Genomic DNA, 115343 nt, shown 5'->3' with positions numbered 1-115343 from the left:
AAAGGTTACGGCATGGGCGACTCTGCCGAAGGTAAAAACATCGCTCACCAGGTGAAGAAAATGAACATGGACGGCGTTCGCTACGTCCGCGATCGTTTCAATGTGCCGGTGACCGATGAGCAGGTTGAAAAACTATCCTACATCACCTTCCCGGAAGGCTCTGAAGAGCACACTTACCTGCACGCTCAGCGTCAGAAGCTGAATGGCTACCTGCCGACGCGTCAGCCGAAGTTTACCGAGAAGCTGGAACTGCCTGAGCTGGCGGACTTTAAACCGCTGCTGGAAGAGCAGAACAAAGAAATCTCCACCACCATCGCGTTCGTTCGTGCCCTGAACGTGATGCTGAAGAACAAATCTATTAAAGACCGCCTGGTGCCGATCATCGCTGATGAAGCGCGTACCTTCGGTATGGAAGGTCTGTTCCGTCAGATTGGTATCTACAGCCCGAACGGCCAGCAGTACACTCCGCAGGACCGTGAGCAGGTTGCTTACTACAAAGAAGACGAGAAAGGTCAGATTCTTCAGGAAGGTATCAACGAACTGGGTGCCGGCGCATCCTGGCTGGCTGCTGCGACCTCTTACAGCACCAACAACCTGCCGATGATCCCGTTCTACATCTACTACTCAATGTTTGGTTTCCAGCGTATCGGCGATCTGTGCTGGCAGGCAGGCGATCAGCAGGCGCGCGGCTTCCTGGTCGGCGGAACGTCTGGTCGTACTACTCTGAACGGTGAAGGTCTACAGCACGAAGATGGTCACAGCCACATTCAGTCGCTGACTATCCCGAACTGCATCTCTTACGACCCGGCGTATGCCTACGAAGTGGCAGTCATCATGCATGACGGCCTGGTACGTATGTACGGTGAAGCGCAGGAAAACATTTACTACTACATCACGACGCTGAACGAAAACTACCACATGCCAGCGATGCCGGAAGGTGCCGAGGAAGGTATCCGTAAAGGTATCTACAAACTCGAAACCCTTGAAGGTAGCAAAGGTAAAGTTCAGCTCCTGGGCTCCGGTTCTATCCTGCGTCACGTCCGTGAAGCGGCTGAGATCCTGGCGAAAGACTACGGCGTGGGTTCTGACGTTTATAGCGTCACCTCCTTCACTGAGCTGGCGCGTGATGGCCAGGATTGTGAGCGCTGGAACATGCTGCACCCGCTGGAAACCCCGCGCGTACCGTACATCGCTCAGGTGATGAACGATGCACCGGCAGTGGCTTCCACTGACTATATGAAACTGTTCGCCGAGCAGGTTCGTACTTATGTACCGGCTGATGATTACCGCGTACTGGGTACCGATGGCTTCGGTCGCTCCGACAGCCGTGAAAACCTGCGTCACCACTTCGAAGTTGATGCTTCCTATGTGGTTGTAGCAGCGCTGGGCGAACTGGCTAAACGTGGCGAAATCGATAAGAAAGTGGTTGCGGAAGCCATCACTAAATTCAACATCGATGCAGAAAAAGTTAACCCGCGTCTGGCGTAAGAGGTAAGAGAATAATGGCTATCGAAATCAACGTACCGGACATCGGGGCTGATGAAGTTGAAATCACCGAGATCCTGGTCAAAGTGGGCGACAAAGTTGAAGCTGAACAGTCGCTGATCACCGTAGAAGGCGACAAAGCCTCTATGGAAGTCCCGTCTCCGCAGGCTGGCGTCGTGAAAGAGATCAAAGTCTCTGTCGGCGACAAAACCGAGACTGGCAAACTGATCATGATTTTCGATTCCGCCGACGGTGCAGCTGACGCTGCGCCTGCTAAGGCAGAAGAGAAAAAAGAAGAACCGAAAGCCGCCGCTCCGGCAGCGGCTGCGGCAGCTAAAGAAGTCAACGTACCGGATATCGGCGGCGACGAAGTTGAAGTCACTGAGATCATGGTGAAAGTCGGCGACAAAGTCGAAGCCGAACAGTCGCTGATCACCGTAGAGGGCGACAAAGCCTCTATGGAAGTCCCGGCACCGTTCGCGGGCACCGTGAAAGAGATCAAAATCAACACCGGCGATAAAGTCTCTACCGGCTCGCTGATTATGGTCTTCGAGGTGGAAGGCGCAGCGCCTGCGGCAGGCGAAGCCAAACCGCAGGTGAAAGAAGAAGCGGCCTCCGCTCCGGCAGCGGCTGCGGGCGCGAAAGACGTCAACGTCCCGGATATCGGCGGCGATGAAGTTGAAGTCACCGAAGTGATGGTAAAAGTCGGCGATAAAGTGACGGCTGAACAGTCGCTGATCACCGTAGAGGGCGACAAAGCCTCTATGGAAGTTCCGGCACCGTTCGCGGGCACCGTGAAAGAGATCAAAATCAATACCGGCGATAAAGTCTCTACCGGCTCGCTGATCATGATCTTCGAAGTGGAAGGCGCAGCGCCTGCGGCCCCTGCTGCCAAACAGGAAGCGGCAGCCCCGGCTCCGGCGGCGAAAGCGGACAAACCGGCAGCGGCTCCGGCTCAGAAAGCTGAAGGCAAAACCGAGTTCGCTGAAAACGACGCTTACGTCCACGCAACTCCGCTGATCCGCCGTCTGGCGCGCGAGTTCGGCGTTAACCTGGCGAAAGTGAAGGGCACCGGCCGTAAAGGTCGTATCCTGCGCGAAGACGTTCAGGCTTATGTGAAAGACGCGGTGAAACGCGCTGAAGCTGCACCTGCTGCTGCCGCTGGTGGCGGTATCCCTGGCATGCTGCCATGGCCGAAAGTGGACTTCAGCAAGTTTGGTGAAATCGAAGAAGTTGAACTGGGCCGCATCCAGAAAATCTCTGGTGCTAACCTGAGCCGTAACTGGGTGATGATCCCGCACGTTACGCACTTCGACAAAACCGATATCACCGATCTGGAAGCGTTCCGTAAACAGCAGAACGCCGAAGCCGAGAAGCGTAAACTGGACGTGAAATTCACGCCGGTGGTCTTCATCATGAAAGCCGTTGCCGCGGCGCTTGAGCAGATGCCACGCTTCAACAGCTCGCTGTCGGAAGATGCACAGCGTCTGACGCTGAAAAAATACATCAACATCGGTGTCGCAGTTGATACGCCAAATGGTCTGGTGGTTCCGGTCTTTAAAGACGTGAACAAGAAGAGCATTACCGAGCTGTCTCGCGAACTGACTGTGATCTCCAAAAAAGCGCGTGATGGCAAGCTGACCGCTGGCGAAATGCAGGGCGGTTGCTTCACCATCTCCAGCATCGGCGGCCTGGGTACCACTCACTTCGCGCCGATTGTGAACGCGCCGGAAGTGGCTATCCTCGGTGTGTCTAAATCCGCGATGGAGCCGGTATGGAACGGGAAAGAGTTTACGCCACGTCTGATGATGCCGATTTCTCTCTCCTTCGACCACCGCGTCATTGACGGAGCTGATGGTGCGCGCTTTATCACCATCATCAATAACATGCTGAGCGACATTCGCCGCCTGGTGATGTAATTGAAAAGCCGGCCTGACGGCCGGCTTTTTTCTGGTAATCTCATAAAGATGGTGAGGTTACTGGTGAAAGCGAGTTTTCGTGAACCGTTTGTTGTTTCAAAATTGTTAACAATTTTGTAAAATACGGGCGGATAGAACGTCCCGGTGGATGAAGGGCGACAGTACCTGGACTGCCGGAAATCAATAAGAGGTCATGATGAGTACTGAAATTAAAACTCAGGTCGTGGTACTTGGGGCGGGCCCCGCAGGTTACTCTGCTGCCTTCCGTTGCGCTGATTTAGGTCTGGAAACCGTAATCGTTGAACGTTACAACACCCTCGGCGGTGTTTGTCTGAACGTTGGCTGTATCCCTTCTAAAGCGCTGCTGCACGTTGCAAAAGTGATCGAAGAAGCCAAAGCGCTGGCTGAACACGGCATCGTCTTCGGCGAGCCGAAAACTGATATCGACAAGATCCGTACCTGGAAAGAAAAAGTTATCACTCAGCTGACCGGCGGCCTGGCAGGCATGGCGAAAGGTCGTAAAGTGAAAGTGGTTAACGGTCTGGGTAAATTCACCGGGGCGAACACCCTGGAAGTGGAAGGCGAGAACGGCAAAACCGTGATCAACTTCGACAACGCGATCATTGCCGCAGGTTCCCGTCCGATTCAGCTGCCGTTCATTCCGCATGACGATCCGCGCGTGTGGGATTCCACCGATGCGCTGGAACTGAAATCTGTCCCGGAACGTCTGCTGGTGATGGGCGGCGGTATCATCGGTCTGGAAATGGGCACCGTTTACGATGCGCTGGGTTCTCAGATCGACGTGGTTGAAATGTTCGACCAGGTGATCCCGGCGGCGGATAAAGACATCGTTAAAGTCTTTACCAAACGTATCAGCAAGAAATTCAATCTGATGCTGGAAACCAAAGTGACTGCCGTTGAAGCCAAAGAAGACGGTATTTACGTTTCCATGGAAGGTAAAAAAGCCCCGGCTGAACCGCAGCGTTACGACGCGGTGCTGGTAGCGATCGGCCGTGTGCCGAACGGCAAAAACCTCGACGCGGGCAAAGCAGGCGTTGAAGTGGACGACCGTGGCTTCATCCGCGTTGACAAACAGCTGCGCACCAACGTGCCGCACATCTTTGCTATCGGCGACATCGTCGGTCAGCCGATGCTGGCGCACAAAGGTGTTCACGAAGGTCACGTTGCCGCTGAAGTTATCGCCGGTAAAAAACACTACTTCGATCCGAAAGTGATCCCGTCCATCGCCTACACTGAACCAGAAGTGGCATGGGTCGGCCTGACCGAGAAAGAAGCGAAAGAGAAAGGCATCAGCTACGAAACCGCCACCTTCCCGTGGGCAGCTTCTGGCCGTGCTATCGCTTCCGACTGCGCTGACGGTATGACCAAACTGATTTTCGACAAAGAAACGCACCGTGTGATCGGTGGCGCGATTGTCGGCACCAACGGCGGCGAGCTGCTGGGTGAAATCGGTCTGGCGATCGAGATGGGCTGTGATGCGGAAGATATCGCGCTGACCATCCATGCTCACCCGACGTTGCACGAGTCGGTTGGCCTGGCGGCGGAAGTGTTCGAAGGTAGCATCACCGACCTGCCGAACCCGAAAGCGAAGAAGAAGTAATTCTTCGGATATGAAAAAAAGCGGCTAAATCAGCCGCTTTTTTTATGCGTGTTAAGGACGTTTTGCCGGGATCTGGCCTGGACACCGGTCAGGTATTCGTATCACAGGCAATGCGTTGCTCAGGGCTGCACCTGCTGCCATGAGTCATCCAGCGTAAACTGCGTGATGGCTTGCGCTTTGTTTTCGGTCTCTTCCCCCAGGTTCGCCTGATAAACCCGGTCCTGCATATCCACCATAAAACTCATCACGCCGGTCTGACCCCACGCAACGGGCCAGGCGATGAGCGCCACGCCGCTGCCGCTTTCATCCGACAAAATACGAAAATGATAGCCATGGTAGCCTTCACCCGGCTGAGTATTGCTGAACGCCGGGCCAAGCGGGCTGGGGACCTCGCCGGGCTGAGCCGGCCAGTAGAGCCCGTCCTGCTGGCCTTCGCTGCTGATCAGCTTATGCGCCCACATTTTCTTCTGCTGAAAATAGTCCTGCTCCGCATCCACCCAGGCATGCATTGCCTCAATCGCATCCAGTTCGTTGCGCCCGATGGCGCGGGTGAGAATTTCGTCCGCTGCCGTCGCCATATCAAAATGCCAGCCAGCATCGGTTTTAAGCAGCGGGATCGGCAGTTGCCAGTTTTCATCGCCGACGTTGATATGCGCGGTATTATTCTGCTGCTCAATGTGGTGATTCACTTTCCAGTCGCGCAAGAAACGGGCCACGGCCTGTGGATCGACGCCTTCCGGGGGGAAATAACCCTGCCAGTCTTCACCCAGCAGCTGTTCGAGCGTGGCCTGATCGTGAGAAGAGATCGCTGTCACCAGCGTGTCGGCGGCCTTTTCAGGCGTGCTGAAGGATTGTTGCGCCTGCGCCAGGACGGGCATCAGCAGCATCAGCGCGCCGAGTAGCGTTACTTTTTTCATATTTCCTCCTCTTAATGGCGACGATGTTCTGCGACGCGTTCCCGAATGGCTGAACGCTGCTCATTGCTGAAATGGTTTTCCAGCCTGCGGCTTTCGCTGCCGCGCTGCCGCTGCGATTGCCAGGAAGGGGAGCGGCTATCGTTACCGCTCAGCGCGTTGGCGCGGCGCTGCTGAACGTTGTCACGCAATTGCTGACGCTGTTCCGGGGTTGCGGAGTCCAGCCGTTGCTGAACGTTTTCCCGCCGCTGCTGGCGCTGTTGCGGCGTCGTGGAGTTCAGACGCTGCTGAACGTTTTCCCGCACCTGCTGGCGCTGCTCCGGCGTGGCGGAGTTCAGACGTTGCTGAACGTTTTCCCGCCGCTGCTGGCGTTGTTCCGACGTCGTGGAGTTCAGACGCTGCTGGACGTTTTCCCGCGCCTGCTGGCGCTGTTCCGGCGTTGCGGAGTTCAATCGTTGCTGGAGACTCTCTTTCGCCTGCTGGCGCTGTTCCGGCGTTGACGAGTTTAGCCGCTGCCGGGCATTCTCCCGCAGCTGTTGACGCTGGTCTGGTGTTGCGCTGGCAAGGTGTTGCTGAAGCTGCGTTCTGGCAGCGTCGCGACTGCTGTTACTGGTGTCATACCCCCGGTAGTTATTTCGTTGAGCAATTTGCTCAAGCTGTTTTGAGGCAGCCTGACGCTGCGCATCCCGGCTGATTTTAGCCGAAGGCTGAGCGGTTTTGTTTTGTAACTGTGAAAGCGCCGCTTGTCGCTGGCCCCCGGGGCCAGCCGTTGCGCTTAAACCACCGCTGACATTTACCGGGTGCGCATTATTTATGTAAGGTACGCCATTACGGTAAGCCGGATTATGCTGCCAGATGCGGGTATTGTCGGTCAGATGCTCACCCGTGATCCGGTTGTAGTTATTGACGTTAATATTGATGTTATCGCCATTATGGATATAGCCGTCGTTATGGTAACCGTGATCGTCATGATGGTGGTGGTCATCGTCGTGATGATGATGATCGTCATGATCCCAGTCGATACTGCTGAACAGGGCGTAGGTCGTTGCCACCCCCAGGCTGTAGCCGAAGCCTTTAACAAAGCTGTCGGCAAACTGCTGTCCCGGCGGTGGTGGCAGATAGACGGGCGGATAAGCAGTATTCGGCCAGGTGCCGTAGACCGTGGTCGGGTTGTAGGTGGGAACATATACCACCTGCGGATCGGCGGGTTCGATTTTGATTATTGTCGACGGTGCAGAATGGACTACCGTCGTGGTTCCACTTTTTGCGGGGCTGGTGTTCACTGCGCTGGTAACGGTGGGCTCACTGGTGACTTTCTGCTGCGGCGTCGATTTCAGCGTGCCCGTTTGCTGTGCCAGCGCGCGCAGTTTTTGTACTGAATCCATTACGTCCTGCGGCTGTGCCAGAAAGGCATTGCCCAGATTCTCAACCCACTGTGGATCCTGTCCCATCAGTGCCATCAGCTGTGGGAAGGCAACCAGCGACTTCACGCTGGCATCCCAGGGCTGATTTGCAGCGGCCTGAATGGCGGCATCACCCTGTAACGTTGGGTGATCTTTCGACCACTGAACCGCCTGGACCACGCTTGCCGGGTAGGTAGACGCCATCAACACCTGAGACAGCAGAGCATCAGGATAGAGTGCGATCGGCGCAACCCATTGATCGATTTGCGCAGGGGTAAAGGTTGTCGCAGCAGCCGCGGGAGTAGGGTCCGCAGCAGGCGTTGTTACGATCTCGCTGGTGGTGATCGGCTGGCGGCTTTTCACGTATAACGCCCCGGAGGCCGCAAATAATCCCAGGCTACATGCTAAAGCGATGACGTGTGGCTTAAACGGCAATGTCATTTTTGTCTCCCGGTATCGATTGATACCCGTCAGTAAAGAGAGCCGCGCCGAATGGCGTAAGCAATGGCGGCAGTATATTCTCCGTTCCGATTGTTTTTTGACGTAAACAGGGATCGGGCCTTAACCTGGCGGGATCCGGACAAATTGAGTGTATACAAACATTGCAAGGCCCCTATTTTTGCCCGACAAAAAGCGGATTTTGCCAGCCTTATATCTCTTTTCACGATTCAGCAAATATTTAATGTTGCTTTTTTGTAAACAGATTAACACCCCGCTAAAATCCTGCTATTCTGCCCGTTGCGGTACCGGGCATTTACCCTACAAACTGCTGTCTCACAGGAGCGTGAAGAGAATCGCCCATACACAAAATCATTCAAGATGCGTCAAGGCGGCAAGGGAGTGAAGTCCCAGGAGCGTACATAAGTACATGACTGGGATGAGCGAGCGCAGCCAACGCAGAGGCAGATTGAAGGATGACGTGTATGCCGCACTATGACAATGAGAGCGAGGAGAACCGTCGTGCTAGAAGAATACCGTAAGCACGTAGCTGAGCGTGCCGCTGAAGGGATTGTCGCGAAGCCCTTAGATGCAACCCAGATGGCCGGGTTAGTTGAGCTGCTGAAGAATCCGCCTGCTGGCGAAGAAGAATTCCTGTTAGATCTGTTAGAAAACCGTGTCCCGCCAGGCGTTGATGAAGCCGCTTACGTTAAAGCCGGTTTTCTGGCCGCTGTCGCCAAAGGCGAAGCCCAGTCTCCTCTGGTTGCCCCGGAAAAAGCGATTGAACTGCTGGGCACCATGCAGGGCGGTTACAACATCCATCCGCTGATCGAGGCACTGGACAACGACGCGCTGGCCCCGCTGGCCGTTAAAGCACTGTCCCATACCCTGCTGATGTTCGATAACTTCTATGACGTCGAAGAAAAAGCCAAAGCGGGCAATTTACACGCGCAGCAGGTGATGCTCTCCTGGGCAAATGCCGACTGGTTCCTGAGCCGTCCGGCACTGGCCGAAAAAATTACCGTCACCGTCTTTAAAGTGACTGGCGAAACCAACACCGACGATCTCTCTCCGGCACCGGATGCCTGGTCGCGTCCGGATATCCCGCTGCACGCGCTGGCAATGCTGAAAAACGCCCGCGATGGCATCTACCCGGATAAACCCGGCAGCATTGGCCCGATCCAGCAGATCGAAGCGCTCCAGCAAAAAGGCTTCCCGCTGGCCTACGTCGGCGACGTAGTGGGCACCGGTTCTTCGCGTAAATCCGCCACCAACTCGGTGCTGTGGTTTATGGGCGACGACATCCCGAACGTGCCGAACAAACGCGGCGGCGGCGTGGTACTGGGCGGCAAAATCGCGCCAATCTTCTTTAACACCATGGAAGATGCGGGCGCGCTGCCGATTGAAGTGGATGTTAATAAACTGAACATGGGCGACGTCATCGACGTGTACCCGTTCAAAGGCGAAGTCCGTAATCATCAGACCGATGAGCTGCTGGCGACTTTTGAACTGAAAACCGACGTGCTGATCGACGAAGTGCGCGCGGGTGGCCGTATTCCGCTGATTATCGGCCGCGGCCTGACCACCAAAGCGCGTGAAGCGCTGGGCCTGCCGCACAGTGAAGTATTCCGCTCTGCGAAACCGGTTGAGGCCAGCAACAAAGGCTTCTCCCTGGCGCAGAAAATGGTGGGCCGCGCCTGCGGTACTGCCGGCGTTCGTCCTGGCGAATACTGCGAACCGAAGATGACCTCGGTCGGCTCCCAGGACACCACCGGGCCGATGACCCGTGACGAGCTGAAAGATCTGGCCTGTCTGGGCTTCTCTGCGGACCTGGTAATGCAGTCTTTCTGCCACACGGCGGCCTATCCGAAGCCGGTTGACGTGACCACGCACCATACGCTGCCGGACTTTATTATGAACCGTGGCGGCGTCTCGCTGCGTCCGGGCGACGGCATTATTCACTCGTGGCTGAACCGTATGCTGCTGCCGGACACCGTCGGCACCGGTGGCGACTCCCACACCCGCTTCCCGGTCGGCATCTCCTTCCCGGCAGGCTCTGGTCTGGTGGCGTTTGCCGCCGCGACTGGCGTCATGCCGCTGGATATGCCGGAGTCGGTACTGGTGCGCTTCAAAGGCACCATGCAGCCGGGCATTACCCTGCGCGACCTGGTTCACGCCATTCCGCTGTACGCCATCCGTCAGGGTCTGCTGACCGTTGAGAAGAAGGGCAAGAAAAACATCTTCTCTGGCCGCATCCTGGAGATCGAAGGTCTGCCGGAGCTGAAAGTCGAGCAGGCGTTTGAGCTGGCGGATGCTTCTGCCGAGCGTTCTGCGGCAGGATGTACCATCAAGCTGGATAAAGCGCCGATCACCGAGTACCTGACCTCCAACATCGTGCTGCTGAAGTGGATGATTGCTGAAGGCTACGGCGATCGTCGTACCATCGAGCGTCGTATTCAGGGCATGGAAAAATGGCTGGCCGATCCGCAACTGCTGGAAGCCGATGCCGACGCCGAATACGCGGCGGTGATCGAAATCGATCTGGCAGATATTCATGAGCCGATCCTCTGCGCACCAAACGATCCGGACGATGCGCGTCTGCTCTCCGACGTGGCGGGCGAGAAGATCGACGAAGTGTTTATTGGTTCCTGTATGACCAACATCGGTCACTTCCGCGCGGCAGGCAAGCTGCTGGATGCGCATCAGGGCCAGCTGCCGACCCGTCTGTGGGTGGCACCGCCAACCCGTATGGATGCTGCCCAGCTGACGGAAGAGGGCTACTACAGCGTCTTCGGTAAGAGCGGCGCGCGTATCGAAATCCCGGGCTGCTCGCTGTGCATGGGTAACCAGGCGCGTGTAGCGGACGGCGCGACGGTGGTTTCCACCTCAACCCGTAACTTCCCGAACCGTCTGGGTACTGGCGCGAACGTCTACCTGGCCTCTGCTGAACTGGCGGCGGTTGCGGCACTGATTGGCCGCCTGCCGACGCGCGAAGAGTACCTGAACTCCGTGGCGCAGGTGGATAAGACGGCGGTGGATACCTACCGCTATCTGAACTTTGATCAGCTTGAGCAGTATACCGAGAAAGCGGACGGGGTGATTTTCCAGACCGCGGTGTAAAAGAGACTGGCCCGGACTTCCGGGCCCGTTTTTACAGGAATTCATCTGAATAGAACATTATGCTCAAATCTTCTGTTGGTTTAAAATTCTGCTGTTTAAATTCGTAAGTGAGGGGATCGATCTGCTTTAACGGATAGCTAAAGCCGGGAACCACGACCTCATTTTCTTTGCGTTTGTGAATGCGTAACGTGAAATCGCCGATGGTGCCATCTTTCCAGTTTGCCCCCGTTGTTAAAACATAGGTTAAATTTCCCCAATAAATTCCCGCCTCGTTTCCGCTTTGGTTTTTTATATCTGCATCAAGTTTTTTTATTGCCTTCAGAACGGTGGGAGGGAATGGCGTGTCTTGCGTTTCGATAATCGTTTTAAGATCCCATGGTACGCCTGTGGAAAAACTGGGACTATAAGAATGATGAATAATGACCTCTTTTCCCGCCGGGAAGTGCTGCTGCCAGATAAAGTATTGCTGAATAACGATATTCAGATGACCTTCGTCAAACCATTCCGGTCGTAATGGTGGTTTTCCTTCTTCCTTATATTCTTCAATGGATTTATCGCTCTCGAAGACGCTACGTAGCTGTGGGAGCGTCCAGCCGTTTTGCAGCACTTTCGCCGTAACATCCTCTTCCCCTTTACCGCCTAAATCATGGATGACCCGCCAGCGGGATTCGCTTTTGACCGGGTTTCCATCCACGCTGATCTTAAAGTTAGCAATTCCGACGGAGTGGTCTTCCATGCCGCTTTTGTAAATAGCTGGCATCGGAAACGCGACCGGAACGGTCACATCTTGCGCCGCATGGTTAATAAAAACATAATCCACATTAATGCGATCCGGCGCAATAAGCAGACGCTCTTTCGCCATACTCACATCGTTTTGTTTTAGAAATTCAATAGAACCATTGAGCTCGCCTACCGAAGAATCATTCGCCCAGACCGCGCGGCAAATGAACAGAAGCAACAGCATGAGCGGATAGTTTAGTTTTTTCATTAAAATGGATTTCATGCCTGGAAAAGAGCCACTATCATAATCCATTGATTGCCGTTTTTCGAGGGAATGAAAATGCGTTATTTTTTATTTTTAATATTAATGATTTTTCATAATGCATTCGCTGTAGATATTAAAGATCTGCCACACGGGGATAATCTACGCAAGCAAATTGCGCAGGCTTTGCGTGAGGAAGAAGGCTTGCAGGATAGTGTGCTTAATCTGCGTCGTATAGGAATGAATGTAAATTATTCAGGGGAAGATATTGCCTATATTTGTGGGCTAATTAAAGATAAAAGCGACCAGTTCCAGCCCGATGCGCAAAATAAATATCATCTTTACGATAGGGTAATGGCCAGAGGGAGCTATTACTGGAACTGGATAAGCGTGGTTCGTTTTGACCGTCAGATTGATTCACCACAGGCGGTTCATTGCCATTATGGTAAAGATGTTTCTTTGTCGTCCACAGAGCTGTGGGAACAGGTAAAAGCCCAGGGGCGTAAAAATATTTGCCAGCCGGTGCAGGCTAAAGATCCTCTCAGACGCGATATTCTTGACGGGTTGCGTGCCAGCTATGTCGGCGACAGCAATAGCTTAACGCTCAACGGTCCGCTGCCAGCGGTCAAATTTGTTGTTGCCGATCTTTGTAGTACCGAGGATTACGCCTGGTTTACGGGAAAACCCATGGGGGATGCACAAAGTTATTATCGGCATAGTGATGGCGACACTTATAGTGAACTTAACGTGGTACTAAAGAAATCAAGTGATGGCGCATGGCAGCCGCAGCCGCAGCACCTGCTGCTAGTACAACAGTCTAAATCTGACACACCGGCTTATCGAGGCACGCTGCGAGAAACTGATTTAGCGCAGATGGCGCAGGCGTGTATGGTAGAGGGCGATACGGTGAGTCTCACCGGTACGCTACGCCAGCAGGGTGACGGCGAGTCCGCTTACTGGACTCTGACCCCGGATAGCCCTCTTACCTGCGTGCGCGATGCCAATAAGCGGCAACCCGGCTGGAACCAGACGATGCAACTGGTGCTTACCCCACAAGAGCGGGAATCGCTCAACGACCTGGTGGGCAAAAAAGTCAGCATCGGCGGCGATATTTTTTTGGCGCTGAGCGCCTCACACCATACGCCGCTGCTGCTGGATAATCTTTTTCGCTTAACGGAGATGAAGTGAATGATAACGCGATGAGCAATGGGGTGCGGAAACGCTTATTCCGCGACGGTTAAATAATGGTATGAGGTTGATGACCAATCTGTTTTACTATTTTGAGCGCCGTTTTGCCGGGTGGCGGCTTCGCCTTACCCGGCCTACGAAAACGAGTAATATAAAATGGTTATTAGAAAACTGTAGGCCTGTGCAAGCGCAGCGCCGCCAGGCATAATTCCACGGTCAGCCATTAAGCCCCAGCAGTTCCGGCACCAGCTCTTCCAGTTGCGTAACCAGAACCGGGTCCATATAGCGGTAGTCATCAGGAATATCGAGTATGTGCAGGGGCTTATTTTCGAGAAGGCGACGATATTCAGCCATTAACCGGTCTTTGTGTTTTTGCTCCATAACGCAGATGACATCTGCCCAGTGAAGCAGCTCGTGCGATACGCTCTTTTTGGCATTCCGGCTGGTGCCTGCGGAACGGACGTTGAGGCCAGGATAACGGCGGAACACCTGTTCCGCCGTGGGGCTGCGCCATTGATTACGACTGCATATGAAAAGCACATTCATCAAATAAATACTCTTCCAGACCGCGCTTCGCCAGTTGCGGGTTGGTGAGCCGCGGATATTCCATACCCAATTGCGCGGCACGCAACACTTTGTCGGAACGCGTGTACAGCTTCTTCCAGTTTTTTTCGCCACGAAAACGCAAAAGCGCAGTGTGAGCATCGCGGGATTTGTTGCGCCGCTTTTGGGCAATGCGCCAGTCCCGGTTACGGGTTATGTCCATTATTTTTTCTCTCTCAGAACGATCGGGTTCAGCAGCCGCGATAATACGGAGAGAGCGAACGGGTTGATTTTACGCTTTTTTATGGAGGTGAGCGACATAGCTACTTAACTTTTACGATAACGACGGTAAGCATCTGGCGAGGCGCTGTGTAGAAAGGCCAGGCACGCCGGCGTTTTTATTTCATTCCTTCTGCCCGTCCCGCTGTTTTTCTTCCTCCGTGCTGCGATAATTACCTTATTGGCAATGCAGCAGTGGCGCATTGTGATTGCAGAGGAATACATGATGGAATACGAATTTTTGCGCGATGTTACCGGGGTGGTAAAAGTGCGTATGTCGATGGGCCACGAAGTCGTGGGGCACTGGTTTAACGAAGAAGTGAAAGAAAATTTTGCCCTGCTGGATGAAGTAGAGCAGGCAGCGAAAGCGGTTAAAGGCAGCGAGCGCAGCTGGCAGCGTACCGGCCATGAATACACGCTGTGGATGGACGAAGAAGAGGTGATGATCCGCGCCAATCAGCTGGAGTTTTCCGGCGATGAGATTGAAGAAGGAATGAGCTACTACGATGAAGAAAGCCTGTCGCTGTGTGGCGTCGAGGACTTTTTGCAGGTAGTTGCGGCATACCGGGTATTTGTACAGCAAAAATAATTCTGGCGGAGCATCCCTGCTCCGCACCTCCCTCAGACCGCAGGAATATTGCGGCCGTAGTAAATCTCGCGCATCTCTTTCCACAGCAGATCGGTAATGACTTTGCGCTCCTCTGCCGTCAAATCTTCCGGGCGGGTATGGAACATATAGTGCTTAAGATCGAACTCCTTAAGCAGCATTTTGGTATGGAAGATATTTTCCTGATAAACGTTCACGTCCATCATGTCATACAGCGACTTCATATCGTCGGACATAAAGTTCTGGATGGAGTTGATCTCATGATCGATAAAATGTTTCATGCCGTTAATATCGCGGGTAAATCCGCGCACGCGGTAATCCACGGTGACAATATCGGATTCAAGCTGGTGAATTAAATAATTCAACGCTTTAAGCGGGGAAATCACGCCACAGGTAGATACTTCGATATCTGCACGAAAGGTGCATAAACCGGCTTCCGGATGGCTTTCCGGGTAGGTATGCACGCAGATATGGCTTTTATCCAGATGCGCGACGACCGCTTCAGGCAGCGGGCCGGGATGCTCGGTTTTATCAATTAATTGCGGATCGACCGGCTCTTCGCTGACCAGAATCGTGACGCTGGCACCCTGCGGTTCATAATCCTGGCGGGCGATGTTGAGAACATTCGCGCCGATAATAGAGCAGGTCTCAGAGAGAATTTCGGTCAGGCGGTTGGCATTATAGAGTTCGTCGATATAGGCGATATAACCATCACGCTCTTCTGCCGTTTTGACGTAGCAGATATCGTAAATACAAAAACTCAGGCTTTTGGTCAGGTTGTTAAAGCCATGAAGCTTTATTTTTTTCAATTTTTATCACCCCCTTAGAATCACTGTGCGGACAGTGCGTCTTGCAAATATTGTGGTAAGGCAAAGGCTGCCGTATGAATTGCCGGATTGTAATAGCGGCAGGTGAGAGTCGCCTGGTGAAAGCGGGCCTGAATAATCTCGGTGGAGAGCGTACGCAGCGCCTCGTTGTCCGTCGCCCAGGCGAAGGTCATGATGCCGCCGTAATAGGTCGGGATCGCCGCCTGATAAAAGCTCACGTCGCTAAAATACTGGCTCAGCTTGCGGTGACTGCCGATGGCTTCATCCTGCTGGAGAAAACAGACGCCGTTCTGCGCAACGAAAATCCCGCCGGGGTTCAGACAGCGCTTGCAGCCTTCGTAGAACGCTGAAGTAAACAGACTTTCGCCCGGCCCGACCGGATCGGTGCAGTCGGAGATGATCACATCAAACGTTTGCGTGGTCTGGTTAACAAAATTCACGCCGTCGTCGATCACCAGGCTGAAGCGCGGATCGTCATAAGCGCCCGCATTGTGGTTCGGCAAATACTGGCGGCAGAAGGAGACGACGCCCTCATCGATTTCCACCATCGTGATGGCTTCAATGTTTTTATGGCGCGACACTTCTCGCAGCATGGCACCGTCGCCGCCGCCGATGATTAGCACACGCTTCGCATGGCCGTGCGCCAGCAGTGGAACGTGGGTCATCATTTCGTGATAGATAAATTCGTCGCGTTCGGTGGTCTGCACCACGCCATCCAGCGCCATCACGCGGCCAAAGGCGGCGTTTTCAAAGATAATCAGATCCTGATGATCGGTTTTCTCATGGTACAGCACGTTATCCACGGCAAAATACTGACCAAACTGGTCGTGCAGCGTTTCATGCCACCTGTTGTTATCGGTCATGACGTTCTCCCTCGTTAACACCCATGAAAAATGGGCGCAACATAATAGCTAACATTGACCGAGTATGCACGGTCAATGTTTCACCACAAAGAGAATGAGTATAGCGAAGGAAGATTATTTGACGTAGGCGAGCAGGCTGAGGGAATCTTTCGCCAGCGCTTTACATTTTTTGGCGGTGGGAATGCTGATGCCGCTCAGATCGCGGTAGCTGTCTTCACCCAGCGCCTTCATGTTGTACGTTTCGTAATTACTCAGATCCCACTGGTTCTGCTGGGCAAAGAAAAGCAGCGCACGGCGGATTTGCGTATTAGGTAAGTTCTGGTAGCCGCAGTCATTTTTCAGAAACACAAACACTGCCGTCAGATCGGCCATATCTTCGGCTTCGGACTCGCTAAGCGCATAGCTGTTTGTGGATAATGCCAACAGGGTTCCGAGAACGATTGTTCTGAAAAAAGTCTTCATTATATCTACCACTACTTACGGAAATGCAACGTTAGCACACCTCGGGTCAGGGTGGTGAATTTTATTATCGCTGTTGTGCTTGACGTTCCGGTTAGGGGAGGGTTTAAGCTCAATAACCCGCCCGCTGAAGATGAGGAAGATACCATGCAACGCCGCGATTTTTTAAAATATTCCGCTGCAATTGGAGCGTTTAGCGCACTGCCTCTCTGGAGCCGGAGCGTGCTTGCCGCTGAACGCCCGGCCTTGCCGATCCCGGAGCTGTTAACCGCCGATGCGCGCAACCGCATCCGGCTTATCGTCCAGGCCGGGAAATCAACCTTTGGCGAGGTTACTGCGCAGACGTGGGGCTATAACGGATCGCTGCTCGGTCCCGCTATTCGCCTGCGTCAGGGGAAAGCCGTCAGCGTGGATATTCATAATACGCTGGCCGAGGAGACCACCGTCCACTGGCACGGGCTGGAAGTGCCCGGCGCAGTCGACGGTGGTCCTCAGGGCGTGATAAAAGCGGGAGAATCGCGTTCGGTGACCTTCACGCCCACGCAACGGGCGGCGACCTGCTGGTTTCATCCCCATCAGCACGGTAAAACGGGGCATCAGGTGGCGATGGGGCTGGCGGGACTGGTACTCATTGAGGATGACGACAGCCGCCAGCTGCGCCTGCCGCAGCAGTGGGGCATTGACGATGTGCCGGTGATTATGCAGGACAAGCGGTTTACCGGCAGCGGCGAAATTGATTATCAGCTGGATATTATGACCGCCGCCGTCGGCTGGTTTGGCGATACGTTGCTGACCAACGGTGCGCGCTATCCTCAGCACTCCGCGCCTCGCGGCTGGCTGCGCCTGCGTCTGCTGAACGGCTGTAACGCACGATCGCTGAACATCGCCGCCAGCGATAAACGCCCGTTGTACGTTATTGCCAGCGACGGCGGATTGCTGGCGGAGCCGGTGAAAGTCACGGAGCTGCCGATGCTGATGGGCGAACGTTTTGAAGTGCTGGTCGATACCCGCGACGGCCAACCGTTCGATTTGCTGACGTTGCCGGTTGACCAGATGGGAATGACGGTCGCGCCTTTCGACCAGCCGCAGCCGGTGCTGCGCGTGCAGCCGCTGCGTATTGCCGCCTCGGGGACGCTTCCGGATGCGCTGGTCAACGTGCCCGCGCTACCCGCGCTTGATAACCTCACCCAGCGTAAATTCCAGCTTTCCATGGACCCGATGCTCGACATGATGGGAATGCAGGCGTTGCAGGAGAAATATGGCGCGCAGGCGATGAGCGGCAGGGCGCACGGCGATATGAATCACGGCAGCATGCATCAGGGTGAGATGAATCACGGGAATATGCATCATGGTGGCATGAGCCAGATGCAGCATGGCGGACACGGTTTTGACTTCCACAATGCCAACCGGATTAACGGTAAAGCCTTTGATATGACCACGCCGCTGTTCGCCGCGCAAAAAGGCCAGTTCGAGCGCTGGGTGATTTCCGGCGAGGGTGACATGATGCTGCATCCGTTCCATATTCATGGCACCCAGTTCCGTATTCTCTCAGAAAATGGCCGCCCGCCCGCCGCGCACCGTTCCGGCTGGAAGGATACGGTTAACGTTGACGGCGGCGTGAGTGAGGTGCTGGTGCGGTTCGATCATGACGCGCCGAAGGAATTTGCCTATATGGCGCACTGTCATCTGCTGGAGCACGAGGATACCGGCATGATGATGGGGTTTACGGTGTAGCACTTTACCCTGATGCCCGGTGGCGCGACGCTTACCGGGCCTGTGTTAATGGTGTGACTGATTGATAATGAACAACTTCCAGGCCGAATAAGGCGCAGCCGCCATCCGGCATAATCCGGCACCGTAGCCCACACGATGCCGTCCGCAGATCAATTCTACGCCTGCGTACGCTTATACATCCGCCGTGGATGGCCAATTTTACCGTACAGCATCTCAACGTTTAAATATCCCGCCTCCACACAATGTTCAAGGTAACGCCGGGCGGTGGTTTTACTTAATCCGGTCTCGCTCACAACCTCGTCCACCGAAAAACAGTGCGTGGCCCGGTCGTTAAACAGTTTCTGCACCCGCGCCAGGGTATTCTCTTCGATGCCTTTATTGCTGTTATCCAGCCGGTAGTTTTTAGCCTGAAGCTGGTACAGCGAATCCACGTTCTGCTGATCGACAATCTTCCAGACCCGCTGCTGCTCGGCGAACTGCACAAAGCGCTCCAGCGACTGACTGAGGCGTTTCCACGATACGGGTTTAAGAATATAGTCGAATGCGCCGTTGCGTATGGCCTGGCTACAGGTGTCCATATCGCTGGCGGCGGTGATAAAAATCACCGTGCAATTAGCGCTCAGCAGCAAAGGATGACTGATAAGCGTGATGCCTTTGCCATCCGGCAAATAATTATCCAGCAGGACCAGCTGTGGCTGAAGCGCGGTCAGCTTTTCCTGCGCATCGGCCAGTGATGAGGCGATCCCGACCAGCCGCAGGCGAGGATGCTTATTGATGAGATCGGCATGAAGCTGGGCCAGGGTCGGTTCGTCCTCAATGACAAGTACATCGATAAGTTCATGTTGCATAGTGGGTCTCTTCCAGTTCCTGAGTGGGGTGCCGGGCGGGAATAAATAACGAAAAAATAGCGCCACGCGGCATGTTATCGGCAACTTCGATGAACCCGCCCGCCTGGGTGACGTAGCTTTCAATCAGGTAAAGCCCAATCCCATGGTCGCCACGGGTTTTGGTGGTCATACCGCGCTCAAAAATTCGCTCGCGGATCTCAGGCGTAATACCGACACCCCGATCCGCCACTTCGATAATCAATTCGCTGTCGCTGAGTTTAATAAGCACCTCGACCGGCTCATGCGGGAGCGGGGCGCGCTGGGTCGCTTCTATGGCATTATCCAGAAGGTTGCCGATGATAGAGATCAGTTCCGCTTCAGCCAGGCCGGTGAACGGTCTGTCCATTCGACAGGCCGGGTCAAAATTCAGCTCAACGCCTTTTTCCCGCGCGCGTGCCGCTTTGCCCAACAGCAGGCCGCACAGTGTCGGCGAGCTAAAGCGTGAGGAGATGAAATCCAGTAGCTCCTGGGCGTGCTCCGACTGCGCCTGAATATAGCGGATAGCCTCGTCATACCTGCCCATATGCAGCAGCCCGGAAAGCGTGGTCATTCGGTTTAGCTGTTCGTGACGCATAATGCGCAGGTTATCCACGTAGCGCTTCACCTGACTTAGCTGCGCGCTAAGCGAGTCGATTTCGTTGCGATCGCGAAAGGTAATTACCCATCCCTGCAATGCGCCCTCCAGCATGATGCGGATCCGGCTGGCGATCACCGTCAGTTCGTTAAAGCGGCAAATCTCATCGTGAGTATCCTTCGCCAGCAGCGTCCGCGCAGCGAAGAAAGGAACGGGGGCAATCACCTCGCTGATAAACTGGCCGCGCAGCTCGCGCGCAGGCTGGCTTAAGCCGAGCAGTTTCCTGGCGGCCTGATTAATGACTTCGATCCGCATCTGGCTATCGATAGCGATAACGCCTTCATAAATAGATTCCATCATCGCCTTTTGCTGGCGTACCAGAAGGCCGATTTCCCGTGGCTCCAGGGAGAAAATCTGTTTTTTAATGCTGCGGGTAAAAAACCATGAAAAAACAAACAGCGCAACGAGTAACAGCGCGGCGACAACCAGGATATTGATCATTTTACTGACGGTGATGGTGTCCAGATAACTGGTGAGATAGCCCACTGACACAATCCCCACCACCTGACCTGCGGCGTTGAAAATCGGCGCTTTGCTGCGCAGCGAAATGCCCAGCCCGCCTTTACGGATAGTCGTCGTGCTTTTACCTTTGAGTACCTCTTCGTTATCGCCGCCCACCAGCGTTGTCCCTACACGATCCGCATAGACCGAGTGAAAGAGATGCACGCCTTTATTATCACCAATGACAATAAAGCTGGCATCGCTATGAGTCGCTATTTTTTGCATAAAAGCATGAATGGCCGGGATATCTTTTTGCGCCGTCACTTCAGGCAGACCGGGAATAAGGGCGATCTCTTCTGCCTGTATTTTGGCGCGTAAGCTCATTTCCTGATAGAGTTGCCGACCAACGTCGATATAATAATAGCTACCCAGCAGAACGAAGAGCACTGAGAAAAATGCGACCAGCGAAATAAATAGCTTTATCTGAAAGGATAATTTCATTGTTCTCACGAGTGGCAGCAATAAAGGAATGTAATGTATCACCTTTTTGGCGGAGGTCATGCTTTTTACCAGAAACTTGTGATCCCTTACACAGCCTGTCTGCGGTGGCTTAATCCCGAAATGGCGTTTTAAAGCTGACAACAAAATAAATGTTATTTGTTTGTTCAATTTGGAAAAGAAACCATAAAAACCACGCCAATAAATAAGAGTTAAATCACATCAGATAAATAAAACCATTAAAACCATAGAGGCCATTAAAACTTCGATTTTAATATGCTGAATCTCACATTATGTCAGGGGCTGCAACATTAAGCTTGCCGTACAAAATAACTAAGGGGCTTGATTATGAGCACAACTGACGATTCATTTATTGTTTCCCACGATCCGATCGATATCCCTCGTCCGTCGCTGAAAGAGCGCTGGTGGCACATCATGGACAGCTGGAAAATCGGTATCATTCCGCTGCCGCTGTTTTTGTTAGCCGGGGCGTTAATCGCCGTTGACTGTCTGGGCGGTAAGCTGCCTAGCGACATTGTGGTGATGGTCGCCACGCTGGCTTTTTTCGGCTTTGCCTGCGGTGAATTCGGCAAGCGTCTGCCGATTGTCGGCAAGCTGGGCGCGGCGGCGATTTGCGCGACATTTATTCCCTCCGCGCTGGTCCATTATGGTCTGCTGCCGGACGTGGTGGTGGAATCGACCACCAAATTCTATAAATCCACCAACATTCTTTATCTCTATATCTGCTGCATTATTGTCGGCAGCATTATGAGCATGAACCGTACGGTGCTCATCCAGGGCTTCCTGCGCATCTTTTTTCCGATGCTGTGCGGCGAGATCGCCGGCATGATCGTCGGCATGGGCGTGGGGATGGCGCTGGGACTTGAGCCGTTCCAGATCTTCTTCTTTATCATTCTGCCCATCATGGCGGGCGGCGTCGGGGAGGGGGCCATTCCGCTTTCCATCGGTTACGCCACGTTGCTGCATATGGATCAGGGCGTTGCGCTCGGACGTGTACTGCCGATGGTCATGCTGGGCGGTCTGACGGCCATCATTATTTCTGGCTGCCTCAATCAGCTTGGCAAGCGCTACCCGCATCTGACGGGGGAAGGTCAACTGATGCCAAATCGCGCCAATGCCGATAGCCAGTCTTCACAACCGGCGTTCTCCGGCAAAACAGACGTTACCACCATTGCGGCAGGGGCGCTGCTGGCCGTGCTGCTGTATATGCTGGGTATGCTGGGCCATAAACTGATTGGCCTGCCTGCGCCGGTCGGCATGCTGTTCGTCGCCGTGCTGGTCAAGTTGTGCAACGGCGCATCTCCACGTCTGCTTGAAGGTTCGCAGGTCGTCTACAAATTCTTCCAGACCTCAGTGACGTATCCCATCCTGTTTGCCGTTGGCGTGGCCATCACCCCGTGGCAGGAACTGGTCAATGCCTTCACATTGAGCAACCTGCTGGTGATTGTCAGCACCGTCTGCACGCTGGTGGGAACGGGCTTTCTGGTGGGCAAAAAAATCGGCATGCATCCCATTGATGTCGCCATTGTCTCCTGCTGTCAGAGCGGACAGGGCGGTACCGGTGACGTCGCCATCCTCACCGCCGGTAACCGTATGAGCCTGATGCCGTTCGCGCAGATTGCGACGCGCATTGGCGGGGCGATTAACGTCTCGGTCTCGCTGCTGGTGCTGGGCAACTTCCTCGTTTAATTGATGTACTCAGGAAATAAACATGAAACTCGCAAGTTTTCTTTATCAGGGCGTTCGCAGCTACGGCATTGTGAAAGCCGAAGGCATGATTGATTTAGGCCGACGCCTGGGCGATCGCTACAGCGACCTCAAAGCGCTACTTCAGGGTAACGGACTGGCGCAGGCGACCCGCTATCTTAACGACGCGGTAGACGTGGCAATGGATGCCGTTACTTTCCTGCCGGTCATTGAGCAGCCGGAAAAAATCCTCTGTGTTGGCATGAACTACGCCGACAAGCGTAAGGAGTTTGACCAGCATAACCCGGCACCCACGTTGTTCGTGCGCTTTCCCGACTCGCAGACGGCGCATAACGCGCCGGTGCTGAAACCGCGCCATTCCTGCGAATTCGACTATGAAGGCGAGCTGGCGGTCATTATCGGCAAAGGCGGTGAGAACATCCGCCGCGAGGAGGCGCTACGCCACGTTGCAGGCTACAGCTGTTACATGGACGGGTCTGCCCGCGACTGGCAGCACAGCTGGTTTACCGCCGGTAAAAACTGGCGTCAGACCGGTGCGTTTGGCCCATGGATGGCGACCGCCGATGAAATTCCCGACCCGCACCAGCTGGCGATTCGTACCTGGCTGAATGGCCGTATGGTGCAGGAGGACAATACCAGCAGCATGATCCACAGCATCGCCGAACTGATTGAGTACATCAGCACCTTCACCCGCTTAAGTCCCGGCGATGTGATCATCACCGGTTCACCGGGCGGGGTAGGGAAAAAGCGCAACCCGCCGCTGTTTATGAAAGAGGGCGATCGTATTGAAGTGGAGATCGAACATATCGGTCATCTGAGCAATATCATCATGGAAGCGCCAGCGCAAATGCTGACGGCAGCGCACTAAGTAAGGCGGCACGATGTACTCGCAAACCGATATCGACTTCCGCCTGACGTTCGTTTCGCAACACCCCGAACGGTTGCGTCAGATCCGTCTTTTGCTGGCGGACAGCGGTTTGGGATTAGATAGCGATATTTCGCTGTTTGTTGAGGCCTGGTCCGGTTCTCGCCTGGTCGGCTGCGCCGGGCTCGCCGCCAACGTCATTAAATGCGTGGCGGTGGATGAGACGCAGCGCGGGGAAAACCTGAGCGCGCGCCTGCTGGCGGAAGTGGAGAATGCCGCGCTGACCCGCGGCCATTTCCATCTCTTCCTGTGCACCCGCCCGTGCAATAAAGAACGCTTTGCCCGCAGCGGCTTCTGGCCAGTAGCGCAAAGCGGCAACAATGCGGTGCTGATGGAGAACACGCCGCAGGGAATCGCCCGCTATTGTCGTTTGCTACAAAAGCAGCGTCAGCCCGGCGAACGGATTGGGGCAATCGTGATGAACGCCAACCCGTTTACGCTCGGGCATCGTTATCTGGTGGAGCAGGCCGCGCAGCGCTGCAACTGGCTGCATCTGTTTGTGGTGCAGGAAGATGCGTCGTTTTTCCCGTTTGCCGATCGGCTGAGAATGGTGCGCGCGGGCGTCGCCCATCTGCCGAACGTGACGGTGCATGAAGGCTCGCAATACATCATCTCCCGCGCCACGTTTCCGGCCTATTTTCTCAAGGAGAGCGGAAAGGTGCAGCAGGCGTGGAGCGAGATCGACGCGCTGATTTTTCGCGATCGCATCGCTCCGGCGCTGGGCATTACCCACCGCTTCGTCGGATCGGAGCCGTTCTGCGACGTTACCCGCCAGTACAACCAGACGCTACATACGCTGTTAAGCGACCGTATTGAGGTGGTGGAACTGCCGCGCATTAAGGCTGCCGGAAATCCTATTTCGGCTTCAGAAGTACGCCGCTTACTTAAAACAGAACGGTTTTCTCGTATTCAGGAAATCGTTCCGGAATCGACTTTCGCGCACCTTGAAGCGCATTACCGCAGCGCGGAAGCCGTTTAACATTCAGGAAGGCATTATGAAAATTGTAAGGGAGGCGCTGGCCGGTACGCAGGAATCCAGCGACCTGATGGTGAAAATCGCCCCCGCCGACGGCGAGCTGGAGATTATCATCCACAGTGAAGTGATGAAGCAGTTTGGCGATCAAATCCGCCGGGTCGTTGAGGAGACCTTGCAGGCAATGGAGGTGCGCCAGGGGCTGATTATTATTGAAGATAAAGGCGCGCTGGACTGTGTGATCCGCGCCCGTCTCCAGGGGGCATTACTGCGTGCTGGCGAAGAACAGGTTATCAACTGGAGGGCGCTGTCATGAGCAAACTCCGTCGCAGCATGCTGTTCCTGCCGGGCGCTAACGCTGCCATGCTCTCCACCGCCTTTATCTATCGTCCGGACTCCATCATGTTTGACCTGGAAGACGCCGTGGCGCTGCGGGAGAAAGATACCGCTCGTCTGCTGGTCTACCATGCGCTCCAGCATCCGATGTATCAGGATATCGAAACCGTGGTGCGTATTAATCCGCTGAGCACGCCGTTCGGCCTGCTGGATCTGGAAGCGGCGGTGCGGGGCGGCGTGGATGTTATCCGCCTGCCAAAAACCGATACCCCGGACGATATCTTTGAACTCGAAGGCCACCTGGAGCGCATTGAGCGTGACTGTGGTCGCGAAGTGGGCTCAACCCGCGTGATGGCCGCCATTGAATCGGCAATCGGCGTGATTAACGCGGTAGCCATTGCCCGTAGTACGCCGCGCCTGATTGGTATTGCGCTGGCGGCCTTCGACTACGTAATGGATATGCAAACCGAGCGCGGCGACGGCACCGAACTGTTTTACGCCCGCTGCGCCGTGCTGCACGCCGCGCGCGCCGCCGGTATTGATGCTTTCGATGTCGTATGGTCGGACGTCAACGACGAAGCCGGGTTCCTGCGCGAGGTCGAATTGATCCGCAAAATGGGCTTTAACGGCAAATCGCTGATTAATCCGCGGCAGATCGATCTGCTGCATAACGCTTACGCGCCCACGCAGCAGGAGGTCGATCACGCGAAATTAGTGATTGAAGCGGCAGAAGAGGGCGAGCGTAACGGACTGGGCGTGGTATCGCTCAACGGCAAAATGGTGGATGCGCCGATTATCGATCACGCACAGCGGGTGCTGGAACGCGCCGCCGCGTCCGGCGTACGTCGTTAAGGATAAAGCAATGAATCAGACAGAACTTCTTCACGTTAATTTTCCCCATTTGCGGGATCTGAAACCCTTTGATACGGCCCACAGCGCCACGCCCTGGCTTGCCGATAATGACGCTAAACATCACCGTAAGCTGTGCGCATCGCTGGAGCAGGCGGTGATCCGCAGCGGGCTTAAGGACGGAATGACCATTTCCTTCCATCACGCGTTTCGCGAGGGGGACCGGGTCATTAATAATGTGGTCGCGCTGCTGGCGCAGATGGGCTTTAAAAATCTGACCCTGGCGTCCAGTTCCCTGATGACCTGCAACGATGCGCTGATTGAGCACATCAAAAGCGGCGTCATTACCCGTATTTACACCTCCGGAATGCGCGGCAAACTGGCGGATGCCATCTCGCATGGCCTGATGGACGAGCCGGTTCAAATCCACTCCCACGGTGGGCGCGTCAAACTGCTTCAGGATGGCGAACTGAACATTGATGTCGCTTTTCTCGGCGTACCGTGCAGCGATGAGTTTGGCAACGCCAACGGCACGCAGGGTAAATCCTGCTGCGGGTCGCTCGGCTACGCGATGGTGGATGCGCAGTTTGCCCGTCGGGTTGTGCTGCTTACGGAAGAGATTGTGCCGTTCCCCAATATGCCCGCCAGCCTGGGGCAGGACCAGGTGGATTATATCGTTCAGGTCGAAAGCGTTGGCGATGCGGCGAAAATCAGCGTCGGCGCGGCGCGCGTCACCAGCAACCCGCGTGAGTTAATGATCGCCCGCTATGCGGCGGACGTCATTGAGCACTCCGGCTATTTCAAAAACGGTTTCTCGATGCAGACCGGTTCCGGCGCGGCGGCGACCGCCTGTACCCGTTTTATGGAAGAGAAGATGGAGCGCAACGGCGTAAAAGCCCGTTTCGCGCTGGGCGGGATCACCGGCAGCCTGGTGGATCTGCATGAAAAAGGGCTGATCGAAAAACTGCTCGACACCCAGTGCTTTGATGGTCAGGCGGCGGCCTCGCTGGCGCGTAACCCGCACCACGTGGAGATCTCCACCAACGTCTACGCCAATCCCGGTAGCAAAGCCACCAGCTGTGACCAGCTGGACGTGGTGATCCTCAGCGCGCTGGAGATTGACGTCGATTTCAACGTTAACGTGATCACCGGTTCAGACGGCGTGATGCGCGGCGCATCCGGCGGACACTGCGACGTGGCGGCGGCAGCTAACCTGACGATTGTGGTTGCGCCGCTGCTGCGCAGCCGCATCCCGACGGTAGTGAAGCGGGTGACGACGCGCCTGACACCCGGCGAAAGCATTGATGTACTGGTTACCGACCACGGAATTGCGGTTAACCCGGCCCGGCCGGAGATCCGTCAGCGCCTGGTCGCGGCAGGGCTGAACGTTATTGATATCAACGCGCTGTATGAACGCGCCATTTCGTTAACCGGCGCACCAAAACCCATAGAATTTACCGATAAGATCGTCGGCGTGATCCGCTACCGTGATGGCAGCGTGATCGATACCGTTCGACAGGTAAAGGAGTGTGAATAATGGAAACTGCGACACCCGTGCGTGCGGGTGTCAGTCTTGATGCGCTGCTGGCGGCGAAAGAGCGTCGCGCGGCACGGCAGGCTGACTGGCTCACGCACTATCAACAACCGGTGATCTCCCTGACGCTGGTCACCCCCGGCGAAATTAAAGACAGCCTGCGCTATCGCAATACGATGGGCGTGGCATTACAGATGTGCGACCAGATGCTGTGGCAGCATCACTGGCAGGTGCTCGACAGGCAGGTTTTATGGTTGCCGACAGGGCCGGAAGCGATGTGGTGCGTGGCGCACCAGGCCCCGGAAATTAAGGCTCACTGCGCGGCGCTGGAGCAAACACATCCGCTGGGCCGATTGTGGGATCTGGATGTGATCTGCCCGAAAGCGGGGCATGTCGGACGGCTGTCGCTGGGATCGCACATGCGTCGCTGTCTGATCTGCGACGAACCCGCTCACGCCTGCGCCCGCTCGCGGCGTCATCCGGTGGAACAGGTAGTGGTGCGGGTGGAGAAAATGGTCGATGACTGGTTTGCTCGCGACTAACCCGCGCGTTATCAACGTGCCGCAGCTGGCAGAAGACGCGCTGTGGCACGAACTGGATCTGACGCCCAAGCCGGGGCTGGTAGATCGGCTTAACAACGGTTCCCATCACGATATGGATCATGCGCTATTTGTGCGCAGTATTGAAGCGATTGCGCCGTGGTTTGCACGCTTTGCCGAGCTGGGAGTGGAGCACGCGAATAAACCTGCCGATATGCAGTTACGCCTTTTACGCCCGATGGGCATTGCCTGCGAACAGGCAATGTATAACGCCACTGGCGGGATTAACACGCATAAAGGCGGCGTATTTGCCCTCGGGCTACTCTGTTTTGCCGCCGGGCGGGTTGCCGTTGTCAATGTGAATAGCCTGTGCCATGAAGTGAGTGAAATTTGCCGTGGCCTGGTCTCGCGGGAATTGGGTACGCGCAGCGTCGCGGCAACGGCGGGCGAGCGGCAATTTCAACAATTCGGCCTGACGGGCGCGCGCGGTGAGGCGGAGAGCGGTTTTGCCACCGTGCGGTCGATTCTGCCGCACTGGCGACGTGACCGACAACATGAAATGCTGCTGCGCCTGATGGCGGTGAATCCGGACAGTAATCTGGTGTCACGCGGGGGGATAAGCGGGCTGCGCTACGTGCAGGATTATGCAAGACGATTGTTAACCAACGGCTGGGATGGCGAGGCGCTGGAAAAAATGGACCAGGCGCTCATAGGGCGACATTTAAGTCCCGGCGGCAGCGCGGATTTGTTATCGGTGGCGTGGGTGTTAGGACAGTGCTGAAAGCCCGTTGGCGTTTTGCCCGGTGGCGCTGCGCTTACGCGGGCCTACGGGGGGTACGACGTTGAGTGAGGTGTGCGTTTTACCCGGTGGCGCTACGCTTACGCGGGCCTGCGGGGGGGACAACAGCTTGATATAATGGGGTGGGTAGGCCGGGTAAGGCGAAGCCGCCACCCGGCAGGTTTACACGCGCGGCTGTAAATTATTCCCCCCTTCCGGCGGAAGAGGGGAGGGATAACTTACTTCTCGTCGTCCGGCAACGCATAGGCCACGATATAGTCGCCCATCTTCGTACCAAACGAACCATGACCGCCCGCAGAGATGACAACATACTGCTTGCCATTCGCTTCGTAGGTCATCGGCGTTGCTTGTCCGCCCGCAGGCAGACGGCCTTCCCACAGCTTATCACCGTTGCTCATGTTATAAGCACGCAGGTAGTTATCTGCGGTTGCGCCAATAAACAGCACGTTACCGGCCGTGGAAATAGGACCGCCCAGCATCGGCATACCAAGGTTAAACGGCACTTTAAACGGCATTGAGAACGGCAGGCTGTCGCGCGGCGTACCAATACGTTTTTTCCATACCACTTCGTTGGTTTTCAGATCCAGCGCGGAGATATAACCCCAGGCAGGCTGTTTACACGGCAAACCAAACGGCGACAGGAACGGATTCAGGGTTACGCCGTACGGCACGCCGTACTGCGGCTGAATACCGGCTTCCGTACCGCTACCCTGCGCGTCTTTCGGCTGCTCCATCGGATTGCCCGGACCACGCGGCATCAGTTTCGAGACAAACGGCAGCGCCATCGGGTTTGCAATGGCTACCTGACGGTTCGGATCGACGGAGATACCGCCCCACTCGAACATCCCCAGGTTGCCCGGGAACACCAGCGTGCCCTGTTCGGACGGCGGCGTGAAGATGCCTTCATAGCGCATCTGCTGGAAAATGACCCGGCAGACCAGCTGGTCAAACATGGTCGCGCCCCACATGTCCGCGCCGCTCAGATTTTTCTTCGGACGGAAGCTGAGGTCGGAGAACGGCTGGGTTTTGCTGACATAATCGCCTTTTGCCGCGCCCTGCGGAACCGGTTTTTCCGGTGCCGGTACCACCAGTTCGCCGTTACGACGATCCAGCACGAAGATGTTACCGGTTTTCGCAGGAGCATAAACCACCGGTACCGTCTGGCCATTGACCGTAATATCCGCCAGCGTCGGCTGGGATGGCATATCCATATCCCACAGATCGTGGTGAACGGTCTGGTAGCTCCAGGCCAGCTTACCGGTGGTGGCATTCAGCGCGACGATAGAGCTGGCGTAACGCTCCTGCTCTGGCGTGCGGTTGCCGCCCCAGATATCCGGCGTGGTCACGCCCATCGGCAGATAAACCAGATCCAGTTTGGCGTCATAGGCCGCGGGTGCCCACGAGTTCGGGGAGTTGAAGGTGAAGGTATGCTCATCCGACGGAATCGCATTTGGATCTTTCGCGCCTGGATCAAACGCCCAAAGCAGGTCACCGGTATTAACGTCAAAGCCACGGATCACGCCCGACGTTTCACGCACCGAGAAGTTATCGGTGACCGAACCGGCAATCACAATTGCTCTGTCAGTAATGATCGGCGGTGACGTTGGCTCATACAGCCCCGGTGTCTGATCCGGCATATTGGTTTGCAGGTTCAGAATACCTTTGTTGGCGAAAGATTCGCACAGCTTGCCGGTATCGGCGTTTAGTGCAAACAGGCGACCATCGTTGACCGGCAGAATAATACGACGCGGGCAGTCCGCCATCACGTTTGCCGGTGCGGTGTCCGCTTTCGCTTCATGATACGACACACCGCGGCATGTGACATGCTGGAAGGATGGTGTTGAATTCAGCTGCGGATCGAAATGCCATTTTTCTTTACCGGTGGCGGCATCCAGCGCGAACAGACGCTGGTGCGCAGTACACAGATAAAGCGTGTCGCCAACTTTAATCGGCGTCACTTCGTTGGTTACTTCACCCGAATCATTCTCTTTTTTCAGATCGCCGGTGCGGAACACCCATGCTTCTTTCAGCTTGTGCACGTTATCAGCATTGATCTGTTTAAGCGGAGAGTAGCGCTGGCCTTCCTGATTGCGGCCGTAAGCAGGCCAGTCCTGATCGGCTACTGCCGAGATCGGCGCGGCAGGCGTGGCGTCGGCACTCAGGGTACCTTTCACTTCCTGCGGATCGTTAAAGCCCGCCCAGGTCAGAATGCCGCCGCTGATTAGCAGTGCCACCACCAGCGCCGCTACCGCGCCGCCGGAAGGGAAAATCAGCCGACGCCAGACAAACGGCAGGATCAGCCAGATGCCGAAGAAGACCAGGATGTCGCTGCGCGGCGTCAGCGCCCAGAAGTCAAAACCGACCTCCCAGACGCCCCATATCATTGAACCCAGCAGCAGCGCGGCATAGAGCCACAGCGCCGAGCGTTTGCTGCGCCACAGCAGCCAGGTCACTCCCAGCATGATAATGCCTGCGATGGGGTAGTACCAGGAGCCGCCAATCGCGACCAGCCAGACCCCGCCAATTAACAGATAAAGTCCGCAAAAAGCGGCGAACAGCGCTGTTAAAGTCACTAAAATGCGTGACTTATGTGGTTTTATTTCTGCCATAAAAGGACACTCGTTAAATTAATTAATATTCTGATAGCAATTAATTATAGGATTTAACATGTGTGATCGTCATCACAAAATGAGCTTTCTTACGCTTTCCCCCGCTAAAATTGTTTTACTGGTATACTGCGGGGCTTACTAATCAATGCGGTTGCCTGATGGCGTTGTGTTGAGTGATTTACCTGAAAATCATATGGTTAGTTAAATGAAACATACTGTTGAAGTGATGATCCCGGAAACGGAAATCAAAACCCGTATCGCCGAGCTGGGTCGTCAGATTACCGAGCATTACAAAGATAGCGGCAGCGAAATGGTGCTGGTGGGGCTGCTGCGCGGCTCGTTTATGTTTATGGCCGACCTGTGCCGTGAAGTGCAGGTGCCTCACGAAGTCGATTTTATGACCGCTTCCAGTTACGGCAGCGGCATGTCCACCACCCGCGACGTCAAAATCCTTAAGGATCTGGATGAGGATATTCGGGGTAAGGACGTGCTGATCGTGGAGGACATCATCGACTCTGGCAATACGCTGTCGAAAGTGCGTGAAATTTTAAGCCTGCGCGAGCCGAAGTCGCTGGCGATTTGTACGCTGCTGGACAAACCGTCACGCCGTGAGGTGGAGGTTAACGTCGAGTACGTCGGTTTTTCGATTCCGGATGAGTTTGTGGTGGGATACGGGATTGATTACGCTCAGCGTTATCGCCATTTGCCGTACGTAGGCAAAGTGGTGTTGCTGGACGAATAAGCCAGACGCGTGAATGCCTTATGGCGCTGCGCTTATCAGGCCTACGGGTTGAGGATGGCTGGTGTGATGCCTGATGGCGCTGCGCTTATCAGGCCTACGATCTGGAGGCGTCTGGTACAGCTTGTAGGCCGGGCAAGCTTGCGCCGCCCGGCAGAAAGGGCACGGTGCCTGAAGGACTATTCTTGATTAACGTATTTCAGACGCAAGTTGGAAACGCCCCTGCGGTAGTGCTGCTCCAGCGACTCGCGGTTAGTCGCGGTAACGTCAAGATCGCGCAGCAGGCCATCATTGATACTGTACGCCCAGCCGTGAATGGTCACATTCTGTCCGCGTTTCCACGCTGACTGCATAATGGTGGAGTGCCCCAGGTTATAGACCTGCTCCATTACGTTTAATTGGTAGAGCGCGTCCAGGTGTTGCTCTTCGGGCATTTCTCCCAACAGCGAGCTATGTTTAAGCCAGATGTCGCGGATATGCAGTAGCCAGTTATTAATCAAACCCAGCTCAGGGTTTTCTACCGCAGCCTGGATACCGCCGCAACCGGAGTGGCCGCAAATGATAATATGTTCAACTTCCAGTACGTCAACGGCGTACTGAACCACGGAGAGGCAGTTAAGATCGGTGTGGATCACCAGGTTGGCCACGTTACGGTGGACAAACAGTTCACCCGGCTCAAGCCCGGTCAGACGTTCTGCGGGAACGCGGCTATCGGAGCATCCAATCCACAGAAAACGCGGCTTTTGTGCCTGCGCCAGCGTTTCGAAAAATCCGGGATCCTCTTCCACCAGCATTTTTGACCATAGTGCGTTGTTACTGATGAGTGTATCTATATCTTTCATGGAGGTTAACGACCTGTAACCAAATAATTGCGTTGAGCTAATATAGGTCAACCGCGGGATTATTTAAACCACATATAAAGTGTCAGAACGTAAGGTAAGTAAAAATTCATGACCATTGCACTGGAAATTGAGCAGCTTAAAAAGACGTATCCCGGCGGCGTACAGGCGCTGCGCGGGATTGATTTACAGGTAGAAGCGGGAGATTTTTACGCGCTTCTGGGGCCTAACGGGGCGGGGAAGTCGACCACTATCGGCATTATCAGTTCTTTGGTAAACAAGACCTCCGGGCGGGTAAGCGTGTTTGGCTACGATCTGGAAAAAGATGTGGTCAACGCCAAACGCCAGCTTGGTCTGGTGCCGCAGGAGTTTAACTTCAACCCCTTTGAAACCGTGCAGCAGATTGTCGTTCATCAGGCGGGTTACTACGGCGTTGAACATAAACAAGCGGTTGAACGCAGCGAAAAATACCTAAAACAGCTCGATCTGTGGGAAAAACGTGACGAACGTGCACGGATGCTCTCGGGAGGCATGAAACGGCGTCTGATGATCGCCCGCGCGTTGATGCATGAGCCAAAACTGTTAATTCTTGATGAACCCACCGCAGGTGTCGATATCGAACTTCGCCGCTCGATGTGGGGATTTTTAAAGGATTTAAACGACAAAGGCACCACGATCATCCTCACCACGCACTATCTGGAAGAGGCGGAAATGCTGTGTCGTAACATCGGTATTATCCAGAACGGCGAGCTGGTGGAAAACACCTCAATGAAAAATCTGCTCGCCAAGCTGAAGTCGGAAACCTTCATTCTCGATCTGGCGCAGAAAAGCCCGCTGCCGAAACTCGAAGGTTATCAGTACCGGCTGGTCGATACCTCCACCCTGGAGGTCGAAGTGCTGCGTGAGCAGGGCATTAATAGCGTGTTCAGCCAGCTCAGCGCGCAGGGCATTCAGGTACTGAGCATGCGTAATAAGGCGAACCGCCTGGAAGAGCTGTTTGTTTCACTGGTTCATGATAAGCAAGGAGATCGCGCATGATGCAGCTGTATTGGGTCGCACTAAAAAGCATCTGGGCGAAAGAGATCCACCGTTTTATGCGTATCTGGATCCAGACGCTGGTGCCGCCCGTCATCACCATGACGCTCTATTTCATTATTTTTGGTAATTTAATCGGTTCGCGTATTGGTGAGATGCACGGTTTTAGCTATATGCAGTTTATCGTGCCGGGGCTGATTATGATGTCGGTGATCACCAACGCTTACGCTAACGTCGCCTCGTCTTTTTTCAGTGCCAAGTTCCAGCGTAATATTGAAGAATTGCTGATTGCGCCGGTACCAACGCACGTCATTATCATCGGCTACATCGGCGGCGGTGTGGCGCGTGGGCTGTGCGTGGGCATCCTGGTAACTGCCATCTCGCTGCTGTTTGTCCCTTTCCAGGTTCATTCATGGGTATTCGTGGCGTTAACCCTGGTGCTGACGGCGATACTGTTTTCGCTGGCGGGCCTGCTGAACGCCGTCTTCGCCAAAAGCTTCGACGATATCAGCCTGATCCCGACCTTCGTGCTGACGCCGCTGACCTACCTTGGCGGGGTGTTTTATTCCCTGACCCTGCTGCCGCCGTTCTGGCAGGCGTTGTCGCAACTGAACCCGATTGTGTACATGATCAGCGGCTTCCGTTATGGCTTCCTCGGCATTCACGATGTGCCGTTGGTGACAACATTCGGCGTGCTGGTGGTGTTTATTGCGGCGTTCTACCTGCTGTGCTGGTATTTAATCCAGCGCGGACGTGGGTTACGCAGTTAATCTATTTCCTCTCCTCTTCATGAGGAGAGGGATCTTTTGACACCTGTCACCCTCCCTGCCTCGTCAGCCTGATAAACTTGCTTGCAGCTAAGGAGGTAGGCGATGTTAGGTTGGGTCATTACCTGTCACGATGATAAGGCCGAGGAGTTGCTGGAACGCCTGGAAAAGCAGTATGGCCCGCTGGCGCAATGCCGGACGGTCAATTTCTGGCGTGGGTTGAGTATTAATATGCTGGGCCGGATGATGTGTGATGCCCTGCATGCTACCGACTCGGGTGATGGGGTCATTTTTCTGACCGACATTGCCGGCGCGCCGCCGTACCGCGCCGCGTCCCTGATGAGCCACAAACATCCCGCGTGCGAAGTTATTGCAGGCATCAGTTATTCATTGATGGAGCAAATGATTTCATCCCGTGAATCAATGAGCAGTGCAGCGTTTCGCGATCGGATGGTGTCTCTCGGTGCGCCTCACGTGACCAGTCTATGGCATCAGCAGCAAAAAAATCCGCCGTTTGTGCTGCTGCATAATTTGTATGAGTAATAACCGTTGGTATTGATGCCGCTTTTGCTACAATAGCGCCGGTGGTTCTCTCCCTGGTTACACTTTTATGATCAAGCGCGCGTTTGCTGTTCTATTGCTGCTGATGTCTGGCAGTCTTTTTGCTGCGTTACCCGTTCGCTATATGCAAACGACGGAAGATGCTGTCATCTGGGCGAAAATTGGTGACCGTGTGGTGACAGTAGGTAATGTTCGTGCCGGGCAGATACTGGGCGTAGAGCCGACGGCCGCTGAATATTATGAGTTTAATTTTGCTTTCGGAAATGGCTTTATTGATAAAGGCCATCTTGAGCCTGTCCAGGGAAAGCAGCGTGTCCAGGACGGGCTGGGTGATTTAAATAAGCCTTTAAGCAACCAGAATCTGGTTACCTGGAAAGATACGCCGGTTTATAACGCGCCGGATGCGGGCAGCGCACCGTTTGGTACGCTGACGGATAATCTGCGATACCCCATTATCAGTAAACTTAAAGATCGATTAAACCAGACCTGGTTTCAGATCCGTATCGGTAATCGACTGGCGTGGATCAGCGCCCTGGATGCGCAAATCGACAACGGTATTCCGATCCTCACTTACCACCATATTTTGCGTGACGAAGAGAATACCCGCTTTCGACACACCTCCACCACCACGTCAGTGCGCGCCTTTAGCAACCAGATGACCTGGCTGCGTGATATGGGTTATACCACGTTAACGATGTATCAACTGGAAGGATACGTGCGTAACAAAATCAACCTGCCCGGCCGCGCGGTGGTGATTACGTTTGATGATGGTCTGAAGTCGGTCAGCCGCTACGCTTACCCGATACTCAAACAGTACGGTTTCAACGCGACAGCGTTTATTATTTCGTCGCGCATTAAGCGCCATCCGCAGAAATGGGACCCGAAATCGCTCCAGTTTATGAGCGTCTCTGAACTGAATGCGATTCGCGATGTTTTTGACTTCCAGTCGCATACGCATTTCTTACACCGGGTGGATCGGCTGCACCATCCCATCCTGCTTAGCCGTAGCTATCACAATATTCTGTTTGATTTTGAACGCTCGCGCCGGGCGCTGGGGCAGTTTAATCCGCATGTCCTTTACCTCTCTTATCCGTTTGGCGGCTATGATGCGAAAGCAGTGAAAGCCGCAGGCGCTGCGGGTTTTCATATGGCGGTAACGACGGTGAAAGGGAAGGTGAAGCCGGGCGATAATCCGTTCTTGTTGAAACGGCTTTATATTTTAAGAACGGATTCGCTGGAGACGATGGCGCGGCTGATTAGCAATCAGCCGCAGGGGTGAGTTATTCGTAGGTGATCTGGAAAGTAATAGAGGTGCCGAAAGCCCCTACGCTTATTGGTTCGGCACCGGTCTTAACCAGCCTGGCCCAGAGTGTTCTGTCTATAACACTAACCGGGTCCCCGTAATGTTCACCCATAGCAATGACTCGTTTAGAGCTGTCTGCTGGCACAGGATAAGTATCCGTCTCATGATCCAGAATAATGACCCCGACACCTTTTGCCACCTTTATCCCCCCTGAATCCTGGATGGCATTTGTAAAATATCGCTTATCCGGGGTGGTGTGTGAGGATGACAACGTATACTCAATACGCGAGGTATTTGCGCAGGTTCCCGTAATATGGAATGTGACTTTGTCGGTATTATCGTTTTCTAAGTCGCCAGGATACCAGTCTCCCAGATTAACCGTTGTCGGGGCGCGTAGCGCGCACGTTGGGCGGTTTAAGGGAATACTGAACGACATCTGGGACATATTCACCTGCGGCCGTGGATGGTCGTCTACGGGGGAATCCGGATCACCCAGGACAATTTGACCGATAGGACCGCTACTGGCGGTAAGGAAATTCTCGCTTTCGGGTATGCCAGCAAATCCGCCTATCTGCCAGAAGTCCATACGAACGTGCCAGTGTTTATCTGCGACAAGCGATTCATCCCCGACGCTGGCTGTTCTGTAAAATGCATTCGGGTTTGGGGGAAACCATGCCGTTACGCCATTGCCATCCGGGTAAAACGCCAGCGTGTAAACAATCCCTTGAATATTGGTACGAAAAGTGGCTTTGCCATCTATTTCCCCATCCAGCATGGCATTATTGGTAAGCTGAAACACGTCTTCGTCATGTTGGCCGCCTGTGCAATGCGATCGTAATGACGGCGTTGTCTCCATAAGGATCGGGTTGCTGATCAGTGTTGGGGTCGTTACCGTGCCAACGGGTAGGGGGGTAATCACAGGCTGTGTGCCCGGAGACATAATTAATACCTGGTTCCCGTCATCGAAAAATTTACACTCTTGTAAATTTGCGTAGGTTGCGCCAGAAACCCCGAGCATCGTGAACGCTAATATAGTGAGAACTCTCTTCATCATAAATCCCTTTATTCGTAGCTCACATTAACCAGAACATTGCTCATGACAAGCCCGCTGGTGATAGTCCCAACGTTCTGATAACGCGCGTAAAAGCTATAATCCTTTATATAGTTCTTATTACTTCCACTCACTTCGTAAATAACCCCGGATGTACCATCACTGTTTAAAACGTTAGTTTTGTACTTCTCTGAAAAAATAACGATACCCACATTTTCCGCCGCACCGGCGGTGGCATCGTTTTTAAACACCTGATTGTGATTACTCCAGAAACCATTCTGCGGAGTAAAACTAAATTTCAGCTGATTAATACTGCCGCTATCTACACTGCTTGTGTAGCAGTTATCGACATGAATAGTGAAGGGCGTTCCTGCGTCATCATCGGTTGGCGTTAGACGATCGCGCTTATCGCTGTTATAAAACCAGTCTCGGGCAACGGTAGGCAAATAGATCTCTCCGCCGTTTTCGATGCTGAGCTGGCAGGTGTTGTTAACAATGTTTGCTGTCAGGTTTATATCCACACCTGAATCTGCCTGGCTGATGCCAGGCAGAGCGCTACCAGCCAGACCGATAAGCAACATCAGACCGGGCTGGTGTAAAGTAAACGGTGATTGTTGCATGGTTATTCCTGGTTATGGGTAGGCGATAGTAAACGTGACCGGTGCGGTAACGGCACCCGTGCCGACATCAGCAATGGCCTGGCCTTGTCCTATGACGATACGGGAGTTCATCGGGAATTCGCCCTTGCCATTAGTTATAGGGACTTCCTGCGCTGCCGGTGGAGTGTTGCAGCTCAGGAGTAAGCCGGTATCGACAACGCCTGACCAGATTTCAAAGCCCGTGGCCAGGCCGCCAGAGAAAGAGTCGCCGTTCTTGGCTGTACCACTACATTCCCCGCCAGCGCCTTTAGCGGCCGCTACCGTTGCTTTCGTTACCCCGGAACAGTTGGTAAAGGAAATTTTGAGTGGTTCAACGCGGGTTTTATTCACCAGGTCCGATTTATAAACATCGCCAAACGCAATTTCAGTGGATGCAGTGCCCGCATCGTTAAGCACCTTTGCGGTACAGGTGCCCGATACTATTTTTGTTTTAACTGTCATTTCGACACTAGTGGTTCCTGTAATTGCTGCACTTGCCATTCCAGGGAACAGAAGGGCAGAAACGGACAGGGCGATAAAAGTTGAGTTAAGTTTCATAATGTTGCTCCGTTTTCCTGCGCCAATCACTCGTAGCTAAATTCAAAAGTCGCCACGGCCTGAAACTCACCAATGGTCATTTTGCCTGCCTGGGTCTCACGTAACGTCGCCACCAACGAAACCTCTTTGTTCTGGATTTCTGTTGGCGTCCAGACCAGACTTTTCGCAGGGTCGTTAGAGCCAATGATAAATGGGGCCTCCGGGGTATCTGCTCTGGCGATTTCGACGGAGGCATAGTCTGCGGCCCCTGTAGGTGCCTGGTTAACTATTCCAGAGGGCAAATAGGTCGATGCTCGTCCATTTACTTTGGTTTTCAACGCGTTCAGCGAGGAAGGACATTCAACGATTACGATTTTAAAATTGGCATTTGCCGTTCCGGCTTTGATATCATCAAGACGCACCTGGCCATTATTACCAATGGTCAACGTTTGTTGCGTATCGGAACCTGCACCGCCAACCAGCTTCATCTGGCAGGTGGTTTCGCGAATGTTCGCGGTAAAGTTCACATCCAGATTGGTGTCTTCAGCAAGCGCCGAACCCGATAAAGCCAGGGTCGTTATGGCAGCGATCGACAGGCCAAGAAGGTTTTTTTTCATACTTACTCTCATCTATTTTCCTGAATAATTACATTTGGCACTGTTGATTATTAAGTACCGTTGTAAGTCCCACTTTCTGAGCATTTGGTAAAACCTGATATCGAACGTCACATTTACTGTCTTTATCACTTCCCCAGACAACGTGCAGTACACCCTCATCTTCGACGCCGCGGACGTAGGCTTGCCCTGCCTGCCCCACGGTGCCGACAGATTCATTTTTCTCGTTTAGTACATCTGCACCCAGAGGAATAAATCCTTTATCGGTGCGTTGAAGCTCTAAAATCAGCGAACGACCTTCATTCGTTTCAAAATTCACCAGTACAACGGAACCGCTACGAGGAACCGTAATTTCGCTGGTGTTCGTAATTTCAACGTCGCTTTCGAGCGTGCTGATATCCAGATAGACGCGGTTTTCACGATAAGCCGACATATAAGGCAAAATACCGTAGCCAGAATCACCAATTTGACTACTGCCGAAGCCAATGCCCGCGCCTTTCGCTCCACTGGCTTTTACCAGTGCGATTGAATCATTGTCTCCAATACTTCCTGGTGCAAATGCGATCCCCCCTGAGTGCAATACCATTCCCCCGTTATAAGAGGCGGAATATTGCTTGCTGTTGTCATCACCGAATGAAGCGGATAATCCAAGAGGACCATATGCGCTATTCAATGAACCATAACCGCTTATCTGATTCAGGTTGCCGTAATTACCACTGTTGGAAGCGGCACTGACGGAATAACTGATTTTATTATCTTGCGTATTTCCACCCGCCGAGGTATTAAGGCTCGTGCCACCCTTAAGATCGGAACGCAATCCCATATTGATATTTGAAAAACCGCCTGAACCCGAACCATCATGTGAAAATACGTTCAATGGAATACTCAGACTTAAATAAACGCTGTCGTCTTTTTTTCCATACTGGTCATAGGTGCGTTGTAATGACAGGCTGTAACTGCCATAAGAGAAACTATTGTTATATCCAATGTTATAGTTGGACGTCGATCCTGAGGCATTCCAGTAATCCTCCCACGTACCGCTAACGTACAGAGATCCAAAATTATTGTCTCCAGAATTCAGCGGCTGATTAAGGCTAATTTGTATCTGGTTTTTGGTTCGCTGATAATCTGCATAGAGCGCTTCGTTTGAATCGTAGCTACGGTTAGAGTATTTCTGACGCTTGATACTGTCCTGGAGCTGTGCGGCATCGTTAAGGCTGAGGTAATCCTCAGTCGAGAATCGATAGGCAGCAACGTTAAAGGATGTATCCGTAGTCTCAATCATTTTACTGTAGGTCAGTCGATAACTTTGCCCGCTAAGCGTATCAAGACCTTCAATATCCGCATGGGATTGCGTGGCATCAAATGCAAAAGCGCCGATAGACGTATTCATCGCCAGGCCGACAATACCGGCGTAAAAATCTATATCGCTATATTGCGCGCCAATATAGCCGGTAAAAGTATTATTCAGGCCATAGTAAAACGTGCCGTAACCGACTTTAGGCGCGTTAAGCAGGGAATCGTCATTTAACTCACCTAATCCTACATCCCAGCGTGTTGCGCCAGGACGCAGCATTTGGGTTACTGATGAAAAGGGAACGGTAAAGGAGCGTTTGCTGCCATCCGCTTCTTCAATTGTTACCAGTAAATCATTACCATAACCTGTTGTGCTAAGGTCGTTGATCTCAAACGATCCTGGCGGTACAGAGGTTTCATAAATTTTATTACCGCTCTGAGTGACGCTAACTTTCGCGTTACTGTTTGCTACCCCACGGATCACCGGCGCGTAGCCTGTTGAACCCATCGGCAACATGCGGTCATCGCTGTACATACGCGCGCCGCGCAAACTCATTGAGTCAAAGGCTTCACCACGCGTATAGGAGTCGCCCATCACGAATTGCGCACTAAGCGGGGTAATATCCCGCTGCAAATAAATATCCTGGCTGGAATACTTCGTGCCGCTATCTTTGTCCCAGTTGAAATTACCGCGAGAACGCAGACGCCATGCACCCATATTGATCCCGTAGCGTAAACCCATATATGCGCTTTCTGATGTGCTGCCGTTGCTCTCACTATGCCAGGCGTTCATGTCATAAGAGAGCAGGGCAGCAGGAATACCATTTTCCCAAAGGGAGGGATCCACATAACCTGCCGGACGTTTCAGGATATAGATCTGTGGAAAATTAAAATCCATAGCCTGTTTACCGCTGTCATAGTTAACGGTAGCGCCGGGGAAGGACTTTTTAATATCCACGCATGAAACGTCTTCTTCTGGCTCTTCAGCAAGTGCGCTGGTGTCTACACCTGCTTGTGCCAGCAACAGTTTTGTTATGCATGGCGTCGCGCGAGGTGTTCCATTATCTTTAAACGTCACCTCGACGGTAGATTTTAGTTTACCGTTCAGATTGATTTTGGTGCGATATGTACCAGGTAAGACCGGGTTGCCATGTGCAAAACGGTTAATATCAATATTTGAGCTGCCATTCAAAAGAAACTGATCGTTAAATTCAATTGCTTCTTCATTATCAGGCAGGTCTTCCGCTGATGTGGTATTTTCTGCACAAGCATAAAAAGGTAATGCTGCGCTTATAGCAAGGCATAAAAGAGAACGTTTAAATAACATGGCAGATCCACTTACTCAGTGCAGAGAGTGTGTCTCCGCAACATTAATGCTATCAATTATTATATATTAAGGGGTGTTCTATTTATTTAAGCCCAACTTCGTGATGATCTGTGCCACCATAGTCATTGATGGTGTCATACTGTACGCTGCCATTTACTGCGGACGCTAAACCTTTCACCGTCATTGTGGCGTCACTAAACGGTTGTACTGCCTGATGAACGACGTCATAGGTTTTTTGACTGGTTTTAATGGCTACCAGAGAAACGGCGACGTTATAAGGCGAATTATTGTGCGCAACGAGCTTGACCTCGTTTCCTTCTTTCTTCTGCGTCCAGGTTAAATGCTCGGCTGCATCATTTGGCGTGCCTTTTAACCCGTCAGGACGGAAAAAGAATTTAATCCGTGTCCTGAAGGCCAGTTGAAGTTGGTTAAGGTTCTCTTTATCCGCATTTTTTGATTTTGGCGGGATTTCCAGAACATTGAACCAGAAAAGCGATTCACGATCCTGTGGTAATGGCGTACCCGTATAGGTAATTCGTACAGATTGGCCTTTTTTCGGGTCAATACGTGATACCGGAGGGGTAATGATAAAAGGGAGCTTCAACTCTTGTGGGTTTACGCCATCACGACCGTCATCAAGCCATGTCTGAACCAAAAGGGGTTTATTGCCATGGTTATCGAGATTAATCACGACATCCTTTGATGACTGCGGATAAACGATACGCGTGCCGGAAATAACAATATCTGCGCTTGCATTTGAGGCAGTTAAAAAAGCAGTGGCGAGCAACGCAGCCTTAAAACCTTTCATAAATACTGAATGAGACATTTTTCCACTTCCTTTTGGAATTGTACAAGCAATCCCGCATCAATAATGAGGGATTGCTTAAATTCAAAATTTACGTATTACTTATTCGTAAATCATGGTGAAGGCAACCTGTGCCTGCACAGTACCCGGAGATACCGGGTTAGATGATGCATCCCAACCCTGACCCTGGGTGTACGCTACGCGGTAGTAGAGATTACCTGCGCCGGTACTTGGATCGATATCCGCTTTCTGAGTGTTGTTAGTCTGGTCAACTTTGATCTGATCGGTGGCTGAGTTACCGTCGTTTGACAGTACCAGATTAACGTTCTTAGCCGCGCCCTGAGCATTGCTTGGTGGAACCAGCAGACCGCCTTCGGTGGAAGAACTACCCGCCCAGGAAGAGAACTGTGCAGACGCTTTCTTCGCGGTTTCAGTATCACAACCGGTCAGTGAAAGGGAGAATTTCTTTTCACCCAGGGTGCTGGTGTCACCCAGTGCAGTTGCGAAATCACGGACAAATACTGTGTCCAGAGTGACGTCAAAATCGTTACCGTTTTGATCGATTTTCTGGTCAAGAGATACCTGGCAAGTATTGTTGGAAACCATACCGTGGAAAGTAATGGTACCGGTGTCAGAATCTGCTGCTACTGCGGAACCTGCGCTCAGAACCATTGCAACAGCCGCAGCCATTCCATACTTTTTAAAAGACATTTTAATATCCATATATAGAGTTTGAATATGAAAAGCCATATATACAATGTAAATATGCTTTTCCATTTGAAATAAAGATTATTTCTGTTGCAGAGTATAGGGGGTAATTAACGGAAATAAATAGTTAGCTCGTTAGAAATTCTTTATTGCTAATGCAAAATTTCTAATTGCATAGAAATAAATTATATAAAAATGAAAGCGAGGGGGTTTTATTGAGAAGGGGTTATACGATATTTTAATTTAATTGATTTCAGATATTCATCCAAGAAATAAAACTTGGATGAATATATTGGTATCACTATTACGCCACCTGAACCGGGATCGCTTTTGCGGTACGCTTCATCATATTATCGCCTTCAAAGTAAGCCACATTGGGCCTCCAGCGGCGAGCTTCTTCGTCAGACATTGTGACAAAGCTGGCAATAATCACAATATCGCCCACGGCTGCGCAGTGCGCTGCCGCACCATTGACAGAAATAATTCTGGAGCCTCGTTCCGCCGCAATCGCATAGGTGGAGAAACGTTTACCATTGGACACATTCCAGATCTCAATCGCTTCGTTTTCCAGAATACCGGCAGCATCAAGAAAATCCTGATCGATGGCACAGGAACCTTCGTAGTGCAGGTCCGCCTGCGTCACTTTTACGCGGTGCAGTTTGCCCTGCAACATAGTGCGAATCATAACGTCTACCTTATAAATCATCACGATAATAAAGCAGGCCGTCAGAGCCTGCTTTAAGTAATTTCTCAGGCAGTATTGCCTGATTTATTATCTCTGTCTACCGGGTTAATGTAACAGTCTGATTATCAATTAACCGTGCCTGGCCGAGCCACGCGGCCATCAGGATCACCGCACGTTGACTGACGTCAGTCAGTTCAAGCAGGGTGTCCGCATCGCGGATCTGAATATCGTCGTTACGAAAGCCTTTTTCGTTCAGGTCCTGACCAGCCAGCGCAATCATCTCTTTCAAATCACGTTCTCCGGCCTGCAATTTCTCCGCTAGTGCGTTCATGACTTTCGCTAAGCCCGGCGCGATTTTACGTTGCTCGGCAGTCAGATAGCCGTTACGCGAGCTGAGCGCTAAACCGTCTTTGGCACGGATAATGGGAACGCCGACGATATCGATGTCATAACCCATATCGGCAACCATTTTGCGGATAAGTGCGAGCTGCTGAAAATCCTTTTCGCCAAAGCAGGCGATATCCGGCTGTACCATATTGAACAGCTTGCTGACGATAGTCGATACGCCGCGGAAATGGCCAGGACGGCTGGCACCCTCAAGCATGGTTGAAAGGCCGGGGACGTCAACAAACGTCTGGGTGTCTGTGCCCTGTGGGTAAATGTCGTGAGAGGCTGGCGCAAAGACGATATCCACTTTGCGTTTGTTGAGCTTTTCGCAGTCATCCTGCAGAGTGCGCGGATAGCGTGCCAGGTCTTCCGCACGGTCAAACTGCATGGGGTTAACGAAGATACTGACCACCACAACGTCGGCACGCGCTTTCGCTTCATCAACCAGTTTCATATGACCGTCATGAAGGTTGCCCATGGTCGGTACAAGGGCGATCCGCTGGCCGTCCTGACGCAGACGGCGAATATGCTGACGCAGCAGCGGCAGGGTTTCAATGATTAGCACGCCTTGACTCCTTAATGGAAACTGTGTTCTTCACCCGGATATATTCCGGATTCGACTTCAGCAATATACTGCCGCACCGCGGCGCGCATGTCGCCTGCTTCGCTGAGGAAATTTTTGGCAAACTTCGGGATATGGCCGCCGGTAATGCCGAAAGCGTCGTGCATCACCAGAATCTGCCCGTCGGTGACATTACCCGCCCCAATACCGATCACCGGAATCGACAGCGCGTCAGTAATGCGCTTCGCCAGCGCGGTGGGAACGCATTCCAGCACCAGTAGCTGCGCGCCTGCGGCTTCCAGCGCCAGCGCATCGTCGAGCAAGATTTGTCCGGCATCGCCACGGCCCTGGACTTTGTAACCACCGAAAATATTCACCGACTGCGGGGTCAGACCTAAGTGGCCGCATACCGGGACCGCACGGTCAGTAAGCATCTTCACCGTTTCCGTCAGCCAGGCTCCGCCTTCGATTTTGACCATATTTGCGCCCGCACGCATGACGACGGCTGCGTTTTCAAACGCCTGCTCTGGCGTGGCGTAGGCCATAAAAGGGAGATCGGAAAGCAGCAGGCAGTTTGGTGCCCCCCGGCGCACGGCACGGGTATGGTAGGCAATGTCTTCCACGGTAACCGGCAGGGTGGAATCATGTCCCTGCACCGTCATGCCGAGCGAGTCCCCCACCAGCATCACGTTGATGCCTTCATCGGCAAACAGTTTTGCGAAGCTGTAGTCGTAGGCGGTGATCGTTGCAAAACGCTTCTGCTCTTTTTTGCATTTCTGCAACAGGGAGATAGTGGTCGGTTTCATCACATTTCCTGATAGTGAACGTCATATTGAGCGGCATTCTAACAGTCACATTCAGGGGGGCAATTATTTTAAGCAATCCATTTGCGCGAAGGCAGTAATCGCTAAAAGACAGGGGAGGGTTTACCAGCAGGCGGGCTTTTCTGCCGCCAGAAGGATGAGTTGTTGATGCAGGCTGATCCCGTCAGGGAACTGTAATGACGGCGCGATTTCAAACAGCGGCCAGAGCATAAAGCCACGGTTTTTCATATCGTAGTGCGGCACCGTGAGACGCGGGGTAGTAATCACCTCGTCGCCAAACAGCATAATATCAAGATCCAGCGTGCGCGGCCCCCAGCGTTCGGCTTTGCGGGTGCGGCCCTGCTGTAGCTCAATGCGCTGGGTATGATCGAGCAGCGTTTCAGGACGAAGAGATGTTTCCAGCGCCACGGCGGCGTTGAGATAGTCCGGCTGATCCTGCGGACCCAGCGGCGGTGTACGATAAAACGACGATACCGCAAGGATGCGGCTATCAGGAATGTCGCCAATCGCTTTCACGGCAGCATTGACCTGCTCCAGCGGAGAGGCCAGATTGCTGCCGAGAGCAATATATGCGACGGTCACGCGGTTCCTTCGCGACGCGGCGTGCGCTTACGCGGACGGCGATGGCGACGACGCGCGGCAGGCTCGTCATCCAGATTGTTCAGCATATCTTTCTGCATCGGCGGCGCGGAGACCTGAAACTCACCCCACCATGTCACCAGGCGCTGCAATTCGGCGTTATTTTCGATCCCGGCACGCAGGGCCAGCAGATCGTAAGAGGCGCGGAATTTAGGATGCTCCAGCAGTTTCCAGGCGCGTTTACCCTGACGGCGGGACATGCGCATTTGTAGCTGCCAGATGTCGCGCGTTAAGGTGGTAATGCGTTTGGGGATCGCCAGCGAACGGCAGGCTTCGTCCAGCACGTCATTCATGGCGAGGGCGAACGCATCCTGCCATGTCAGACCGCCTTCCTGCGCCAGCTTCTGCGCCATCTCCAGCAGCGGATACCAGAACATCGCCGCAAACAGGAACGCCGGGTTAACACGCATATCATTCTGAATGCGGTTATCGGTATTCTTCAGCACCTGCGCCAGAATACGCTCCATCGGGCTGTCACTGTTTTCAGTGAAGTAGCGGGTAATAGTCGGGAACAGTGGCTGGAACAGGCTGTATTTGCACAGCAGGACATACGTATCGTAGCCGTGACCGGCCTGTAGCAGTTTGAGCGACTCTTCAAACAGGCGCGCAGGCGGTACGTCATTCATTAACGACGCCAGGCGGGGAATAGGCTCAGCCGTTTCCGGGCTGATGGTCATGCCCAGCTTGGCGGCAAAGCGCACGGCGCGCAGCATCCGCACCGGATCTTCACGGTAGCGCGTTTCCGGATCGCCAATCAGGCGGATAACGCCCTGTTCGAGATCCTGCATGCCGCCGACATAATCGCGTACGGAGAAATCCGCCACGCTGTAGTAGAGGCTGTTAATGGTGAAGTCGCGGCGCTGGGCATCTTCTTCGATCGATCCGAAGATATTGTCACGCAGCAGCATACCGTTCTGCCCGCGCTGGGAGGTGGTACGATCGGCCTGATTTTCTTCGTGATGCCCACGAAAAGTGGCCACCTCAATGATCTCAGGGCCAAACATGACGTGAGCGAGACGGAAACGACGCCCCACCAGACGGCAGTTGCGAAACAGTTTACGTACCTGATCCGGCGTAGCGCTGGTCGTGACGTCAAAATCTTTGGGTTTTTTGCCCAGCAGCAGATCGCGCACCCCGCCGCCGACCAGATACGCTTCGTAACCCGCTTTATTCAGGCGGTAAAGTACCTTGAGGGCATTTTCACTGATATCTTTGCGGGAAATAGCGTGCTGTTCACGCGGGATAACCGTCATAGGCGGGCGGGCGACGACCTGTTGGGCCTCGCTCTCCTCGCGGCTGAGCACCTTGCGGCAAAAATTAGCGACTCGGGTAAAAATAGTGCACCTCGGTTGTGTAACAAAAAATAGCGGCTAATCATAGCTCAGCGTAGCGCGTTTGAGAATGGCGGATTTTCTGCCACCCGTTTTAGCGACCAGTTGAGGATGGCCTGACGGAGCAGTTGCTCCACGTTAAGATCCTGCCAGCCATCGATAACCGGCTGATGTAAAAAGCGTAATGCATTGATAATGACAGGGCGCGGATCGCCTTCCGGCAGCGCAGGCGCATGGTTTTGCTTGGAAAGTTTATCGCCGTGTTCATTGCATGCCAGCGGCAAATGAACATATTCAGGCGGCTGCCAGCCAAACTGCTGATACAGCGAAATCTGCCGCACCGTCGGTTCAATCAGATCCGCGCCGCGCACGATTTCCGTGACGCCCTGAAAATGATCGTCCACCACCACGGCGAGATTATAGGCAAACAGCCCGTCGCGACGGTGAATAATGAAATCTTCCCGCGCCAGACGCGCATCCGCGTGGATTTCGCCGCGCAGATTATCATAAAAAGAGATAACCGGATGCTGCTGGCGTAGCCGCACGGCAGCGTGTTCCGTGTGCTGATGCAGGTCGCGACAGTGACCGTCATAGATACCGCCGACGCTTTGGATGCGCGCGCGGCTACAGGTGCAGTAATAGCTTTGGTTATGCTGTTGCAGCCAGGCCAGCGCCTCGCGGTAGGCATCGTGACGCTGTGATTGCCAGAGTACCTCACCATCCCAGTGCAGGCCGTAATGTTCAAGCTGGCGGAGGATGGTTTCTGCGGCACCGGGCACTTCACGCGGCGGATCGATATCTTCAATACGCACGCGCCAGATGCCCTGCCGGGCACGCGCCTGTAGATAGCTGCCAAGGGCGGCTATCAGCGAGCCAAAATGCAGTTCACCGGAAGGGGATGGGGCGAAACGCCCGATATAGCGTGAATCAGACATGGTACGGTATGACGATCTTATTAAGGCGGGAGAGACTCCCGCCATGAATATCAGCGCCGTTAGCCAGCCATCTGTTTTTCGCGGATCTCTGCCAGCGTTTTGCAGTCAATGCAAAGATCGGCAGTTGGACGCGCTTCAAGGCGACGGATCCCGATTTCAACCCCGCAGGATTCACAGAAACCAAAATCTTCGTCTTCCACTTTCTTAAGCGTTTTTTCGATCTTTTTGATCAGTTTGCGTTCGCGGTCACGGTTACGCAGTTCGAGGCTGAATTCTTCTTCCTGAGCGGCACGGTCTACCGGATCGGGGAAGTTTGCGGCTTCGTCCTGCATATGCGTTACGGTGCGATCGACTTCATCCCTGAGTTGATTACGCCATGCTTCAAGAATACGTCTGAAGTGCGCCAGCTGGGCTTCATTCATATACTCTTCGCCCGGCTTCTCCTGGTACGGCTCCACCCCAGCGATGGCGAGAATACTCAGGGACGATGTTTTACGGTTTTGCCCTTCTTGCATGTTGTTTCTCCTTAACACGCACTATCGATCCCCTTAGTCGGGGGAAAATCAGGCCGCTATAAATAGCAGAAGCTTTTCCGGATAGCAATTATCTAAACGTTACACTTGACAACCCTGTGAGGAAAAGCGTATTTACACGCGCGTCCAGAACACTATTTAACCACCCCGGCGTCAATCATAACGCAACGGGGAGAGGCCATCTTAACGTCATATTATTCGCAGAAATATCGGCTTTATAGGCCAGAATTTCTACGCCCTTTTTGTGTGCCTCAGACAACAATTGCGCGTAAGTAGCATCAATATGCCGCGCGGGTGAAAAACAGGTGATGGCTGAATGGAGTACCGCAAAGAGCATCACAGCCCGCTCACCGCCTGCGGCCACGCTCATCAGCTCGCGCAGATGGCGCTGGCCCCGCTCAGTTACCGCATCGGGAAAGTACCCCTTGTCCTGCTCCGCCAGCGTAACTGATTTGACTTCAATATAGCAGTCCCGGCGATCTTCTGCCTGTAACATAAAATCTATCCGGCTACGTTCTGTACCATATTTTACTTCGCTTTTCAGAATGCTATAGCCGGTAAGCGGCAGAAGACGTTCAGCGAGAATAGCTTCTTTCGTTAAAACATTGGCTCGTAACGTATTGACACAAATAAATGCCCCTTTTTGGGTTTGAGTAATTTCCCAAGTATGCGGATATTTGCGTTTAGGATTTTCTGATGTCGAATACCAGACGGTATCGCCGGGCGTGGCGCATCCGGTCATTGCGCCGGTATTCGGGCAATGCAGCGTCAACGCTACGCCGTCGGCAGTGACGACATCCGCCAGGAAGCGCTTGTAGCGCCGAACCAGCGTGGCGGGCTGTAACGGGGGAGAAAATTCCATCGGATTCCTTTTAGGGCTGCAACGGGAAGCGCTGTAGCGGCGTATAACGGGTGCGTCCGCGCACGAACTGCGATTCATACAGCATAAATTCCGTCACCGGAAAGGACCAGCAGAAGCCCGGCGGCGGGATCGCCACCGCGTGACTGGCGTCGCGCAGCAGGGTGATATGAGGGTGAAAAGGCTGCGGACTCTGCCAGCAGCCGCTGCGGGCGGCCTGAGCGCGCAGCATGCTCGCCAGTTGCAGCAGGCCGCGCGGCGGCTGACGCGTTCCCAGCCAGACCACGCGCGAACGCAGCCACTGGCCCGCATCGTCAAGGTTGAGGGTAAATCCCGGCTGGCGAAGGCGTCCGGCAAGGGTTTCAAGCGCGGCCTGCTTCTGCGCGCTAAGCTCGCCGAGAAACGCCAGGGTCACATGCAGATTCGCCGCTACCACCGGACGTCCGGCGTCAGGAGGAAAGCTGGCGGCGCGCCAGTGGATAATCTGCTGCTGGATCTCGTCCGGCAGCGCCAGCGCGAAAAACAGCCTTTTCGACTCAGACATCGGGGATACTCGGTTATGGTTTGTGGCGATGCTACAATGACCGCCGTTGAATGTTAACCCTCTGGAGCCATTTGTGTCCTCTTTACCGGTCGCCGCTGTCCTGCCTGAACTTCTTCGCGCGCTGAAAACCGCGCCGCAGATCCTGTTGAATGCGCCCACCGGCGCGGGTAAGTCGACGTGGCTGCCGCTACAGCTGTTGCAGCAGGGGGAGATTCGCGGGCGCATTCTTCTGCTTGAGCCGCGTCGCCTGGCGGCACGTAACGTTGCACAGCGTCTGGCCGAACTGCTTAATGAAACGCCGGGGCAGACCGTAGGCTACCGGATGCGCGCCGAAAGCTGCGTCGGGCCGCAGACCCGGCTGGAAGTGGTGACGGAGGGAATACTCACCCGTATGATCCAGCGCGATCCCGAGCTTGCTGGCGTGGGGCTGGTGATCCTCGACGAATTTCACGAGCGCAGTTTACAGGCCGATCTGGCGCTGGCGCTGCTGCTTGAGGTCCAGCAGGGGCTGCGCGACGATCTGAAGCTGCTGATTATGTCTGCTACGCTGGATAACGCGCGATTACAGGCGCTGCTGCCCGACGCGCCGGTGATTTCATCTGAGGGGCGCGCGTTTCCGGTCGAGCGACGCTATCAGCCGCTGGCGGCGAATCTGCGCTTTGCCGAGGCGACGGCAGTGGCGGCGGCCGGGCTGTTGCGGGCGGAAACCGGCTCAATGTTACTGTTTCTGCCGGGCGTGGGGGAGATCCTGCGCGTTCAGGAACAGCTGGCGGAACGTGTCTCCAGCGATGTGCTGCTTTGCCCGCTGTACGGCGCGCTGCCGCTCTCAGAACAGCGAAAGGCGATCCTTCCCGCGCCGACGGGTAAACGGAAGGTGGTCCTGGCGACCAATATCGCCGAAACCAGTCTGACTATCGAAGGCATCCGACTGGTGGTGGACTGCGCCCAGGAGCGCGTTGCCCGTTTTGACCCACGTACCGGCCTGACGCGACTCATCACTCAGCGCGTCAGCCAGGCGTCGATGACCCAGCGCGCCGGGCGTGCGGGGCGTCTGGAGCCGGGGATATGCCTGCATCTCATCAGTAAAGAGCAGGCGGATCGCGCGGCGGCGCAGGGGGAGGCGGAGATCCTGCACAGCGATCTGTCCGGCCTGCTGATGGAGCTATTGCAGTGGGGCTGTACGGACGTTGACCAGCTCACATGGCTGGATCGGCCTCCCGCTGTTAACCTCAATGCGGCCCGTGATTTACTCTCGCAACTGGGCGTGCTGGAGGGCGAGCGCCTGACTTTGAGCGGGCAGCGCATGGCGGCGCTCGGTAGCGACCCCCGGCTGGCGGCGATGCTGGTGGCGGCGGAAAATGACGATGGCATTGCCAGCGCGGCCACGCTGGCGGCCATTCTGGAAGAGCCGCCGCGCGGCGGTATCGCCGATATCAACGTCGCCTTCTCACGCCCTCAACCGCACTGGCGGCAGCGCAGCCAACAGTTGTGTAAACGGCTGGGCAGCAAAGGCGGTCAGCCGGATGCCGATCGCCTTGCGCCGCTGCTGGCGAAAGGATTTGCCGACCGGATCGCCCGTCGTCGCGGGCAGGATGGCCGCTATCAACTGGCGAACGGCATGGGTGCGATGCTGGACGCTGATGACGCGATGAACCGCCACGAATGGCTGATAGCGCCGCTGCTGTTGCAGGGCAGCGCCTCGCCAGATGCACGCATTCTGCTGGCGCTGCCGCTGGATATCGATAAATTTATCGCCGACTGTCCGACGCTGTTGCAGCAGTCTGATACGGTGGAGTGGGATGATGCTCAGGGGACGTTGAAGGCGCTGCGACGCACGCAAATCGGTGGGCTGACGCTTAATGTCCGATCGCTGGCGAAACCGTCTGAGGCGGAACTGCATCAGGCGATGCTTAACGGTATCCGCGATAAAGGACTGAATGTATTAAACTGGACGCCGCAGGCAGAACAATTGCGTTTGCGGTTACACTGTGCTGCGATGTGGCTGCCGGAGTACGACTGGCCCGCGGTGGACGACGTCACGCTACTGGCGACGCTGGAGACGTGGCTGCTGCCGGAAATGACCGGCGTGCATTCTCTGCGCGCGTTGAAGGCGCTGAATGTGGCCCAGGCGCTGCGCAACCTGCTGGACTGGTCGACCCGACAACGGCTGGATAGTGAGCTGCCGGAGCATTACACTGTGCCGACGGGAAGCCGGATCGCCATTCGCTATCATGAAGATAATCCCCCGGCGCTGGCGGTGCGGATGCAGGAGATGTTTGGCGAGGCCAGCACGCCGACGATTGCCGGGGGGCGCATTCCTCTGGTTCTTGAACTATTATCTCCCGCTCAGCGTCCGTTGCAGATCACGCGAGATTTAAGCGCGTTCTGGCAGGGCGCGTACCGTGAGGTACAAAAAGAGATGAAGGGGCGCTACCCGAAACACGTCTGGCCTGACGATCCGGCGAATACGGCTCCGACGCGGCGCGTCAAAAAGTACTCGTAGGTGGGGTTAATGCCCGGTGGCGCTGCGCTTACCGGGCCTACAAAATGGGTGGCGTTGAGTTCACCCACCCGGCAAAAACGACATTTGAGAGATTTCTTCTTTTTCCTGCGGGATGAAGAACTGAGAATCAGGCATTGCGCCTGAAATTTGCGGAGAGAAAGCATGGCGGGGAATGACCGCGAACCAATTGGACGCAAAGGAAGACCTGCGCGTCCGGTAAAACAAAAAGTGACTCGCCGTCGGCAGTATGACGACGATTATGAAGACGACGAGGATGACGTGCCGCCACCGCGTAAAACCCGGAGTAAAGGCAACGGCGGCGGCGGACGTAAGCGGCGCGGTAAACGCGGCTGGCTGTGGCTGCTGCTGAAAATATTTATCGTCTTTGTGGTGCTGTTTGCCATTTACGGCGTCTATCTCGATCAGAAGATCCGCAGTCGTATCGACGGTAAAGTCTGGCAACTGCCCGCGGCGGTCTATGGCCGGATGGTTAACCTTGAGCCGGACATGGCCATCAGCAAGAATGAGATGGTCAAGCTGCTGACGGCGACACAGTACCGCCAGGTCACCGCAATGACACGGCCCGGCGAATTTACCGTGCAGGCGAATAGCATTGAGATGATCCGCCGTCCGTTCGACTTCCCGGATAGTAAAGAAGGACAGGTGCGCGCGCGTCTGACCTTTGATGGCGATCACCTTGAAAGCATTGAGAACATGGAGAACCATCGGCAGTTCGGCTTCTTCCGTCTCGATCCGCGCCTGATCACCATGCTTTCGTCGCCAAACGGCGAGCAGCGCCTGTTCGTGGCGCGTAACGGCTTCCCGGATCTGCTGGTGGATACCCTGCTGGCAACCGAAGACCGTCACTTCTACGAGCACGACGGCGTGAGCCTGTATTCCATCGGCCGAGCGGTGCTGGCGAACCTCACCGCCGGGCGCACCGTTCAGGGCGCGAGTACGCTGACGCAACAGCTGGTGAAGAATCTGTTCCTATCCAGTGAGCGCTCCTACGTGCGTAAGGCGAATGAAGCGTACATGGCGCTACTGATGGATGCGCGCTACAGCAAAGATCGCATTCTTGAGCTGTACATGAACGAAGTTTACCTCGGTCAGAGCGGCGACAATGAGATCCGCGGATTCCCGCTGGCGAGCCTGTACTACTTTGGCCGTCCGGTGGAGGAACTGAGTCTCGATCAGCAGGCGTTATTGGTCGGTATGGTGAAGGGCGCGTCGATCTACAATCCGTGGCGTAACCCGAAACTGGCGCTGGAGCGGCGTAACCTGGTGCTGCGTCTGCTTCAACAGCAGAAAATCATCGACCAGGAGCTGTATGACATGCTGAGCGCCCGTCCACTGGGCGTGCAGCCGCGCGGCGGGGTGATTTCGCCGCAGCCAGCCTTTATGCAACTGGTGCGTCAGGAATTGCAGGCGAAGCTGGGCGATAAGGTGAAAGATCTCTCCGGCGTGAAGATCTTTACCACCTTTGACTCGGTTGCCCAGGACGCAGCGGAAAAAGCAGCGACCGAAGGCATTCCGGCGCTGAAGAAGCAGCGTAAGCTTGCCGATCTCGAAACGGCGATGGTCGTCGTGGACCGCTTTAGCGGCGAAGTCCGCGCGATGGTCGGCGGGGCCGAACCTCAGTTCGCGGGTTATAACCGTGCGATGCAGGCGCGCCGTTCGATTGGTTCTCTGGCAAAACCGGCGACCTATCTGACCGCGCTGAGCCAGCCGAACCGCTTCCGTTTGAATACCTGGATTGCGGATGCGCCGCTGGCGCTGCGTCAGCCGAATGGTCAGGTGTGGTCGCCGCAGAACGACGATCATCGCTACAGCGACAGCGGCCAGGTGATGCTGGTGGATGCCCTGACCCGTTCGATGAACGTGCCGACGGTAAACCTGGGGATGACGCTCGGCTTGCCTGCCGTGACAGAGACCTGGAAAAAACTCGGCGTGCCGGAAAATCAGCTGCATCCGGTTCCTGCGATGCTGCTGGGAGCGCTGAACCTGACGCCGGTTGAAGTGGCGCAGGCGTTCCAGACTATCGCCAGCGGCGGCAACCGCGCACCGCTTTCGGCGCTGCGTTCGGTCATTTCTGAAGATGGTAAAGTGCTGTACCAGAGCTTCCCGCAGGCGGAGCGCGCGGTACCGGCGCAGGCAGCGTATATGACGCTGTGGACCATGCAGCAGGTGGTTCAGCGCGGAACCGGTCGTCAACTGGGCGCGAAGTATCCGGGTCTGCATCTGGCGGGTAAAACCGGGACCACCAATAACAACGTCGATACCTGGTTTGCGGGCATCGACGGTCGTGAAGTGGTCATTACCTGGGTAGGACGTGACAATAACCAGCCGACCAAACTCTACGGAGCCAGCGGCGCGATGTCTATTTACCAGCGCTATCTGACGAATCAGTCGCCGATCCCGCTGGTGCTGACGCCGCCAGAAGATGTGGTGGATATGGGCGTGGATGACGGCGGCAACCTGCTCTGTAGCGGCGGTGCGCGCGCGTTGCCGGTCTGGACGTCCGATCCGAACGCGCTTTGCCAGCAGAGCGAAATGCTGCAACAGCAGCAACAGGGCAATCCGTTCGACCAGTCGTCGCAGCCGCAACAGCAGCAGCCACAGCAGCAACAACAGCAGCCGCCTCAGCAGGAGAAAAAAGAGAGCGACGGCGTTGCAGGCTGGATCAAGGATATGTTCGGCAGTAACTGAGCCGTAATGCGTAAAAGCCCCCGATTGAAAACCTCAATCGGGGGCTTTTTTATGTCTTACAGGCGCATCCGTTAGCCACACCACTCATCTGGTTATTTATTATCCCCTTAGTTTTAGCAGGGGCGCATATCGCTTGCTATGCGTTCAACGTTTCGAATATTATGCTGCCGTCATAATAATAATTCTCGTTTACGTTATCATTCACTTTCCATCAGAGATATACCAATGGCGCGTCATAAAACTGCTCAGCCAAACTCCTCGCTGCGTAAAATCGCAGTTATGGTAGCCACAGCGGTTAGCGGCATGTCTGTTTATGCACAGGCGGCGGTTGAACCGAAAAAAGAAGAAACCATTACCGTAACCGCAGCGCCTGCCGCGCAGGAAAGCGCGTGGGGTCCGGCGGCGACCATCGCCGCGAAGCACTCGGCGACCGCTACTAAAACTGATACGCCGATCGAAAAAACGCCGCAGTCTGTTTCTGTCGTAACCAGCGAAGAGATGGAAATGCACCAGTTTCAGTCAGTGAAAGAAGCGCTGGGCTATACGCCTGGTGTGACGGTCAGCAGCCGTGGCGCATCCAATACCTATGACTTCGTGATCATCCGTGGTTTTTCCTCGGTTGGCCTGAACCAGAATAACTACCTTGACGGCCTGAAGTTGCAGGGCAACTTCTATAACGATGCGGTGATCGACCCGTACATGCTCGAACGCGTTGAGTTGATGCGCGGACCGACCTCCGTGCTTTACGGTAAAAGCAACCCTGGCGGCATTATCTCGATGGTCAGCAAACGCCCGACCACTGAGCCGCTGAAAGAGGTGCAGTTCCAGGTGGGAACAGACAGTTTGTTTCAGACCGGCTTTGATTTCAGCGACGCGCTGGATGATGATGGCGTGTACTCTTACCGCCTGACCGGGGTGGCCCATTCGGCCAATGGGCAGCAGCAAAGCTCGGAATCACAGCGCTATGCCATCGCGCCGTCGTTCTCATGGCGACCGGATGAAAAAACGAACTTCACTTTCCTGTCCTATTTCCAGAACGAGCCGGAAACCGGTTATTACGGCTGGCTGCCAAAGGAAGGGACGGTCGAACCCCTCCCTAACGGAAAGCGTTTACCGACTGATTTTAACGAAGGCGCGTCGAACAACACCTATTCCCGCAATGAGAAAATGGTGGGTTACAGCTTCGAACATGGCTTTGACGACACCTTCACCGTGCGCCAGAACCTGCGTTTTGCTGAAATGAAAACCTCGCAGAAAAGCGCCTACGGCACGGGGATCGCGGCGGATGGTCATACCCTGAACCGCGGGACGGTGGTGGATGATGAACGTCTGCAAAACTTCAGCGTCGATACCCAGCTGGAAAGCAAATTCGCCACCGGCGCGGTCGATCACACGTTGTTGACTGGTGTGGATTTTATGCGCATGCGCAATGATATTGACGCCACCTTCGGCAGCGCGCCGTCCATCGATCTTTATAACGATTACAGCCCGCAATATTTTGCTTTCGGCGGTACCGAACCGTATCAGATGAACGAAAGCAAGCAGACCGGGATTTACGTGCAGGATCAGGCGGAGTGGGATAAGTGGGTGCTGACGCTTGGCGGTCGCTACGACTGGTCTCAGCAGGCGACCACGGTACGCCAGAACTCCACCACGCCGACTGAAGGCTACATTGAACGTAACGACCATCAGTTCACCTGGCGCGGCGGTATTAACTACCTGTTTGATAACGGGATCACGCCGTACTTCAGCTACAGCCAGTCATTCGAGCCGAGCGCCTTCGATCTGTGGAGCGTGCCGCGTGTTTCCTACGAGCCGTCAAAAGGCGAGCAGTATGAAGCGGGCGTGAAATACGTACCGAAAGACATGCCGGTCGTCGTTACCGGTGCGCTGTATCAGCTGACCAAAACCAACAACCTGACTGCCGATCCGAATAATCCGCTGGGACAAGTTCCGGCCGGTGAAATTCGCGCGCGCGGCGTGGAGCTGGAAGCCAAAGCGGCGCTGAATGCCAATATTAATATGACCGCGTCATATACCTATACCGATGCGGAATATACCAAAGATACCTCGCTGAAAGGCCATACCCCGGAGCAGGTGCCTAAGCATATGGCGTCGCTGTGGGGCGATTATACCTTCAACGAAGGGGCGCTCTCCGGCCTGACGTTGGGTACTGGCGGTCGCTTTATCGGCTCCAGCTATGGCGATCCGGCAAATACCTTCAAAGTCGGCAGCGCCGCCGTGATGGATGCGGTGGTGAAATACGATCTGGGTCGCTTCGGCATGGCGGGTTCCAGCGTGGCGGTTAACGTCAACAACGTGCTGGATCGTGAATATGTCGCCAGCTGCTTCCAGACTTACGGCTGTTTCTGGGGCGCAGAGCGTCAGGTGGTTGCCACCGCGACTTTCCGCTTCTAATTCTCTCTCAGGGCACGTTTCGGCGTGCCCTTTTTCATTTTCAAGTTGGCCAACATGCAGGAAAAAAACACCCAACCCGATACCACGTTCGCGCTTTCCGACGTCACCTTCCGCGTGCCGGGGCGCACGCTGCTGCATCCGCTGTCGATGACGTTCCCGGTGGGAAAAGTGACCGGGCTTATCGGCCACAACGGCTCCGGTAAATCCACGCTGCTTAAAATGCTCGGACGCCATCAGCCGCCGTCGGAAGGGGATATTCTGCTTGATGGTCAGCCGCTGATGAGCTGGAACAGCAAAGCGTTTGCCCGCAAGGTGGCGTATCTGCCGCAGCAACTGCCGCAGGCGGAGGGGATGACGGTCCGCGAGCTGGTGGCGATTGGTCGCTATCCGTGGCACGGTGCGCTGGGACGATTTGGTGTGGCCGACAGAGAGAAAGTCGACGAGGCGATTACGCTGGTAGGGTTAAAACCGCTGGCGCACCGGCTGGTGGATAGCCTTTCCGGCGGCGAGCGCCAGCGGGCGTGGATCGCCATGCTGGTGGCGCAGGACAGCCGCTGCCTGCTGCTTGACGAGCCAACCTCCGCGCTGGATATCGCCCACCAGGTCGACGTGCTGGCGCTGGTCCATCGTCTGAGCCAGCAGCGCGGGTTAACGGTGATTGCCGTGCTGCATGATATCAATATGGCCGCCCGCTACTGCGATTATCTGGTTGCCCTGCGCGGCGGCGAGATGATTGCTCAGGGTACGCCGGAAACCTTGATGCGCAGCGAAACGCTGGAGCAGATTTACGGCATCCCGATGGGAATTCTGCCGCATCCGGCTGGCGCGGCCCCGGTAAGTTTTGTTTACTGATGGCGATGATAACTTCAATGACGCGTCGGCGTTTGCTGACGGCGATGGCGCTCTCGCCGCTGATGTGGCAGATGGGCAAGGCCCGCGCGGCCTCATACGATCCGCATCGCATTGTGGCGCTGGAGTGGCTACCCGTGGAGTTTCTGCTGGCGCTGGGCGTGATGCCCTACGGCGTGGCGGACGTGCAAAACTACAATTTGTGGGTGAACGATCCTTCCTTACCGTCTTCCGTCATCGACGTGGGATTGCGTACTGAGCCAAACCTTGAACTGCTGGCGCAGATGAAACCCTCCTTCCTCGTCTGGTCAGCGGGCTATGGTCCGTCGGACGCGCAACTGGCGAAAATCGCGCCGGGCAGGGGATTCACCTTCAGCGATGGCAAAAAGCCGCTGACCAAAGCGCGCGGCTCTTTGATTGAGATGGCGCAGCTTATTGGCCGGGAAGCCGAAGCGGAAAAACATCTTGCTGATTTCGATGGTTTTATTGATTCGCTGGCCCCGCGCTTTGCGCAGCGCGGCGATCGCCCGTTACTGATGATCACCGTAATGGACGTGCGTCACGTGCTGGTGTTTGGGCAAAACTGCCTGTTTCAGGAAGTGCTCGATCGTTACGGCATTAAAAACGCCTGGCACGGCGAATCAACGTTCTGGGGCAGTACGCCGATCGGCGTGGATCGTCTCGCCGCGTTTCGCGATGTCGATGTGTTGTGCTTCGACCACGGCAATGATGCCGAGATGCAGCAGCTTGCTGCGACGCCGCTGTGGCAGTCGATGCCGTTTGTGCGCAACGGACGCTTTCAGCGCGTGCCGGCGGTCTGGTTCTACGGCGCGACCCTCTCTGCGATGCATTTCGCCCGCGTGCTGGATCGCGCGCTGGGAGGCAAGGCATGAGACAACGGATTGCCCCATTACCCGCCGCGCTGCTGCTTCTGCTGTTTATTAGCGCGCTGGCGCTGACGGTATTTAACTTCACCCAGGCGCTGCCGCGCGCGCAGTGGCATGAGGCGTTGTGGCAACCGAATATTGATGTGGTGGAGCAGATGCTGTTCCACTATAGCCTGCTGCCGCGTCTGGCGATTTCGCTACTGGTCGGTGCCGGGCTGGGGCTGGTCGGCGTGCTGTTCCAGCAGGTGCTGCGTAACCCGCTGGCCGAACCGACGACGCTCGGCGTGGCGACCGGGGCGCAGTTAGGAATGACCATTACCTCGCTGTGGGCGATCCCCGGCGTGCTGGTGTCACAATTTGCCGCGCTGGCAGGGGCCTGTATTGTCGGCGCGCTGGTGTTTGGCGTGGCGTGGGGAAAACGGCTGTCTCCGGTCACGCTGATCCTGGCGGGGCTGGTGGTCAGCCTGTACTGCGGGGCGATTAATCAGCTGCTGGTTATTTTCCATCACGATCAGCTTCAGAGCATGTTTCTGTGGAGCACCGGCACGCTCACCCAGACCGACTGGAGCATTGTCCAGCGGTTGTGGCCGCAGTTGATCGGCGGGGTAATGCTCACCCTGCTGCTGCTGCGTCCGCTGACGTTAATGGGGCTGGATGACGGCGTGGCGCGTAATCTTGGTCTGGCGCTGTCGCTGGCGCGACTGGCGGCGCTCACGCTGGCTATTGTCCTGAGCGCCTTGCTGGTCAACGCGGTAGGCATTATTGGTTTTATCGGCCTGTTTGCGCCGCTACTGGCAAAAATGCTTGGCGCGCGTCGCCTGCTTTCCCGCCTGCTGCTGGCTCCGCTGATTGGCGCGTTGATCCTCTGGCTATCCGACCAGCTCATCATCTGGCTGACGCGGGTATGGATGGAAGTCTCTACCGGCTCGGTGACGGCGTTGATCGGCGCGCCACTGCTGCTATGGCTGCTGCCACGGCTGCGCAGCATGAGCGCGCCAGCGATGAACGCCGGGGATACGATTTCCGCCGAACGTCAGCATGTGCTGCGCTATGCCATCATCGGGCTGATGGTGTTACTGCTGGCCGTTTTCGCGGCGCTCTCCTTTGGTCGTGATGCGCAGGGCTGGCAGTGGGCCAGCGGCGACATGCTCAGCGAGCTGATGCAGTGGCGCTGGCCGCGCATTCTGGCGGCGCTGTTCGCCGGGATCCTGCTGGCGGTGGCGGGCTGTATTATCCAGCGTCTGACCGGTAACCCGATGGCCAGCCCGGAAGTGCTGGGGATCAGTTCCGGCGCGGCGTTTGGCATTGTGCTGATGCTGTTTCTGGTACCGGGCAATGCCTTTGGCTGGCTGCTCCCCGCCGGAAGCCTGGGCGCGGCGGGCACGCTGCTGATCATTATGATTGCCGCCGGGCGCGGTGGCTTCTCGCCGCACCGGATGCTGCTGGCCGGGATGGCACTGAGCACGGCCTTTACCATGCTGCTGATGATGTTACAGGCGAGCGGCGATCCGCGCATGGCGCAGATCCTGACGTGGATTTCCGGCTCGACCTATAACGCCACGGAGCGGCAGGCGGTGCAGACCTTTGTGATGATGGTCATTCTGCTGGCGCTGGTGCCGTTGTGCAGCCGCTGGCTCACTATTCTGCCGCTGGGCGGCGACACCGCCCGCGCCGTGGGCGTGGCGCTGACGCCGTCGCGCATTGCGCTGTTGCTGCTGGCATCCGCCTTAACCGCTACCGCTACGCTGACCATTGGGCCGCTGAGCTTTATTGGCCTGATGGCTCCGCATATCGCCAGAATGATGGGGTTCCGCCGCACAATACCGCATATCGTCATTTCGGCACTGGTAGGGGGACTGATTCTGGTGTTTGCCGACTGGTGTGGGCGTATGGTGATGTTCCCGTTCCAGATCCCGGCGGGGCTGCTGTCGACCTTTATTGGCGCACCGTATTTTGTCTATTTGCTGAGGAAGCAGAGCCGGTAGTCATTGCGTCTGGCACGCGTTGCTCCCCCTCACCCCAACCCTCTCCCTCAAGGAAGAGGGGCAGCCTGAGCGCGTGGCGAGTGCAGAGGATAGTGGGGGGGTTAGAGGGCTGGGGTGAGGGGACAGTCCAGGTATGCAGTTGTAGGCCCGGTAAGCGCAGCGCCACCGGGCATGAAGGGCTAGAGCTTCGCAAACACCCGACGCGCGGCGTCAATGGTGTTATTGATATCTTCCTCACTGTGCGCCACGGACATAAAGCCTGCCTCAAACGCCGATGGAGCCAGATATACTCCTTCCTCCAGCATCAGATGGAAGAATCGTTTAAAGCGCTCCACATCGCACGCCACTACATCCTGATAGCAGGTCACCGTTTCTGCATCGGTGAAGAAAATACCGAACATTCCGCCGACATGGTTCACCACCAGTGGAATACCCGCTTCCTGCGCCGCGTCCAGCAGGCCGCTGGCCAACTGTGTGGTTAGCGCATCCAGCGTTTCATGAATGCCCGGCTTAGCCACTTCGGTCAGACAGGCATAGCCTGCGGCCATCGCAATCGGGTTGCCGGAGAGGGTGCCCGCCTGGTAGACCGGTCCGGTAGGAGCCAGCGCGTCCATCACTTCACGACGTCCCCCAAACGCGCCCACCGGCATTCCGCCGCCGATGATCTTGCCCAGACAGGTCAGATCAGGTACGACATTGTAGTACGCCTGCGCGCCCGCCAGCGCGACGCGGAAACCGGTCATCACTTCATCGATAATCAGCAGCGCGCCAAATTCGTCACACAATGAACGCAGGCCCGGCAGGAATTCCGGCAGCGGTGGCACACAGTTCATATTGCCCGCCACCGGCTCGACGATAATACAGGCAACCTCCTGCGGATACTGCTCGAACGCCTCGCGCACGGAAGCCAGATCGTTATAGGTACAGGTCAGGGTATGTTTAGCAAAATCTGCCGGAACGCCTGGCGAGTTCGGCTGACCGAGGGTCAGCGCGCCGGAGCCTGCTTTCACCAGCAGGCAGTCCGCGTGACCGTGATAGCAGCCCTCGAACTTGATGATTTTATCGCGACCGGTGAAGCCACGCGCCAGACGAATGGCGCTCATCGTTGCTTCGGTGCCGGAGTTTACCATCCGCACCATGTCCATCGTCGGCACCAGTTCAGTCACCAGTTCGGCCATTTTGACTTCCATCGCGGTCGGTGCGCCGAAACTTAAGCCGCGCTGCGTGGCTTCAATCACCGCGTTACGGATCGCCGGATGGTTATGCCCCAGCACCATCGGCCCCCAGGAGCCGACATAGTCGACATAGGCCTTGCCATCGACATCGTACAGCCAGGCACCGTCTGCACGTTCAACGAACAGCGGCGTGCCGCCGACGCCGGTAAAGGCGCGAACGGGGGAGTTAACGCCACCAGGGATCACCTGGCGCGCGGCGCTGTAAAGGTTTTCAGAATTGCTCATGGCGTGGTTCCTGGTTTATCGAAAAAGTAGTCCACTCCATTCTAAAGTATTCCAGGAACGTTATGAAAGTTTTGCCCAATTGAAACAACATTTTTTATGAGGGATTTTTAAAGAACAGGCGGGTACAATGCCGTTCCGGAATGCATTTTTACCCATAAATGATTAACGATGAATGTTGAAACTCCTTCTCTTACAAACCGGCAGGCGGGCCGCTTAAGGCGTGGCAGGCAGATCCGTCGGCTATTACGGCGTGACAAAACGCCGTTAGCCGTTTTACTGCTGGCGGCCCTGGTCGGTACGCTGGCCGGGCTGGTCGGTGTGGGCTTTGAAAAAGCCGTTGATGGCGTGCAGGCGCTACGTGTGGGGATGCTTGCCGACACCGCCCGCCACGGTTTTTGGATTTGGCCGCTGGCGTTTGTCTCGTCAGCCCTGCTGGCGATGGTGGGCTATTTTCTGGTGCGTCGTTTTGCGCCGGAAGCGGGTGGCTCAGGCATCCCGGAGATCGAAGGTGCGCTGGAGGAGCTTCGTCCGGTACGCTGGTGGCGGGTGCTGCCGGTTAAATTTATCGGCGGGATGGGGACACTGGGCGCGGGGATGGTGCTGGGACGCGAAGGACCGACCGTGCAGCTCGGCGGTAACGTTGGTCGAATGGTCTTAGATATTTTTCGTCTGCGCAGCGGCGAAGCGCGTCACACGTTGCTGGCGACCGGGGCGGCGGCGGGGCTTTCCGCCGCATTCAACGCGCCGCTGGCAGGAATACTTTTTATTCTTGAAGAGATGCGCCCGCAGTTCCGCTATAGCCTGATCTCGATTAAAGCGGTGTTTACCGGGGTGATTATGTCGAGCATCGTCTTTCGCCTGTTTAACGGCGAGGGGGCGGTCATTGAAGTCGGTAAACTGAGCAACGCGCCGGTCAATACCCTGTGGCTGTATTTAATTCTGGGGATGATTTTTGGTCTCGTTGGCCCACTATTCAATACCCTGGTGCTACGCATGCAGGATCTGTTTCAGCGCGTCCACGGCGGCAATATCAAAAAATGGGTATTGCTGGGCGGGCTGATTGGCGGCATGTGCGGCTTGATTGGCCTGATCGATCCTGAAGCGACGGGCGGCGGCTTCTCCCTGATCCCGCTGGCGCTGGCGGGGCATTACACGGTTGGTTTGCTGCTGGTGATTTTTATCACCCGCGTCGTCACCACGCTATTGTGTTTCTGTTCCGGCGCGCCCGGCGGTATTTTTGCACCGATGCTGGCGCTGGGCACTCTACTGGGCACCGCGTTCGGCATGACGGCGGCCGGTATTTTCCCGGCGTATCATCTGGACGCGGGCACTTTTGCGATTGCCGGAATGGGCGCGCTATTGGCCGCTTCCGTGCGCGCACCGTTAACCGGAACCGTACTGGTGCTGGAGATGACCGATAATTACCAGCTCATTTTGCCAATGATTATCACCTGTCTTGGCGCAACACTACTGGCCCAGTTTGTCGGCGGCAAACCGTTGTACTCCACCATCCTTGCCCGGACGCTGGCAAAGCAGGAAGCTGAGCAGTCTATGCGGCCTTTGGGCGAGAATACTTGAATGAATTACCAGGGTATTAGATAATGCCCATCATGGTTGGGTTAATATTTGCCCAATTAGCAATGTCGTTGGGAGCAAAAAATGAGTGATGACGTAGCGCTGCCCCTGCAATTTACCGATGCAGCAGCCAGCAAAGTAAAAAACCTGATTGCCGATGAAGATAACCCGAATCTGAAATTGCGCGTCTATATCACCGGCGGTGGTTGCAGCGGCTTTCAGTACGGTTTTACCTTTGACGATCAAATCAATGATGGCGATATGACCATTGAGAAGCAGGGCGTGGGCCTGGTGGTTGATCCAATGAGCCTACAGTACCTCGTCGGCGGTTCGGTTGATTATACCGAAGGGCTGGAAGGGTCCCGCTTCATTGTCACCAACCCGAATGCCAAAAGCACCTGCGGCTGCGGATCGTCGTTCAGCGTTTGATTTTTTCTACCTCGTCTGACAAAGACGATGGGACTACAGTGCCCGGTAAACCATTCCGGGCACTACGCCTCAACAAAACCTTCCCCGGCCAGGTTAATCCAGCGCAAACGTCGGCAGTTTCAGATGCCAGCGGATCGCCGCCAGGCGAATGACCAGCGTGACCACCATCCCCATCATACTTGCACTTTCCAGCGGTACACTGAAGGTATAAAACGCCGTCGCGTGAACGATGCCGCCAGCAATGCAGGCCGTGGCATAGATTTCGGTGCGTAAGATCATCGGGATTTCCCGTGCCAGCACGTCGCGAATGATCCCGCCGCCGATGCCGGTGAGCACGCCCATACAGACCGCTATCAGCGGACCAGTTTCGGCAAGAAAGGCTTTGTTGACGCCAATGCCGACAAACACCGCCAGACCAACGGCATCCAGCACCGGTAATATCCATTTGGGCAGACGCCTGGGCTGACGAACCAGCAGGATGGTCAGCATGCTGGTGACCATCGCCACCACCAGATCGGTAGGATCTTTTACCCAAAATACCGGGCCGTGAGCCAGCGCCATATCGCGGATCGTCCCGCCGCCGACGGCGGTGACCACGCCCAGCACCAGCACGCCGAACGGATCCATGCGTAATTTTCCTGCCAGCAGTACGCCGGAGATAGCGAAGACGGCAGTGCCAATGATATCAAGCCAGTAGACCAGCATGCTTATTTTACCTGTGAGAGCGCGTCGCAGAGTTGTTTTGCGGCGAGGATAATACGCGGGCTTGCGCGCTCAAACCAGTCGCCGTTCAGGGAAATGACCGGGATAGTAAGCTGGTTTTGCCAGAACTGGCTGATTTTCGGAATAACGCCCGCATCACCGGTGGTAATAATGACCTGTGGCTGGCGGGCCAGCACCTGCTCACGGCTAACCTGCGGCCACGGCACGCGGCTGTCAGCAAAAATATTTTCCCCGCCGCAGGTTTCCAGCACCTCATTCTGAATCGAATTCTTATTGCTGGTAAACAACGGCGTCATGCCAAACTGGAGAAATACCCGTTTTTTGGGCCGCTGTGCATAGTGGGATTTGAGCGTCTGGTAGTCATCAAGCAGCGTCTTCGCCGCCTGACGGGCTTTGTCCGGCGCAGGACTCCAGGCCGCTAACTGGCGCAGCGCGTCAGCGATCTGTTCGATGCTATTACTGTCTACCCACACCACGTTGATCCCGAGGGCCGTAAGCTGATTCACCTGACGTTCAGCGTTGCCGCCGCGCCAGGCCAGCACCACGTCAGGTTTGAGGGCGACGATACGCTCCAGATTCATCCCCTGCCAGGTGGCAACCTGCTCAATGCGGGCGGCCTCCGGGGGATAGTCGGAATAGCTGCTGACGCCGACCGGCACGATCCCGGCGGCAAATGCCAGTTCGGTATTGGCAGGCGAGAGCGAGATCACTCGCGGCGCGGCAAAAAGCCACGCCGGAACCAGCAACAGCAGGACTGCTGCTCTGAGCAGGACGTTAGCCACGCGCCAGTTTCTGCACCAGGGTTTCAACCATCAGGGTAGACTGCTTCGCCGCCACCACCAGGAATTCATCAAAGCTCAGGTGGGACTGCTGATCCGCCACGTCGGAGATGGCGCGCACCACCACAAACGGCGTGCCGAAGTTATGGCAAACGTGGGCAATCGCGGTAGCTTCCATCTCAACCGCAACGACCTGCGGGAAGTGATGACGAATTTTTGCCAGCGGGACGGAGCCGTTGATAAAGGCATCGCCGCTGACGACCAGGCCGCGAACCGCGTTGAGGTTGAGTTCAACGATGCAGGCTTCGGCGGCATCAATTAACTTCTGATCGGCCTGAAAACCTGCCGGACAACCCGGAAGCTGGCCGTACTCGTAGCCAAACGCGGTGACGTCGGCATCGTGATAGCGTACTTCGTTAGAGACCACGATATCGCCCACTTTCAGCGTCGCGGCCAGACCGCCTGCCGAGCCGGTATTAATAATCACGTCAGGTTTGCAGTGCTCCAGCAGCAGGGTGGTGCCCAGCGCCGCAGCGACTTTACCGATACCTGATTTCAGCAGTGCAACATCGGTGCCGTGGAGCTGACCGGTATAAATTTCGCAGCCGCCTGACGTCAGGGTCTGGCGATTAACGATTTTGTCACGCAGCAGCGTAACTTCTTCTTCCATTGCACCAATAATGCCAATTTTCATTGATTTACTCGCGATATGTCAGGTTTAAAGGCATAGTCTATCATGCGGGTAAGGGGAAGCGCATTTCTCGCGCGGGAGAGAATATGGCACACATCGATTTCCGTAAAAAAATTAACTGGCATCGTCGCTACCGTTCGCCCACCGGGGAGAAGAACGAGCATGAGATCCTGCGTATTTTTGAAAGCGATCGCGGACGCATTATTAATTCGGCGGCAATCCGCCGTTTGCAACAGAAAACGCAGGTATTCCCGCTGGAGCGCAACGCGGCGGTACGCACCCGGCTGACGCACTCGATGGAGGTTCAGCAGGTCGGGCGCTACATCGCCAAAGAGGTATTAAGCCGCCTGAAAGAGCAGCGCCTGCTTGAGACGTATGGCCTCGATGAACTGACCGGCCCCTTTGAGAGCATCGTCGAGATGGCCTGCCTGATGCATGACATCGGCAATCCGCCGTTCGGCCATTTTGGCGAGGCGGCGATCAATGACTGGTTTAGTCAACGTCTGGCACCTGCGGACGCCGCCAGTCAGCCGCTGAGTAACGATCGCTGTCAGGTGGTCGCGCTCCGTTTACGCGAAGGCGAGGATGCGCTGAACGACCAGCGCCGCAAAGTGCGTCAGGATCTCTGCCATTTTGAAGGCAACGCGCAGGGGATCCGCCTGGTACAGGCGCTGATGCGTATGAATCTGACCTGGGCGCAGGTGGGCTGTATTCTTAAATATACCCGCCCGGCGTGGTGGGCAGACGATATTCCCCCCTCACACGATTACCTGATGAAAAAGCCGGGCTACTATCTTTCCGAAGAGGCCTATATTGAGCGACTGCGTCAGGAGCTTGAGCTGGCTCCGTTTAGTCGTTTCCCGCTGACATGGATTATGGAAGCGGCAGACGATATCTCTTATTGCGTTGCTGACCTGGAAGACGCCGTTGAAAAACGTATTTTCACCGTCGAACAGCTTTATCAACATTTGCACGACGCCTGGGGCGAGCATGAAAAAGGATCGCTGTTTGCGCTGGTGGTCGAAAATGCATGGGAGAAATCGCGCTCTAATTCGCTGAGCCGCAGCGCGGAAGATCAGTTCTTTATGTATTTGCGGGTCAATACGCTCAACAAACTGGTGCCTTACGCCGCCTCGCGGTTTATTGAAAATCTGCCGCAGATTTTTGACGGCGAGTTTAATCACGCTCTGCTGGAGGACGATAGCGCCTTTAGCCAGCTGCTTGAGCTATATAAAAACGTCGCGGTCCAGCACGTATTTAGCCACCCTGACGTCGAACAGCTGGAATTGCAGGGCTATCGCGTTATTCGCGGCCTGCTGGAGATTTACCAGCCGCTGTTACAATTACCGTTAACCGATTTTAGCGAACTGGTAGAAAAAGAGCGCCTGCGCAGGTTGCCGATTGAATCGCGGCTGTTTAATAAACTCTCGACCCGTCATCGGCTGGCCTATGTGGAGGCCGTTAATAAAATCGCACGTGATTCCAGCGAGTTTCCGGTGATGGAATATTATTACCGCTGTCGTCTGATTCAGGACTATATCAGCGGGATGACCGATTTGTATGCATGGGATGAATACCGCCGGCTGATGGCCGTGGAATAAGCGCTAAGATTTGTAAAGATGGACAATAAATTTTTACTTTTTCCAGTAACTTAATTCCGGAACTTAGCGTTATAAAGTGAATCTTAGCATCACACATAGCGACTTGCGTTATCTGATATTGAGACGGAAAAAAAGATGAAAAAGACCACATTAGCAATGAGCGCACTGGCATTAAGTTTAAGTCTGGCATTATCTCCTTTAGCCGCAAACGCAGCGGAAACCGCCTCGTCCACGGAGACTGCACAGCAGATGCCAAGCCTGGCTCCTATGCTTGAAAAAGTCATGCCTTCGGTGGTGAGTATTAACGTTGAGGGTAGCACCAGCGTCAATACGCCGCGTATGCCGAAAAACTTCCAGCAGTTCTTTGGCGATAACTCGCCTTTCTGTCAGGAGGGTTCCCCGTTCCAGAGCTCACCGTTCTGTCAGGGCGGCGGCGAGGGCGGTAATGGCGGTAGTCAGCAGCAGAAATTTATGGCGCTGGGCTCCGGGGTGATTATTGATGCGGCCAAAGGCTATGTCGTCACCAACAACCACGTTGTCGAGAATGCGACCACCATCAAAGTCCAGCTGAGCGACGGGCGCAAGCTTGACGCCAAAATGGTCGGCAAAGATCCGCGCTCTGATATCGCGCTGATCCAGATTCAGGATCCGAAAAACCTGACGGCGATTAAGATTGCCGACTCCGACGCCCTGCGCGTAGGGGATTATACCGTCGCCATCGGTAACCCTTTTGGCCTGGGCGAAACGGTAACTTCCGGGATTGTCTCCGCGCTGGGTCGTAGCGGACTGAATGCCGAGAACTACGAAAACTTTATCCAGACCGATGCGGCGATTAACCGCGGTAACTCCGGCGGCGCGCTGGTGAACCTGAACGGTGAGCTGATCGGCATTAACACGGCGATCCTCGCCCCGGACGGTGGCAACATTGGCATCGGCTTTGCTATCCCGAGTAATATGGTGAAAAGCCTGACGGCACAGATGGTCGAGTACGGCCAGGTGCGCCGCGGTGAACTGGGCATTATGGGCACCGAGCTGAGCTCTGAGCTGGCAAAAGCGATGAAAGTCGATGCCCAGCGTGGCGCGTTCGTCAGCCAGGTGATGCCGAATTCAGCGGCGGCGAAAGCGGGCATAAAAGCCGGTGACGTGATCACTTCGCTTAACGGCAAGCCGATCAGCAGCTTCGCCGCGATGCGCGCCCAGGTTGGCACCATGCCGATTGGCAGCAAAGTCACCCTCGGCCTGCTGCGCGATGGCAAACCAGTTAATGTCAACGTGGAGTTGCAGCAGAGCAGCCAGAACCAAGTTGATTCCAGCACCATTTTCAGCGGTATTGAAGGTGCTGAGATGAGCAATAAAGGCCAGGATAAAGGCGTGGTGGTGAGCAGCGTGAAAGCGAATTCTCCGGCGGCGCAAATCGGTCTGAAGAAAGGCGACGTGATCGTTGGCGCAAACCAGCAATCGGTGAAAAATATTGCCGAGCTGCGTAAGATCCTCGATGCGAAACCGGGCGTGCTGGCACTGAATATCCAGCGCGGCGATACCTCTATCTACCTGCTGATGCAGTAATTTCCCCGCCCCTCCTCCTGGTGGAGGAGGGCGTTTTTACCCGCAATTTGTGACCCTTCCCACAACTCCATACTTCTCCACTCTGCTTTGTGCATATGCACAATGCGGCACCCTGCTATCTTCCTTATGCTGGAGCACTGCTTACGGGAGGAAACATGGCTGGCTGGCATCTTGATACCAAAATGGCACAGGATATCGTGGCGCGCACGATGCGCATCATTGATACCAATATCAACGTAATGGATGCCCGTGGACGCATTATCGGCAGCGGCGATCGCGAGCGAGTTGGTGAATTGCACGAAGGTGCGCTGCTGGTGCTGTCTCAGGGTCGGGTCGTGGATATTGACGATGCCGTGGCGCGGCACCTGCACGGCGTGCGCCAGGGGATCAATCTGCCGTTGCGACTGGAAGGGGAAATCGTCGGTGTCATCGGTCTGACGGGCGAGCCGGAGACGCTGCGTAAATATGGCGAGCTGGTGTGCATGACCGCGGAGATGATGCTTGAGCAATCGCGCCTGATGCACCTGCTCGCCCAGGATAGCCGTCTGCGTGAAGAGCTGGTGATGAACCTTATCCAGGCGGAAGAGCATACGCCGGCGCTCACCGAGTGGGCGCAGCGTCTGGGTATCGATCTTAATCAGCCGCGCGTGGTCGCCGTACTGGAGGTGGATAGCGGTCAGCTTGGCGTCGATAGCGCGATGGCGGAACTCCAGCAGTTGCAGAGCGCGTTAACCACGCCCGAGCGCAATAACCTGATCGCAATTGTCTCACTGACCGAGATGGTGGTATTAAAACCGGCGCTGAATCCGTTTGGCCGCTGGGATGCGGAAGATCATCGCAAGCGCGTGGAACAGCTTATTTCCCGGATGAAAGAGAACGGCCAGTTGCGTTTTCGCGTGGCCTTAGGCAACTATTTTACTGGTCCGGGCAGCATCGCCCGTTCTTATCGTACCGCGCGTACCACGATGATGGTCGGCAAGCAGCGGATGCCGGAAAGCCGCAGCTATTTTTATCAGGATTTGATGCTGCCGGTGCTGCTCGATAGCCTGCGCGGCGGCTGGCAGGCCAACGAGCTGGCGCGCCCGCTCACCCGGCTTAAAGCGATGGATAATAACGGTCTGCTGCGGCGTACGTTGCAGGCGTGGTTCCGCCATAACGTACAGCCGCTGGCGACGTCAAAAGCCTTGTTTATTCATCGTAATACGCTGGAGTACCGGCTGAACCGTATTTCAGAGCTGACCGGGCTGGACCTGGGGAATTTCGATGACAGGCTGCTGCTGTATGTAGCGCTACAACTGGATGAGCAGCATTAAAACGTTATACCGTGGAATTATGCCTGGCGGCGCTTCGCTTGCACAGGCCTACGGGTTGCGAATAACAGATTGATATTGATGATTTTTGTAGGCCGGGTAAGGCGAAGCCGCCACCCGGCAAAGCGACGCATGCAATAGAAAACAGGTTTGTCATCAACCTCAAGCACCCGCCGGGAGGCGGGTGCTTGCTTTACAGACGCTCTAAACCCTGCGCCGTCACGCGCCAGCTCACGCTGTTTGCTTGCGGCCAGGTTTCACCGTTTCGCGGGTTAGCGATAAGCGAGCGGCGTCCCGCTTCGGCGTGAAAGACTTCAACAATATAATTCTCTTCCAGCGCCGCGGTATCCATATAGTCACCGAGTTCAGAGGTGCCTTTAATCGCCTGGCGGGCGACAACGGAACCTCGCGTATTGTAGACGTTGACCGTCGCATACACGGTGCTGAACGCGCTGTGCGGAACGCCAGCGTGCGCGCTGAAGGTGAACTGTTTACCGCCGATGTCCAGCGCCATGCTGGCAAAACAGACGTCGTTATCGCCGAGCAGATCCCAGACAAAGCGATCGCCATACAGTGCGGTCTCATCTTTCGCATCTTCCTGCGCCGGTAACGCCGTCTGCTGCTCTTCCAGTCCGAACGGCGTGATGGACCAGAGGTTAGTTCTCTTCACCGGGACCAGCGTGTTTTGCGTGAAGTTAAACACGCTGACTCTGAACGGTTCGTCATGGAAGATATCGATCGCGAAGCCTTCCTCCAGCGCAATATGTTCAGTTTGCGCCTGATAGTTTTCCACGCCCTGATACTGGCGGTGATAGAGTGCTTCCCCTGCCGCGTTTCTGACGTCGATGCTGGCATAGGTTGCGCCAGGCAGATAATACGCATGGGGCTGGCCCGCACGGGTCTGCACCACCATCTCCCGTTTCGCATTATCGATGGCGATTTGACAGAATTCGTTATTTTTCAATCCCTGTAGTTTTAGCGTAACGCTTTTACCCGTTAACGCGCCGGGTACGCTGTTATCAGCAGGAAGCACATCGCTATACTCCTTTAGCAGCGATTGACGTTCTGCGTCAGGAAAGTTTTGCAGCATCAGCCAAAGGTCATTTTTGCGCGCGGAATAGCGCATATTCTGCAAAGAGGGGAGGTCCCGCAGCGCCTGCGCATGGCGTACAAAAACAGTCCTGAGATCGTCTACAGGGCGATTGTTAAGGACAAAGTTATAAAGACCTTCCCTGTCGATACGCAGTAGTTGATTTGTCTGCTGCGCAACCAGCGTTAAGCAGCCTGGCGCGGCCTTCAGGCGGCCCGGTTCAGCGTGGTAAACGGAAAGATGGTAATTCTCTTTTAAAGGGATCTGGATCTTTCCTGTCGCGCAGTTAGTGCCGCTCATATCGCGCTTCAGCAATTGTTCGCCGCTGTCAGAAAATACGGTCACGCTGGCGTAGCGCTGGCTGGCAAAATAGAGATGCGGCGTGGCGCTAAAAATATCCAGCGTCAGCGTCTGGTTTTCATAATCTACGCACAGGCTGGCGAAAGGCGTGTTGTCATAGCCCTGAAAATGCAGGGTTTGGTTACGCAGAGCGGTATCCGCCAGCGGGGTATAGTTCACCGTCACGGCGTTCGCGCCTTCGCGGACCGTCACGAAGGTGGCATCGATGCGGTATTTCTGCGAGCGGCCCTGGGGGAGATCAAGCTGATAAACGCCCACAGGAAGATCGCTGAAGGAGATCTGTTTATCGACGATGGTCGCGGTGAAAGATTGTCCGCCGTTATCGCGCAGGGTCAGCGTCTGCCCATAAACCTGCTCAGGGCGATCGATATTTAACGTGAGCGCCAGTTTGCCTTTTTTCCCCAGTATCGCCAGTTGCTGGTTATCCACCAGCCAGACGAAGGAGTCCAGGTTCAGACGCTGACGCGCGCTTTCCCACTCGCTTTCCGCCAGCAGGTCAAAGAGCGGCCAGACGGGTTTTGCCGCTGCCACCTTTTCAAAGGTAAACGCGTCGGGCTTAAGGCCGCAAAAAATCATAAACGGCGTCATATCGTACCCGGTCTCAGAGGCGATAGCGCTGGCCAGTAAATCAGTCAGATGATGCTCAGTGGCCAGGAAGCCTTCACTGTTGGCCAGCTCCCGATACTGTTGGTTAAAGGCGCTGAATGCCGGCGTGTTGGCCTTGAAAAGCATCATCATCAGCAATAGCAGACGGGTGCGTCCCCCCCATTGCGCCACCGGAAGGTGATTTCTGACATTGGTGATAAATTTCATCTCCTCCGCAGGTTGTTGGCCGTAGTTATAAAGCCAGCCGTCAGTATAAAGCCGGTTATTGACGCTTAAGGTAGCCTGCTGAAAATACGCCGCGTAAATGTTATTCCACACTTCGCCGACGGGAATTTCGGTGTCCTTCATAAATTTACCCTGATAGCCGTGGGCAATTTCATGGAGGATGGTCCATTGGGTAGTGATATTATCAATCCATCCCTGGCTGACCGTTGATGAGGTTTGTGCGCACCACCAGGGTAAATAATAGGCCGAGCCGACGCCATGTTTGTCAGCTTTAATAAAATAACTGTTGTGGACATTTTTATTCAGCGGTGAAGCGGGGTTGTCGCTTAATCCGGCCCATTCATTATAGGCGCTAAAAATATCCGTATAGAATGCCTGTAAAGTCGCCAGACCGGTTTTCTGTAGGTTATCCCGGTCAGCCTGCGGAAGCAGGAAGCAGACCACGTCGGCGTCTACCAGCGCAAACGGCGAGGCGTTCTGCTGCCAGTGGCTAAAGAAGTCGCTCTCGGACTGCCCCTTGCTCCAGTACGGCAGAGGTTTAATGGTCTGCGGCAGCTCATAGAGCACGGTAAATTCACCGGGCTGGTCCGTATAAAGGGTATCAACAAACGGTACGGTGTCTACCGTGGCGCTGATAGTCTGCCAGCTGGCGCTTAAGGTAATCGTTTTTTCAACCTGCGAGTCGTCGCACAGCAAACGGAATGTCGCTTTGCCTTTTGTAATATCCGCCTGACGCACGCGCAGTGAAGTATTCGCGGGTAATATAAATCCCAGCGGCTGACGATCCTGCGCTCTTCCTTTTTCAAATCCTGCATTATCCAGCCAGGGCGCAGCCTGAAGGGTATAGCAGCGTTGTGTTATTTCCTGAGTCATTTCGTGTTCCTCCTGTATAGGGCTCGATGAAAATACAGGAGCGGTAACGCTTTGATAATACAAGGCGCTATCGGATGAGATGAAATGAGAAAACAGGAGCGAGAATGAAATGATGAAAATAAATCATCCTGAAAAAATGATAATATTGATGAGACGTGATTATTTTAGCGAGTTTTGGCGTGGGAATAATAACGGGCCAGTTGTGGCCCGTTATTGTTATTTATTGCGCGTTAATTTTTCCAGGTCGGATTCAATCTCGGTGATTTTGTTGGCGACCACGCTTTCCAGGTGGCGCAGATCGTCGAGGATCTTGCGCTTCAGATCGACATCGCTGCGATCCCGCTGGCAGATCTGGTCGAGTTCATCGATTACATAACGCAGGTTAGGGCTGATCTCCTGCACCTCTTTGTAACCCTGTCCCACGCCGTCCGCGATCACGGTTTTGCGCTGGCGGGGGTACTTAAATTTCACGCTTTTGGCGAAAAATTCGCCTTTGTCCTTTTGAAAATAGATTTTCAGGATATCGTTGTTGGCTTCCTGCCGGAGGCTGTAACGATCAATTTCATCAGGATTCGTAATGCCCAGACTTTTCAGATTGTCGTACATAGCGGTACCTCAAAGAGAAACAGTGGATTTTGCTCATTTTGTCATTAAGCATATCTGCTTTTACACTATCCGGCTCGCCGGAAAGGGATTTTTCTCCTGAATGTTAAGCTGATCTATATTGGCTAAGGTTGACAACCAGCCATCCGTGAATATCGGGGCGACCACCGGGTTGGGCCTCCCTCCGGGAACCCAATCCCGGCGTTTCCCCTGATAACCCATGTTTGTCCAGCCTGAGCCGATCTACATCAGCTCCAGTATCGTCACTTCCGGGCGGCAATTGACGCGCAAACCGTATAAATTACCGACGCCGCGCGAAGTGTAGATGTGCCGTTTGCCGAACGCATTGAGTCCGGCGACGTAACGGGCGATCGTGATTGCCATAGCAGGCAAAGGTGGGCGCGCAGGCGGCAAGCGGTGCCAGCACCTTGCTGTACGCAGGAAAATCGAGTGGCATATCAAAGGTGACGTAGTCGCCGCCCAGCAGAATCAGATCGGGCTTTTCGGCCAGGCCCAGCGCAATAGCTTGCGATATCATCGCTAAAGAGACGTAGTGGGAGTAATGAAGATCGGTAAGAAACAACACCTTAAGCGGCGTATCGGTGGATGGTTCCGGGAAAAAGCGGATGCGGGGATGGGTGACTTCAAAGCGCGTCGGTTCGTAGTAGTGCGCATAACTGATGCCGGTTCCGCCGGCCAGCCCAGCGGCCGCGCCCAGTAAAAGGTTTCTTCGTGAAATCATTTTCAACCCATTACGTGCCGGAATAGCCGGGAACATCATGTCCCCGGCTTATCGCGCTTAGTCGATGGTACGCAGCAGTTCGTTGATGCCTACCTTGCCACGCGTTTTAGCGTCAACTTTCTTCACGATCACCGCACAGTACAGGCTGTATTTGCCATCTTTCGACGGCAGGTTGCCGGAGACGACAACGGAGCCTGCCGGGACGCGGCCATAATGTACTTCGCCGGTTTCGCGATCGTAAATACGGGTGCTCTGACCAATATAAACGCCCATGGAAATCACGGAGCCTTCTTCCACGATCACGCCTTCCACGACTTCAGAACGCGCGCCGATAAAGCAGTTATCTTCAATAATCGTTGGGTTGGCCTGTAATGGCTCCAGGACGCCACCGATACCAACGCCACCGGACAGATGGACGTTTTTACCAATCTGGGCGCAGGAGCCGACGGTGGCCCAGGTATCAACCATCGTACCTTCATCGACGTAAGCACCGATGTTGACATAGGAGGGCATCAGCACGGTATTGCGGGCAATGAATGCACCCTGACGCACGGCGGCTGGCGGCACGACGCGGAAGCCCTCTTTCTGAAAGCGCGCCTGGTCGTAATCGGCAAATTTCATCGGCACTTTATCGAAGTAGCGGCTTTCCGCACCGTCGATAACCTGGTTATCGTTAATACGGAAAGAGAGCAGGACCGCTTTCTTCAACCACTGATGAGTGATCCACTGGCCGTCGATTTTTTCTGCAACACGCAGCGCGCCGGAATCCAGCAGGGATATCACCTGATTAACCGCTTCGCGGGTAACGGTATCCACATTCGTTGGCGTAATGTCGGCGCGACGTTCAAAAGCGGTCTCAATAACGTTCTGTAACTGCTGCATTGTTAAACTCTTTCCATATAAATAAACACACTACCCTTTATCGTTTGGATTGAGGGCCTCTGTCAACCGTTGTTGCACCTCAAGTTGCAGGGCATTATTAAGACCGCGCCGGTCCGCCGTGGCGATTATGAATAAATCTTCTACTCGCTCGCCAATGGTTGTAATTCGGGCTCCGTGAAGCGAAATTCCCAGATCGGCAAAAATTTGCCCGACCCGTGCCAGCAGGCCAGGCTGGTCGAGGGCGATAAGTTCCATAAACGATTTTCTGTCGGTATGCGTAGGCAGAAAATTCACCTCGGTCTCTACGGTAAAGTGGCGCAGTTTCGCGGGCTGACGACGCGGCTGCGGCGGTTGCCAGCTGCGCTGGGTGATAGCCTGCTCCAGCCCAAAGCGGATCGCTTCATGACGATCCGGCGATAGCGGGCTGCCGTCCGGCTCCAGAACGATAAAGGTATCCATCGCCATCCCGTCGCGGGTCGTAAAGATCTGCGCGTCGTGGACGCTCAGGTTGCGTCGGTCCAGCTCCGCACAGACGGCGGCAAACAGGTAAGGGCGGTCCGGGCTCCAGATAAAAATTTCGGTGCCGCCGCGCGTCGCCTGCGGACTGAGCAGGATCAGCGGGTGACTGAGATCGTGCTGCATCAGATGACGCGCATGCCAGGCGAGCTGGTTTGGGCTGTGACGCACGAAGTAGTTCGCGCGACAGCGGGACCAAATCTGATGCAGCGATTCCTCATCAATATTATCCATGCGCAACAGGGCCAGCGCCTGAAGCTGATGGTGGCGCACCCGTTCACGCATGTCCGGCGTATTCTGCATGCCGCGGCGCAGCTGTTTTTCGGTGGCGAAGTACAACTCGCGCAGCAGGCTCTGCTTCCAGCTATTCCACAGCGTTTCGTTGGTGGCGCAGATATCGGCGACGGTCAGGCAGACGAGGAAGCGCAGGCGGTTTTCCGTCTGCACCTCTTCAGCAAACTGCTTGATGACTTCCGGATCCTGAATATCACGGCGCTGGGCCGTGACCGACATCAGCAGATGATGGCGCACCAGCCAGGCGACCAGCTGCGTCTCCCGGGAATTCAGCCCGTGCAGTTCGGCAAAAGTCAGTACGTCCTGCGCCCCGAGCACCGAGTGATCGCCGCCACGGCCTTTGGCGATATCGTGGAAAAGGGCGGCAATCAGGATCAACTCCGGATGGCTCAGGCGTGGCCAGAGATCGACGCACAGTGGATGGCGCTGGCGCGTCTCTTCCTGGGCAAAGCTTTCCAGTTTTAGCATCACGCGGATGGTGTGCTCATCAACAGTGTAGGCGTGGAACAGATCGAACTGCATCTGCCCGACAATATGCGACCACTGCGGCATATAGGCCCACAGTACGCTGTGGCGGTGCATCGGCAGCAGGCCGCGGCTCACCGCGCCGGGATGGCGCAGCATACTCAAAAACAGCGCGCGCGCTTCGGGGATGTAGCACAGCGGCTGTTTCAGATGGCGGCGGGCATGGCGCAAATGGCGCAGCGTCGTGGAATAGATTCCGGTGATCGTACTGTTGCGCACCATGGTGTAAAACATGCGCAGGATCGCTTCCGGCTCGCGGATAAACAGCGTTTCATCGCGCAAATCAATTAGCGTGCCGCGTAGCTGGAATTCATCGTCAATCGGCCGCGGTTTTTCGTCGGCGGGCAGGGCGAGGATCGCCTCATCAAACAGTTGCAGCAGCATGTGGTTCAGTTCACCGACCCGACGAGTGACGCGGAAAAAATCCTTCATCATCCGTTCAACCGGCTCGTTGCCTTCGCCATCGTAATTCAGGCGTTGGGCGACGCTAAGCTGCCGATCAAACAGCAGGCGGTTGTCATAACGCGTCACCACTAAATGCAGGGCAAAGCGGATGCGCCACAGGATATGCAGGCATTCGTTAAGTTCCGCACGCTCAGCGGAGGTTAAAAAACCGAAGCCGACCATCTCGTCGAGCGAGGTCGCGCCAAAATGGCGGCGGGCGACCCATTGTAAGGTGTGAATATCGCGCAGGCCGCCGGGACTGCTTTTGATATCCGGCTCCAGATTATAGCTGGTGCCGTGGTAGCGCTGGTGGCGAACGTTCTGTTCCTCCACCTTGGCGGCGAAAAACTTCTCCGAGGGCCAGAAGCCTTCGCTGAAGATGTGTTTTTGCAGTTCGAGAAACAGGGCTACGTCGCCGATCAGCAGGCGCGTTTCAATCAGGTTGGTGGCGACGGTGAGATCGGAAAGTCCTTCCAGCAAACACTCTTCCAGCGTGCGCACGCTGTGCCCCACCTCCAGCTTGACGTCCCATAACAGGGTCAGCAGTTCACCGACTTTCTGCGCATGATCGTCCGACAGTTTTTTGCGGCTTAAAATTAGCAGGTCGATATCGGAAAGGGGATGCAGTTCACCCCGACCGTAGCCGCCGACTGCCACCAGCGCGACGTCGCCAATTTGCCCGAAGCCGTAGTGCAGCCATAGCCGCTGCAAAAGCTGATCGATAAATTCGGTGCGCGCGTCGATCAGTTGCTCAGCGGAAATGCCGCTGTCAAAGGCCGTGCCGAGCCAGTGCTGGAAGCGATCGATACGGGATTTGATTTCTGCGCACACCAGCATCTCTTCCGGCCAGGCACCCGGATGTTCAGGCTGATCGGGCAGGGTGGGAAGGGCCGTATTCGCGTACTGTTCAGGTAAGGTGTAACTCATCGTCGCGCCACCTATAAGAAAAAATGATGACCATTAAAAAAGCCGGCGTTTGCCGGCTTTGTCTTATTCGTCGTGCGAGAGTATCGCCGGGATGGTGTCATCCTTACGCAGCGTCAGAATTTCGCAGCCGTTCTCGGTCACCACAATAGTATGCTCGTACTGCGCAGACAAGCTCCGGTCTTTGGTTTTTACCGTCCAGCCGTCTTTCATGCTGCGGATCTCTTTTTTACCAGCGTTGACCATCGGTTCGATGGTGAAGGTCATGCCCGGCTGGAGCACGACGTCAGTCTCTCTGGAGTCATAATGCAGTACCTGCGGTTCCTCATGGAAGCCGCGGCCGATGCCGTGCCCGCAGTATTCGCGTACCACGGAGAAGCCTTCCGCTTCGACAAATTTCTGGATTGCCGCGCCAATCTCACGCAGGTTAATGCCCGGCTTCACCATCTTCAGCGCCAGATACAGACTTTGCTGGGTAACGCGGCACAGACGCTCGCCAAGGATAGTCGGCTTACCAACGATAAACATCTTCGAGGTATCACCGTGAAACTCATCTTTAATCACCGTGACATCAATGTTAACGACGTCGCCATCTTTTAACAGTTTGCCGTCGTCCGGGATGCCGTGACAGACCACTTCATTAATTGAGATGCAGACGGATTTCGGGAAGCCGTGGTAGTTGAGACAGGCCGATACCGCTTTCTGCTCATTGACGATGTAATCGTTGCAAATACGATCCAGCTCGCCGGTGCTGACGCCCGGTTTAACGTAGGGTTCAATCATTTCCAGCACCTCGGCGGCCAGGCGGCCTGCGACGCGCATTTTTTCGATGTCTTCAGATGTCTTGATAGAGATAGCCATGGATGGTGTCCAGTAGCGTCGAAAATTTCGACAATAATTGTGTATTAGTGATGTCAATGTTAACAGCGTGAGGCATAGCCTGCCAAATTGAGAATGATTAAGCGCACTCGTCGCCAACAACTGTTGGAGTCCGCAGCGGATTTATGGTATAAAGCGCGCCGGACTTCCGTTCCATTTGCAATACACAGAATGGACGGAAGCGACAAATCTCACTTTGTGTAACAACACACACGTATCGGCACATATTCCGGGGTGCCCTTTGGGGTCGGTAATATGGGATGCGTGGAGGCTTAACCCCAAACTTTATATAGAGGTTTTAAATCATGGCAACTGTTTCCATGCGCGACATGCTCAAAGCTGGTGTTCACTTCGGTCACCAGACCCGTTACTGGAACCCGAAAATGAAGCCTTTCATCTTCGGCGCACGTAACAAAGTTCACATCATCAACCTTGAGCAGACTGTACCGATGTTCAACGACGCTCTGGCTGAACTGAACAAGATCGCCTCTCGTAAAGGTAAAATCCTTTTCGTTGGTACTAAACGCGCTGCAAGCGAAGCGGTGAAAGATGCTGCTAACAGCTGCGACCAGTTCTTCGTGAACCATCGCTGGTTGGGCGGTATGCTGACTAACTGGAAAACCGTTCGTCAGTCCATCAAACGTCTGAAAGATCTGGAAACTCAGTCTCAGGACGGCACTTTCGAGAAGCTGACCAAGAAAGAAGCGCTGATGCGCACCCGTGAGCTGGACAAACTGGAAAACAGCCTGGGCGGTATCAAAGACATGGGCGGTCTGCCGGACGCTCTGTTCGTTATCGATGCTGACCACGAGCACATTGCTATCAAAGAAGCAAACAACCTGGGTATCCCGGTATTTGCTATCGTTGATACCAACTCCGATCCGGACGGCGTTGACTTCGTTATCCCGGGTAACGACGATGCAATCCGCGCTGTTACCCTGTACCTGAGCGCTGTTGCGACCACCGTTCGCGAAGGCCGTTCTCAGGATCTGGCTTCCCAGGCGGAAGAAAGCTTCGTAGAAGCTGAGTAATAAGGAAAGCTCTTTCGAGCCCTTATAAACCAGGTAGTATCACGTTTGGTTAGGGGGCCTGTTAATGGCCCCCTTTTTCACTTTTAAATCTGTTCGGTCTGTGGCCGGGCAGATATCATCTCCCGAGGATTTTAGAATGGCTGAAATTACCGCATCCCTGGTAAAAGAGCTGCGCGAGCGTACCGGCGCAGGCATGATGGATTGCAAAAAAGCGCTGACCGAAGCGAACGGCGACATCGAGCTGGCAATCGAAAACATGCGTAAATCTGGCGCGATCAAAGCGGCGAAAAAAGCGGGCAACGTTGCTGCTGACGGCGTGATCATCACTAAGATCGACGGCAACTACGGCATCATTCTGGAAGTTAACTGCCAGACTGACTTCGTAGCAAAAGATTCTGGTTTCCAGGCATTTGCTAACAAAGTTCTGGACGCTGCTGTTGCTGGCAAAATCACTGACGTTGAAGTGCTGAAGGCACAGTTCGAAGAAGAACGTGTGGCTCTGGTCGCTAAAATCGGTGAAAACATCAACATTCGCCGCGTAGCATCTCTGGAAGGCAACGTTCTGGGTTCATACCAGCACGGTGCGCGCATCGGCGTTCTGGTTGCGGCAACTGGCGCTGACGAAGAGCTGGTTAAGCATCTGGCAATGCACATTGCTGCGAGCAAGCCGGAATTCGTTAAGCCGGAAGACGTATCTGCTGACGTGGTAGAAAAAGAGTTCCAGGTACAGCTGGACATCGCCATGCAGTCTGGCAAGCCGAAAGAGATCGCAGAGAAAATGGTTGAAGGCCGTATGAAGAAATTCACCGGCGAAGTGTCTCTGACCGGTCAGCCTTTCGTTATGGAACCGAGCAAAACGGTTGGTCAGCTGCTGAAAGAGCACAACGCTGACGTAACGGGTTTCATCCGCTTTGAAGTGGGTGAAGGCATCGAAAAAGTTGAGTCTGACTTCGCAGCAGAAGTTGCTGCCATGTCCAAGCAGTCTTAATTTTTACAAGCAGCCGCCTGAGGGCGGCTTCTTTTTGCACCCGTCTTGTAAAATCAGCCAAACCCTATAGGGATAGCGCTGAAATGCGACGTACAATGTCGCCAGAATTCATTCATTTCACTCGTTGACAGTCTCAGGAAAGAAACATGGCTACCAATGCAAAACCCGTCTATAAACGTATTCTGCTCAAGCTAAGTGGCGAAGCGCTACAGGGTTCGGAAGGCTTCGGTATTGACGCAAGCATACTTGATCGTATGGCTCAGGAAATCAAAGAACTGGTTGAACTGGGTATTCAGGTTGGGGTGGTGATTGGTGGCGGTAACCTGTTCCGTGGGGCGGGTCTGGCGAAAGCGGGGATGAACCGCGTTGTGGGCGACCACATGGGCATGCTGGCGACGGTGATGAACGGCCTCGCGATGCGTGACGCGCTCCATCGCGCCTATGTGAACGCCCGCCTGATGTCAGCGATTCCGTTGAATGGCGTGTGTGACAATTACAGCTGGGCGGAGGCGATTAGCCTGCTGCGCAACAACCGCGTGGTGATCCTGGCCGCCGGTACTGGTAACCCGTTCTTCACCACCGATTCCGCTGCCTGCCTGCGCGGTATTGAAATTGAAGCTGACGTGGTGCTGAAAGCAACGAAAGTGGACGGCGTATTTACCGCCGATCCGGCAACCGATCCGACGGCGACAATGTACGATCAGTTGTCCTATAACGAAGTGCTGGATAAAGAGCTGAAAGTGATGGATCTGGCTGCGTTCACGCTGGCCCGCGACCATAAACTGCCGATTCGTGTCTTCAACATGAACAAACCTGGCGCACTGCGCCGCGTGGTCATGGGCGAAAAAGAAGGCACATTGATCACGGAATAATTTCCGTTGAGGCCAAATCCGGGTAAGATTCCGCTTTAATTACGCAGGCCGCTTACCCGGTGGCATATTATAAACAGGACTATACTTAGCATACCGCGCCTGGCGGAGTGCTACCGTCTGGTCTGTCTGAGACAAGTTTTCAAGGATTCGTAACGTGATTAGCGATATCAGAAAAGATGCTGAAGTGCGCATGGATAAATGCGTTGAAGCGTTCAAAAACCAAATCAGCAAAATTCGTACTGGCCGCGCTTCCCCAAGCCTGCTGGACGGCATCATTGTTGAATATTATGGTGCGCCAACCCCGCTGCGTCAGCTGGCCAGCGTCACCGTGGAAGACTCCCGCACGCTGAAAATCAACGTCTTCGACCGTAGCCTGAGCGCCGCCGTTGAAAAAGCGATCATGGCCTCCGATCTTGGTCTGAACCCAAGCTCTGCTGGCAGCGACATCCGTGTTCCACTGCCAGCGCTGACCGAAGAACGTCGTCGCGATCTGACCAAAATCGTCCGTGGTGAAGCTGAGCAGGCGCGTGTGGCCGTGCGTAACGTACGCCGTGACGCTAACGATAAAGTGAAAGCGCTGCTAAAAGACAAAGAAATCAGTGAAGATGATGACCGTCGTTCTCAGGACGACGTGCAGAAAATGACCGATGCCGCGATCAAGAAAGTGGATGCGGCGCTGGCAGAAAAAGAAGCGGAACTGATGCAGTTCTAATCTGCCGTAATAATCTGAACGCCGTACAGAAGGCCTGAGAAGGCTTTGCTGGCGGCGTTTTGCTTTTTGTCTTACCTCTCTCTGGACGCCTCATGAAGCAAATAACCGTTCTGGGTTCGACCGGTTCTATCGGATGCAGCACGCTTGACGTGGTTCGCCACAATCCTGATCTCTTCTCTGTTACCGCCCTGGTCGCGGGTAAAAACGTTGAGCGTATGGCCCAGCAGTGCCTGGAGTTCTCTCCTCGTTACGCCGTGATGGACGATGCGCAAAGCGCGCGGACGTTAAAAGCGACGTTAAGCGAGCATGGCAGCCGTACCGAGGTGTTGAGCGGTCAGCAGGCAGCCAGTGATATGGCCGCGCTGGACGAGGTCGATCAGGTGATGGCCGCGATAGTCGGTGCTGCCGGGCTGGTGCCTACGCTTGCGGCAATTCGTGCGGGAAAAACGGTGCTGTTGGCGAATAAAGAGTCGCTGGTGACCTGTGGCCGCCTGTTTATGGACGCCGTACAGCAGAGTAAGGCACGATTATTGCCGGTAGATAGCGAACATAACGCCATTTTTCAGAGTTTACCGGAAACAATTCAACACAACCTGGGATACGCTGATCTTGAGGAGAATGGAGTTGCCTCTATTCTGCTTACTGGATCGGGTGGTCCATTTCGTGAGACGGCAATCGCAGAACTGGCGGCAATGACGCCGGATCAAGCCTGCCGTCATCCGAACTGGTCGATGGGGCGTAAAATCTCTGTCGATTCGGCCACCATGATGAATAAAGGTCTGGAATACATTGAAGCCCGCTGGTTGTTTAACGCCTCAGCGCAGCAGATGGAAGTCTTGATCCATCCGCAGTCGGTGATTCATTCGATGGTACGCTATCGTGATGGCAGCGTGCTGGCTCAGCTTGGCGAACCGGATATGCGCACGCCAATCGCGCATACGATGGGGTGGCCGGGACGCGTTGCCTCCGGTGTGAAGCCGCTGGATTTCTGCAAGCTGAGCCAGTTAACCTTCGCCGCGCCTGATTACGATCGCTATCCGTGCCTGAAACTGGCCATGGACGCGTTTGAGCAGGGGCAGGCGTTAACAACGGCGCTGAATGCCGCGAATGAAATCGTGGTGGCGGCGTTTTTAGCCTCGCAGATCCGCTTTACGGACATTGCAGCCCTGAATCTGGCGGTACTGGAACAGGTCGACGCGCAAGAGCCGCAAAGCATTGAGGATGTGCTGGCCGTTGACGCCAGGGCGCGTGAGATTGCACACCGACAGGTTGCGCGTCTCGCCAGTTGACGATAATCCACGCAGGCATCGCTGTGGTATTTGTTAGCGCTGTGCTTCAGTGATATAGTCTGCGCCACCTGATTGCATAAAATTAATCATTTGTAATCACGTGAGCCGTGGTGAAACACGGCTTTTTTACGAGAAAGCGTCACTATTCCGGAGCATCGCTAATCCCTTTTCATGGACTAAAAACGCGTTATGTTGTCTGCTAATCAACCAATCGGCGAAAGTTTGCCTGCGCATGGCTGCCGCCACGTTGCGATAATCATGGATGGGAATGGTCGCTGGGCGAAGAGACAGGGCAAGATCCGTGCCTTCGGACACAAGGCCGGGGCAAAATCAGTCCGGCGTGCGGTCTCTTTTGCGGCGAATAACGGCATAGATGCGTTGACACTCTACGCTTTCAGTAGTGAAAACTGGAATCGTCCGGCGCAGGAAGTGAGTGCATTGATGGAGTTGTTTGTGTGGGCGCTGGATAGCGAAGTCAAAAGCCTGCACCGCCATAATGTCCGTTTACGTATCATCGGCGATATCAATGGTTTTAACTCACGTTTGCAGGATCGGATCCATAAAGCTGAAGCGTTGACCGAGAAAAATACCGGACTGACGCTCAATATTGCGGCTAATTATGGTGGACGCTGGGATATTATTCAGGGAGTGCAGCAACTTGCCGCGCAGGTTCAGGAAGGGCTTCTCCGACCCGATCAAATTAATGAAGAGATGCTAAATCAGCAAATCTGCATGCATGAACTGGCTCCTGTAGATTTAGTAATTAGGACGGGGGGAGAGCATCGCATCAGTAACTTTTTGCTTTGGCAAATTGCGTATGCCGAGCTTTACTTTACGGATGTTCTCTGGCCTGATTTCGATGAACAAGACTTTGAAGGTGCGCTGCATGCCTTTGCCAATCGAGAGCGTCGCTTCGGCGGCACGGAGCCCGGTGTTGACAACGCCTGATGGGGGTCGCTTTTGCTGAAGTATCGCCTGATTTCTGCTTTTGTATTAATTCCCATCGTCATTGCGGCGCTGTTTTTATTGCCCCCAATGGGCTTTGGCATTGTGACGCTGGTCGTTTGTATGTTGGCCGCGTGGGAGTGGGGCCAGCTAAGCGGCTTTACTTCCAGAACCCAGCGCGTCTGGCTGGCCGTGCTCTGTGGCCTGCTGCTGGCGTTAATGCTGTTTATGCTGCCGGAGTACCACAATAATCTCCATCAGCCAGTGATTGAGATCTCACTGTGGGCCTCGCTTGCCTGGTGGATTGTGGCACTGGTGCTGGTGCTGTTCTACCCGGCCTCGGCCGCGATGTGGCGAAACTCAAAAACATTACGCCTGATTTTTGGTTTGCTCACTATTATTCCTTTTTTCTGGGGTATGGTGGTGCTGCGCGCCTGGCATTACACTATCAGTCCCTATAGCGGCGCGCTGTGGCTGCTGTATGTTATGATCCTCGTCTGGGGCGCGGATTCCGGTGCTTACATGTTTGGTAAACTGTTCGGCAAACATAAGCTGGCACCGAAGGTTTCTCCGGGAAAAACCTGGCAGGGCTTTATTGGCGGGCTATTTACGGCAGCCATTATCTCCTGGGCCTACGGGCAATGGGCTAATCTGGACGTTGCGCCTGCCACGCTGCTTATTTGCTCAATTGTTGCCGCGCTGGCGTCTGTGCTGGGTGATCTAACGGAAAGTATGTTTAAGCGTGAAGCCGGGATCAAAGACAGTGGTCATTTGATTCCAGGACACGGTGGAATTCTGGATCGTATCGATAGCCTGACTGCGGCGGTACCGGTATTTGCCTGCCTGCTGTTGTTGGTCTTCAGGATGGTTTAACGGAAGGTTTTATGCTGAGCATTCTCTGGAATCTGGCCGCGTTCATCGTCGCGCTGGGTGTGCTGATCACCGTGCATGAATTTGGCCATTTCTGGGTTGCTCGCCGCTGTGGCGTTCGAGTTGAACGCTTTTCTATCGGTTTCGGCAAAGCGCTGTGGCGACGTACCGATCGCCATGGAACCGAATTCGTCATCGCCCTGATCCCGCTGGGCGGTTACGTCAAAATGCTGGATGAGCGCGTCGAGCCGGTTGCCCCGGAGATGCGCCACTACGCCTTCAATAACAAAACGGTTGGCCAGCGTGCGGCGGTTATTGCCGCTGGCCCCGTCGCAAACTTCATCTTTGCAATCTTTGCTTACTGGCTGGTATTTATTATCGGCGTGCCCGGTATTCGTCCGGTAATTGGTGAAATAACACCCAATTCGGTGGCGGCCGAAGCACAAATTGCACCAGGTACGGAACTTAAAGCCGTTGACGGTATCGAAACGCCTGACTGGGATGCTGTGCGTCTGGAGCTGGTAGCGAAAATCGGTGAAGAACAAACCACCGTCAGTGTTGCCCCGCCAGGCAGCGATAAACGACAGGATAAAGTTCTCGATTTACGTCACTGGCGTTTTGAACCGGACAAAGAGGATCCAATTGCTTCTTTGGGTATACGTCCGCGCGGCGCACAGATAGAATCAGTGCTGGCAGAAGTGCAGGCTAACTCTGCTGCTCAAAAAGCAGGTTTGCAAGCAGGCGACAGGATCGTTAAAGTCGGGGGGCAGCCGCTCACGCAGTGGTCGACTTTTGTCACACTGGTGCGCAACAATCCGGGTAAAGGGTTGGCACTTGAGATAGAAAGACAGGGGAGCCCCTTGTCATTGACCTTAATACCGGATACAAAACCCGGTAATAAGGCTGAAGGGTTTGCGGGAGTTGTACCCAGAGTTATCCCGCTCCCGGATGAGTACAAGACAGTACGCCAGTATGGACCATTCAGCGCCATCGCGCAGGCCACGGATAAAACGTGGCAACTGATGTCGCTGACGGTCAGGATGCTGGGAAAATTGATAACCGGTGACGTAAAACTGAACAACCTTAGTGGGCCGATTTCTATCGCTCAGGGGGCTGGGATGTCAGCGGAGTTTGGGTTGATTTACTATCTGATGTTCCTTGCGCTCATCAGTGTGAATCTGGGCATCATCAACCTGTTCCCGCTGCCCGTTCTTGACGGGGGTCATCTGCTCTTTTTGGCGATTGAAAAGCTAAAAGGCGCTCCGGTATCCGAGCGAGTTCAAGACTTTAGTTATCGCATTGGCTCGATTTTGCTGGTGTTGTTAATGGGGCTTGCACTTTTCAATGATTTCTCTCGGTTGTAAGAGAGAGTGTTAGGAAGAATGCATAATAACGATGGCGATGAAAAAGTTGCTCATAGCGTCGCTGCTGCTTAGCAGCGCGACCGTATACGGTGCTGACGGGTTCGTAGTGAAGGATATTCATTTCGAAGGCCTACAGCGAGTCGCCGTTGGTGCGGCCCTTCTCAGTATGCCAGTGCGCACAGGCGACACGGTTAATGATGAAGATATCAGTAATACCATTCGTGCTCTGTTTGCTACCGGCAACTTTGAGGATGTTCGCGTCCTGCGCGATGGCGATACGCTGCTGGTCCAGGTCAAAGAACGTCCGACTATTGCCAGTATCACTTTCTCCGGTAACAAATCGGTGAAAGATGACATGCTCAAGCAGAACCTTGAAGCATCTAACGTGCGTGTTGGCGAATCACTGGATCGTACCACCCTCTCCGACATCGAGAAGGGGCTGGAAGACTTCTACTACAGCGTGGGTAAATACAGCGCCAGCGTGAAGGCGGTCGTCACACCGCTGCCGCGTAACCGCGTTGACCTGAAGCTGGTTTTCCAGGAAGGCGTCTCGGCACAAATCCAACAGATTAACATTGTCGGCAACCATGCCTTCAGCACGGAAGAACTTATCTCGCACTTCCAGCTGCGTGATGAAGTGCCGTGGTGGAACGTGGTCGGCGATCGTAAATATCAGAAGCAGAAGCTGGCGGGCGACCTCGAAACCCTGCGCAGCTACTATCTCGACCGCGGTTATGCGCGCTTTAATATTGATTCTACTCAGGTCAGCCTGACGCCAGATAAAAAAGGCATCTACGTCACGGTGAACATCACCGAAGGCGATCAGTACAAGCTGCAAAGCGTAGAGGTGAGCGGTAATCTGGCAGGCCATTCTACCGACATTGAAAGGCTGACCAAAATTGAGCCGGGTGAACTCTACAACGGCACCAAAGTGACCAAAATGGAAGATGATATTAAAAAGCTTCTGGGTCGCTATGGTTACGCTTATCCGCGCGTTCAGTCGCAGCCGGAAATCAACGATGCAGATAAGACCGTTAAACTGCATGTCAACGTTGACGCCGGTAACCGTTACTACGTGCGTAAGATCCGCTTTGAAGGCAACGATACCTCGAAAGATGCCGTTCTGCGCCGTGAAATGCGCCAGATGGAAGGCGCGTGGCTGGGCAGCGATCTCGTCGATCAGGGTAAAGAGCGTCTGAACCGTCTGGGCTATTTTGAAACGGTTGATACCGATACCCAGCGCGTCCCTGGACGTCCGGATCAGGTTGACGTGGTCTATAAAGTCAAAGAGCGTAACACCGGTAGCTTTAACTTCGGTGTCGGTTACGGTACGGAAAGCGGCGTCAGCTTCCAGGCGGGCGTTCAGCAGGATAACTGGTTAGGTACCGGTTACTCTGTCGGCATCAACGGTACCAAAAACGACTACCAGACCTACACTGAACTTTCGGTTACCGATCCGTACTTCACCGTTGACGGTGTGAGCCTCGGCGGCCGCGTGTTCTATAACGACTTCGAAGCAGATGATGCGGATCTGTCCGGCTATACCAATAAAAGCTATGGTACGGATTTAACGCTCGGCTTCCCGGTTAACGAATACAACACGCTGCGTGCGGGCGTCGGCTATGTCCACAACTCCCTGTCCAATATGGAACCGCAGGTAGCAATGTGGCGTTATCTGAATTCAATGGGTGAAGATCCAAGTACGACGGATGAAGATAACAGCTTCAAGTCAGACGATTTCACCTTTAACTACGGCTGGACCTATAACAAACTGGACCGTGGCTTCTTCCCGACGGAAGGTACGCGTGTCAACCTGAACGGTAAAGTGACCATTCCAGGTTCTGATAACGAATACTACAAAGCGACGCTGGATACCGCGACCTATGTGCCGGTGGACGACGACCATAAGTGGGTGGTCCTGGGCCGTACGAAAGTGGGCTATGGTGATGGCTTTAGCGGTAAAGAAATGCCGTTCTATGAAAACTTCTATGCCGGTGGTTCCAGCACCGTACGTGGTTTCCAGTCCAACACTATCGGTCCGAAAGCGGTCTATTACCCGCATTCAGTTAATGACTACGACAGTGACAATGACTACGACTGCGCTGTTGAAAATGGCGCGACGGACATTTGTAAGTCCGATGATGCCGTAGGCGGTAACGCGATGGCGGTGGCGAGCCTGGAGTTCATCACCCCAACGCCGTTCATCAGCGAAAAATATGCGAATTCGGTCCGTACCTCGTTCTTCTGGGATGCGGGTACTGTCTGGGATACGAACTGGGATACCGGTTCTGCCCCATCAGACGTGCCGGACTATAGCGATCCGAGCAATATCCGTATGTCTGCGGGTATCGCATTACAATGGATGTCCCCATTGGGGCCGTTGGTTTTCTCCTACGCCCAGCCGTTTAAAAAGTACGATGGAGACAAGGCAGAGCAGTTCCAGTTTAACATTGGTAAAACCTGGTAATTGCGCCCGGCAAAGGAATGCAATTGCAGTGTAGCGCTGACATCAGTTGATCCCGCAGGGGATCTCTGGTCACGCAAAGAACGGTACCTGCGGGTACCAATGGGATGGTAAGGAGTTTATTGTGAAAAAGTGGTTATTAGCGGCAGGTCTTGGTTTAGCAATGGTTACCTCTGCTCAGGCAGCGGACAAAATCGCAGTTGTTAACATGGGTAGCCTCTTCCAGCAGGTAGCACAGAAAACTGGCGTCTCTAACTCTCTTGAAAATGAGTTTAAAGGCCGCGCGGCTGAGCTACAGAAAATGGAAGGCGACCTGCAAAGCAAAATGCAGCGTTTACAGTCTATGAAAGCGGGTTCTGAACGTACCAAGCTGGAAAAAGACGTCATGGCGCAGCGCCAGACCTTCGCTCAGAAAGCGCAGGCTTTTGAGAAAGATCGTGCGCAACGTTCTAACCAGGAACGCACCAAACTGGTTACTCGTATCCAGACTGCAGTGAAATCTGTAGCTAACAGCCAGAACATCGATCTGGTTGTCGACGCCAATACCGTTGCTTACAACAGCAGCGATGTTAAAGACATCACCGCTGATGTGCTGAAACAGGTTAAATAAGTAATGCCTTCAATTCGACTGGCTGACTTAGCACAGCAGTTGGATGCAGAGTTACACGGTGATGGCGATATCGTCATCACCGCTGTCGCGTCCATGCAATCTGCTCAAGCAGGTCATATCACTTTCATGGTAAATCCTAAGTACCGTGAACACCTGGCCGCCTGCCAGGCGTCCGCTGTCGTGATGACCCCTGACGATCTTCCTTTTGCCAGGAGCGCAGCGCTGGTAGTGAAAAACCCCTACCTGACCTATGCGCGGATGGCACAAATTCTTGATACCACCCCACAGCCTGCGCAGGATATCGCGCCGGGTGCGGTCATTGATCCTACGGCACGACTGGGCAACAACGTTTCTATCGGTGCAAATGCCGTGATTGAATCCGGTGTTGAACTGGGCGATAACGTGGTCATTGGCGCGGGTTGCTTCATCGGTAAAAAGACGAAAATCGGCGCGGGTACCCGGCTTTGGGCCAACGTTAGCATTTACCATGAGATTGAAATTGGCGCAAATTGCCTGATCCAGTCCAGTACGGTGATCGGATCCGATGGCTTCGGCTATGCGAACGATCGGGGTAACTGGGTGAAGATCCCGCAGTTAGGTCGGGTGATTATCGGCGATCGCGTTGAGATCGGCGCATGTACCACTATTGACCGCGGCGCGCTGGATGATACGATCATCGGCAACGGGGTTATCATTGATAATCAGTGCCAGATTGCACATAACGTTGTGATTGGCGACAATACCGCAGTTGCGGGCGGCGTTATCATGGCAGGCAGCCTGAAAATTGGCCGTTACTGCATGATTGGCGGTGCCAGCGTAATCAACGGGCATATGGAAATCTGCGATAAGGTGACGGTCACGGGAATGGGTATGGTCATGCGTCCCATTACTGAACCGGGCGTCTACTCATCCGGTATTCCGCTTCAGCCCAACAAGACATGGCGTAAAACCGCCGCTCTGGTGATGAATATTGATGATATGAGTAAGCGTCTCAAAGCTATTGAGCGCAAGGTCAATCAACAAGACTAAAACGTCACTCGATCGTGTCTGTACATTCCGGCCTGTTGGCATTCATCAGATTGCCACAGGCCGTGTTATTATTGCTGTTCATTATATTTAGACAGGAAGAGTATTTTGACTACTGACACTCATACTCTGCATATTGAAGAGATTCTTGAGCTTCTGCCGCACCGTTTTCCGTTTCTGCTGGTTGACCGCGTGCTGGATTTTGAAGAAGGTCGTTTTTTGCGCGCGGTGAAAAATGTCTCCGTTAACGAGCCATTTTTTCAGGGTCACTTCCCCGGTAAGCCGATTTTACCCGGCGTGCTGATTCTGGAAGCGATGGCTCAGGCTACCGGTATTCTGGCGTTTAAAAGCGTCGGCAAACTGGAGCCAGGCGAGCTGTACTATTTCGCAGGTATTGACGAAGCGCGTTTCAAGCGCCCGGTTGTGCCTGGCGATCAAATGATTATGGAAGTCACTTTCGAGAAAACCCGCCGTGGCCTGACCCGCTTTAAGGGCGTGGCGCTGGTTGACGGTAAAGTTGTTTGTGAAGCTACGATGATGTGTGCGCGTAGCCGGGAGGCCTGATACGTGATTGATAATACCGCCTTTGTTCATCCGACCGCCATTGTGGAAGAGGGTGCCGTCATCGGTGCCAACGCGCACATTGGCCCGTTTTGTATTGTGGGACCCAACGTCGAAATCGGCGAGGGTACCGTACTGAAATCCCATGTTGTCATTAACGGCCACACCAAAATCGGTCGCGACAACGAGATTTATCAGTTCGCTTCTATCGGCGAAGTTAACCAGGATCTTAAGTATGCTGGCGAACCGACGCAGGTAGAAATTGGCGATCGCAACCGCATCCGCGAAAGCGTCACCATTCATCGTGGCACAGTACAGGGCGGTGGAGTGACGAAGGTGGGCAGCGACAACCTGCTGATGATCAACGCGCACGTGGCGCATGATTGTACGGTGGGCAATCGCTGTATTCTTGCCAACAACGCCACGCTGGCAGGACACGTATCGCTGGACGATTTCGTCATTATCGGTGGCATGACCGCTGTCCATCAGTTCTGCATCATTGGCGAACACGTGATGGTCGGTGGCTGCTCCGGTGTGGCGCAGGACGTTCCGCCGTTTGTGATTGCGCAGGGCAACCACGCCACGCCGTTCGGGGTCAACATCGAAGGGCTGAAGCGCCGTGGGTTTAGCCGGGAAGCGATTACCGCTATCCGTAATGCCTACAAACTGCTTTACCGCAGTGGAAAAACGCTGGAAGAAGCAAAACCAGAAATCGCCGAGCTGGCCGGAAAATATCCGGAAGTGAAAGCCTTTACGGACTTCTTCGAGCGTTCGACGCGCGGTCTGATCCGTTAATGGCAGAGCAACGCCCGTTAACGATTGCCCTGGTCGCCGGAGAAACCTCCGGCGATATTCTTGGTGCCGGTCTTATTCGGGCGCTCAAAGCCCGCGTGCCTGACGCGCGCTTTGTTGGCGTCGCAGGCCCGCGTATGCAGGCTGAAGGCTGTGAAGCCTGGTACGAGATGGAAGAGCTGGCAGTGATGGGCATTGTCGAAGTGCTGGGGCGTTTGCGTCGCTTACTGCATATTCGTGCCGATTTAACTCGTCGATTTACTGACCTCAAACCGGATGTGTTTGTGGGTATTGATGCGCCTGACTTCAACATTACTCTTGAAGGTAATCTCAAAAAGCAGGGTATCAAAACGATTCATTACGTCAGTCCGTCCGTCTGGGCGTGGCGACAGAAACGCGTTTTCAAAATTGGCAGATCCACCAATATGGTGCTGGCTTTTCTGCCTTTCGAAAAAGCGTTTTATGACCGATTTAATGTACCGTGCCGCTTTATCGGGCATACCATGGCGGATGCGATGCCGCTGGATCCGGATAAAAATGCGGCGCGCGATGTGCTGGGCCTCCCGCATGATGCCCACTGCCTCGCCTTATTGCCTGGCAGTCGCGGCGCAGAAGTGGAAATGCTCAGCGCTGATTTCCTGAAAACCGCGCAGATTTTACGCCAGACCTATCCCGATCTTGAGGTGGTGGTGCCGCTGGTAAATGCCAAACGTCGCGAGCAGTTTGAGCGTATTAAAGCGGACGTTGCCCCCGAGCTTTCCGTTCACCTGCTGGATGGCATGGCACGGGAAGCGATGGTCGCCAGCGATGCTGCGCTACTGGCGTCCGGTACGGCGGCGCTGGAGTGTATGCTGGCGAAATGCCCGATGGTGGTGGGATACCGGATGAAACCCTTCACCTTCTGGCTGGCGAAACGACTGGTCAAAACCGATTACGTGTCGCTGCCCAATTTGCTGGCAGGCAGAGAATTAGTCAAAGAGCTATTACAGGAAGAGTGCGAACCGCAAAAACTTGCCGACGCGCTGTTACCGTTGCTGGCAAACGGCAAAACCAGCCATGTTATGCATGACACTTTCCGCGAACTGCATCAGCAGATCCGCTGCAATGCCGATGAGCAGGCAGCCGACGCGGTACTGGAGTTAGTCCCATGATAGAGTTTGTTTATCCGCACACGCATCTGGTTGCGGGTGTGGATGAAGTTGGTCGCGGCCCGTTGGTCGGCGCGGTGGTCACTGCCGCCGTGATCCTTGATCCGGCGCGCCCGATTGTCGGTCTTAATGACTCAAAAAAATTATCTGAAAAACGTCGCCTGGCGCTGTTTGATGAGATCACCGAAAAAGCATTATGCTGGAGTCTCGGACGCGCCGAGCCAAACGAAATCGACGAGCTAAATATTTTACATGCCACGATGCTGGCGATGCAGCGTGCCGTTGCCGGGTTAAGTGTGGTACCGGAATATGTGCTGATTGATGGAAATCGCTGTCCGGCGCTGGCCATGCCCTCATTAGCGGTGGTGAAAGGCGACAGTCGGGTGGCGGAGATCAGCGCGGCCTCTATCATTGCTAAAGTGACGCGTGATGCTGAAATGGCGGCGCTGGATCTGACTTTTCCTCAATATGGCTTTGCGCAGCATAAAGGCTACCCGACCGCTTTTCACCTTGAGAAGCTGGCGGAGCACGGCGCGACAGAGCATCACCGGCGTAGCTTTGCGCCGGTTAAACGCGCGCTGGGCCTGGTGTCCTGATTCTTGTGACGTAATTTAATCAACCGGAATCTCTCTATAGATGGCTGAACCACGTTTCGTCCACCTGCGGGTGCACAGCGACTATTCCATGATCGACGGGCTGGCAAAAGTCGGGCCGCTGGTGAAAAAGGCGGCCTCGTCAGGCATGCCTGCGCTGGCGATCACCGATTTTATGAACCTGTGCGGTCTGGTGAAGTTCTACGGAACGGCGCACGGTGCCGGGATCAAGCCTATCGTTGGTGCCGATCTTCATGTGCAGAGCGAACTGCTGGCCGATGAAATGACCCAGCTGACGGTGCTGGCGATGAACAATGTTGGCTATCAAAATCTGACGCTGTTAATTTCCCGGGCCTATCAGCGCGGCTATGGTCCGCTCGGTCCGTGCATCGATCGCGACTGGCTGGTGGAATTAAACGAGGGGCTGATCCTGCTTTCCGGCGGGCGACTGGGCGACGTGGGCCGCAGCGTAATGCGCGGTAATAACGTACTGGTCGATCAGTGCCTCTCTTTTTATGAAGAGCATTTCCCGGATCGCTTTTATCTTGAACTGATCCGCACCGGCAGACAGGACGAAGAAAACTACCTGCATGCCGCCATCAAACTGGCTGAAGAGCGTGGTTTGCCGGTGGTGGCGACCAATGATGTGCGTTTTATTAACACAGATGATTTCGACGCCCACGAAATTCGCGTTGCCATCCACGACGGCTTTACCCTGGACGATCCGAAACGGCCGCGTAATTACTCGACGCAGCAGTATATGCGTAGCGAAGAAGAGATGTGCGAGCTGTTCGCCGACATCCCGGAGGCGCTGCAAAACAGCGTGGAGATCGCCAAACGCTGTAACGTCACCGTCCGTCTCGGCGAATATTTCCTGCCGCAGTTCCCCACCGGAGACATGACCACTGAAGATTTCCTCGTCGTTAAGTCGAAAGAGGGGCTGGAAGAGCGTCTGGCGTTTCTGTTCCCGGACGAGACCGTGCGTAAAGAGAAGCGGCCACCTTATGATGAGCGTCTGGATACTGAACTCCAGGTCATCAACCAGATGGGGTTCCCCGGCTACTTCCTGATCGTCATGGAATTCATCCAGTGGTCGAAAGATAACGGCGTGCCGGTTGGTCCGGGCCGTGGTTCCGGCGCGGGATCGCTTGTAGCCTATGCGCTGAAAATCACCGACCTCGATCCGCTGGAGTTTGACCTGCTGTTCGAACGTTTCCTTAACCCGGAACGTGTTTCTATGCCCGACTTTGACGTCGACTTTTGCATGGAAAAACGCGATCTGGTTATCGATCACGTCGCGGAAATGTATGGTCGCGATGCGGTATCGCAGATTATTACGTTCGGTACGATGGCGGCGAAAGCTGTTATCCGCGATGTGGGCCGCGTGCTTGGGCATCCGTACGGCTTTGTGGACAGGATCTCCAAACTGGTTCCTCCCGATCCGGGCATGACGCTGGCGAAAGCGTTCGAAGCCGAGCCGCAGTTACCGGAAATCTACGAGGCTGACGAAGAAGTTAAAGCGCTGATCGACATGGCGCGTAAACTGGAAGGTGTCACCCGTAACGCCGGTAAACACGCGGGTGGTGTAGTGATATCCCCCACCAAAATTACCGATTTCGCCCCGCTCTATTGCGATGAGGAAGGGCGGCATCCGGTCACCCAGTTTGATAAGAACGACGTAGAGTATGCCGGGCTGGTGAAGTTTGACTTCCTCGGTTTGCGTACGCTCACCATCATTAACTGGGCGCTGGAGATGATCAACAAGCGCCGGGCGAAACACGGTGAGCCGCCGCTGGATATCGCGGCCATTCCGCTGGAAGATAAAAAAAGTTTCGACATGCTGCAACGCTCGGAGACCACCGCGGTTTTCCAGCTTGAATCGCGCGGCATGAAAGACCTGATTAAACGCCTGCAACCTGACTGCTTCGAGGACATGATCGCGCTGGTGGCGCTGTTCCGTCCGGGCCCGCTGCAATCGGGGATGGTAGATAACTTTATTGACCGTAAGCACGGGCGCGAAGAGATCTCCTATCCGGATGTGCAGTGGCAGCACGAGTGCCTGAAGCCAGTGCTGGAGCCGACCTACGGCATCATCCTGTATCAGGAACAGGTAATGCAGATTGCCCAGGAGCTTTCCGGCTATACCCTCGGCGGCGCGGATATGCTGCGTCGTGCGATGGGTAAGAAAAAGCCGGAAGAGATGGCCAAGCAGCGCGGCACCTTCGAAGAGGGCGCGAAGAGTCGCGGCGTCGACGGCGAGCTGGCGATGAAAATCTTCGACCTGGTGGAGAAATTCGCCGGGTACGGCTTTAACAAATCGCATTCCGCCGCCTATGCGCTGGTGTCTTATCAGACGCTGTGGCTGAAAGCACACTATCCGGCCGAGTTTATGGCGGCGGTGATGACCGCGGACATGGATAACACTGAGAAAGTCGTCGGGCTGGTCGATGAGTGCTGGCGGATGGGGCTAAAAATCCTGCCGCCGGATATTAACTCCGGGCTGTATCATTTCCACGTCAACGATGACGGGGAAATCGTGTATGGTATTGGCGCGATCAAAGGCGTGGGCGAAGGCCCGATTGAAGCTATCATTGAAGCGCGTAATAACGGCGGCTATTTCCGCGAGTTGTTCGATCTCTGCGCCCGCACCGATACCAAAAAACTGAATCGCCGGGTGCTGGAAAAACTGATCATGTCCGGGGCGTTCGACCGTCTTGGGCCACATCGCGCGGCGCTGATGAATTCGCTTGGCGATGCACTCAAGGCCGCCGATCAGCACGCAAAGGCGGAAGCGATTGGTCAGGCAGATATGTTTGGCGTTCTGGCGGAGGAGCCAGAGCAGATCGAGCAATCATACGCCAACTGTCAGCCCTGGGCGGAACATACGGTACTGGAAGGCGAGCGGGAAACGTTAGGGTTATACCTGACGGGGCATCCGATTAACCGGTATCTGAAAGAAATTGAGCGTTATGTCGGCGGCCTGAGGCTAAAAGACATGCATCCAACCGAACGTGGTAAAATGACCACGGCGGCGGGGCTCGTCATTGCTTCGCGGGTTATGGTCACCAAGCGCGGCAATCGCATCGGCATCTGTACGCTGGATGACCGTTCCGGGCGGCTGGAGGTGATGTTATTCACCGAAGCGCTGGAAAAATACCAGCATTTGCTGGAAAACGACCGCATACTTATCGTCAGCGGACAGGTCAGCTTTGATGACTTCAGCGGCGGGCTTAAAATGATGGCCCGTGAAGTGATGGACATTGACGAAGCTCGCGAAAAATATGCTCGCGGGCTTGCTATCTCGCTGACGGACAGGCAAATTGATGACCAGCTTTTAAACCGACTCCGTCAGTCTCTGGAACCCCATCGCTCGGGGACCATTCCAGTACATCTCTACTATCAGAGGACGGATGCGCGTGCGCGACTGCGCTTTGGCGCAACGTGGCGCGTCTCTCCGAGCGATCGTTTACTTAACGATCTCCGTGGCCTCATTGGTTCGGAGCAGGTGGAACTGGAGTTTGACTAATACAGGAATACTATGAGTCTGAATTTCCTAGATTTTGAACAGCCGATTGCAGAGCTGGAAGCGAAAATCGATTCTCTGACTGCGGTTGGCCGTCAGGATGAGAAACTGGATATTAACATCGACGAAGAGGTGCATCGTCTGCGCGAAAAAAGCGTAGAGCTGACGCGCAAAATCTTTGCCGATCTCGGCGCATGGCAGGTAGCCCAACTGGCGCGTCATCCGCTGCGCCCCTACACCCTGGATTATGTCCGCCTGGCATTTGATGAATTCGATGAGCTGGCAGGGGATCGCGCTTACGCTGATGATAAAGCTATCGTTGGCGGCATTGCGCGTCTGGATGGACGTCCGGTGATGATCATTGGTCATCAAAAAGGGCGTGAGACCAAAGAGAAAATCCGCCGTAACTTCGGTATGCCCGCACCAGAAGGCTATCGTAAAGCGCTGCGTTTGATGGAAATGGCCGAGCGTTTCAATATGCCGATCATTACCTTTATCGACACCCCGGGTGCCTATCCTGGCGTCGGCGCGGAAGAGCGCGGCCAGTCGGAAGCGATTGCCCGTAACCTGCGTGAAATGTCGCGTTTACGCGTGCCGGTTATCTGTACCGTTATTGGTGAAGGTGGCTCCGGCGGCGCGCTGGCGATTGGCGTGGGTGATAAAGTGAATATGCTGCAATACAGCACCTATTCCGTTATCTCGCCGGAAGGCTGTGCATCTATTCTGTGGAAAAGCGCCGATAAAGCGCCGCTGGCCGCTGATGCGATGGGTATCATCGCGCCGCGTTTGAAAGAGTTAAAACTCATCGACTCTATCATCCCGGAACCGCTGGGTGGCGCGCACCGTAATCCGGAAGCCATCGCCGCATCACTGAAAGCACAACTGCTGGAAGATCTGGCTGACCTTGATGTGCTGGGCAAAGACGATCTGCTCAACCGTCGTTATCATCGCCTGATGAGCTACGGTTACGCCTGATTTTTTGATGACGTTATCGCTGAAGGCCGGGATTTTCCCGGCCTTTTTTATTGCTAAAAAATGAGATTGTGATGAGACCATATGATTAGCCAATGAGGCTATTTCTCCCTGAGACTACAGGCACTGCCAGGCATTCGGCAGTGAATACCATCAAGGAGAAGAATATGGCATTGCAAAAAAACATGGCGCTGAGCGCCATAGCGGCAGGGATCCTGCTCGGTTTATCAACCGCTCATGCGGCATTACTCAGCGACAGCGCGGCGGTCACCATCAAAACCAGCGAACTGGCGGCGAAAGAACAAGCGCTTACCAGTTCCCCGTTAATGGCGGCGGTGAAATCCTCCATCGCGACTCTCGATAACGCCGAAGTGGAAAAAATCGCGCCAGGACGGGCAGCAAACCCGGCTAACGTTAAACGTGTTGAAAGCATCCTGAGCGAAAAAGACTGGGATTTTCTGTTCCCGCTGCGTGCACCGGAATATACCTACCTTAACTTCCTGAAAGCGATTGGCAAATTTCCTGCCGTCTGCGGGACTTATACCGATGGCCGTGACAGCGATGCGATCTGCCGTAAGACAATGGCAACGATGTTTGCACACTTTGCTCAGGAAACCGGCGGTCATGAAAGCTGGCGCGATATTCCTGAATGGCGTCAGGCGCTGGTCTACCTGCGTGAAGTGGGCTGGGTAGAAGGTCAGAAAGGCGGCTATAACGGCGAATGTAACCCTGATGTCTGGCAGGGACAGACCTGGCCATGTGGTAAAGACAAAGACGGCGATTTCGTCAGCTACTTTGGTCGTGGGGCAAAACAGCTTTCCTATAACTACAACTACGGTCCGTTCTCTGATGCGATGTATGGCGACGTCCGTCCGTTGCTGGATAAGCCTGAAATCGTCGCGGACACCTGGATGAACCTCGCGAGCGCGGTCTTCTTCTTTGTTTACCCGCAGCCGCCTAAGCCGTCCATGCTGCATGTTATTGATGGCACCTGGCAGCCGAACGATCACGATAAAGCAAATGGCCTGGTTTCTGGCTTTGGTGTCACCATCCAGATTATCAACGGCGGTGTTGAGTGCGGTGGTGCGGATGAGATGGCGCAGTCCCTCAACCGTATTGCCTATTACAAAGAGTTCGCTAACTACCTGAAAGTGCCGGTACCTGCTGACGAAGTGCTGGGCTGTAAGAACATGAAGCAGTTCGATGAGTATGGCGCTGGCGCGCTGCCGATTTACTGGGAGCAGGACTGGGGATGGAGCGCGGATACTGCCGATGGTAAAACCTACTCCTGCCAGCTGGTTGGCTATCAGACGCCGTATACCGCCTTCAAACAGGGCGATTACGCAAAATGCGTCCAGCACTTTTTCAACGTTAATATCGTTGATGACAGCGGCAACGCGCAGCCGGAACCTACGCCTGTCCCAACGCCAACGCCAAAACCAACGCCGACCCCAGCGCCTGCCGCCAACGTTGCGCCGGTCGCCCACATTGCCGGACCGGTTGGCGCAGTCGAAGCGGGAAGCCCGGTATCTCTGAGCGCAGCGGGATCGTCGGATGCCAATGGTGACAAACTGACCTACACCTGGATGTCGCAGGATGGCCAGACCCTCAGCGGTGCGGATAAAGCCGTTATCACTTTCAATGCTCCGGCGAAAGACAAAGACGCACAGTATGTCATTAGTCTGAAAGTGAGCGATGGTTCGCTTAGCAGCATGACCAGCTATACGCTGAACGTTAAAGCGAAAGCGTCGCAGGACGATTCCATCGACTACCCGGCATGGAGCGCCACTAAAAAGTGGAAAGCTGACGATATCGTCAATAACCACGGAGTGCTCTACCAGTGCAAACCGCTGCCGGCAGGGGCCTGGTGTAACGTCGCGCCGTCCTACTACGAGCCTGGTGCGGGTATTGCCTGGCAGGATGCGTGGAAAGCGCTGTAATGAAATAAATCACGCCGGTGCAACGCGCTGGCGTGATTGTTACTATGCTTAGCTATGGTTTTTTCAGGAGTAACGCGTGAATATCATAGCTATCATGGGGCCGCACGGGGTCTATTATAAAGACGAGCCGATCAAAGAGCTTGAAAGTGCGCTTCTGGCGCAGGGCTTCAAAATCATCTGGCCGCAAAACAGTTCCGATCTGCTGAAGTTTATCGAGCATAATCCACGTATTTGCGGCGTCATTTTCGACTGGGATGAATATTCCGTTGATTTATGCAGCGACATTAACCAGCTCAACGAATATCTTCCGCTGTATGCCTTTATCAATACGCATTCGACGCTGGACGTCAGCGTGCATGACATGCGAATGGCGCTGTGGTTTTTCGAATATTCCCTCGGCGTCGCTGAAGATATTGCGGGTCGTATTCGGCAATATACCGGTGAATATCTGGACAACATCACGCCGCCGTTTACCAAAGCGCTGTTCAACTATGTCAAAGAGGGAAAGTACACGTTCTGTACGCCCGGACATATGGCAGGAACGGCCTATCAGAAAAGCCCGGTCGGCTGTCTGTTTTATGATTTTTTTGGTGGCAATACGCTGAAAGCGGACGTGTCGATTTCTGTTACCGAACTTGGCTCGCTGCTCGATCATACCGGCCCGCATCTTGAAGCTGAAGAATATATCGCCCGCACTTTTGGCGCGGAGCAAAGTTATATGGTCACCAACGGCACATCGACCTCGAATAAGATTGTCGGGATGTATGCCGCGCCGACCGGCAGTACGCTGTTGATTGACCGTAACTGCCATAAGTCGCTGGCGCATTTGCTGATGATGAGCGACGTCGTGCCGCTGTGGCTGAAGCCGACACGTAACGCGCTGGGGATCCTTGGCGGCATTCCCAAACGTGAATTTACCCGTGACAGCCTGAGCGAGAAGGTCGCCGCCACGCCGCAGGCGCAGTGGCCGGTACACGCGGTGATCACCAACTCCACTTATGACGGCCTGTTGTACAACACTAACTGGATCAAGCAGACGCTGGATGTGCCGTCGATCCATTTTGATTCGGCCTGGGTTCCCTATACTCACTTCCACCCGATTTATCAGGGAAAAAGCGGGATGAGCGGCGAGCGCGTACCGGGGAAAGTGATTTTTGAAACCCAGTCCACGCACAAAATGCTCGCCGCGCTCTCTCAGGCCTCGCTTATCCATATTAAAGGTGATTACGATGAGGACACCTTTAATGAAGCCTTTATGATGCATACCTCAACCTCGCCAAGCTACCCGATTGTCGCCTCTATCGAAACGGCGGCGGCCATGCTGCGTGGCAATCCGGGTAAACGGCTCATTAACCGCTCCGTCGAGCGGGCGCTGCATTTTCGTAAAGAGGTACAGCGGCTGAGAGAGGAATCCGAGGGCTGGTTCTTCGATATCTGGCAGCCGGAAGAGGTCGATGAGGCGGAATGCTGGCCGGTGGCACCCGGCGAAACGTGGCATGGGTTTAACGATGCCGACGCCGATCATATGTTTCTCGATCCGGTCAAAGTGACGATCTTAACGCCGGGGATGGACGAGCAGGGCAACATGAGCGAGGAGGGGATCCCCGCTGCGCTGGTAGCAAAATTCCTCGACGAACGCGGCGTAGTGGTGGAGAAAACCGGCCCCTATAACCTGCTGTTTCTGTTCAGCATTGGTATCGACAAGACCAGGGCGATGGGATTACTACGTGGCCTGACCGAGTTTAAGCGTGCCTACGATCTTAATCTGCGGGTGAAAAACATGCTGCCGGATCTCTATGCGGAAGATCCCGATTTCTACCGCAATATGCGCATTCAGGATCTGGCGCAGGGGATCCACAAGCTCATCCGCCAGCACGATCTTTCCCGCCTGATGCTGCGGGCGTTTGACGTATTACCGGAAATGAAAATGACGCCGCATCAGGCATGGCAGCGACAGATCAAGGGCGATGTGGAAACGATTGAGCTGGAGAAGCTGGTGGGGCGTATCTCGGCAAATATGATCCTGCCGTATCCACCGGGCGTGCCGCTGCTGATGCCGGGGGAGATGATCACCGAAGAAAGTCGTGCGGTGCTCGATTTCCTGCTGATGCTGTGCTCTGTCGGCCGTCACTATCCCGGTTTTGAAACCGATATTCATGGCGCGAAGCGTGATGAAGAGGGCGTTTATCGGGTGAGAGTCTTAAAAAGCGCATGAGCACTTGCAGAGCTTTAGGCAGGGCAGTAACGTGCTGGCATACGTTAAGGAGAAGATTATGCTGGGTTTAAAACAGGTTCATCATATTGCGATTATTGCCACGGACTACGCCAGAAGTAAGGCGTTTTACTGCGACATTCTGGGGTTTACGCTACAGGGCGAGTTTTATCGTGCTGAACGCGACTCGTGGAAGGGCGATCTGGCGCTTAATGGTCAATATGTTATCGAGCTTTTTTCGTTTCCTTTCCCGCCCTCGCGCCCCAGTCGTCCGGAAGCGTGTGGTTTGCGCCATCTGGCGTTCAGCGTGGATGACATTGACCAGGCCGTTGCCCATTTGAGTGCCCACGGGATTGTTTGTGAGCCAATTCGTATCGATCCTTTCACCGATAAACGCTTCACCTTCTTTAACGATCCCGACGGCCTGCCGCTGGAGCTGTACCAGCAGTAACGCTTGCCAAGCGCGACATTGCCCGGTAACGTTCCGGGCAACGTTCCTTAAGCCAGTTCGATCATGACAGTGCCAGCAATAGCCCATTCTCTCCATCCTCACCGCCAGTTTCTGATTGCCTTCAGCGGCGGGCTCGACTCTACGGTTCTGCTGCATCAGATGGTGTGCTGGCGCAGGCAGTCGCCAGATGTCACCCTGCGCGCTATTCATATTCATCACGGTATTAGTCCGTTTGCCGATGACTGGGTGACGCACTGCGAGCACGTTTGCCAGCAGTGGCAGGTGCCGCTGAGTGTGAAACGGGTTACGCTGGTGGATGAAGGGCTGGGGACCGAGGCGCATGCCCGGCAGGCGCGGTATCAGGCTTTTCGTGAAGCCCTGCTGCCGGGGGAGGTGCTGGTGACGGCGCAGCATCTTGACGATCAATGTGAGACCTTTTTACTGGCGCTCAAACGCGGCAGCGGCCCGGCGGGATTATCCGCGATGGCCCGCGTTTCGCCGTTTGCTGACAGCGTATTGATCCGCCCTCTGCTGGGTGAAAGCCGGCATGCGTTAAGCCAGTGGGCTGACCGTCACCAGCTGCGCTGGATAGAAGATGAGAGCAACCAGGATGACGCCTATGACCGCAATTTTCTGCGCTTAAAGGTATTGCCACGGCTGAATGCACGCTGGCCGCACTTTGCTCAGGCCACCGCGCGCAGTGCGGAACTGTGCGCCGAGCAGGAGCAGTTGCTGGATGAGTTGCTTGGCGATGAATTAGGCTCGCTGGTGGATGAACACGGCGCGCTGGATCTGCCGCCGTTGCAGGCTAAAAGCCCGGTATTTCGCGCTGCGATACTGCGTCGCTGGCTGGCACGTCACGGTGCGCCGATGCCGTCGCGCGAGATGCTGGCACGCATCTGGCAGGAGATAGCCCTGGCGCGCGAAGATGCCTCGCCCTGCCTGCGAATGGGGGGATTTGAGCTTCGCCGGTATCGGAGCAAGTTATGGTGGGTAGCACCGCTTCCGCCACAGACAGAGAATATTTTCCCCTGGCGGGATATTTGCCAGCCGTTATCGCTGCCCGACGGGCTGGGCCAGTTAACGCTGGTGCCAGGCGGCGATATGCGTCTGCCGCTGGCCGATGAGCCGGTTTCGGTCCGTTTTAAGGCCGTGGGAACATTGCATATTATCGGGCGCAACGGCGGGCGCAAGCTCAAGAAAATTTGGCAGGAACTGGGCGTCGCGCCCTGGCATCGGGATACCACGCCACTGCTGTTTTACGGCGAAACGCTGGTGGCTGCGGCAGGTTACTTTATCACGCGGGACGGGCAGGCAGAGGTCGGTACTGGCGTGACGCTGGTGCAGGATCGGGGAAATGTCGGGTAACGCAACGCTTACCCGACAAGGGGAGGGATCAGGATTCACTCACCACCACGGTGCCGATGTCCGGGTGGCTGAAGCTGGTAATTTTGTCCAGGCGCAGTTCACGGCTGGTGCCGGACGCCTCCACAACCAGATACTCGATGTTTTTGCGCGAGACTAAATCCGCGGCTTTCGCCTTCAGGACTTCACCGTCTTTCAGTTCCAGCTTCAGCAAAAGATGCTGCTGGCAGGCGAGCTCGAGATTGTCATAGTCATCGCAATTGATGGGTTGATACGTTTCATTCATTGACATAATCGCTCACCAGTAAGTTCGCGGCAGCATACGCCGCCTTTTCTCTGACCGACTCTGAAAGGACATCATCCGCAGCCATTTCATTGAGCACTTTTAGTACGCAACCCAGCGCATCCGGGATATACCCCAAATCTCCGCTGGCGATTTCCGCATACCGCTTGCGTATTAACTCACAATATTGTTCCACATTCCCTCCTGTCAATGTCCTGACTTCACCGTGGATGCAAGTTTAAGCCTACGAAGATAAACCCTGTTTAGCAAGGCGACTATACCATAATCAAGTAAGCAATATCAGCGGGATGAAAACGTACCTGGATCACGGGGAACAGCCTTTTGCTGCCATTTTCGCTACAATAGAGGCTACTTTTTGAAGGAGCAGTTTCATGGCGCTGAAAGCGACAATTTATAAAGCGGTAGTTAACGTGGCCGATATGGATCGCCATCACTATCTTGATGCGACACTCACTCTGGCGCGTCATCCCTCTGAGACGCAGGAACGCATGATGCTGCGTCTGCTGGCGTGGATTAAATACGCCAATGAACGTCTTCAGTTTACGCGTGGACTGAGCGCCGAAGATGAGCCGGAAGCGTGGCTGCGCAACGATCATCTGGGCATTGATTTGTGGATTGAGCTGGGTCTGCCGGACGAACGGCGGATAAAAAAAGCCTGCTCTCAGTCCGCCGAGGTGGCGTTGTTTACCTATAACAGCCGCGCGGCCGATATCTGGTGGCAGCAGAATCAAAGTAAACTGTCACAGTTTAAAAATCTGAGCATCTGGTATCTCGACGACGCGCAGCTGGCGCAATTAAGCGCTTTCGCCGCCCGCACCATGACCTTACAGGCGACGATTCAGGAAGGGGCGATCTGGTTATCGGATAACGATAATAATCTGGAAATCCAGTTCACCACCTGGCAGCAGTCCGCATGATTGCCATATCCGGTAGCGTGGCGATTAGTGAAGATGAATTCACCATTACCGCCATCCGTGCACAAGGGGCTGGCGGACAAAATGTGAATAAAACCTCAACGGCGATCCATTTGCGTTTTGACATCCGGGCATCAACGCTGCCAGATTACTATAAAGCGCGTCTTCTTGCCGCCAGCCACCATTTGATCACCGATGACGGGACGATCATTATTAAATCGCAGGAGCACCGGACGCAGGAGATGAACCGGGAAGCGGCGATTGCCCGGCTGGTGTCGGTGATTCAGGAACTGACGGTAGTGCAAAAAAGCCGTCGCCCGACGCGTCCGACGCGCGCCTCGAAAGAGCGCAGGCTGGCGTCAAAATCGCAGAAGTCTTCAGTAAAATCGCTGCGTGGGAAAGTGAAACGCCCAACGGAATAAGTCGGGGAAGATAAGCCGGTACTGTTGCTGATTGAAGGCCACTTTTCGCTTAAGGCTGAGCCTGGTAGCCGCGAGCAGGTCAAAGTGTTAACGCCTGACAGCAAAATGACATTTGTGCCTGATAAAGGCTGTAAGGAATAAAAAAGCCCCGCGCTGACTGGCGCGGGGCTGCGTAAAGCGAACTTCAGGCGTTAGCCTTTGATCGCTTTGACCAGATAACTAACGATGTCGCCAGTCTTGATCAGCTGTTTCTCACCGTTACGGCGATATTTGTATTCGATATCGTCGTTGTCGAGGTTACGGTCACCCAGCACGATGGTGTGCGGAATGCCAATCAGCTCCATGTCGGCAAACATCACGCCCGGACGCTCTTTACGATCGTCCATCAGCACCTCAATGCCTTGCGCACGCAGCTCGGCATACAGCTTCTCCGCCAGCTCCTGAATGCGGAAAGACTTGTGCATATTCATCGGCAGAATAGCTACCTGGAACGGGGCGATAGCATCAGGCCATACAATGCCACGCTCATCATTATTCTGCTCGATAGCGGCGGCTACTACGCGAGTAACCCCGATACCATAACAGCCCATAGTCAGAGTCTGGTTGCGGCCATCTTCACCCTGTACAGACGCTTTCAGCGCTTCAGAATATTTGGTGCCGAGCTGGAAAATATGACCGACTTCAATACCGCGTTTGATCAGCAGCGTGCCCTGCCCATCCGGGCTTGGATCGCCAGCAACGACGTTACGGATATCAGCCACTTCTGGCGTCGCCACATCGCGATCCCAGTTAATACCGAAATAGTGTTTGCCATCGATGTTTGCACCCGCGGCGAAGTCGCTCATGGCGGCAACGGTACGGTCAATTACCACCGGAATCGGCATATTTACCGGACCGAGGGAACCCGGACCGGCATTCACCAGCGCGCGGATCTCTTCTTCCGTCGCGAAGGTCAGCGGGCTGGCAACCTGCGGCAGTTTTTCTGCTTTGACTTCGTTCAGTTCATGATCGCCGCGAACCAGCAGGGCAATCAGCGGAGATTTGCTGCCTTCAACGGTTTTCACCAGCAGCGTTTTGACCGTTTTTTCAACCGGCAGATTGAACTGCTCAACCAGCTCGGCGATGGTTTTGGCATTCGGCGTATCCACCACGGTCATTTCCTGAGTGGCAGCGGCACGCGGTGCTTTTGGTGCGACAGCTTCAGCAAATTCAATGTTGGCGGCGTAGTCAGAGGTATCGGAGAAGATCACATCATCTTCGCCGCTCTGCGCCAGTACCTGAAATTCATGCGAGGCGCTGCCGCCGATAGAACCGGTATCCGCCTGAACCGCGCGGAAATCCAGACCCATGCGGCTGAAGATTTTGCTGTACGCGGCGTACATTACATCATAGGTTTCCTGCAACGATTCCTGGGAGGTATGGAAAGAGTAGGCATCTTTCATCAGGAATTCGCGGGAACGCATGACGCCAAAGCGCGGACGCACTTCGTCGCGGAACTTAGTCTGGATCTGGAAGAAGTTCAGCGGCAGTTGTTTGTAAGAGCTCAGCTCATTACGGATCAGGTCGGTGATCACTTCTTCGTGTGTCGGACCGAGGACGAACGGACGCTCGCCACGGTCAACGAAACGCAGCAGTTCCGGGCCGTACTGCTCCCAACGACCACTCTCAACCCACAAATCGGCCGGTTGAACCACTGGCATCGACACCTCAATGGCACCGGCGTTGTTCATCTCTTCACGCACGATGTTTTCGACTTTTTTCAGAACGCGCAGGCCGGTCGGCAGCCAGGTATATAATCCGGAGGCCAGCTTGCGGATCATCCCGGCGCGCAGCATCAGCTGGTGGCTGATGACCTCGGCGTCGGCAGGTGTCTCCTTCAGAGTGGAGAGCAGATATTGGCTAGTACGCATGTTATTACGGTTCCATTTGGACGATCGGAACAGGCTCAGTGCGAGCCTGACGCAAAAAAAGTGGTTTAGTTTACCAGTGTGGCGGGGATGCCAAAAGAGAGAGCGATAAAATTAGCGTGCTTCCAGGGCAAAGACTTCAAATCCAGCGTCAGTGACACGCCAGCGCACGTTGAAATCCTCCAGCCATACCGCGTAAGTTTTTCCCGTTTCTTCCTCTTTACGATAGGCCGGGCGGGGATCCTGCGCCAGCACCTCAGAAATGAACGTTCTGAAATGCGGATACTGCTTTTGCAGTGCGAGGAGCTGTTGCTCAATGTCGGCAGTAAAGGTGACGGTCATATCCGCTAATGGCGGCTGTTGTGCATAGCCCGCACGGGCATCAGGTAGCGATTCGGCGAAGGGCAAATAGGGTTTGATATCAATAACCGGCGTGCCATCGACCAGATCCAGCCCGCCTAATTGCAGGATCACCTGATCTTTGTGGCAACGTATCCCCTTCAACTCAACCAGCGACATGCCGACAGGATTTGGGCGAAAGGTCGAGCGGGTGGCAAAAACGCCCATTCTGGTGTTACCGCCAAGCCGGGGAGGGCGTACCGTGGGACGCCAGCCGCCCTCCATGGTCTGATGAAACACAAAGACAATCCACAAATGACTGAATGTCTCCAGACCACGTACTGCTTCAGCGTGGTTGTAGGGCGCAAGCAGATGAAGTTCGCCGCCTGCGCTTTTTACCAGCCCTGGCTGACGCGGTACGGCAAACTTCTCTTTATAAGGTGAGCGGATAACGCCTATCTGCTCAAACTGAAATGCACTCATTTTGCCGAAACGTTAAGCGCGGATCCGACGCAAACAGCCTGACGATAGCAGCCCGGCGTGCCGCTGGTGACTTCACAGCTGTGCAGCAGAACGGCATTGGCATGCATTTTGGAAGCATTAATCTGCATACGCTTACGGGCGGTCGGGATATTCGGCGGTGAATCCTGATTCGAGGCCTGGCAGGAATCGCCTGAAACTTCACCCAGATCGCGGAAAGGTTTTCCGACTAACGCTTCTGCATCCGTATAGATTTTTACTGGCGCGGCATAGGTTGTTTTCGGTTTTGCGGTTTCCGCTTTTGGCGGGACAGCGGTGCTTTGGACAGGTTCGACGGGAGATCTGCTTAATATGGAGCAGCCGCTAAGCATAAGTGCGACTAAACAGATCGGTAAAGCACGCATAATATTTCCTCAATGAATAACTGGGTGGTGAACTATTGAATCAGGTGCCCGCATAAATGACAAGACGGGCATGAGCCCGTCCTGAATGATATTACAGAGAGAAAAGATTACCAGCCTTTAACAGCACCGCCGTTAAACACTTTATTAGCTTCCTGGTAAACTTCTTCCGACTGGTAAGCCTGAACAAACTTTTTCACGTTTTCCGCGTCTTTATTATCTTCACGCGTCACGATCAGGTTCACATACGGGGAATCTTTGTCTTCAACGAAGATACCGTCTTTCGCCGGGGTCAGGCCAATCTGGCTGGCGTAGGTGGTATTAATGACCGCCAGCGCGATTTGGGCATCGTCCAGTGAGCGCGGCAGCTGCGGCGCTTCCAGCTCAACCAGCTTCAGGTTTTTCGGATTTTCCGTAACGTCGAGAACGGTCGGCAGCAGGCCTACGCCATCTTTCAGTTTGATCAGCCCCTGTTTTTGCAGCAGCAGCAGAGAGCGTCCGAGGTTGGTCGGATCGTTAGGCACGGCAACCTGGGAGCCATCCTGTAATTCATCAATCGATTTGATTTTTTTGGAGTAGCCAGCGATCGGATAAACAAAGGTGTTCCCGGCAATAGCCAGTTTATAACCGCGATCTTTGATTTGCTGATCCAGATACGGTTTATGCTGGAAAGCATTGGCGTCGATATCGCCTTTACTCAGCGCTTCGTTCGGCAGCACATAGTCATTAAACGTCACCAGCTCGACGTCCAGACCGTATTTTTCTTTCGCGACTTTTTGCGCGGCTTCGGCAACCTGTTGTTCAGCACCGACAATCACGCCGACTTTAATATGGTTAGGATCTTTTTCATCCTGGCCGCAACCGACCAGGGCCAGAGAACCGATCAACGCTCCGACTGCCGCAAAGGTTTTAAATTTGAACGTCATACTATTTCCTTACTTAGCGTATTAGTGTTGTGTGATGCTATTTATGAGTGACAGAACGGACGATACGATCGCCTGCGAACTGAATTAAATAAACCAGAACGACGAGTAATACCAGCACCGTATTCATTACCGTGGCGTTGTACCCGATATAACCATACTGATAGCCTATCTGCCCGAGGCCGCCTGCGCCGACAGCACCGCCCATTGCGGAGTAGCCGACCAGCGTAATCAGCGTAATCGTCGCGGCATTCACCAGGCCCGGCAAGGCTTCCGGCAGCAGCACTTTGCGTACAATCTGCATTGGCGTCGCTCCCATTGCACGCGAGGCTTCGATCAGCCCGGCGGGGATCTCCAGCAGCGCATTCTCAACCATACGGGCAATAAACGGTGCTGCACCGACGGTAAGCGGAACAATGGCGGCCTGTAACCCAATAGAGGTGCCGACAATGACACGAGTAAAGGGGATCATCCATACCAACAAGATAATGAACGGAATGGAACGGAAGATATTTACCAGCGCCGACAGGGTGCGGTAAAGCTTCGCATTTTCAATGATTTGTCCCGGACGAGTCACATATAAAAGTACGCCTACCGGCAGGCCGATGACAAAGCCGAAGAAACCGGAAACAAAGGTCATGGCCAGCGTTTCCCATACGCCACGCAGTAATAACCACATCATTGGCTCAGACATAACCCAGTACCTCTACTTTCACGTGGTGTTCCTGCAACCAGGCAATGGCAGCTTGTGTATCTTGTTGCGTGCCGTGCATTTCGGTCAGCATGATGCCGAACTTAACGCCACCGGCGTAATCCATCTGCGCGCTGATAATATTGTTGTTGACGTTAAAACGACGAGCGGTTTCTGACAGCAGCGGGGCGTCGACCGACTGGCCGGTGAATTCCATGCGCAGCATCGGCACGCTATCCGCAGTCGATTCGGCTTTCAGACGCAGCAGATAATCTTCCGGAATATCCAGATGCAGCGTGGACTGAATAAACTGTTGTGCCAGCGGGGTTTTCGGGTGAGAAAACACTTCGCTGACTTTATCCTGTTCGATAAGCTCGCCGTTGCTGATCACGGCTACGCAATCGCAGATACGCTTCACTACATCCATTTCATGCGTGATCAGCAGAATGGTCAGCCCTAAACGGCGATTGATATCCTTTAATAGTTCGAGAATGGAACGCGTTGTGGCCGGATCGAGGGCGCTGGTGGCTTCATCACACAGCAGAACTTTCGGATTGCTGGCAAGGGCGCGGGCAATAGCCACACGCTGCTTTTGTCCGCCGGAAAGATTGGCCGGGTAGCTGTCATGTTTATCACTCAGCCCCACCAGGTCGAGCAGCTCTTTCACCCGGCGATTGATTTCTTCGCGCGGCGTAGCATCCAGTTCGAGTGGCAGCGCAACGTTACCAAAAACGGTGCGCGAGGCCAGCAGGTTAAAATGCTGGAAAATCATGCCTATCTGACGGCGCGCTTTTGTGAGGGCGGAAGCAGAAAGCGTGGTGAGTTCCTGACCGTCAACCTGCACGCTCCCCTGCGTCGGGCGCTCAAGTAAGTTTACGCAGCGGATAAGCGTACTTTTACCCGCACCGGAAGCGCCAATGACGCCGTAGATTTGCCCGGCAGGAATATGCAGGCTGACATCGTTCAGAGCCTGGATAGTGTGATTTCCTTGCTGGAAAACCTTAGTAATATTGGAAAGTTTAATCATTAGAGTATTTGTTATCGCTCTGGTGTTAGCCGTGGCATTTTCTTCTGCCATAGACGGGGAGTACCCGCTAATGTGATGGATGTTAAGGCATCCAGACGGCTAAATCAATCTGGCTTTATGCTTTCAGCGCTTTAATGGCCGCTGAAACATGCGATACTAACTGAACATGCCTTTTTCAGGAGCAATGCGGTGGCAAAATCAGTACCAGCTATATTTCTCGATCGTGACGGCACGCTTAATGTCGATCATGGGTATGTACACGAAATTGATGCGTTTGAATTTATTGATGGCGTGATCGACGCTATGCGTGAATTAAAAGAGATGGGCTATGCGCTGGTGCTGGTGACGAACCAGTCCGGCATTGCACGCGGTAAGTTCACCGAAGAGCAGTTTGAAACGCTGACGGAATGGATGGACTGGTCGCTGGCAGATCGTGGTGTCGATTTAGATGGCATCTACTATTGCCCTCATCACCCGCAGGGCAGCGTGGAAGAATTCCGTCAGACCTGTGATTGTCGCAAACCTCATCCGGGAATGCTGCTCTCAGCAAAGGACTATCTGCACATTGATATGGCCGCTTCTTATATGGTGGGCGATAAAATGGAGGATATGCAGGCGGCAGCGGCAGCGGGCGTCGGCACAAAAGTGCTGGTGCGAACCGGTAAACCGGTAACCGAAGACGCAGAGAAAGCGGCTGATTGGGTGATTAACAGCCTTGCAGACCTGCCATCGGCTATCAAAAAGCGCTAAAAACAGGCGTTATGCTCAAAAGGTGAGCGGTTGAAATAAAATTGCATTTTTCCCCTTGTCATACGGCGCGAACTCCCTATAATGCGCCTCCATCGACACGGCGGATGTGAATCACTTCACACAAACAGCCGGTCCGGTTGAAGAGAAAAATCCTGAAATTCAGGGTTGACTCTGAAAGAGGAAAGCGTAATATACGCCACCTCGCGACGGTGAGCTGTAAGCCGCGTCGCAACTGCTCTTTAACAATTTATCAGACAATCTGTGTGGGCACTCGAAGATACGGATTCTTAAATGCCGAAAGGCAAAGATGAATACCAAGTCTCAAGAGTGAACACGTAATTCATTACGAAGTTTAA

100 protein-coding genes and 1 pseudogene (1 of these 101 running past the window's edge) are annotated in these 115343 nt (G+C 54.5%); 55 read left to right on the top strand and 46 right to left on the bottom strand.

What is annotated here, in order from left to right; all coding sequences use genetic code 11:
- The 3 genes from aceE to lpdA form a co-directional block, all read left to right on the top strand.
- On the top strand, nt 1-1488 hold the 3' portion of the coding sequence (gene aceE / locus INT84_RS17340; protein WP_194207802.1) for a pyruvate dehydrogenase (acetyl-transferring), homodimeric type. Its footprint begins 1176 nt before the window's first position; the window shows 1488 of its 2664 coding nt (coding positions 1177-2664); the start codon falls outside the window, past its left edge; it ends in the stop codon at nt 1486-1488.
- A 14-nt stretch (nt 1489-1502) separates the two neighbouring features.
- Entirely contained in the window at nt 1503-3404 is a 1902-nt protein-coding gene (gene aceF, locus INT84_RS17335) for a pyruvate dehydrogenase complex dihydrolipoyllysine-residue acetyltransferase (protein WP_194207801.1), read from the top strand.
- A gap of 196 nt (nt 3405-3600) precedes the next feature.
- Nucleotides 3601-5025: a dihydrolipoyl dehydrogenase gene (lpdA, locus tag INT84_RS17330; protein WP_176918029.1), complete on the top strand. Its 1425-nt coding sequence runs from the start codon at nt 3601-3603 to the stop codon at nt 5023-5025.
- Between the two features lie 119 nt (nt 5026-5144).
- Here the strand turns inward: lpdA and INT84_RS17325 are convergent, their stop codons facing one another.
- Nucleotides 5145-5942: a DUF2950 family protein gene (locus INT84_RS17325; RefSeq protein ID WP_194207800.1), complete on the bottom strand. Its 798-nt coding sequence runs from the start codon at nt 5940-5942 to the stop codon at nt 5145-5147.
- An 11-nt stretch (nt 5943-5953) separates the two neighbouring features.
- Nucleotides 5954-7783, bottom strand: a complete 1830-nt coding sequence (locus tag INT84_RS17320; protein WP_194207799.1) for a DUF3300 domain-containing protein — start codon at nt 7781-7783, stop codon at nt 5954-5956.
- A gap of 519 nt (nt 7784-8302) precedes the next feature.
- Here INT84_RS17320 and acnB point away from each other — a divergent pair.
- Complete coding sequence (acnB, locus tag INT84_RS17315; RefSeq protein ID WP_176917998.1) at nt 8303-10900, top strand: bifunctional aconitate hydratase 2/2-methylisocitrate dehydratase; 2598 nt, start codon at nt 8303-8305, stop codon at nt 10898-10900.
- A gap of 31 nt (nt 10901-10931) precedes the next feature.
- Here acnB and INT84_RS17310 read toward each other — a convergent pair whose 3' ends face one another.
- Nucleotides 10932-11933, bottom strand: a complete 1002-nt coding sequence (locus INT84_RS17310; protein ID WP_228066332.1) for a DUF4424 family protein — start codon at nt 11931-11933, stop codon at nt 10932-10934.
- Between the two features lie 27 nt (nt 11934-11960).
- Between INT84_RS17310 and INT84_RS17305 the strand changes: the two genes are divergently transcribed.
- A complete protein-coding gene (locus tag INT84_RS17305) occupies nt 11961-13070 on the top strand; it encodes a DUF4431 domain-containing protein (RefSeq protein ID WP_194207798.1) in 1110 nt (369 codons plus the stop codon).
- Between the two features lie 216 nt (nt 13071-13286).
- Here the strand turns inward: INT84_RS17305 and INT84_RS17300 are convergent, their stop codons facing one another.
- The gene (locus INT84_RS17300) at nt 13287-13616 is read right to left on the bottom strand and encodes a low molecular weight protein tyrosine phosphatase family protein (RefSeq protein WP_194207797.1); all 330 of its coding nucleotides are present in this window, start codon (nt 13614-13616) and stop codon (nt 13287-13289) included.
- A complete protein-coding gene (locus tag INT84_RS17295; protein WP_194207796.1) occupies nt 13588-13836 on the bottom strand; it encodes a hypothetical protein in 249 nt (82 codons plus the stop codon). Before INT84_RS17295 ends, INT84_RS17300 begins: the two co-directional genes overlap by 29 nt.
- A 282-nt stretch (nt 13837-14118) precedes the next feature.
- Between INT84_RS17295 and yacL the strand changes: the two genes are divergently transcribed.
- Nucleotides 14119-14481, top strand: coding sequence for a protein YacL (gene yacL, locus INT84_RS17290; protein WP_194208075.1), 363 nt, complete (start codon nt 14119-14121; stop codon nt 14479-14481).
- Nucleotides 14482-14513: 32 nt separating this feature from the next.
- Here yacL and speD read toward each other — a convergent pair whose 3' ends face one another.
- From speD to INT84_RS17275, 3 genes are all read right to left on the bottom strand, one after another.
- Complete coding sequence (gene speD / locus INT84_RS17285) at nt 14514-15308, bottom strand: adenosylmethionine decarboxylase (RefSeq protein ID WP_194207795.1); 795 nt, start codon at nt 15306-15308, stop codon at nt 14514-14516.
- A 20-nt stretch (nt 15309-15328) separates the two neighbouring features.
- Nucleotides 15329-16189, bottom strand: a complete 861-nt coding sequence (gene speE / locus INT84_RS17280; protein WP_194207794.1) for a polyamine aminopropyltransferase — start codon at nt 16187-16189, stop codon at nt 15329-15331.
- A 114-nt stretch (nt 16190-16303) separates the two neighbouring features.
- Entirely contained in the window at nt 16304-16651 is a 348-nt protein-coding gene (locus INT84_RS17275) for a YacC family pilotin-like protein (protein WP_176918004.1), read from the bottom strand.
- Nucleotides 16652-16795: 144 nt separating this feature from the next.
- Between INT84_RS17275 and cueO the strand changes: the two genes are divergently transcribed.
- Complete coding sequence (gene cueO / locus INT84_RS17270; RefSeq protein ID WP_194207793.1) at nt 16796-18382, top strand: multicopper oxidase CueO; 1587 nt, start codon at nt 16796-16798, stop codon at nt 18380-18382.
- Between the two features lie 155 nt (nt 18383-18537).
- On the opposite strand, the gene INT84_RS17265 is transcribed toward cueO, so the two are convergent.
- A complete protein-coding gene (locus INT84_RS17265) occupies nt 18538-19230 on the bottom strand; it encodes a response regulator (RefSeq protein WP_194207792.1) in 693 nt (230 codons plus the stop codon).
- The gene (locus INT84_RS17260; RefSeq protein WP_194207791.1) at nt 19220-20845 is read right to left on the bottom strand and encodes a sensor histidine kinase; all 1626 of its coding nucleotides are present in this window, start codon (nt 20843-20845) and stop codon (nt 19220-19222) included. The genes INT84_RS17265 and INT84_RS17260 overlap by 11 nt, the downstream gene beginning before the upstream one ends.
- Before the next feature lie 345 nt (nt 20846-21190).
- On the opposite strand from INT84_RS17260, the gene INT84_RS17255 reads away from it, so the two are divergent.
- Genes INT84_RS17255 through citG form a run of 8 tightly spaced genes read left to right on the top strand, consistent with a single transcriptional unit; the run spans nt 21191 to nt 28507 of the window.
- Nucleotides 21191-22552: a 2-hydroxycarboxylate transporter family protein gene (locus tag INT84_RS17255; RefSeq protein ID WP_194207790.1), complete on the top strand. Its 1362-nt coding sequence runs from the start codon at nt 21191-21193 to the stop codon at nt 22550-22552.
- Between the two features lie 22 nt (nt 22553-22574).
- Nucleotides 22575-23438, top strand: coding sequence for a fumarylacetoacetate hydrolase family protein (locus INT84_RS17250; RefSeq protein WP_194207789.1), 864 nt, complete (start codon nt 22575-22577; stop codon nt 23436-23438).
- Between the two features lie 13 nt (nt 23439-23451).
- Nucleotides 23452-24474 carry a [citrate (pro-3S)-lyase] ligase gene (gene citC, locus INT84_RS17245; RefSeq protein WP_176918010.1) on the top strand — a complete coding sequence of 341 codons (1023 nt, stop codon included), beginning with the start codon at nt 23452-23454 and terminating at the stop codon, nt 24472-24474.
- A gap of 16 nt (nt 24475-24490) precedes the next feature.
- Nucleotides 24491-24784, top strand: coding sequence for a citrate lyase acyl carrier protein (gene citD, locus INT84_RS17240; protein ID WP_176918011.1), 294 nt, complete (start codon nt 24491-24493; stop codon nt 24782-24784).
- Nucleotides 24781-25656 (top strand): citrate (pro-3S)-lyase subunit beta, encoded by an 876-nt coding sequence (citE, locus tag INT84_RS17235; protein ID WP_194207788.1) that lies wholly within the window; start codon nt 24781-24783, stop codon nt 25654-25656. Before citD ends, citE begins: the two co-directional genes overlap by 4 nt.
- A 10-nt stretch (nt 25657-25666) precedes the next feature.
- Nucleotides 25667-27190 (top strand): citrate lyase subunit alpha, encoded by a 1524-nt coding sequence (gene citF / locus INT84_RS17230; protein ID WP_194207787.1) that lies wholly within the window; start codon nt 25667-25669, stop codon nt 27188-27190.
- The gene (citX, locus tag INT84_RS17225; protein ID WP_194207786.1) at nt 27190-27729 is read left to right on the top strand and encodes a citrate lyase holo-[acyl-carrier protein] synthase; all 540 of its coding nucleotides are present in this window, start codon (nt 27190-27192) and stop codon (nt 27727-27729) included. The genes citF and citX overlap by 1 nt, the downstream gene beginning before the upstream one ends.
- Nucleotides 27707-28507 (top strand): triphosphoribosyl-dephospho-CoA synthase CitG, encoded by an 801-nt coding sequence (gene citG, locus INT84_RS17220; RefSeq protein WP_194207785.1) that lies wholly within the window; start codon nt 27707-27709, stop codon nt 28505-28507. Before citX ends, citG begins: the two co-directional genes overlap by 23 nt.
- 236 nt (nt 28508-28743) lie before the next feature.
- On the opposite strand, the gene INT84_RS17215 is transcribed toward citG, so the two are convergent.
- The gene (locus INT84_RS17215; protein WP_194207784.1) at nt 28744-31134 is read right to left on the bottom strand and encodes a glucose/quinate/shikimate family membrane-bound PQQ-dependent dehydrogenase; all 2391 of its coding nucleotides are present in this window, start codon (nt 31132-31134) and stop codon (nt 28744-28746) included.
- Nucleotides 31135-31339: 205 nt separating this feature from the next.
- Here INT84_RS17215 and hpt point away from each other — a divergent pair, with 205 nt between their 5' ends.
- Nucleotides 31340-31876 (top strand): hypoxanthine phosphoribosyltransferase, encoded by a 537-nt coding sequence (gene hpt / locus INT84_RS17210; protein ID WP_176918017.1) that lies wholly within the window; start codon nt 31340-31342, stop codon nt 31874-31876.
- A gap of 176 nt (nt 31877-32052) precedes the next feature.
- On the opposite strand, the gene can is transcribed toward hpt, so the two are convergent.
- Nucleotides 32053-32715, bottom strand: a complete 663-nt coding sequence (gene can / locus INT84_RS17205) for a carbonate dehydratase (RefSeq protein WP_194207783.1) — start codon at nt 32713-32715, stop codon at nt 32053-32055.
- Nucleotides 32716-32823: 108 nt separating this feature from the next.
- Between can and INT84_RS17200 the strand changes: the two genes are divergently transcribed.
- From INT84_RS17200 to INT84_RS17185, 4 genes are all read left to right on the top strand, one after another.
- A complete protein-coding gene (locus INT84_RS17200; RefSeq protein ID WP_194207782.1) occupies nt 32824-33750 on the top strand; it encodes an ABC transporter ATP-binding protein in 927 nt (308 codons plus the stop codon).
- The gene (locus INT84_RS17195; protein WP_194207781.1) at nt 33747-34517 is read left to right on the top strand and encodes an ABC transporter permease; all 771 of its coding nucleotides are present in this window, start codon (nt 33747-33749) and stop codon (nt 34515-34517) included. The genes INT84_RS17200 and INT84_RS17195 overlap by 4 nt, the downstream gene beginning before the upstream one ends.
- Nucleotides 34518-34619: 102 nt before the next feature.
- Complete coding sequence (locus INT84_RS17190) at nt 34620-35057, top strand: PTS sugar transporter subunit IIA (RefSeq protein ID WP_194207780.1); 438 nt, start codon at nt 34620-34622, stop codon at nt 35055-35057.
- Nucleotides 35058-35124: 67 nt separating this feature from the next.
- Complete coding sequence (locus INT84_RS17185; protein WP_194207779.1) at nt 35125-36354, top strand: polysaccharide deacetylase family protein; 1230 nt, start codon at nt 35125-35127, stop codon at nt 36352-36354.
- Nucleotide 36355: 1 nt separating this feature from the next.
- On the opposite strand, the gene INT84_RS17180 is transcribed toward INT84_RS17185, so the two are convergent.
- The 16 genes from INT84_RS17180 to thpR all read right to left on the bottom strand — a co-directional run bounded on the left by INT84_RS17180 (nt 36356) and on the right by thpR (nt 50653).
- Nucleotides 36356-37432, bottom strand: a complete 1077-nt coding sequence (locus tag INT84_RS17180) for a fimbrial protein StkG (protein ID WP_228066331.1) — start codon at nt 37430-37432, stop codon at nt 36356-36358.
- 8 nt (nt 37433-37440) lie between these two features.
- Complete coding sequence (locus tag INT84_RS17175; protein WP_194207778.1) at nt 37441-38049, bottom strand: fimbrial-like protein; 609 nt, start codon at nt 38047-38049, stop codon at nt 37441-37443.
- 12 nt (nt 38050-38061) lie between these two features.
- Nucleotides 38062-38625 carry a fimbrial protein gene (locus INT84_RS17170; RefSeq protein WP_194207777.1) on the bottom strand — a complete coding sequence of 188 codons (564 nt, stop codon included), beginning with the start codon at nt 38623-38625 and terminating at the stop codon, nt 38062-38064.
- A gap of 26 nt (nt 38626-38651) precedes the next feature.
- Nucleotides 38652-39221, bottom strand: a complete 570-nt coding sequence (locus INT84_RS17165; RefSeq protein WP_194207776.1) for a fimbrial protein — start codon at nt 39219-39221, stop codon at nt 38652-38654.
- 28 nt (nt 39222-39249) lie between these two features.
- A complete protein-coding gene (locus INT84_RS17160) occupies nt 39250-41841 on the bottom strand; it encodes an outer membrane usher protein (protein ID WP_194207775.1) in 2592 nt (863 codons plus the stop codon).
- An 82-nt stretch (nt 41842-41923) separates the two neighbouring features.
- Nucleotides 41924-42667, bottom strand: a complete 744-nt coding sequence (locus tag INT84_RS17155) for a fimbrial chaperone (protein WP_194207774.1) — start codon at nt 42665-42667, stop codon at nt 41924-41926.
- A gap of 81 nt (nt 42668-42748) precedes the next feature.
- Nucleotides 42749-43357, bottom strand: coding sequence for a fimbrial protein (locus INT84_RS17150; RefSeq protein ID WP_194207773.1), 609 nt, complete (start codon nt 43355-43357; stop codon nt 42749-42751).
- A 301-nt stretch (nt 43358-43658) separates the two neighbouring features.
- Nucleotides 43659-44039, bottom strand: a complete 381-nt coding sequence (gene panD / locus INT84_RS17145; protein WP_194207772.1) for an aspartate 1-decarboxylase — start codon at nt 44037-44039, stop codon at nt 43659-43661.
- Nucleotides 44040-44136: 97 nt separating this feature from the next.
- A complete protein-coding gene (panC, locus tag INT84_RS17140; RefSeq protein WP_194207771.1) occupies nt 44137-44991 on the bottom strand; it encodes a pantoate--beta-alanine ligase in 855 nt (284 codons plus the stop codon).
- Between the two features lie 11 nt (nt 44992-45002).
- On the bottom strand, nt 45003-45794 hold the full coding sequence (panB, locus tag INT84_RS17135) for a 3-methyl-2-oxobutanoate hydroxymethyltransferase (RefSeq protein ID WP_194207770.1): 792 nt from the start codon (nt 45792-45794) through the stop codon (nt 45003-45005).
- A gap of 120 nt (nt 45795-45914) precedes the next feature.
- The gene (gene folK, locus INT84_RS17130) at nt 45915-46394 is read right to left on the bottom strand and encodes a 2-amino-4-hydroxy-6-hydroxymethyldihydropteridine diphosphokinase (RefSeq protein WP_194207769.1); all 480 of its coding nucleotides are present in this window, start codon (nt 46392-46394) and stop codon (nt 45915-45917) included.
- A complete protein-coding gene (pcnB, locus tag INT84_RS17125; RefSeq protein WP_194208073.1) occupies nt 46391-47788 on the bottom strand; it encodes a polynucleotide adenylyltransferase PcnB in 1398 nt (465 codons plus the stop codon). The genes folK and pcnB overlap by 4 nt, the downstream gene beginning before the upstream one ends.
- Before the next feature lie 44 nt (nt 47789-47832).
- The gene (gluQRS, locus tag INT84_RS17120; RefSeq protein WP_194207768.1) at nt 47833-48717 is read right to left on the bottom strand and encodes a tRNA glutamyl-Q(34) synthetase GluQRS; all 885 of its coding nucleotides are present in this window, start codon (nt 48715-48717) and stop codon (nt 47833-47835) included.
- Between the two features lie 59 nt (nt 48718-48776).
- Nucleotides 48777-49232, bottom strand: coding sequence for an RNA polymerase-binding protein DksA (gene dksA, locus INT84_RS17115; RefSeq protein WP_002463986.1), 456 nt, complete (start codon nt 49230-49232; stop codon nt 48777-48779).
- 175 nt (nt 49233-49407) lie between these two features.
- Entirely contained in the window at nt 49408-50112 is a 705-nt protein-coding gene (gene sfsA, locus INT84_RS17110) for a DNA/RNA nuclease SfsA (RefSeq protein ID WP_194207767.1), read from the bottom strand.
- Between the two features lie 10 nt (nt 50113-50122).
- Nucleotides 50123-50653: an RNA 2',3'-cyclic phosphodiesterase gene (thpR, locus tag INT84_RS17105; RefSeq protein WP_194207766.1), complete on the bottom strand. Its 531-nt coding sequence runs from the start codon at nt 50651-50653 to the stop codon at nt 50123-50125.
- Nucleotides 50654-50726: 73 nt separating this feature from the next.
- Between thpR and hrpB the strand changes: the two genes are divergently transcribed.
- The 6 genes from hrpB to fhuB all read left to right on the top strand — a co-directional run bounded on the left by hrpB (nt 50727) and on the right by fhuB (nt 62004).
- Complete coding sequence (gene hrpB / locus INT84_RS17100) at nt 50727-53156, top strand: ATP-dependent helicase HrpB (protein WP_194207765.1); 2430 nt, start codon at nt 50727-50729, stop codon at nt 53154-53156.
- 162 nt (nt 53157-53318) lie between these two features.
- Entirely contained in the window at nt 53319-55865 is a 2547-nt protein-coding gene (gene mrcB, locus INT84_RS17095) for a bifunctional glycosyl transferase/transpeptidase (protein ID WP_194207764.1), read from the top strand.
- Nucleotides 55866-56090: 225 nt separating this feature from the next.
- Complete coding sequence (gene fhuA / locus INT84_RS17090) at nt 56091-58283, top strand: ferrichrome porin FhuA (protein ID WP_194207763.1); 2193 nt, start codon at nt 56091-56093, stop codon at nt 58281-58283.
- A 54-nt stretch (nt 58284-58337) separates the two neighbouring features.
- Nucleotides 58338-59135 (top strand): Fe3+-hydroxamate ABC transporter ATP-binding protein FhuC, encoded by a 798-nt coding sequence (gene fhuC / locus INT84_RS17085; RefSeq protein ID WP_194207762.1) that lies wholly within the window; start codon nt 58338-58340, stop codon nt 59133-59135.
- A 5-nt stretch (nt 59136-59140) separates the two neighbouring features.
- Entirely contained in the window at nt 59141-60025 is an 885-nt protein-coding gene (gene fhuD / locus INT84_RS17080) for a Fe(3+)-hydroxamate ABC transporter substrate-binding protein FhuD (RefSeq protein ID WP_370529685.1), read from the top strand.
- Nucleotides 60022-62004, top strand: coding sequence for a Fe(3+)-hydroxamate ABC transporter permease FhuB (fhuB, locus tag INT84_RS17075; protein ID WP_194207760.1), 1983 nt, complete (start codon nt 60022-60024; stop codon nt 62002-62004). The genes fhuD and fhuB overlap by 4 nt, the downstream gene beginning before the upstream one ends.
- Before the next feature lie 179 nt (nt 62005-62183).
- Here the strand turns inward: fhuB and hemL are convergent, their stop codons facing one another.
- Nucleotides 62184-63464: a glutamate-1-semialdehyde 2,1-aminomutase gene (hemL, locus tag INT84_RS17070; protein WP_194207759.1), complete on the bottom strand. Its 1281-nt coding sequence runs from the start codon at nt 63462-63464 to the stop codon at nt 62184-62186.
- A 168-nt stretch (nt 63465-63632) separates the two neighbouring features.
- Between hemL and clcA the strand changes: the two genes are divergently transcribed.
- Nucleotides 63633-65042 (top strand): H(+)/Cl(-) exchange transporter ClcA, encoded by a 1410-nt coding sequence (clcA, locus tag INT84_RS17065; RefSeq protein ID WP_194207758.1) that lies wholly within the window; start codon nt 63633-63635, stop codon nt 65040-65042.
- Nucleotides 65043-65123: 81 nt separating this feature from the next.
- Nucleotides 65124-65468 carry an iron-sulfur cluster insertion protein ErpA gene (erpA, locus tag INT84_RS17060; RefSeq protein ID WP_097162931.1) on the top strand — a complete coding sequence of 115 codons (345 nt, stop codon included), beginning with the start codon at nt 65124-65126 and terminating at the stop codon, nt 65466-65468.
- Nucleotides 65469-65561: 93 nt separating this feature from the next.
- Here the strand turns inward: erpA and INT84_RS17055 are convergent, their stop codons facing one another.
- From INT84_RS17055 to mtnN, 3 genes are read right to left on the bottom strand one after another with little or no spacing between them, the layout of a single operon-like run.
- Nucleotides 65562-66173, bottom strand: coding sequence for a TRIC cation channel family protein (locus INT84_RS17055; protein WP_194207757.1), 612 nt, complete (start codon nt 66171-66173; stop codon nt 65562-65564).
- Nucleotides 66174-66175: 2 nt separating this feature from the next.
- Nucleotides 66176-66973: a vitamin B12 ABC transporter substrate-binding protein BtuF gene (gene btuF, locus INT84_RS17050; protein WP_194207756.1), complete on the bottom strand. Its 798-nt coding sequence runs from the start codon at nt 66971-66973 to the stop codon at nt 66176-66178.
- The gene (mtnN, locus tag INT84_RS17045) at nt 66966-67664 is read right to left on the bottom strand and encodes a 5'-methylthioadenosine/S-adenosylhomocysteine nucleosidase (RefSeq protein WP_194207755.1); all 699 of its coding nucleotides are present in this window, start codon (nt 67662-67664) and stop codon (nt 66966-66968) included. Before mtnN ends, btuF begins: the two co-directional genes overlap by 8 nt.
- 83 nt (nt 67665-67747) lie before the next feature.
- Here mtnN and dgt point away from each other — a divergent pair, with 83 nt between their 5' ends.
- From dgt to cdaR, 3 genes are all read left to right on the top strand, one after another.
- A complete protein-coding gene (gene dgt / locus INT84_RS17040; protein ID WP_194207754.1) occupies nt 67748-69262 on the top strand; it encodes a dGTPase in 1515 nt (504 codons plus the stop codon).
- Nucleotides 69263-69397: 135 nt separating this feature from the next.
- Nucleotides 69398-70828, top strand: coding sequence for a serine endoprotease DegP (degP, locus tag INT84_RS17035; RefSeq protein ID WP_176919770.1), 1431 nt, complete (start codon nt 69398-69400; stop codon nt 70826-70828).
- A gap of 155 nt (nt 70829-70983) precedes the next feature.
- Nucleotides 70984-72141: a DNA-binding transcriptional regulator CdaR gene (gene cdaR / locus INT84_RS17030; RefSeq protein ID WP_176919769.1), complete on the top strand. Its 1158-nt coding sequence runs from the start codon at nt 70984-70986 to the stop codon at nt 72139-72141.
- Nucleotides 72142-72331: 190 nt separating this feature from the next.
- Here the strand turns inward: cdaR and INT84_RS17025 are convergent, their stop codons facing one another.
- The 6 genes and pseudogenes from INT84_RS17025 to map form a co-directional block, all read right to left on the bottom strand.
- Nucleotides 72332-75292: a putative mucin/carbohydrate-binding domain-containing protein gene (locus tag INT84_RS17025; protein ID WP_194207753.1), complete on the bottom strand. Its 2961-nt coding sequence runs from the start codon at nt 75290-75292 to the stop codon at nt 72332-72334.
- Nucleotides 75293-75508: 216 nt separating this feature from the next.
- The gene (locus INT84_RS17020) at nt 75509-75898 is read right to left on the bottom strand and encodes a DUF3461 family protein (RefSeq protein WP_194207752.1); all 390 of its coding nucleotides are present in this window, start codon (nt 75896-75898) and stop codon (nt 75509-75511) included.
- 240 nt (nt 75899-76138) lie between these two features.
- Nucleotides 76139-76637 (bottom strand): annotated as a pseudogene (locus INT84_RS17015) (metallophosphoesterase).
- A 57-nt stretch (nt 76638-76694) separates the two neighbouring features.
- Entirely contained in the window at nt 76695-77519 is an 825-nt protein-coding gene (gene dapD / locus INT84_RS17010; RefSeq protein ID WP_176919765.1) for a 2,3,4,5-tetrahydropyridine-2,6-dicarboxylate N-succinyltransferase, read from the bottom strand.
- A 30-nt stretch (nt 77520-77549) separates the two neighbouring features.
- On the bottom strand, nt 77550-80225 hold the full coding sequence (glnD, locus tag INT84_RS17005; protein WP_194207751.1) for a bifunctional uridylyltransferase/uridylyl-removing protein GlnD: 2676 nt from the start codon (nt 80223-80225) through the stop codon (nt 77550-77552).
- A 63-nt stretch (nt 80226-80288) separates the two neighbouring features.
- Entirely contained in the window at nt 80289-81083 is a 795-nt protein-coding gene (map, locus tag INT84_RS17000) for a type I methionyl aminopeptidase (protein WP_176919763.1), read from the bottom strand.
- 323 nt (nt 81084-81406) lie between these two features.
- Between map and rpsB the strand changes: the two genes are divergently transcribed.
- From rpsB to tilS, 21 genes are all read left to right on the top strand, one after another.
- The gene (gene rpsB / locus INT84_RS16995) at nt 81407-82132 is read left to right on the top strand and encodes a 30S ribosomal protein S2 (protein ID WP_103678247.1); all 726 of its coding nucleotides are present in this window, start codon (nt 81407-81409) and stop codon (nt 82130-82132) included.
- Between the two features lie 136 nt (nt 82133-82268).
- The gene (gene tsf / locus INT84_RS16990; RefSeq protein WP_176919762.1) at nt 82269-83120 is read left to right on the top strand and encodes a translation elongation factor Ts; all 852 of its coding nucleotides are present in this window, start codon (nt 82269-82271) and stop codon (nt 83118-83120) included.
- A gap of 146 nt (nt 83121-83266) precedes the next feature.
- Entirely contained in the window at nt 83267-83992 is a 726-nt protein-coding gene (gene pyrH, locus INT84_RS16985; protein ID WP_176919761.1) for a UMP kinase, read from the top strand.
- A gap of 154 nt (nt 83993-84146) precedes the next feature.
- On the top strand, nt 84147-84704 hold the full coding sequence (gene frr / locus INT84_RS16980; RefSeq protein WP_176919760.1) for a ribosome recycling factor: 558 nt from the start codon (nt 84147-84149) through the stop codon (nt 84702-84704).
- Nucleotides 84705-84796: 92 nt separating this feature from the next.
- Nucleotides 84797-85993 carry a 1-deoxy-D-xylulose-5-phosphate reductoisomerase gene (gene ispC, locus INT84_RS16975; RefSeq protein WP_194207750.1) on the top strand — a complete coding sequence of 399 codons (1197 nt, stop codon included), beginning with the start codon at nt 84797-84799 and terminating at the stop codon, nt 85991-85993.
- Nucleotides 85994-86182: 189 nt separating this feature from the next.
- Nucleotides 86183-86941, top strand: a complete 759-nt coding sequence (gene ispU / locus INT84_RS16970) for a (2E,6E)-farnesyl-diphosphate-specific ditrans,polycis-undecaprenyl-diphosphate synthase (RefSeq protein ID WP_176919758.1) — start codon at nt 86183-86185, stop codon at nt 86939-86941.
- Nucleotides 86942-86953: 12 nt separating this feature from the next.
- Nucleotides 86954-87811 (top strand): phosphatidate cytidylyltransferase, encoded by an 858-nt coding sequence (cdsA, locus tag INT84_RS16965; protein ID WP_194207749.1) that lies wholly within the window; start codon nt 86954-86956, stop codon nt 87809-87811.
- 11 nt (nt 87812-87822) lie between these two features.
- A complete protein-coding gene (rseP, locus tag INT84_RS16960) occupies nt 87823-89172 on the top strand; it encodes a sigma E protease regulator RseP (protein WP_194207748.1) in 1350 nt (449 codons plus the stop codon).
- A 31-nt stretch (nt 89173-89203) separates the two neighbouring features.
- Entirely contained in the window at nt 89204-91639 is a 2436-nt protein-coding gene (gene bamA / locus INT84_RS16955) for an outer membrane protein assembly factor BamA (RefSeq protein ID WP_194207747.1), read from the top strand.
- Nucleotides 91640-91760: 121 nt separating this feature from the next.
- Nucleotides 91761-92246: a molecular chaperone Skp gene (skp, locus tag INT84_RS16950; protein ID WP_176919754.1), complete on the top strand. Its 486-nt coding sequence runs from the start codon at nt 91761-91763 to the stop codon at nt 92244-92246.
- A 3-nt stretch (nt 92247-92249) separates the two neighbouring features.
- A complete protein-coding gene (gene lpxD / locus INT84_RS16945; RefSeq protein ID WP_194207746.1) occupies nt 92250-93275 on the top strand; it encodes a UDP-3-O-(3-hydroxymyristoyl)glucosamine N-acyltransferase in 1026 nt (341 codons plus the stop codon).
- Nucleotides 93276-93380: 105 nt separating this feature from the next.
- Nucleotides 93381-93836 carry a 3-hydroxyacyl-ACP dehydratase FabZ gene (gene fabZ / locus INT84_RS16940; protein ID WP_049842007.1) on the top strand — a complete coding sequence of 152 codons (456 nt, stop codon included), beginning with the start codon at nt 93381-93383 and terminating at the stop codon, nt 93834-93836.
- A 3-nt stretch (nt 93837-93839) separates the two neighbouring features.
- A complete protein-coding gene (gene lpxA / locus INT84_RS16935; protein WP_194207745.1) occupies nt 93840-94628 on the top strand; it encodes an acyl-ACP--UDP-N-acetylglucosamine O-acyltransferase in 789 nt (262 codons plus the stop codon).
- Nucleotides 94628-95776: a lipid-A-disaccharide synthase gene (lpxB, locus tag INT84_RS16930; protein WP_194207744.1), complete on the top strand. Its 1149-nt coding sequence runs from the start codon at nt 94628-94630 to the stop codon at nt 95774-95776. The genes lpxA and lpxB overlap by 1 nt, the downstream gene beginning before the upstream one ends.
- Entirely contained in the window at nt 95773-96369 is a 597-nt protein-coding gene (gene rnhB, locus INT84_RS16925) for a ribonuclease HII (RefSeq protein ID WP_176919750.1), read from the top strand. Before lpxB ends, rnhB begins: the two co-directional genes overlap by 4 nt.
- Before the next feature lie 40 nt (nt 96370-96409).
- Nucleotides 96410-99892: a DNA polymerase III subunit alpha gene (dnaE, locus tag INT84_RS16920; protein WP_194207743.1), complete on the top strand. Its 3483-nt coding sequence runs from the start codon at nt 96410-96412 to the stop codon at nt 99890-99892.
- Nucleotides 99893-99904: 12 nt separating this feature from the next.
- Nucleotides 99905-100864: an acetyl-CoA carboxylase carboxyl transferase subunit alpha gene (gene accA, locus INT84_RS16915; protein WP_176919748.1), complete on the top strand. Its 960-nt coding sequence runs from the start codon at nt 99905-99907 to the stop codon at nt 100862-100864.
- A 164-nt stretch (nt 100865-101028) separates the two neighbouring features.
- The gene (locus tag INT84_RS16910; protein ID WP_194207742.1) at nt 101029-102801 is read left to right on the top strand and encodes a chitinase; all 1773 of its coding nucleotides are present in this window, start codon (nt 101029-101031) and stop codon (nt 102799-102801) included.
- A 76-nt stretch (nt 102802-102877) separates the two neighbouring features.
- Nucleotides 102878-105016: a lysine decarboxylase LdcC gene (gene ldcC / locus INT84_RS16905; RefSeq protein WP_194207741.1), complete on the top strand. Its 2139-nt coding sequence runs from the start codon at nt 102878-102880 to the stop codon at nt 105014-105016.
- Nucleotides 105017-105074: 58 nt separating this feature from the next.
- On the top strand, nt 105075-105464 hold the full coding sequence (locus INT84_RS16900) for a VOC family protein (protein WP_194207740.1): 390 nt from the start codon (nt 105075-105077) through the stop codon (nt 105462-105464).
- Nucleotides 105465-105527: 63 nt separating this feature from the next.
- Nucleotides 105528-106832 carry a tRNA lysidine(34) synthetase TilS gene (gene tilS, locus INT84_RS16895; protein ID WP_194207739.1) on the top strand — a complete coding sequence of 435 codons (1305 nt, stop codon included), beginning with the start codon at nt 105528-105530 and terminating at the stop codon, nt 106830-106832.
- 28 nt (nt 106833-106860) lie between these two features.
- On the opposite strand, the gene rof is transcribed toward tilS, so the two are convergent.
- Nucleotides 106861-107121 carry a Rho-binding antiterminator gene (gene rof, locus INT84_RS16890; RefSeq protein ID WP_194207738.1) on the bottom strand — a complete coding sequence of 87 codons (261 nt, stop codon included), beginning with the start codon at nt 107119-107121 and terminating at the stop codon, nt 106861-106863.
- On the bottom strand, nt 107108-107308 hold the full coding sequence (locus INT84_RS16885) for a YaeP family protein (RefSeq protein WP_176919742.1): 201 nt from the start codon (nt 107306-107308) through the stop codon (nt 107108-107110). The genes rof and INT84_RS16885 overlap by 14 nt, the downstream gene beginning before the upstream one ends.
- Before the next feature lie 196 nt (nt 107309-107504).
- Here INT84_RS16885 and INT84_RS16880 point away from each other — a divergent pair, with 196 nt between their 5' ends.
- Together INT84_RS16880 and arfB are read left to right on the top strand one after the other, a co-directional pair.
- On the top strand, nt 107505-108050 hold the full coding sequence (locus tag INT84_RS16880; RefSeq protein ID WP_194207737.1) for a YaeQ family protein: 546 nt from the start codon (nt 107505-107507) through the stop codon (nt 108048-108050).
- A complete protein-coding gene (gene arfB / locus INT84_RS16875) occupies nt 108047-108469 on the top strand; it encodes an alternative ribosome rescue aminoacyl-tRNA hydrolase ArfB (protein WP_194207736.1) in 423 nt (140 codons plus the stop codon). Before INT84_RS16880 ends, arfB begins: the two co-directional genes overlap by 4 nt.
- A gap of 191 nt (nt 108470-108660) precedes the next feature.
- Here the strand turns inward: arfB and proS are convergent, their stop codons facing one another.
- From proS to metN, 6 genes are all read right to left on the bottom strand, one after another.
- Nucleotides 108661-110379: a proline--tRNA ligase gene (gene proS / locus INT84_RS16865; protein WP_194207734.1), complete on the bottom strand. Its 1719-nt coding sequence runs from the start codon at nt 110377-110379 to the stop codon at nt 108661-108663.
- A gap of 111 nt (nt 110380-110490) precedes the next feature.
- Nucleotides 110491-111198 (bottom strand): tRNA (N6-threonylcarbamoyladenosine(37)-N6)-methyltransferase TrmO, encoded by a 708-nt coding sequence (tsaA, locus tag INT84_RS16860; protein ID WP_194207733.1) that lies wholly within the window; start codon nt 111196-111198, stop codon nt 110491-110493.
- On the bottom strand, nt 111195-111599 hold the full coding sequence (gene rcsF, locus INT84_RS16855) for an Rcs stress response system protein RcsF (protein WP_176919735.1): 405 nt from the start codon (nt 111597-111599) through the stop codon (nt 111195-111197). Before rcsF ends, tsaA begins: the two co-directional genes overlap by 4 nt.
- A 107-nt stretch (nt 111600-111706) precedes the next feature.
- Nucleotides 111707-112522 carry a methionine ABC transporter substrate-binding lipoprotein MetQ gene (gene metQ / locus INT84_RS16850; protein WP_194207732.1) on the bottom strand — a complete coding sequence of 272 codons (816 nt, stop codon included), beginning with the start codon at nt 112520-112522 and terminating at the stop codon, nt 111707-111709.
- Between the two features lie 37 nt (nt 112523-112559).
- Complete coding sequence (locus INT84_RS16845; RefSeq protein WP_176919733.1) at nt 112560-113213, bottom strand: methionine ABC transporter permease MetI; 654 nt, start codon at nt 113211-113213, stop codon at nt 112560-112562.
- Nucleotides 113206-114237: a methionine ABC transporter ATP-binding protein MetN gene (gene metN / locus INT84_RS16840; protein WP_194207731.1), complete on the bottom strand. Its 1032-nt coding sequence runs from the start codon at nt 114235-114237 to the stop codon at nt 113206-113208. Before metN ends, INT84_RS16845 begins: the two co-directional genes overlap by 8 nt.
- Before the next feature lie 189 nt (nt 114238-114426).
- Here metN and gmhB point away from each other — a divergent pair, with 189 nt between their 5' ends.
- The gene (gmhB, locus tag INT84_RS16835) at nt 114427-114987 is read left to right on the top strand and encodes a D-glycero-beta-D-manno-heptose 1,7-bisphosphate 7-phosphatase (protein WP_194207730.1); all 561 of its coding nucleotides are present in this window, start codon (nt 114427-114429) and stop codon (nt 114985-114987) included.
- Nucleotides 114988-115343: the final 356 nt, after the last annotated feature.

Source organism: Superficieibacter sp. 1612_C1 (assembly GCF_015234305.1).
Lineage (GTDB): Bacteria > Pseudomonadota > Gammaproteobacteria > Enterobacterales > Enterobacteriaceae > Superficieibacter.
This window is presented reverse-complemented; position numbering and strand designations above follow the sequence as displayed.

Bases quoted from the DNA above. Each gene is read 5' to 3' on its own strand.
- aceF (WP_194207801.1), top strand. From the start codon at position 1,503: ATGGCTATCGAAATCAACGTACCGGACATCGGGGCTGATGAAGTTGAA.
- lpdA (WP_176918029.1), top strand. From the start codon at position 3,601: ATGAGTACTGAAATTAAAACTCAGGTCGTGGTACTTGGGGCGGGCCCC.
- INT84_RS17325 (WP_194207800.1), bottom strand. From the start codon at position 5,942: ATGAAAAAAGTAACGCTACTCGGCGCGCTGATGCTGCTGATGCCCGTC.
- INT84_RS17320 (WP_194207799.1), bottom strand. From the start codon at position 7,783: ATGACATTGCCGTTTAAGCCACACGTCATCGCTTTAGCATGTAGCCTG.
- INT84_RS17310 (WP_228066332.1), bottom strand. From the start codon at position 11,933: ATGGATTATGATAGTGGCTCTTTTCCAGGCATGAAATCCATTTTAATG.
- INT84_RS17305 (WP_194207798.1), top strand. From the start codon at position 11,961: ATGCGTTATTTTTTATTTTTAATATTAATGATTTTTCATAATGCATTC.
- INT84_RS17300 (WP_194207797.1), bottom strand. From the start codon at position 13,616: ATGAATGTGCTTTTCATATGCAGTCGTAATCAATGGCGCAGCCCCACG.
- INT84_RS17295 (WP_194207796.1), bottom strand. From the start codon at position 13,836: ATGGACATAACCCGTAACCGGGACTGGCGCATTGCCCAAAAGCGGCGC.
- yacL (WP_194208075.1), top strand. From the start codon at position 14,119: ATGGAATACGAATTTTTGCGCGATGTTACCGGGGTGGTAAAAGTGCGT.
- speE (WP_194207794.1), bottom strand. From the start codon at position 16,189: ATGACCGATAACAACAGGTGGCATGAAACGCTGCACGACCAGTTTGGT.
- INT84_RS17275 (WP_176918004.1), bottom strand. From the start codon at position 16,651: ATGAAGACTTTTTTCAGAACAATCGTTCTCGGAACCCTGTTGGCATTA.
- cueO (WP_194207793.1), top strand. From the start codon at position 16,796: ATGCAACGCCGCGATTTTTTAAAATATTCCGCTGCAATTGGAGCGTTT.
- INT84_RS17265 (WP_194207792.1), bottom strand. From the start codon at position 19,230: ATGCAACATGAACTTATCGATGTACTTGTCATTGAGGACGAACCGACC.
- INT84_RS17260 (WP_194207791.1), bottom strand. From the start codon at position 20,845: ATGAAATTATCCTTTCAGATAAAGCTATTTATTTCGCTGGTCGCATTT.
- INT84_RS17255 (WP_194207790.1), top strand. From the start codon at position 21,191: ATGAGCACAACTGACGATTCATTTATTGTTTCCCACGATCCGATCGAT.
- INT84_RS17250 (WP_194207789.1), top strand. From the start codon at position 22,575: ATGAAACTCGCAAGTTTTCTTTATCAGGGCGTTCGCAGCTACGGCATT.
- citC (WP_176918010.1), top strand. From the start codon at position 23,452: ATGTACTCGCAAACCGATATCGACTTCCGCCTGACGTTCGTTTCGCAA.
- citD (WP_176918011.1), top strand. From the start codon at position 24,491: ATGAAAATTGTAAGGGAGGCGCTGGCCGGTACGCAGGAATCCAGCGAC.
- citE (WP_194207788.1), top strand. From the start codon at position 24,781: ATGAGCAAACTCCGTCGCAGCATGCTGTTCCTGCCGGGCGCTAACGCT.
- citF (WP_194207787.1), top strand. From the start codon at position 25,667: ATGAATCAGACAGAACTTCTTCACGTTAATTTTCCCCATTTGCGGGAT.
- citX (WP_194207786.1), top strand. From the start codon at position 27,190: ATGGAAACTGCGACACCCGTGCGTGCGGGTGTCAGTCTTGATGCGCTG.
- citG (WP_194207785.1), top strand. From the start codon at position 27,707: ATGACTGGTTTGCTCGCGACTAACCCGCGCGTTATCAACGTGCCGCAG.
- INT84_RS17215 (WP_194207784.1), bottom strand. From the start codon at position 31,134: ATGGCAGAAATAAAACCACATAAGTCACGCATTTTAGTGACTTTAACA.
- hpt (WP_176918017.1), top strand. From the start codon at position 31,340: ATGAAACATACTGTTGAAGTGATGATCCCGGAAACGGAAATCAAAACC.
- can (WP_194207783.1), bottom strand. From the start codon at position 32,715: ATGAAAGATATAGATACACTCATCAGTAACAACGCACTATGGTCAAAA.
- INT84_RS17200 (WP_194207782.1), top strand. From the start codon at position 32,824: ATGACCATTGCACTGGAAATTGAGCAGCTTAAAAAGACGTATCCCGGC.
- INT84_RS17195 (WP_194207781.1), top strand. From the start codon at position 33,747: ATGATGCAGCTGTATTGGGTCGCACTAAAAAGCATCTGGGCGAAAGAG.
- INT84_RS17190 (WP_194207780.1), top strand. From the start codon at position 34,620: ATGTTAGGTTGGGTCATTACCTGTCACGATGATAAGGCCGAGGAGTTG.
- INT84_RS17185 (WP_194207779.1), top strand. From the start codon at position 35,125: ATGATCAAGCGCGCGTTTGCTGTTCTATTGCTGCTGATGTCTGGCAGT.
- INT84_RS17180 (WP_228066331.1), bottom strand. From the start codon at position 37,432: ATGATGAAGAGAGTTCTCACTATATTAGCGTTCACGATGCTCGGGGTT.
- INT84_RS17175 (WP_194207778.1), bottom strand. From the start codon at position 38,049: ATGCAACAATCACCGTTTACTTTACACCAGCCCGGTCTGATGTTGCTT.
- INT84_RS17170 (WP_194207777.1), bottom strand. From the start codon at position 38,625: ATGAAACTTAACTCAACTTTTATCGCCCTGTCCGTTTCTGCCCTTCTG.
- INT84_RS17165 (WP_194207776.1), bottom strand. From the start codon at position 39,221: ATGAAAAAAAACCTTCTTGGCCTGTCGATCGCTGCCATAACGACCCTG.
- INT84_RS17160 (WP_194207775.1), bottom strand. From the start codon at position 41,841: ATGTTATTTAAACGTTCTCTTTTATGCCTTGCTATAAGCGCAGCATTA.
- INT84_RS17155 (WP_194207774.1), bottom strand. From the start codon at position 42,667: ATGTCTCATTCAGTATTTATGAAAGGTTTTAAGGCTGCGTTGCTCGCC.
- INT84_RS17150 (WP_194207773.1), bottom strand. From the start codon at position 43,357: ATGTCTTTTAAAAAGTATGGAATGGCTGCGGCTGTTGCAATGGTTCTG.
- panD (WP_194207772.1), bottom strand. From the start codon at position 44,039: ATGATTCGCACTATGTTGCAGGGCAAACTGCACCGCGTAAAAGTGACG.
- panB (WP_194207770.1), bottom strand. From the start codon at position 45,794: ATGAAACCGACCACTATCTCCCTGTTGCAGAAATGCAAAAAAGAGCAG.
- gluQRS (WP_194207768.1), bottom strand. From the start codon at position 48,717: ATGTCTGATTCACGCTATATCGGGCGTTTCGCCCCATCCCCTTCCGGT.
- dksA (WP_002463986.1), bottom strand. From the start codon at position 49,232: ATGCAAGAAGGGCAAAACCGTAAAACATCGTCCCTGAGTATTCTCGCC.
- sfsA (WP_194207767.1), bottom strand. From the start codon at position 50,112: ATGGAATTTTCTCCCCCGTTACAGCCCGCCACGCTGGTTCGGCGCTAC.
- thpR (WP_194207766.1), bottom strand. From the start codon at position 50,653: ATGTCTGAGTCGAAAAGGCTGTTTTTCGCGCTGGCGCTGCCGGACGAG.
- mrcB (WP_194207764.1), top strand. From the start codon at position 53,319: ATGGCGGGGAATGACCGCGAACCAATTGGACGCAAAGGAAGACCTGCG.
- fhuA (WP_194207763.1), top strand. From the start codon at position 56,091: ATGGCGCGTCATAAAACTGCTCAGCCAAACTCCTCGCTGCGTAAAATC.
- fhuC (WP_194207762.1), top strand. From the start codon at position 58,338: ATGCAGGAAAAAAACACCCAACCCGATACCACGTTCGCGCTTTCCGAC.
- fhuD (WP_370529685.1), top strand. From the start codon at position 59,141: ATGATAACTTCAATGACGCGTCGGCGTTTGCTGACGGCGATGGCGCTC.
- fhuB (WP_194207760.1), top strand. From the start codon at position 60,022: ATGAGACAACGGATTGCCCCATTACCCGCCGCGCTGCTGCTTCTGCTG.
- hemL (WP_194207759.1), bottom strand. From the start codon at position 63,464: ATGAGCAATTCTGAAAACCTTTACAGCGCCGCGCGCCAGGTGATCCCT.
- clcA (WP_194207758.1), top strand. From the start codon at position 63,633: ATGAATGTTGAAACTCCTTCTCTTACAAACCGGCAGGCGGGCCGCTTA.
- erpA (WP_097162931.1), top strand. From the start codon at position 65,124: ATGAGTGATGACGTAGCGCTGCCCCTGCAATTTACCGATGCAGCAGCC.
- INT84_RS17055 (WP_194207757.1), bottom strand. From the start codon at position 66,173: ATGCTGGTCTACTGGCTTGATATCATTGGCACTGCCGTCTTCGCTATC.
- mtnN (WP_194207755.1), bottom strand. From the start codon at position 67,664: ATGAAAATTGGCATTATTGGTGCAATGGAAGAAGAAGTTACGCTGCTG.
- dgt (WP_194207754.1), top strand. From the start codon at position 67,748: ATGGCACACATCGATTTCCGTAAAAAAATTAACTGGCATCGTCGCTAC.
- degP (WP_176919770.1), top strand. From the start codon at position 69,398: ATGAAAAAGACCACATTAGCAATGAGCGCACTGGCATTAAGTTTAAGT.
- cdaR (WP_176919769.1), top strand. From the start codon at position 70,984: ATGGCTGGCTGGCATCTTGATACCAAAATGGCACAGGATATCGTGGCG.
- INT84_RS17025 (WP_194207753.1), bottom strand. From the start codon at position 75,292: ATGACTCAGGAAATAACACAACGCTGCTATACCCTTCAGGCTGCGCCC.
- INT84_RS17020 (WP_194207752.1), bottom strand. From the start codon at position 75,898: ATGTACGACAATCTGAAAAGTCTGGGCATTACGAATCCTGATGAAATT.
- dapD (WP_176919765.1), bottom strand. From the start codon at position 77,519: ATGCAGCAGTTACAGAACGTTATTGAGACCGCTTTTGAACGTCGCGCC.
- glnD (WP_194207751.1), bottom strand. From the start codon at position 80,225: ATGAGTTACACCTTACCTGAACAGTACGCGAATACGGCCCTTCCCACC.
- map (WP_176919763.1), bottom strand. From the start codon at position 81,083: ATGGCTATCTCTATCAAGACATCTGAAGACATCGAAAAAATGCGCGTC.
- rpsB (WP_103678247.1), top strand. From the start codon at position 81,407: ATGGCAACTGTTTCCATGCGCGACATGCTCAAAGCTGGTGTTCACTTC.
- tsf (WP_176919762.1), top strand. From the start codon at position 82,269: ATGGCTGAAATTACCGCATCCCTGGTAAAAGAGCTGCGCGAGCGTACC.
- pyrH (WP_176919761.1), top strand. From the start codon at position 83,267: ATGGCTACCAATGCAAAACCCGTCTATAAACGTATTCTGCTCAAGCTA.
- ispC (WP_194207750.1), top strand. From the start codon at position 84,797: ATGAAGCAAATAACCGTTCTGGGTTCGACCGGTTCTATCGGATGCAGC.
- ispU (WP_176919758.1), top strand. From the start codon at position 86,183: ATGTTGTCTGCTAATCAACCAATCGGCGAAAGTTTGCCTGCGCATGGC.
- rseP (WP_194207748.1), top strand. From the start codon at position 87,823: ATGCTGAGCATTCTCTGGAATCTGGCCGCGTTCATCGTCGCGCTGGGT.
- bamA (WP_194207747.1), top strand. From the start codon at position 89,204: ATGGCGATGAAAAAGTTGCTCATAGCGTCGCTGCTGCTTAGCAGCGCG.
- lpxD (WP_194207746.1), top strand. From the start codon at position 92,250: ATGCCTTCAATTCGACTGGCTGACTTAGCACAGCAGTTGGATGCAGAG.
- lpxB (WP_194207744.1), top strand. From the start codon at position 94,628: ATGGCAGAGCAACGCCCGTTAACGATTGCCCTGGTCGCCGGAGAAACC.
- rnhB (WP_176919750.1), top strand. From the start codon at position 95,773: ATGATAGAGTTTGTTTATCCGCACACGCATCTGGTTGCGGGTGTGGAT.
- dnaE (WP_194207743.1), top strand. From the start codon at position 96,410: ATGGCTGAACCACGTTTCGTCCACCTGCGGGTGCACAGCGACTATTCC.
- accA (WP_176919748.1), top strand. From the start codon at position 99,905: ATGAGTCTGAATTTCCTAGATTTTGAACAGCCGATTGCAGAGCTGGAA.
- INT84_RS16910 (WP_194207742.1), top strand. From the start codon at position 101,029: ATGGCATTGCAAAAAAACATGGCGCTGAGCGCCATAGCGGCAGGGATC.
- INT84_RS16900 (WP_194207740.1), top strand. From the start codon at position 105,075: ATGCTGGGTTTAAAACAGGTTCATCATATTGCGATTATTGCCACGGAC.
- tilS (WP_194207739.1), top strand. From the start codon at position 105,528: ATGACAGTGCCAGCAATAGCCCATTCTCTCCATCCTCACCGCCAGTTT.
- rof (WP_194207738.1), bottom strand. From the start codon at position 107,121: ATGTCAATGAATGAAACGTATCAACCCATCAATTGCGATGACTATGAC.
- INT84_RS16880 (WP_194207737.1), top strand. From the start codon at position 107,505: ATGGCGCTGAAAGCGACAATTTATAAAGCGGTAGTTAACGTGGCCGAT.
- arfB (WP_194207736.1), top strand. From the start codon at position 108,047: ATGATTGCCATATCCGGTAGCGTGGCGATTAGTGAAGATGAATTCACC.
- proS (WP_194207734.1), bottom strand. From the start codon at position 110,379: ATGCGTACTAGCCAATATCTGCTCTCCACTCTGAAGGAGACACCTGCC.
- tsaA (WP_194207733.1), bottom strand. From the start codon at position 111,198: ATGAGTGCATTTCAGTTTGAGCAGATAGGCGTTATCCGCTCACCTTAT.
- rcsF (WP_176919735.1), bottom strand. From the start codon at position 111,599: ATGCGTGCTTTACCGATCTGTTTAGTCGCACTTATGCTTAGCGGCTGC.
- metQ (WP_194207732.1), bottom strand. From the start codon at position 112,522: ATGACGTTCAAATTTAAAACCTTTGCGGCAGTCGGAGCGTTGATCGGT.
- INT84_RS16845 (WP_176919733.1), bottom strand. From the start codon at position 113,213: ATGTCTGAGCCAATGATGTGGTTATTACTGCGTGGCGTATGGGAAACG.
- metN (WP_194207731.1), bottom strand. From the start codon at position 114,237: ATGATTAAACTTTCCAATATTACTAAGGTTTTCCAGCAAGGAAATCAC.